The organism is Croceicoccus estronivorus (genome assembly GCF_001625325.1).
In the GTDB taxonomy this organism is placed as follows: Bacteria; Pseudomonadota; Alphaproteobacteria; order Sphingomonadales; family Sphingomonadaceae; genus Caenibius; species Caenibius estronivorus.
In genome coordinates, this window is record NZ_JRQQ01000002.1 from 1 (window position 1) to 114,955 (window position 114,955).

Genomic DNA, 114,955 nt, shown 5'->3' on the forward strand with positions numbered 1-114,955 from the left:
GATTTGGTTTGTAAACACTCCCTCAGAGTGCACCATTTTTCAAAGGGTTAAGAGTTTCCTGCCTGGCTTAAGGTAACTCATAGGTAACGCGGGGCGGCGAGCGGCGGTATTCTCTAACATTCGATCTAACCACATAAGTCGAGGCGCCAAACCCAAAACAAACGGAGGGTATATGCCGCCAATTGACGCGGTAGCGCCGATTCTGCTCAGTGCGGCGAATCAAGGGCCACTCATCCACTATCCGCCAGGCAATGAAGCTTACTGGTGAACCCGCCCCGCGAGCGGCCAAGAGCGCGTCGATGAGTCCCCCTTTTCCGCCCGCTACCGAGACATGGGCGCGGACTGTAGTGCTGTCGATGCTGTAATGGCCGCTGTCGGCCATAATCTCGGCAAGCGTCACTGCTACGGTTTCCCAGACCCCAGCTTCGCTCCACCGTCGGAACCGGCGATAGATCGTGTTCCAACTGCCGTATTTGGGCGGGACGTCGCGCCACGGAGCGCCGCACCAAAGCCGCCAGAGGATGCCGTTGACGATGGCGCGGTTCTGCTCGGGAGGCCTGCCTCCAAAAAACAGCCTTGAATCAATCCCAAGCGATCAGGGCAATCGGATTGCGAATAGAATTTCGCGGGAGTGGATATTTGAGGCCATCGCTGACCGTTTCAGTGAAGTTCTGCTCCACAGGTTTTGTGACGGCACATGTCCCAGGTTACGAGGCCGGTCCTGCAATACTCGATATGTGAACCGCCATCCTTCAATAGCTTTTCACCACAATTCCAGCACCGCAGACGGAAAAGTGGGATCATGAATAAAAGCACAAAAGCCGTCCAACCGATGAATGCCACATCTGGATGGGAGGGCGTCGCGATAAACAGGAAGAACGCTGCGGCCGCCAACGTGAGGCGCAGACGTTTTGAGTGTCGAACGAAGGCGGTTTTCGCAGCCATGCGCCCGAACCTACTACGCCACCTTTCATTCGCAACGGAATTTGTCCACGCCGCCTAAGCAAGCCGCCTTCAATCAATAGGCCAGCCATCATTACCGATGCGCTGCCGCTTCCTTGGCTTGCCGCCTTGTGCCTCAATGCCCTCAAGAGCAGTCTTTTCCATGTGCAGCGCGAGCGGACATCGGCGCTTAAGGTCAGATCGCCTGCCTTACGCTCAAGTTCGGCCCGCTCTTCGTCAGTGAAGCGAACGGAAACCGGTTTGGGGTATTCCTTCTTTGCAGACTCAGTCGGGCGGTCCACCGCATTCGAGAAGGGCGCTTGAGCCGACACCCTCATGGGGTCGGCTCATCGTATCCTTTCAGGTTGGTGTGCTTGAGATGGTCGTTCCACTCGGCCAGAGTGTCGAACAGCGCGTTCGAAGTTTCACCTTCTAGGCGCACCATTTTCTCTCTCTGGCCTCTGGGCAAGGTAGCCGTACGCCCTTTTGTCTCTTCTCACATTGGTTTCGGGCGGCAAGTCGGTCTTTCGAACTCTGACGAGCTGTTGATGTGATCTGTAATGCCCAATCGTGGGCGGCATGTCATAGCCCACAGATAAATTCGAACGGTTCACGCGAAAGCGCTTGAATCCATGCCGCTTATGTGATTCCTTCAACATTGTGACCAATGCTGACGCCTTGCTTCGCTCTCCGCGCGAAAAACTGATCCGGGCTCTCTCTCTTCTGGGGGTTCTGGTGCTTGGTGGATTGGCCTTTGCCGGGCCGAGCGGTTTTTTGGCCTGGAGTGAGAACCTCAAGCTGCTGGAGCAGCGGGAGGCGCGGATTGCCGCGCTTAAGGGGGAGCGGGACGAGTTGAAGAACCGCGTCGCATTGCTCGATCCCAAGCATGCCGATCCGGATCTCGTCGGGGAGCTGCTGCGCAGCAACCTCAATGTCGCTCATCCCGATGAAGTGGTCATTACACTCAATTGATCGCAATTGCGCGGTGTTGTGCGTGATCGGGTGATGTCACGTGAGATAGTGCGCAATCCGCCCATTCTGGCCGTTGCCTAGGCGCGTGGCTTGCGCCTATAGGCTAGGCACCACTGTTCGGTTTCCCGATGGTTAGCCGCATGATGAGAGGACAGGAATCTTGGCAAAGCCTGCCGCCAGTTCTGGCAACAGTTCGCGAAAGACCGCACGCAAAAAGACCACTCCGCCTGAAGATGACAATTTCGCTCTCCGCAGCCTTCAGGAAGAGCATGAGAAGCAGAAGCGCTACGAAGCCAGCGATGAAGAACTGCTGACCTTCTACGAGCAGATGCTGCTGATCCGCCGCTTTGAAGAGCGGGCTGGCCAGCTCTATGGCCTCGGCCTGATAGGTGGTTTCTGCCATCTTTATATCGGTCAGGAAGCTGTGGCCGTGGGCATCCAGTCGGCGCTTGAAGCCGGCAAGGACAGCGTGATCACCGGTTATCGCGACCATGGTCACATGCTGGCCTATGGCATCGATCCCAAGGTCATCATGGCCGAACTGACGGGACGGGAGGCAGGGATCAGCCGCGGCAAGGGCGGCTCGATGCACATGTTCTCGACCGACCACGGTTTTTACGGCGGACACGGCATTGTGGGCGCGCAAGTGCCATTGGGGGCGGGCCTCGCCTTTGCGCACCAATATCGTGAAGACGGTGGCGTTTGCGTGGCCTATTTTGGCGACGGCGCGGCCAATCAGGGCCAGGTCTATGAAACCTTCAACATGGCCAGTCTCTGGAAATTGCCGATCGTTTTCGTGATCGAGAACAATCAGTATGCCATGGGCACTTCCGTAAAGCGGAGTTCGGCAGAAACGCATTTCTATCGCCGGGGCACGGCTTTCCGTATTCCGGGAATGGATGTGAACGGCATGGATGTGCTGGAAGTCAGACAAGCGACGGAAATCGCCTTGCGCCATGTGAGGGATGGCAATGGCCCGGTCCTCTTGGAACTGAACACGTACCGTTATCGCGGCCATTCCATGTCCGATCCGGCCAAGTATCGTACGCGTGAGGAAGTGCAGGACGTGCGCGAACATAACGATTCGATCGAACGGGCAAGGAAGGAACTGCTCGATCGTGGAATGTCAGAGGACAAGTTGAAGGAAATCGACAAGCGCATTCGCGCAACCGTGGCTGACGCGGCCGGTTTCGCGGAGAACTCGCCTGAGCCGGATCCGTCGGAACTTTATACTGATGTCGTGGTGGAGAATTACTGATGGCGATCGAGCTGAAAATGCCAGCCCTGTCGCCAACCATGGAAGAAGGCACCTTGGCCAAATGGCTGGTCAAGGAAGGCGATGAAGTCCACGCGGGCGATATTCTGGCCGAAATAGAGACCGACAAGGCTACGATGGAATTCGAAGCCGTCGATGAAGGTACGGTCGGGAAGATCGTGGTTCCTGAGGGAACCGAGAATGTGAAGGTCGGCACGGTGATTGCGATGCTGGCGGGTGAGGGCGAAGATGCTTCGGCCGTTGAGCAGGAAGAAGCTCCTGCACCGGCCGCCATGGAAAAATCTGCGAGCCCGAAAAGTGCGGATACTGTTGAAGCACCCAAGGCGAAGCCGCGCGTCGATGACCCGGAAATTCCCGCCGGGACCAATATGGTCACCGTTACGGTCCGCGAAGCGTTGCGCGATGCCATGGCTGAAGAGATGCGCCGTGACGAGCGTGTGTTCGTGATGGGTGAGGAAGTCGCTCAGTATCAGGGGGCCTACAAGGTCACGCAGGGACTGTTGGACGAATTCGGACCCAAGCGGGTGATCGATACCCCGATTACCGAATATGGCTTTGCCGGTATCGGTACGGGTGCGGCGATGGGCGGCTTGCGTCCGATCGTGGAATTCATGACATTTAACTTCGCCATGCAGGCGATCGACCACATCATCAATTCGGCCGCCAAGACCAATTACATGTCAGGCGGCCAGATGCGCTGTCCGGTGGTATTTCGCGGGCCTAACGGAGCGGCCAGCCGCGTCGGGGCTCAACACAGCCAGAACTATGCGTCTTGGTATGCGCATGTTCCCGGCCTGGTCGTGATTGCTCCTTATGATGCGTCTGATGCGAAAGGACTGCTGAAGGCGGCGATCCGTAGTGAAGATCCCGTAGTCTTCCTGGAAAATGAACTGGTCTATGGGCGCAGCTTCGAACTGGCTCAACTCGATGACCATGTCTTGCCGATAGGCAAAGCGCGGATTGTCCGTGAAGGAACGGATGTTACCATCGTATCCTATTCTATAGGTGTTGGTCTTGCCCTGGAGGCGGCAGAAACCTTGGCGGAAGAAGGGATCGATGCCGAAGTGGTCGATTTGCGCACATTGCGTCCACTCGACCGCGAAACCATTCTGACCAGCCTGGCGAAGACCAACCGTGTGGTCATCGCGGAAGAGGGCTGGCCGCAATGCTCAATCGCGTCTGAAGTGGCTGCGATTTGCATGGAGGACGGGTTCGACGATCTGGATGCGCCGGTCTTGCGTGTCTGTAATGAGGACGTCCCCTTGCCGTATGCCGCAAATCTCGAAAAACTCGCGCTGATCGATGCTACGCGTATCGTGGAAGCCGCGAAAAAGGTTTGCTACCGCTGAGTTAGGCCCAGTTCTGACTGTGGTTTGATCGACTTGGCGCTTTATAGTTTTGAGAAATTGCATGGCGGCGCGGAGTGAAGGCACTCTGCGCCGCCATGCAATTCATGCGGGAAATCCGCATGAGAAATAGCCATGTGCAAGTCGCACCTGTGGGTGATCGCTCGGTCACTTTGGATGCTTCGCGGCGAGACGCCTAAAGCCAAGGTTAAAATATTCGTATCGACTTATTCGGTACTCGCAGCGCGCCATTTTTCTTCCAACGCAATGGTTACCTCCGCAAAAGTTACATTCCCTTGCCTTCCAGCCGGTGGGCATCGTTAAGAATTCCTTAGATAGAACTGTGCGAACGCCCACCTTGAGTCTCGCTACGCAAGGGTTGATTGAAGGATGGGGCACTCCCGGGGCACAATGCGGTGGACATCCGGACTGCTGACGAAACTTCTTCGCCAGACGTCAGGTAATATCCTGCCCTTGACAGCAGTGGCTATTTTCGTCGTCGCGGCCTTGGTTGGCGGCGGCGTGGATGCCAGCCGTGCATACAAGGTTCACAACCGTTTGCAGAGCGCCTGCGACGCGGCTGTTCTTGCTGGCCGCAGAGCGGTTTCGAGCAACGGTTTCGATACTGCGGCAGAGCGTGAAGCAGACGACTATTTCGATGTGAACTTCGACGATGCGAACCAGGGCGTTTCGGGTACGCTTTTTACGCCATCGAGCAATGATAACGGTAATACCGTCAACGGTGCCGCTTCAACCACGATGCAGACAGCAGTGATGAGCCTGTTCGGGGTCGATTCCGTTGATCTGTCGGTAAATTGCGCCGCATCCATGTCTCTGGGCAACAGCGATGTTGTCATGGTGCTTGATACGACTGGTTCGATGGGAGGCTATATCAGCTATAGTCAGACCAGACTGCAGGCATTGCAGGCTGCGATGAAGAATTTCTACGATACAGTCGCACTTGCCACTCAAGGGTCCAATGCGCGCGTTCGCTATGGCTTTGTGCCTTACAGTTCGTCGGTCAATGTCGGCAGGCTGATCTATGCCAAGAACCCTGACTATCTGGTCGATACATACAAGATCCAATCGCGTGAGCCTGTTTACAAGACCATCACGGTGGAAGAATTCGACCATTGGGATAGTCCGGTATATTCCAGCGGAAGCGGTTCCAGTTCGATCAGCTATTCCTATGACTATCAGTATTCGGGGACGCGATACTCAAAATCGAATAGCTGTGAAGATGACCTTCCCGATGATGAAGGATGGTCGAATTATGGTTCGTCCAGCACGGACACTGAGACGGACATAAACCGGGACGGTCAGCGCGTTACCACCACCACGGTATCCCAGTCGCAAAGGGCGAAGGATTACTTCTGCGTTCGTCAAGGCAGCGGATGGGGCGGAAAATATTATCAGCAGTACTACCGGTATATGTACCGTAACGCATACCAATATCAGTATGCGACTGAAGACCCGGTCTACACCTCGGTCGAAACCCACGAATTCGATCACTTCCTGTACAAGCAGGTCACTTACGACACGAGCAACTACAAGGCCTTCTCGAGTGCCACCACTCAGACAGGCAACAATGGTTCTGATGTAAACTCGACCTGGGGCGGTTGCATTGAGGAGCGCAAGACGGTTGCGGCCAGCAATTTCAGTTACTCGAAGCTGCTCGGTTATTCGCCCAGCGGCGTGTACGATCTGGATATCGATATGGCGCCGGATCCGTCTGACGATGATACGAAATGGGCCCCGATGTGGCCGGAAGTCTCCTATTATCGGACGTCCTGGGTAAGCTCGTATTATGGTGGCAGTTATAACATTTCGGATGTCACGACGAGCCTGACAGGGGGTAAGGCTTCGTCGAATTGTCCTCAGGCAGCCAAACTGCTTGGTTCGATGACGAAATCCGAATTCTACGCCTATGCCAATTCGCTGTATGCGCAGGGCAATACCTATCACGATCTTGGCATGATCTGGGGTGGGCGTCTGAGTTCCCCGGACGGTATCTTCTCGGCCAACGTTACCGAGGAACCAGCCAACGGTGGTAAGGTTGCCCGGCATATCATCTTCATGACCGACGGTCAGATGGAACCGAATTACCAGATCCAGTCGAGTTATGGCATCGAGTTCCATGACCGGCGCGTGACCGATGATGGGCGTTCAAACGACGCTTCGCGGCACACCGCGCGTTTCCGCGCCGTGTGCGATGCAGTCAAAGCCAAAGGGATCCGGATTTGGGTTATCGCCTTTGGGGCCTCGCTTACGACGGATCTTGAGGCATGTGCTTCGAGTGACAGTGCCTTTACTGCAAGCAACGCGGATCAATTGAACGACGCTTTCCAGGAAATCGCGAAGAATGTCGGCGAACTGCGAGTGACGCTGTGATTGGATTGATACGTCCTATGCCAAGTCGGCGTTTGCGCCACGTTACCCGTCTGCGAAAGCTGGTTGCAGATCGTTCAGGGGCCGCAATTCCGGAGTTCGCGCTGGCGGTTCCGATCTGGCTCATGCTCTTGATGGGAGTATTGGACCTTGGGCAGCTGGCCTATGCGAAGTCGGTACTGAATGGTGCGGTACAGGATGCTGCGCGCAGTTCCTCGCTTGAGACAGCGGATACAGCCGTGGCCGATGACAAGGTTGAACGCATGGTCAGCACAATCGCCCCTCACGCCAGCCTGACGGCAAGTCGCCTGAGCTATTACGACTTTGCGGATATCGGACGGCCCGAGGCATGGAATGACGCTGACTCCGACGGCATTTGCAACAATGGCGAAACTTATACCGATGAGAACGGCAATGGTCAGTGGGATGCCGATATTGGCGGAACCGGTAACGGCGGTGCCAACGACGTCGTTTTGTACACTGTGACCATTACTTACGAACGGCTGTTCAAGATGCCGTTTTTGCCTGGTTCAAAAGAGCGCTCGATCACGGCGACGGCTGTGAAGAAGAACCAGCCTTACGCCAATCAGGATGGTTACGGATCGGAGGCAGACTCATGCGATTGAAGTCTGTCACTCCATTGTTCAATGGACGCTTTGCCGGTTTGTGCCGCCGGGCAAAGAATGTGTGTGCCAGGATCGGAAAAGACAGATCCGGTATCAGCATTACCGAGCTTGCCCTTTGTCTGCCGCCATTCCTGTTCCTGGGTATGTACGGCATTGAAGTGATGAATCTGGCATCGGCCAATCTGCAGGTGAGCCAGCTCGCACTTTCGGTTGCCGACAATGCTTCTCGTCTAGGGCAGACTGACAATAGCAGTGTGACGCCTACTGTGACCGAAACCGATGTCGACTCCGTCATGTTCGGAGCAATGAAGCAAGGGGAGGGGATCGATTTCGAGCAGAACGGCCGCATCATTCTCTCGAGTCTGGAATACGACAATTACACGCGCCGCCAGTACATTCATTGGCAACGTTGCCGCGGCGATCTCGATCGTGAATCCGCTTACGGGAATGATACGGACAAAAGCGGCCTGACTGGTGACAGGCTGTACGGGATGGGTGTCGGCACAAACAAGATCACTGCCAATCCCGGTTCCGCAGTGATGTATGCTGAAGTGTTCTATAAATATGAGGGCATTTTCGGAGACATGTTCGTCAAAAACCGTGACATCGTGCAGGAGGCTGCCTTCCTCATACGCGACGACAGAAATCTGTCGCCGGGCGTCAGTGGCACCAATGTGAACAACCTCTGTTCGTAATCCGTGCCGGGGTGGAACTCACTGTCAAATCATGCATAATTGCGGATTGAACCATTTTCGGAAAATTCGCGTTCCCTATGCGGGATTCACTTGTTGAAGAGTTGCCGGTTCCTCAGCGCTTGGCATTGACCTATTCCCCCGCAGAGATGCGGGGAATGACATTGGCGTTGCTTGCGCTCGATACGCGTTGCGGCACGATTATTCGTCAGGCTCGAGAACCCATATTGGCGCAAATGCGTTTGGCTTGGTGGCGTGAATTATTGCAAAAGCCGTGCGATGAATGGCCAACGGGTGATCCGTTGATCGAACTTTTAGGTGCATGGGCCGGGGAAGCGCCGGCGCTCGTGAACCTCGTCGAAAGCTGGGAGACCCTGCTGTCGGATTTCCCGCTCAAGCATGAGCATATGGATTCCTTTGCCAGTGGTCGTGGAACTGCCTTTGCCGCGTTGGCACGACTTGCTGGGGAAGAGGAATATGTCGAAAGCGTGCGCCAAGCTGGCCATTGCTGGGGCTTGGTTGATCTCGCGCAGGGATTGAGCAATCCGGAAGAGCGAGCCATGGCATTCGCGTTGGCCGAAAGGGAAGCGATCAGTCGGTGGAATCTGCCGCGCAAGCTACGTACTCTTGCCGTACTGGGCGGCTTGGCCCGGCGGAGCATGGCCAAGGGGGGAAGACCACTGCTTTCCGGGCCTGGAGACATGGTTGTGGCGCTCCGGCTTGGAATGATCGGGCGCTAGTGATGACGCCGCGTGATGTTGGTTGGTGAAGGTATGAACCGGATCGTGTTGGGGGCGCTGGCTGCGCTTTGTTTTGCCGGGATCGGGATGTTCTGGTGGCAGGGTAGGGCAGAAGTCGAGAAAAGTGCGCCACCCCCGCCAACAGTCGCTGACACCCCCGGAGAGGATGAACTTCCCATTGCCGATGTGTCGGGACTGCAGGGCCCCGAGCCTCCGGAGGCGAGCGAACTGACGCGGGAGCAGCATCGCTTCTTCCGTTATGATCGCAACAGGGATTGGCGGATCACGCGCAATGAAATGCTTTCGACGCGGGCAGATGCCTTCCGGAAGCTCGATGTGGATGGAAACAATCTGCTTACATTCGAGGAATGGGCGGTCACGACATCGAACAGATTCCTGGCGGCCGATGCCAATGGCGATGGCGAATTGACTCCGCAGGAGTTTGCAACGACCGCGCCGAAGCCCAAAAAGAAGCCTGCCTGCCGGTGTTGAGCGCGGAGACGGCTCAGGCCGGAACCAGTTCCATCCCTTTCAGCCAGGCATCGAAATCGGCTTTGCCGCGAGTGGTATAGGCTTCCTTGCGGGCCTTTTTCTTGATTTCATGCAAGGGGGGGAACAGGCCGAAATTGACATTCATCGGCTGATAGCTGTCGGCCTCTGCATCGCCGGTGATGTGAGAGAGCAGCGCGCCCATAGCGGTAGTGCGCGGCGGATCTTGCCAACTGCGGCCTGCCAGTTCCGCAGCGGCCATCATCCCTGCGAGGAGCCCGACGGCAGAGCTTTCGACATAACCTTCGCAACCGGTGATCTGTCCGGCGAACCGCACATGCTCCGCAGCTTTCAGGCGCAACTGCCTGTCCAGCACCGTTGGGGAGTTTATGAAGGTGTTGCGATGCAGTCCGCCAAGCCGGGCAAACTCGGCATTCTCAAGTCCGGGAATGGTGCGAAACAGTCGAACCTGCTCCCCGTGCTTCAACTTGGTCTGAAAACCGACCATGTTCCACAAGGTGCCGAGCTTGTTATCCTGCCGCAACTGCACGACTGCATATGGCCAGCGCCCTGTGCGCGGATCGTCCAGTCCAACCGGCTTCATCGGGCCGAAGCGCAAGGTATCGACGCCGCGTTCAGCCATCACCTCTATCGGCATGCAGCCGTCGAAGTAGGGCGTGTTGGCCTCCCATTCCTTGAAAGCCGTCTTCTCCCCGTCGATCAGCCCTTGATGGAAAGCAAGATATTGCTCTTTGTCCATGGGGCAATTGATGTAATCCTTGCCATCGCTGTCGGGCCCGCTTTTTTTGTCCCAACGTGATTGCTTCCAGCAGATCGACATGTCGATGCTGTCGAAATGGACGATCGGGGCAATCGCATCGAAGAACGCGAGGCTGTCTTCTCCGGTTGCCATGCCGATACTCGTGGCAAGCGCTGGCGCCGTCAGCGGGCCTGTCGCGACAATGACAGCGCCACTGGCGGGCAGGGCATCCACGCGTTCCCGCACTAGGGTAATGTTGGGATGGCCTTCCAATGTTTTCTGGACCTCATCGGAAAATACATCACGATCGACTGCCAGAGCTGACCCAGCCGGCACTCGGGCGACTTCGCCCGCCCGCATTATGAGTGAATCCAGCCGCCGCATTTCGTGGTGCAGCAGGCCCACGGCATTTTTCTGGTCATCATCGGAACGGAACGAATTGGAACAGACCAGTTCGGCCAGACCGGTGGTTTCATGCGCAGGCGTCATGTCGCCTGATCCGCGCATTTCGGAAAGGCGGACCTTGAATCCCCGACGGGCGAGTTGCCAGGCTGCTTCGCTTCCGGCGAGGCCGCCACCGATAATGTGGATGTCATGCGTCATTGCCAGCGCCCTACAGCTTGCATGGCTGTGCATTCAAGGCCAAGCAGGCGCAAGAGGGACGAACAATGCCTAAGCGCGCACTTTACGAGAAACGGCCATATCTTCTGGCCAGCATTGCTGCGGCAGTGGCATATTATCTGCTACGCGATGGTCCAACGCCAGGACTCTACCTTTCATTCGTGAAGGGAACGGCAGTTGCGATGCTGGCCATCTATGCGATGCTTCGCCACCGGAGCCGGGATGCACAATGGCTTGCCGGTGTCATGGCGATTGCCGCGCTGGCCGACGTGATTTTTGAATTCGACGAATTTTCTGGCGGGCTGCTGTACTTTGTCAGCCTTCTCATGGCTCTCGCGCTGTTTTTGCGCAACTTGAGAGAGCAACCTAGCTCCAGTCAGAAAGCGGCTGCAACGGCACTGCTCCTGACAACCCCCTTGATCTCGTGGTTATTGTCACAAGAATTATCTGTCGCGCTGTATGGTCTTGCCCTGGGGGGCATGGCGGGTAGTGCCTGGGTCAGCCGCTTTTCCCGCTATCACGTGGGGCTGGGGGCCGTCCTGTTCGTTGCTTCGGATTTTCTTGTTGTGGCGCAAATGCACGTATTGCCACCCGCTTCCCCTGCGGAATGGTTCAGTTGGCCGTTATACTATTGCGGCCAGTTTCTGATTTGCACCGGGGTGATCCAAACGCTCAGGCGTGACCATCAAGCATAATTGATGGCAACGCCTAAGCGGTTTGACCTATTCGTCTTCTCCGGACGGCTCGTCGCGATCGGGGGTTTCGGGAATTTCAGTGCTGGGCGAATCCCCCCGGACCATTTCTTCGACGATCGCTTCTTCAGCCTCGTTTTCCGGGGCTTCCTGTTCGTCAATGCGCACTGCGCTGACCACATGTTCATTCTCGGACACGTCGAACAGGCGTACGCCCGCACTGGCGCGGCCAATGACACGCAATGAAGCGAGACTGATACGGATCAATTTGGCCTGATCCGTCACCAGCATGAGCTGGTCGGACTTGGTGGCGCTGAAACTGGCGACAACCGGGCCGTTGCGCTTGATATTGTCGATATTCGTGATGCCCTGACCTCCGCGGCCAGTGCGACGATATTCATAAGCCGAACTGAGCTTGCCATAGCCATTGGCGCAAACGGTAAGGATGAATTGCTCCTTCTCGGCCATTTCGGCAAAGCGTTCATCTGCCAGACTGGGCTGGCCATCCTTCTCCGCCTTCCAGGGAGCATAACGGAGATATTCCTCCCGCTCTTCCGGCTCGGTTCCCACGCGATGAAGGATCGAGAGCGAAACGACTTCGTCCCCGTCTTTCAAATTCATGCCACGGACGCCGGTGGATGTGCGGCTCGTAAATTCGCGAACATCGTCGGCTGCAAAGCGGATTGCCTTGCCGTTGCGACTGGCCAGGAGCACGTCATCACCGGAATCCAGCAGGGCGACGCCAATCAGGCGTTCATCGCTGCCGTCCTCGAACCGCATGGCCAGCTTGCCGTTTGAAGGAATGTTGGTGAAGGCATCCATCGAGTTGCGGCGGACACTGCCCTTCGCTGTAGCAAAAACAACGCTGAGGGCGCCCCAGCTTTCCTCGTCTTCGGGCAGAGGCAGGACTGTCGCAATGGTTTCGCCCTGATCAAGTGCTGGCAGCAGGTTGATGATCGGGCGCCCACGCGTTGCGGGGCCTCCTTCCGGCAATTTCCAGACTTTCAGGCGATAGACCTTGCCGGCCGTAGAGAAGAACAGCACCGGATTATGGGTGCTGGTCACAAACATGTCGCTGATGACGTCCTGATCTTTGGTCGCCATGCCTGCGCGGCCCTTGCCGCCACGATTCTGCGCGCGGAATGTCGAGAGCGGGGTACGCTTGATGTAGCCATCCAGCGTCACGGTCACGACCATGTCGTCACGCTCGATCAGGTCCTCGTCTTCCAGACCGTCCCAGGCAGGCGCGATCTCGGATACACGGGGGGTGGCATAAAGATCCCGTATTTCCTCCAGTTCGCTGCGCAATACGGCGTAGAGCTTTACCCGATCAGCGAGGATGGAGAGATATTCCTCGATCGCAATCGACAGTTCTTTCAGCTCATCGCCGATTTCATCGCGCCCCAGTGCGGTGAGGCGATGCAGGCGCAGATCGAGAATTGCCTTCACCTGCACTTCGGAGAGACGATACGTGCTGTCGCCTTCCGCGCTGGCGTTGGGCTCGAAAGCCTCGATCAGCCGGATGTAGGGGGCAATGTCGCCAATTTCCCATTCACGGGTCAGAAGGCGTTCGCGAGCCTGAGCCGGATTGGACGATCCGCGGATAATGGCAACCACTTCGTCGAGGTTGGAAACCGCAACGACAAGGCCAAGCAAGATGTGAGCTCGATCGCGGGCCTTGTTCAGTTCGAATTTGGTCCGGCGAGTAATGACCTCCTCGCGAAACTGGATGAAGGCCTGGATCATGTCGCGCAGCGACAGAACCTCTGGCCTGCCGCCGCGGATTGCCAGCATATTGGCCGGGAAGCTCGATTGTGCCGGCGTGTGGCGCCAAAGCTGGTTGAGCACGACTTCCGGCGTTGCATCACGCTTCAGATCGACGACCACGCGAACGCCTTCGCGATTGGATTCGTCGCGGATGTCGGAAATACCCTCGATCCGCTTTTCCTTGGCGGCTTCCGCGATCTTCTCGACCAGGCCGGATTTGCCGACCTGATAGGGGATCGAAGTCAGGATGATGGATTGCCGGTCGCCGCGTCCTTCTTCGATCGCATGACGGCAACGCATCAGGATTGAACCGCGCCCTGCGGTATAGGCGGCACGCGCACCGGCGGAACCGAGGATCAACGGCGCGGTTGGAAAATCCGGGCCGGGAATGATTTCAAAGAGTTCCTCGGTCGTGATCGCCGGGTTCTCGATAAAAGCAAGGCAACCCTGGATTACTTCGCCAAGGTTGTGAGGTGGGATATTGGTCGCCATGCCGACCGCGATGCCGCCAGCGCCATTGACCAGAAGATTGGGAAAGCGGGCAGGCAGGACCTGAGGTTCGCGGCGGGAACCATCGTAGTTGTCCTGAAAATCGACGGTATCCTTGTCCAGGTCGTCGAGCAGGCTGTTGGCGACCTTCGCCAGTCGCGCCTCGGTGTATCGCATCGAGGCGGGCGGGTCAGGGTCCATCGAACCGAAATTGCCCTGACCATCGATCAGTGGAACGCGCATCGACCAGTTTTGCGTCATACGCGCCAGAGCGTCGTAGATCGCGGAGTCACCGTGGGGGTGATAGTTACCCATCACGTCACCGACGATCTTCGCACTCTTGCGATAAGGACGACCAGCGACGAAGCCGCCCTCCTGGCTGGCGAACAGGATGCGGCGATGAACCGGCTTCAATCCATCGCGGACGTCGGGCAACGCGCGAGCCACGATCACGCTCATCGCGTAATCGAGATAGCTCGTCTTCATCTCATCGACGATGTCGATCCGTTCAATATCCGGACCTGCGGAGGGAACGGGAGGATTCAGGGTATCGGTGTCGTCGCTCACGGAATTAGGCGTCTCTCGTACTTACTTATTACTGTAACTTCCGCCTAGGCCAACGGGCGGTGAAAGGCCAGCCATACGGCCTCGGCAGCGGCCGTTTTCCACATGCGCAGGAACGGTCACAAGGCAGTCCGCCGCAGCACTGGCTCATTCAATCGCGGTTCAGTCCGCAAACCCTATGTCGGCAAGGTTGCAAAACCGCGCTTTTGGCTTCACTAGCGCGATTATTTGCTGGTTTGGGCCGCGCAAAGTGGCCGTAAGAGGAGATAATGGATGCGGGGACTTTTCCCTAAGAAGTCGGTGAGTGCTCTCGCGGTAGCCATGGCGGCGTGCCTGACTGTTACGGGGTACGGACTGACTGCAGCGCCTGCCATGGCCGCCAAGGCCAAGAAGGCCAACTACAGCAAGGAATTTGTGGCTGCGGCGGGCCCCGTTCAGGAAGAGATTGCCAAGCTTGAAAAGCTGAAGGCTGGCGGTGCCAACCAGGCGCAACTCGATTCTGCCGTTGCTGCGGCAGTGCCGATGGCCGATGCGGCCGTTGCTGCCGTTGCAGAAGGCAATGACGACGACAAGATGGCTGCCGGTAACTTCCTTCTGAGCCTCGGCACGATCAACGAAGATAACGAACTGCGTAAGCGCGGCGTCAAGATGATGATCGAAAGCGGTCGTCTTGATGCTGAAAAGCTCCCGGCCTTCCAGTTCTATCTCGGCAATTTCGCGTATGCGACCAAGGATTATGCCACTGCTGCCCCGGCGTTGAAAGCGGCGGCGGAAGCAGGTTTCCAGAATGATGCTCTCGGGCCGTTGCTTGTCGACGCCTATGCTCAGGCTGGGCAGGAGAAGGAAGGTATTGCGGCTTTCAAGCAGGCTGTGGCCGCTCGCAAAGCGACAGGTGCATCGGTTCCCGGCTCTTGGTTCGACCGGGCGACGCTGGTTGCCTACAATGGCAAGCTTGGACCTGAAGCGATTGATGTTGCTGCCATGTCGGTGGCTGAAAATCCGTCGAACACAAGCTGGCTGAATGCCGCGCAGATGGTCCGTACGTTTGCCGGTTTCGATGTCCCGGCCACTCTCGACCTGTTCCGCCTCATGGATCGCTCGGGCGGTCTTAACAACGACCCCAAGTTCGTTCGGCCGGAATACAAGGAGTACATTGAATCCGCCGATCCGCGCCGCTTGCCGGGTGAAGTGGTGCGGGTGATCGACAAGGGGGTCGCATCGGGCGCGCTGAGCCTGTCGGACACGTGGGTTGCGGAAGCTCGTCAGAACGCCGCGCCGCGTATTGCGAGCGACAAGGCTTCGCTGCCCGGTGAAGTCGCCGGAGCAAAAGCTGCCGGTGGATCAAAGGCGCTCAACCTTGCCGATGCGTTCCTGAGCTATGGCGATGCAGCGCAGGCAGAAGATCTGTACAAGGCGGCTCTCGCCAGCGGTGGGGCCGATGCGAATATGGCTCTGACCCGTCTGGGCATTGCCCAATACGATCAGGGCAAATACGCTGAAGCCAAGGCCAATTTCGAGAAGGTTTCAGGCATGCGTCAGCCTCTGGCGCGCCTGTGGGTCATTCGCACGAGTGAAAAAATGGCGGGCGCTACCGCAGGCTAAGCGGAACGTTAGAGTCCGAATGGATGAAAGGGCGGCGGGCTACAACCCGTCGCCCTTATTCGTTTGCGAACATGCGCGTCAGCGCAGTCTCTTGATCCATACTTGCCCGCCTTCCCGACGTTCGGTCGTGAAATTCGGGATGGCTTCGATCATATCGAGAAGCCTGGGATAGCCATAACTACGCGTGTCGAAGCTGGAACGGTTTCCCGCCCTCTGGCCGACCTCCACAAGCTTGGCGAAACCATTTTCGTCGCGTTTGCTTGCATTATACGCATCGACCAGCAGATTTAGCAGATCTTCATCCACTTTCGTGCTTGGCACGTCGCCGCCGTTATTTTCGGTAGCTTGTCTCTCACCCTTTACTAACGCATCCACGTCAATGAAGCGCGTACATGCTTGGCGGAATGCCTCAGGCGTGCGGGAATTGCCGAAACCGTAGACGGGATAGCCATCCTGCCGGATACGCATGGCAAGCGGCATGAAATCGCTATCGGAACTCATGATCCCGAAGCCATGGACTCTCCCGCGGTAAAGGAGGTCCATCGCATCGATAGTCATTTTCATGTCTGTGGCGTTCTTGCCCTTGGTGATATCGAATTGTTGCTGGGGCTCGATACCGTAGTGATGGACGATATCGGCCCAGCCTTTGAGCGCAGGCTTGCGCCAGTTGCCGTAAGCACGCCGGATATTCACCTGACCGAGTTCAGCCAGAATGGTCAGTACCGGGTCGATACCTGCCGGAGAGGCGTTGTCGGCATCAATCAACAGGGCGATGTTATGTAGGTATTCGTCAGCCATGCCGACCTCATGGAGCGGCAGCCCCCATCCTGCAAGTCAGGTGATGGGGGTGAAACTGTCCTGTTCCTCATCAAGCAGGTGCAGCACGCCGTCCGAAATGGCGAAAAAGGCGCCGCGTAGCCGAAGTTCGCCAGCGCTCTCTTTTTCCCGCACGCATGGGAAAGTCCGTAGGTTCGCGATGCTGACTTTGACGCCAGCCTGCTCCATCGCGCGTTCCGCCACACGCCCTTCAGTACCGAATTCGCGGGCGATCGGTTCACGCGCTTCGTCGAGCAGCGCGATCCAGTCCGCGATGAAACCCCCTTCACCCGGCTGCGTTCCGCGCAGTTCCTGAGTGAGGGCCGCCTTGCAGCCGCCACACATTCCGTGGCCAAGCACGACGATTTCCCTAACTTTCAATACCTGAACAGCGAATTCGAGTGCTGCCGATACACCATGATGGCCGGGGGTGGTTTCGAAAGGTGGGACCATGGCTGCGACATTGCGAACAACGAAAATCTCACCCGGATCGACATCGAATATCTGCGCAGGGTCGACCCTGCTGTCGGAACAGGCGATTACCATGACCTGCGGCTGCTGCCCCTCGCGCAGTGCCGCCCAACGTTCGCGACGTGGTGTCCAGCCATTTTCACGGAAGCGACGATAACCTTCGATCAGGCTGGCGAGTTCAAGCGTTGGTACATTTGGCATGCTGTGCCCATGCCCTGCCGAAAGGGGGCTGACAAGATGGCAACGATTGCCGAGTGTTTGTCCCGAGCCATTGCGGTAAACTCACCGTGGCCCTAGATGGAGCGCATGAACGATCTTTCATCCGCACCGCAGGATCCGAGCCGGCCGCAGCGCAATCGCAAACCAGACTGGATTCGCGTGAAGGCACCGGTCAGCAAAGGGTATCAGGCGACGCGTAAATTGATGCGGGACCTTGGCCTCAACACGGTGTGCGAAGAGGCGGCCTGTCCCAATATCGGGGAATGCTGGACCAAGAAGCATGCGACCGTCATGATTCTCGGCGATGTCTGCACCCGGGCTTGTGCGTTCTGCAACGTAAAGACCGGCATGCCTCGCGCGGTGGATCCGCTTGAGCCGGAACATGTGGCCGTGGCGGCAGCCGAAATGGGGCTGGAACATATTGTCATTACGTCAGTCGACCGGGACGATTTGCCCGATGGCGGTGCCGGGCAGTTCGTGAAGGTGATCGAAGCCTTGCGCAGGGCTGCGCCCAACACGACGATTGAGATCCTGACACCTGATTTCCGTGGCAAGATGCGCGCGGCGGTCGAAGCAATCGTGGCTGCTGGGCCTGACGTCTATAATCACAACCTTGAAACGGTGCCCCGGTTGTACCCGACTATCCGGCCAGGCGCGCGGTATTATGCGTCGCTCCGCCTGCTTGAAGAAGTGAAGGCGCACGACCCGATGGTTTTTACCAAGTCCGGCATCATGCTGGGGTTGGGAGAGCAGCGGCTTGAGGTGCATCAGGTGATGGATGACATGCGTAGCGCGGACGTCGATTTCATCACCATGGGGCAGTATCTTCAACCCACGCCGAAACATGCGAAGGTCGAGGAATTCGTCACACCGCAAGGATTCTCGGCCTATGGAGCGATCGCCAGGGCGAAGGGCTTCCTGCAGGTCGCATCCAGCCCTTTGACGCGGTCGAGCTATCACGCGGGTGAAGATTTCGCTCAGATGCGGGCGGCGCGCCAATCTCGGTTGGAACGTTAGCGATGCCGGGAATTCGAGAGGTCCGTAGGCTTCCCTACAGCGCAGAACAGATGTTCGATCTGGTGGCCGATGTCGGGCGCTACGGTGAGTTCCTGCCGTGGGTAATCGCCACTCGGGTGAGGTCTGACAGCGAGACGGAAATGGTTGCGGATATGCTGGTGGGCTTCAAGGCGCTGCGGGAAAAGTTTACCTCACGCGTCATCAAAAGCCGGCCCGAAGCCCTCGAAGTGATTTATCTGGATGGCCCGCTGAAGGATCTTGATAACCGCTGGCTGTTCACGCCGGTCAGCGAAACGGAATGTGATGTCGATTTCAGTGTCGATTTTGCATTCAAGAACAAGATGTTCGAGAAACTGGCGGGGCAATATTTTGAAAGGGCATTCCACAAGATGGTTGCCGCTTTTGAAGAACGGGCCCGCGATCTTTATGGAAGCAACAGTTCGAGCGCTACGAGAGTCGCCTGACGGCGCACTTCCGCGCGCGTCTTGCCTTCGAGTTTGCGCATTTCCGCAACGGGTTCGGCATCTTCTTCACCACGTTTCGCCTGTGCGAAAACGACAGTTCCGACGGGCTTCAGTTCCGTGCCCCCATCCGGACCGGCGACACCGCTGATGGCGACAGCCACATCGGCTTCGCTCTTCTTGAGCGCGCCCTGGGCCATGGCCCAGACGCACGCGACCGAAACCGCACCGAAAGTCTCGATGATGTCCTGAGGGACGCCGAGCAAGTCGATCTTGGCCTCGTTTGAATAGGTGACGAAACCTCGTTCCAGAACCCCGGAACTACCCGGAATTTCAGTAAGAGCCGCGGACACCAGTCCGCCTGTGCAGCTTTCGGCCAGAGCGACCTTCCGGCCGATCTTGGCGTTTTCCTCGATCACGCGTTTTGCCAGTGCGTCGATATCCTTCGGAAGAAGGCTGTGTGCAGTCATGGTGATCGCTATTCCTTCTCAGCTGGCCCGTACGAGAGTGGCCGCTGCCTGTGCGGCAATACCTTCGCCGCGGCCGGTGAAACCCAGTCTCTCCGTTGTGGTCGCCTTGACGCTTATACAACCAATGTCAACGCTCATAAGTTCCGCCAATCGCGCCCGCATCCTATCGCGGTAGGGTCCGATTTTGGGCGCTTCGCAGACGATTGTGACATCTGTGTTGCCAATCCGGTAACCGGCTTGCGTGACCAGCACTACGGCATGTTCAAGGAACCGGGATGAGGAAACCCCACGCCATTCAGGATCGCTGGGCGGGAAATGCTGGCCGATGTCGCCCGCGCCTATCGCACCCAGCAAGGCATCTGTCAGTGCATGCATGGCAACGTCAGCGTCGCTGTGCCCTGCGAGCCCCTGCGGATGCTCGATTTTTACGCCGCAGAGCCACAGTTCCTCATTATCGGCCAGGCGGTGCACATCGTACCCCGTACCCATGCGAATAGGAGGCTCATCTTCCATAAAGTCCTCCGCGAACGTAAGTTTCCGCATGGCTTCATCGCCTTGTACCAACGCGATTTCCAGGTTCAGAGCATGAGCAACCTGTGCATCATCTCCGGCATTTGCTTCGCCTGTCCATGCCCGATGAGCCGCCAGTATCGCCGGGAAACGAAACGCCTGTGGCGTTTGCACACGGCGTAGTTCTTCGCGGTTGGCGCTGCCGGACATCAGGCCATTCCGATCGATGGCCAGGCTGTCGACAACCGGCAGCACAGGTATTGCTGCTGGATGCGATTCCAACGCCGCGAGTAAGTCTGTCACCACGTCCAGCGTGATATGCGGCCTGGCTGCATCGTGGATCAGCACATATTCCGGTGCCTCGTGAGTCAGTGCCTCCAGCGCCGCTTTGACGGACAGCTGACGTGATGCGCCGCCTCTAACAAGACGTACGCCTTGCAACTCTGCCAGTGCATCTCCCGCCAGTTCCTCGGCACCGTCAGGAATGGCGATAACGACTGGGTTCGCGCCAGCCGTCAGCAACGTCTCTACCGAATGGCGAAGAAGCGGTTTCCCCCGCCAGCGCGCAAATTGTTTCGGTATCGGTTGCCCTGCCCGTAAACCCTTGCCGGCAGCGACGATTACGGCTGCGAAAGGCGGCAGCGAACCGGAAGGAAGGGTGGGGGCGACCATATGTCCGCGCGGGTAGCTGCTTGCAGGTCTGATCGCAATCCACTATGCGGCTGCCTGTTTTTTAGGCACAGGCTCCGAAATGACCGTAATTCCAGCTCCTCCGGCGATCAAGCCGATCAGTATCGGACAGGTGACGATCGACTGCCCGGTAATTCTCGCGCCTATGACCGGCGTTACGGATCTGCCGTTCAGGAGACTGGTGCGGCGTTTCGGTTCGGGTCTCAACGTCACGGAAATGATTGCGAGCCCGGCGGCGATCCGTGAAACCCGGCAGTCCATTCAGAAGGCGGCATGGGATGCCATCGAGGAACCCGTGTCGATGCAGCTTGTCGGTTGTACCCCGAAAGAGATGGGTGAGGCAGCGAAGCTGAACGAAGATCGCGGGGCTGCGATCATAGACATCAATATGGGCTGCCCGGTCAGAAAAGTCGTCAATGGCGAAGCTGGCAGTGCATTGATGCGCGACCTAAAGTTGGCGGCCAGCCTGATCGAGGCGACGGTTAAAGCTGTAACCGTGCCGGTGACCGTCAAGATGCGTATGGGTTGGGATCACAACTCTCTGAATGCACCGGAACTGGCCCGCATCGCAGAAGATCTCGGTGCCAAGATGATTACCGTGCATGGCCGTACGCGCAATCAAATGTATAAAGGGAATGCAGACTGGGCCTTTGTCCGCAAGGTCAAGGAAGCAGTTTCCATTCCGGTTATCGTCAACGGCGACATTTGCGGAATTGCAGATGTGGCCACTGCGCTGGAACAGAGCGGCGCTGACGGTGCGATGATTGGGCGCGGGGCATTTGGAAAGCCCTGGTTGCTCGGTCAGGTTATGCATTGGCTCCATCATGGCAGTGATCTGCCGGACCCGGATATGGATGAGCAATACGCCGTGATCGTGGAACATTATCACGGCATGCTCGATCTCTATGGTGCCGATGTCGGCACCAAGATCGCCCGCAAACACCTGGGGTGGTATACAAAGGGGCTGCACGGATCTGCGGAGTTCCGTAATCGGGTGAACTTCATAGACGACCCGCAAGTCGTACTCGACGAGTTGTCGCGCTTTTATGAGCCGCTACTCCATCGGAAGGCCGCGTGAATCAGCCTCCTTCCGCGGCAAGTCAGCTTGCCAGCCTGGGGCTGGCTGTCTTGCTGCTTGATCCGGATTTGCAGATCGCCAGCGCGAACCCCGCCGCAGAACAGTTTCTGGGCCTTGGTATGAGCCGTCTGGCTGGAAAGAGCCTCGATCAATTCGTCCGCTTCGACGAATTGCGTTTGAATGAGTGGCTGGCTCGCGGAGATGCGCAGATTTCCGCTCATGCCGTCAGCATGAGTTTGCGAAATCAACCGGTGAGACGGGTGGATTTGACGTTGTCGCCTGTCGCAGGTGCAGAAGGCTGGCAACTCCTGACAATGCATGAATCTGGCGATTCAGGCGGCTTGAGTGACGATCATGAAAAGGCGGTGCGTACACCGGCCATTCTTGCGCATGAAATCAAGAACCCGCTTGCGGCGATAAGAGGCGCTTCGCAGCTTCTTGCGCGCAAGGTTGGTGAAGCTGAATTGTCGCTAACCGGATTGATCGCCGATGAAGTCGACCGGATTGCCAAGCTGATCGACCGTATGCAGTCGCTCGGGCGAGAGCAGCCCGAACCGGTTGCCGAATGCAACCTGCATGAGGCGATCCATCGCGCCAGGACGGTGGTGGATGCCGCGGCGGATGACAAGGTTCAGTTGGTCGAGGAATTCGATCCTTCACTGCCGCCTGTTCTCGGCAATGCCGATGGGCTGGTGCAAGTGCTGATCAACCTGATTTCCAATGCGCGCGAGGCGTGCAAGGATGCCGAAAATCCCAAGGTGATTATTCGCACCCGGTTTGTCAGTGGCTTCGTCATGAATGCTATCCGGCTTGGCCGCCCGATCCGGTTACCGATACAGGTCCGCGTCAGCGACAACGGGCAAGGCATTGATCCGGCATTGCGCGATCATATTTTCGAACCCTTCGTAACAAGCAAGAAAAACGGACAGGGTTTGGGATTGGCTTTGGTCAAGAAATTGGTCCGCGACATGGATGGCCGGATTACGCATGAACGTGACGAGGCAGAAGGGTGGACGCATTTCAATATCCACTTGCCCGTTGCCAAACCCGCAGGAGGCAAGCGCGCCGCATGATCGAGAGGATCTTATTAGTCGAAGATGACGAATCGATTGCCGTCGTCATCAAGACCGCACTGGAAGCGGAAGGGCTTACGGTAGATCATTGCGAAACCATCGAATGCCGTGATCGCATGCTGGCGGATCATGATTATGGCGCGCTGTTGACGGATGTCATGCTCAAGGACGGCGACGGCATCGAGAGCCTGGGGCAAGTGCGCGCGGACCATCCGGATCTGCCTCTCATCATACTCTCGGCCCAGAATACGTTGGATACGGCTGTCCGCGCGACTGACACCGGGGCCTTCGAATATTTCCCCAAACCCTTCGATCTTGACGAGTTGGTTCGTGCGGTAAGACAGGCGATAGAGGCGCGCACGCCGTCGGAAAAAGAAAAGGAGACCGACGCCGGCGGTCTGCCGTTGGTGGGGCGCAGCCAGGCCATGCAAGGCGTGTATCGGATGATTACCCGCGTCTTGCATAACGATCTGACCGTTCTCGTGCTGGGTGAATCGGGCACTGGCAAGGAACTGGTTGCGGAAGCGATCCATCAGCTTGGTTCACGTAGCAAGGGGCCGTTTATTGCGGTCAACACGGCCGCTATTCCGAGTGAGCTGATCGAAAGCGAGCTGTTCGGGCATGAAAAAGGCGCCTTCACCGGCGCGGTGGCACGGAGCATCGGCAAGTTTGAGCAGGCGAATGGAGGAACCCTGTTTCTCGATGAGATCGGTGACATGCCACTGGAAGCACAGACGCGTTTGTTGCGGGCGTTGCAATCGGGGCGCATCCGTCGGGTCGGTGGACAGGACGAGATTGCAATCGATGTACGGATCATAGCCGCAACGCACCGTGATTTGCGCCCTTTGATCGCCGAGGGGCGATTCAGGGAGGATCTTTACTACCGTCTCAATGTCGTTCCGATCCAGATGCCTGCTCTTCGGGAAAGGAGCGACGATATCGGAGCCCTGGCAAGGCATTTCCTGGCCCTTGCGGCTGATGAAGGACTGCCACGGCATGTTCTTGCAGGTGACGCGGTATCCTTACTTGAACGGCAGCCATGGCGAGGCAATGTCCGGGAATTGCGCAATTTCATCTATCGAATGGCTTTGCTGGCGCGGGAAGATGTCATCGATCGCACAGTGGTAGCCACATTTCTGGATGAACAGCCGGATATGCCACAGGTCGATTGCGATGTGGATTTCAGTGCTGCGCTTGATGCCTGGCTGGCAGAATCAGTGCCGGCGGACGGGACACTTTACCACAGCGCCCTGGCGGCCTTTGAAAAACCCCTGTTTGAACATGCTTTGGCAGAGACGGGAGGAAACCAGCTCAAGGCCGCGCAACTCCTTGGGATCAACCGGAATACTTTGCGTAAGCGCCTTGGGGAACTCGCAATCGATCCGGAGCGTTTCACCCAGCGTGCATGACGATCAGGCTGAAATGAGTGGGCATTTGCCCAAAACCTCTTGCATTTTAGCAACAGTACCGTTGTAAACAGGCCACGATGGCTAATTGGCCGATATCTTTCAAACGACCATGGCCTGCATGGTGGCGCCGTTTAGTGGTCGCTTCGCGGCGCGCGAACGTGTTTCGCATTCTCGAGATCGTCTGCGCGGTTGCGCTAGTCGCGATGGTGTTCACCAGTTGGTATGCGTTCTCGTCCGCTCCAGCCAAGGGCGGTCTTGTCCCTTCCGGGCAAGTGGCGACGTTACTCATCGGGACATTGCTGCCCGGGATGGGACTGCTCGTTCTCATGGGCCGCCGCCGTGCCATCAGGCGTGCGGCGGGCAGTACGGCTCGTCTGCATGTGAGGCTGGTGGCGATTTTCTCTTTGATTGCCGCTATTCCCACGCTTCTCGTCGCAATTTTTGCCGCCATCTTGTTTCAATCAGGCATCGAATTCTGGTTTTCGGACAACTCGCGCGGAATGCTGGAAAATGCGAACCGGCTCGCACGAGGATATTATGAGCAAAACCTTCGTGATGTAGGCAACGAGACTGTAACGATGGCCGGGGACTTGCGCTCTTATCTGGCCCAGACGTCCATTCTCAGTCCAGAATTCGCAGAGGGCTATTCCTACCAGGTGGTTGGAAGAAAACTCAATGAATCCGCGATTCTGCAGAAGGGTAAGGACGGCAAACTCACGATCGCGGCAATCATCGATCCGGATGAGGAAAACCGTTCGGAACTGGTTGGCAAAGAGGCTTTGCGGCGAATTGATGCTGGCGAACCGGTCGTTGTAGAGGCCAATGCAGATCGGGTCACCGCATTCACGGCGATAGATCGTGACGCGGGCATCTATCTCTATGCCGCGCGCAGTTCCGATGCTCTGGCGCTCAGCCAATGGAAACGGGCCCAAAGCGTAAGGCAGTCATACGATGTCCTGACAAGCAAGGCTCGCAGCCTGCAATGGCGGTTCAATCTCGCGCTGTTTTTCGTTTCACTGGCGCTGGTCTGGCTGGCGATATGGTTCGCACTGCGTTTTGCGGATCGCCAGGTACAGCCCCTGACCGAACTGGTGGGTGCCGCGCGCCGGGTAGGGGCGGGTAACTTTTCCGTTCGGGTCGAAGGGCGCACCGGGGCGGACGAGATCGGTCTGCTTAACCGCGCCTTCAACCGTATGACTGCACAGATTGAGCAACAGACCCAGGCTCTGGTCTCTGCCAACAAGCAGTTGGAAGAACGCAGAGCCTTCACTGAAGCGGTTCTGGAATCGATCACCGCAGGCATCATATCAGTCGATCATGATCGCAAAGTGTTGCTGATGAACAGCTCTGCACAGAAGATCCTGCTCGATCAGTCCGGGTCTGCCCCCATTGGATTGAAGCTAACGGAAATAGCGCCGCAACTGGGTGCCATGCTGGAAGCGAACCTTTCGGGTGGGCTGGTCCAGTATGGCAAGGATGGCGAACTGCTGAGCCTGGCTGCCAAGATCGCACCGGCACCGGGCGGGCATGTGATCACCTTCGAGGACATCACACGTCAATTGGTGGATCAGAGGCAAGCGGCCTGGTCCGATGTCGCACGGCGCATCGCACATGAAATCAAGAATCCGCTTACTCCGATCCAGCTTGCGACCGAGCGTTTGAGCCGGCGATATGGGCGTCAGATTGAGACGGATCGGGAACTGTTCGACGAACTGACAAGCACGATCATCCGGCAGGTCGGGGACCTGCGGAAGATGGTCGATGAATTTTCATCATTTGCGCGTTTGCCCAAGCCTGTCTTTCGGCAGGAAGATGGGGTGGATCTGGTCCGTCAGGCCCTGTTCCTTCAGGAAGTGGCACATCCTGAGATCGACTATGCTTTTGAAGCGGATGAAGGCTTGCCCGCAACTATCGCTTGCGACCGTCACCAATTTGGTCAGGCAATGACGAACGTCCTGAAAAACGCGCTGGAAGCAGTCGAAGCGCGCAGGAAAGAAGCCGATGCGGACTATCGCGGCAAAATTGCAGTATCCGTTTCAGCCGATAGCGACAATTTTTCGATCACGATCCGGGACAATGGCATCGGGTTGCCCAACGATCGCGACCGGATAGTCGAACCTTACATGACCACCCGTGAAAAGGGGACTGGTCTGGGGCTGGCGATCGTCAACAAGATTGTCGAGGAACATGGCGGTGAAATGAATTTTTGCGCCAATCCCGGCGGCGGTGCTTGCGTGACGCTCCGTCTTGCGCGCGACTCGTTGGCAGGTCGCGAGGCGGCCGAATGATACCAGGTGAATTACCCGTAGAGGAGATTGCATAATGGCGCTCGACATCCTGATCGTCGACGATGAGCGCGACATCCGCGAACTCGTCGCCGGCGTGTTGAGTGACGAAGGCTATGAATGCCGGACTGCCAGCGACAGCACGTCCGCTCTGGCGGCCATTGATGAACGGCGGCCCAGTCTGGTGCTGCTCGACGTCTGGCTCCACGGCAGTCCGATGGATGGGTTGGAGGTGCTCGATGCCATAAAGGTCCGCGAGCCGGACTTGCCGGTTATCATTTTTTCAGGTCACGGGAACATCGATACCGCGGTTTCAGCGGTAAGTCGGGGGGCCGTCGATTTCATAGAAAAACCGTTCGAGACCGAACGGCTGTTGCTGCTCGTGGCGCGAGCTACAGAGACAGAACGCATGCGCCGAGAGAACGCCCGTTTACGGGAAGGCTTCCTGACGGCCGAGGAGTTCACCGGTAACAGCAGCCTGATCAATCAGGTTCGGGCAACTCTAAAGCGGGTAGCCAATACCGGGAGTCGAGTTCTCATCAGCGGACCTGCCGGATCGGGCAAGGAAGTTGCTGCCCGGCTGCTCCACAGTTGGAGCCCACGCGCTGACCACGCTTTTGTAACGGTCAATTCTGCCCGCATAACTCCGGAACGTTTCGAGAAGGAACTTTTCGGCGAAGAAGCAGATGGCAAACTGGTACGTGCGGGCCTCCTGGAGCTGGCAGATGGGGGGACCCTGTTTCTCGATGAAGTCGCGGATATGCCTCTTTCAACGCAGGCACGCATTTTGCGTGTGTTGACGGATCAAAGCTTTGTGAGGGTAGGGGGCAATCGTGAGATCGGTGTCGATGTACGTGTCGTTTCTTCGTCGTCACGCGATCTGGAGAAGGAAATTGCCGACAAACACTTTCGGGAGGATCTGTTCTACCGGCTGAACGTGGTTCCCGTGGCGATCCCGCCGCTGGTGCAACGGCGAGAAGATATTCCCGTGCTCTCTGACCACTTCTTCGCCCGCTATGCAAGCGAGCAGGGAATCGCCCCGCCAAGTATCAGCGAGGATGCAATGGCAGCCTTGCAGGCATATGATTGGCCCGGAAATGTTCGCCAACTGCGCAACGTGATTGAACGGACAGTGATCCTGGCCCCCAGAGAGCGCCTGGAACAAATCGAAGTCGATATGTTGCCGCCTGAAATCACCGGACGAGGTGGAGAAGGGGAGGCTGGTGTCGGGGCGCTGATGGGGGTCCCTCTGCGTGAGGCGCGCGAGAGTTTCGAGCGGGAATATCTGCGGATACAGATCCGCAGGTTTTCGGGGAATATTTCAAAGACAGCGGTGTTCATCGGAATGGAACGTTCTGCTTTGCATCGCAAACTGAAATTGCTTGGTCTTTCGGATCATCGCGAAGACTGATTTTCGCCTCTTTCCCACCATGTGAAAAGCGCATAAAAAACCTTTGCGCAGCGCAGCAAAGGTTATCATATTGGTGGAGTTAAGCCGGTCGTCATATTCTGCTCATGTTGGGATGGGTATGAGGGCCAGAATGCGGACCGTCATTAGCGGCCGCCAACAATAGGAGATAGAGACATGGCCACTGGCCGCACCCTGTCCGCTCGTCCCCGTTCTCAGGCAGAATCGGTGGAAGAGACTTCGGCCCCCGCACTGACATCCACTGCGATCAAGGGGCAAAATCTTCAGGACGCGTTTCTGAATTTACTGCGCAAGAACAAGACACCTGTCACGATGTTCCTGGTCAAGGGCGTGAAGTTACAGGGAATTGTTACCTGGTTCGACAACTTTTCGATTCTCTTGCGTAGAGACGGTCAGTCCCAGCTTGTTTACAAGCATGCCATTTCCACGATCATGCCTAGCCATCCGCTTGATGCAGGACTGTTCGGCGCGATTGGGGAAGGAAGCCGCAAGCAACGGCTGTTGCAGGATGTATTCCTCAGCAGTGTGCGTGATGCGAATGTTCAAGTGACCATGTTCCTGGTCAATGGCGTCATGCTGCAGGGCAGGATCGCTGCTTTCGATTTGTTCTGCATGTTGCTGGAGCGCGAAGGCTATGTGCAGCTTGCTTACAAACACGCAGTCTCGACTATACAGCCGGCTTCACCTGTTGATTTGACGGGTGATTCGGATGAGGATGCGGACGACTGAGTTTTTCCAGCGAGTTAGCGAGCGAGGTTACGCGCGGCGCGCGTGCTGTCGTTGTATGCCCAGACATCAGGGGTAAACCTTCCAAGGTCGATGCTGAATCTCGACTGGAGGAAGCTTGTAGCCTCGCGCTCGCGATTGGCATTGTCGTTGCGGATGGTTTTGTTATCCCGGTACGGGACGTCCGACCGGGTACGCTTTTTGGTGAAGGGCAGATCCAACGGATCGAAACTGCCTGCATCCAGGAAGAAGCTGAATTGATGATTGTCGATGGTGCTCTTTCAGCCATCCAGCAGCGCAATCTGGAGGAACGTCTCAAGCGGAAAGTGATCGATCGGACTGGGCTTATCCTCGAAATATTCGGGGAACGTGCGGCTACGGCGGAAGGCCGCCTGCAGGTCGAACTGGCCCATCTCGATTACCAGCAAAGCCGTCTTGTTCGGAGCTGGACCCACCTCGAACGGCAGCGCGGTGGTTTCGGCTTCCTGGGTGGCCCCGGCGAAACGCAGATCGAAGCTGATCGCCGGATGATTCGCGCCCGTATGGGACGCCTGCGCAAGGAACTGGAACAAGTCAGGCGGACACGAGCTCTGCACCGCGAAAGACGCGGAAGAGCGCCGTGGCCTGTGATTGCGCTGGTGGGGTACACCAATGCGGGAAAATCCACGCTTTTCAATCGGCTGACTGGCGCAGGCGTAATGGCGGAAGATCTCCTGTTCGCAACGCTGGACCCCACGATGCGCGCGATCCGGCTGCCGGGCGTAGAAAAAGCGATCCTTTCTGACACGGTTGGCTTCATCTCGGATCTCCCCACGCAATTGGTTGCAGCTTTTCGTGCAACCTTGGAGGAGGTGACCGGTGCGGACGTGATTGTTCACGTACGCGATATCGCCAATCCTGACAGCACGGCCCAAAAGACGCAGGTCTTGGAAGTACTAGCCGATCTTGGCGTGATCGATGGAGAAGAGGGGGATTCCACCATCCCCATAGTTGAAGCGTGGAACAAATGGGATTTGCTGGATTCCCCAAGAAAGGCCGAATTGTCGGCATTGGCGGACGAGGATGATGCCATCGTTCCCATTTCTGCCGTCACTGGAGAAGGCGTCGATGCCTTGCTGGTCGAACTGGATGCCTTGTTGACCAGCGGGGCGCAGGTCCACAGTTTTGTGCTTCCAGCCAGTGATGGCCAACGCTTGGCGTGGTTGCATGCTCATGGCGACGTGTTGGTTGAAGAGGACGCCGGAATAGGTCCTGATGGACCGCAAAGGCGACTCGATGTCAGGTTGACGCCTATGGAGCTAGGACGGTTCGCCTCGCTCTGATTGTTTGACTTCCTGCCACAAGGCTTCCTGATCATCGAGTGAAAGCGAGGAGAGTGAGCATCCCGCTATGCTTTCCATTCCACGATAACGTCGCTCGAACTTGGCATTGCCGGCGCGCAAGGCTTCCTCCGGAGAAATGCCGTAAGCGCGGACGAGATTTACGGCGGCGAACAGCAGATCCCCTGCCTCTTCGAAGCGATCGGCTGGCGATGCTTCTTTCAGTTCGCGGGCTTCTTCGGCAAGCTTTTCGGCGGGGCCTTCCGGATCCGGCCAATCGAACCCTTCGCGCGCGGCGCGCTTCTGTAATTTTTCGGCACGGAGCAGGGCGGGAAGCGCGGTTGCCACGCCATCCATTGCGCTGGTGGCTCCTTTAGCGCTGCGTTCCAACGCCTTTAAGGATTCCCAGCGGCTGTCCTGGCCGGTTGCATTTTGATCGTCAGGATTTTGGTACGAGGAAAAGATGTACGGATGACGAGCTTCCATCTTGTCCGAGATCGTACTCGCGACAGCGCTAAAATCGAAATGGCCACCTTCGTCGGCCATCTGAGAATGAAATACCACTTGCAGGAGGAGATCGCCCAATTCCTCCTTTAAATCGCGCATATCGTTGCGCTCGATCGCATCCGCAACTTCGTACGCTTCTTCGATCGTGTATGGAGCGATTGTGCTGAATGTCTGTGCACGGTCCCATTCGCAACCGTCTTGAGGATCGCGAAGTTTGGCCATGATGCGGAGAAGGCGATGGATGGAATCTGGCATGACAGAATGATAATATATATTATGTTAAATTATGTGGTGGGGATGTTATCGGATAAGGAACCCAATCAACAACGTTGCGGCAACGAATATGGCGCCCCATATCAATGCCATCGCCATCACACTTGTCGGCGCGATGCGCCGCTGTAGCAAGGCCGATATGGGTAAAACCAATGCCAGTGCGACGAATATGATCGATAGCCATTGGCCACTTATCATACATCAATCACCAAGCCATCGTGCCCGACCAGGACATTGTCTGGAACTTCATTAGACAATACCCTGTAATCCAAGCTCTTATCCAGGTGCGTCAGTACCACGGTTCGTGCCTTGCAGCGCTGGCCGAGTTCCAACGCCATACTGACATTGGCGTGAGTTGGATGAGGATCGCGTCTGAGGCAATCGACCACGAGCAGATCCAAATCAGCGAAGGTGTCGACTAGATCATCACAAATTTCACTAAAATCAGTCGCATATCCAATGGACTTGCCATCTTGATCGAAGCGAAAGGCCGTGCTTTCGGCAGGCCCATGCGGCATTTGGCAAGTGTCTATCCGGATGCCCGCAAACATTTTCAATCGATCCAGAGTGTCGATCGAAACGATGGTGGGATAACCATACTGTCCAGCAAAGATATATCCGAAGCGCTGCCGCAGACGCCGAACGGTTTCATCGGCTGCAAAGCCTGGCAGCGGACCATTTCTGCCATATCGTAGAGCTCTGAGATCGTCGATTCCATGGCAATGGTCAGCGTGATCATGTGTCCAGAATACAGCATCGATGCGGTCAATTGCATTGTCGAGCAATTGCTGCCGCAGATCGGTAGACGTATCGATCAACAGCCGCGCACCATCCTGGCCTTCGATGATGATGGAGGCACGTGTGCGCCTGTTTCGAGCATCCGTTGGATCGCATGCGCCCCAATCGTTGCCAACCCTTGGGACACCGGATGATGTTCCCGAACCTAGCATGAGCAATTTCATGCGTGAGTCTTCCGGAACAAAGAGTGAAAATTCTGTGTTGTGATATCATGCAGTCTCGCGACTTCGACATCGCGCAACTGTGCAACAAATTTAGCCGTCTCAGCAACAAAGGCTGGTTCGCATGTTTGTCCGCGATGTGGGACCGGGGCCAAAAACGGCGCATCGGTTTCCACCAACAGGCGATCTTCGGGTAATTCCTTTGCAATCTCTTGTAAGTCTTTCGCATTCTTGAATGTTACGATTCCAGAAAGCGAAATCGAAAGACCGAGAGAAAGCATGTCCCGAGCAAAGGCCGCAGAAGCCGTAAAGCAATGAATAAGAGCGGGAAACGCCCCCTTCCCCATCTCATCTCGAATTATGGCAACAGTGTCTTGCTCCGCTTCGCGCGTGTGTATGATCACAGGCAGCCCGGTTTCGCGGGCGACATCGATATGGATGCGGAACAGAGCCTTCTGCGTTTCACGGTCTGACTTGTCATAATAATAGTCGAGACCGGTCTCGCCTATCCCGATCACTTTCGGGTTCGAGGCGGCATCCAGCAACGTAGCGGCGCCTAGATCCGGATGAGTATCCGCTTCATGAGGGTGGATTCCAACGCTGGCCCAAACGTCGCACTCCCGTTCGGCCGTGGCAACGACTTGTTCCCACTCACTCCGGCGGGTCGAAATGTTGAGGAAACCACCCACTCCTGCCCCACGGGCTCGGGACAGTACCTGTTGCTGGTCCTCCACCAGGCCCTTGTATTCGAGGTGACAGTGGGAATCGATCAGCATCAGTCAGCTTCTTCGTCAGCGGGCAATTCAAGTCTGGGAAATGCCGGCTTGGGATTATTGACCTGAATGGGACCAAGCGCGGGATCGTGGGATAGAGCCGCGAGATTTCGCGCATCGTCAGGTATACACAGGGCGTCGAGGATTTTCCCTGAAGCTACTGGAGTTACTGGGGAAACAGCGACACTCAGATCTCGAATGCAGCCGCACAAAGTGGCGAGAACGCGTTTCATGCGCTCGGGATCTGTCTTGCGCAATGACCAAGGGGCTTGCTCGTCGATGTAGGCATTGCACGCGAAGACAGCCTGGATCCATGCTTCCAACCCTGCTGAAAGCGCGAGTCTTTCGAATGCCTGAGGGAGTTCGTCCGCACACGCGCGGCGCACTTTTTCGCGCAATTCAGCGTCGGCGGGTTCTATCGGCGCATCGGCAGTGAACCCGCCATCGCAATTCTTGGCTATGAAGCTCAGGACCCGTTGGACCAAATTGCCGAAGCTGTTGGCCAATTCGGCGTTGCAACGTGTGACAATGGCTGATGCGGAATAGCTTCCGTCCTGACCGAAGCTGACTTCGCGCAGCAGGAAGTAGCGCAACTGATCGACGCCGAAGCGATCAGCCAGTTCAAGCGGGTCGACGACGTTGCCCAAAGACTTGGACATCTTCTCCCCTCGATGGAGGAGGAAGCCGTGCCCGAAGATACTCTTTGGGATGGGAAGGCCGGCGGAACTAAGGAAGGCAGGCCAGTAAACGGCATGAAAGCGAACGATATCCTTGCCGATCAGGTGGAGATTCGCCGGCCAGAACCGAGCAAAATCGCCTGAGGTTTCGGGATAACCGATACCAGTGAGGTACGTGGTCAGCGCATCAACCCAGACATACATCACATGCCCTGGGCTATTGGGCACTGGTACCCCCCAGTCAAAACTGGTGCGCGATACGGACAGGTCCCGTAACTCCTGCCCCTTGAGAAAGCTCAGGACTTCGTTTCGCCGGCTTTCCGGTTCGAGAAATCCTCGCGTTTCGTTCAATTCGATCAGGAAGTCGCGATATTTGGAAAGGCGAAAGAACCAGCTTTCTTCCACTGTCCATTCGACTGGCGTGTTCTGGGGAGAGAGCTTTTGCCCCCCCTCCCCTTCAATCAACTCATCTTCAGCATAAAATGCTTCGTCACGGACGGAATACCAGCCCTCGTAACGGTCGAGATAGAGGTCACCATTGGCTTCCATTGCTTGCCAAAGCGCTGAACTGGCGGCCTTGTGCTGTTCCTCGGTAGTACGCCGAAATGCGTCATAGGAAATATTGAGCTTCTGCCCCATGTCGCGGAAATAGTTGGACATCTCTGTCGCGAATTCGATGGTTTCCCGTCCCGCGGCACGCGCTGTCTGGGCCATTTTGAGACCGTGCTCGTCGGTCCCTGTAACAAAGCGAACGTCACGCCCGCTCAGTCGTTGAAAGCGCGCGATCGCATCGCCGGCAATAGCTTCATAGGCATGCCCGATATGCGGCTTGCCATTGGGATAGGCGATTGCGGTTGTGATATAAAAAGGTTCAGCCATGGCCGGGCTCCCTATCCACCGCAACCGATGCGAGCAAGGTGCCGATTTCCATCACCAACAGGGCAGGGTCAAAATTATAGGTTGGCGCTTGCCCTGCAAGCCGGTTGATCTCGTCATGTGCATCCACGACGCGTAACAATCTGGAGCGATCAGTATTGTGAATTTCACTCGCTAGAACGGCACGGGCCAATTCAAGGCTGGCCAGCAATCGTTCGCGATCGGGGCGTTGGCCAATGGTCTGGGCCAATTCGCCTCGCAGATTGAAGCCGGGATCTCCTGCTTGCGCGATCTTTTGCATCAGGCCGTGCAGCGGAGCGAGGTCATGCGAGACGAAATCCAGCGCGGCGCCGGGAGAACCTGAGGCCGCGGCTATTGCGGCAGCGCGCGTTGGTGCATCTGCCTGCGGCGCCCTGGATCGTAATACTGCATCCACCTCGTCATCCGGTAGCTCCGGAAAACGAAGCATACGGCAGCGTGAACGGATGGTCGCAAGCAACCTTCCCGGGCGATGGGATACAAGCACGAAAAACGAACCCGCAGGGGGCTCTTCCAAGCTTTTCAGAAGAGCATTGGCAGCGGGCTTTTCAAGGTCGTCGGCAGGGTCCACGATGATCGCGCGTCGCTCACCCAGAGTGGGGCGAGTTACCAATCGTTGCTGCATCTCACGAATCTGGGAAATGCCGATGCTGCGCTTCACCTGGTAAGGTTTACCATCCGCCTTCTTTGCCTCGTCGTCGGCAGTGGCAGGCAAGTGCGTAAGAACAATAATATCCGGGTGGTTGTCCGGTGGCTGTTCCACGCCAGGCTCAACTACAAGTTCGCGGGCAGCCGCGTGCGCAAAGGCCGCTTTTCCCAAACCTTTTTTCCCGGCCAGTATCCAGCCATGGTGCATGCGCTGGCTTGCTTGCGCGTTGCGCCATTCGCGCCAGGCATCTTCGTGGCCGGACAGGTTCACCCGCGTTGCTCCACCAGAGGGGCGATTGCCGAAAATATTTCGGCATGGACACTCTCGGGCGCCCCTTGCCCATCAATGCGAACGAAACGTGCGGGAGCAGCGGAAGCCAGCCTCGCAAATGCAGCGGCGACGCGCGCGTGATAGGCGGCATCGCGCCCGCCAATCCGGTCGGTTGTCCCGTTATCGCGGGCGATGAGACGGGATTGCGTGATTTCCGGCGACACTTCGACAAGCACTGTCCGATCAGGCAACAGGCCACCGGTGCCAATTCTGTGCAGTTCAAGCAAGTCGGCGCTGTCGATGCCGTTGCCACCGCCTTGATAAGCTAGACTCGAATCTAGAAAGCGGTCGCAAACAACCCACCGCCCGCTTTCGAGAGCCGGGCGAATAAGACTTTCGACATGATCTGATCGGGCTGCGGCAAATAGCAGGGCTTCGGCACTGCTTCCCCAATCCTGCCCATCGACGCCGAGTAACAGCTTGCGAATTGCTTCCGCTCCCGGTGTTCCCCCAGGTTCGCGGGTCAGGGTTACCTCAAGCCCCAGAGCTTCCAGAGCGGTAGCCAGCATCCGGGCCTGTGTGGACTTGCCGACCCCTTCTCCACCTTCAAATGTGATGAAGCGGCCTCGCATCATGCAAAAATCCCGACAACACCGTTGCGGAGACGCTGCCACCAATTAGCACGGGCAATGGTTTCACCGGCGATCAGAGGGACCTGGATCGGCTTCTGCCCTTTGACCATCACCTCCAATTTGGCGACTTCGGCTCCTTGCAAGATCGGAGCCTTCAAGGGGCCGATATAGCGAATCGCAAGCGAAATAGGTGGCTCAGTTCCCTCGGTATAACTGACAAACACTGGCTGGGCGGCAACTAGTGGGACTGACAGAGTCGAACCACCTTGCACTTCCGCTTCCCCGACTATGGCCTGCGAAGGGAACAGACGGCGATTTTTGAAATGAGTAAAGCCCCATTCCATATATGCTTGCGCTGCGCGCGCGCGAATATTCGGTCTGGGCGTCCCGGCCAGCACCATTATCAGCCTGCGTCCATCGCGTTGGGCCGTGCCAAGATAGTTGTAACCCGCCTGGCGTGTGTATCCGGTTTTGATACCGTCAGCCCCCTTGAAACGCCCAAGCAGAGGATCGTGATTCCGCTGCTCTATACCGCCGTAGGAATATGTCTGGTGGCCTATGTAGCGACGGAACAGTTCCGGATGGCGCGTGATCATCGCTCTGGTCAATTTCATCAGGTCGCGGGCGCTGACGAAAGTATGGCCATCATCCATCCATCCGTTGGGCGTGCCGAAGTGACTGTCGGTCATGCCGAGTTCGCGAGCTTTGGCATTCATCATCGCAACCCACTTTTCCGTGGATCCGGCCGCACCTTTAGCGAGAACCACGCAGGCATCGTTCGCCGATACGGTGGTTATGCCATGCAGCAGGTCATCCACGCTAACCTGTGCGCCATAACCCAGAAACATCGAAGAACCCTTGCGGGCCCAGCCACGAAATGTTTCGGCGTCCATGGAGAATACCTGACGAGGCGATAGTTTCCCTTCGCCGATCAGCTCAAACGCGAGAAAGGCAGTCATCACCTTGGTGACGGAAGCCGGAACGAAGCGCCGGTTCGCCTCCCGGGCATGAAGCACCTGCCCGCTGTTCAGATCTGCAAGTAGTGCGATCGGTACATCGCTCGCAGGGGGAACCGCAGGAACGATCTCTCGGTTACGTGCGACCGCAACCGTGGATGACAACGCCAAAGCGACGGCAACGATGCGGGCGATACTTTTCAAACTAACTCCTGCCGCCCGCAGGAGTAATGCGGGGGGCTAATTCACGCTGTAGATTCGAGCCCCGCTATAGCCCGCGCCCTTGATCTTGGCGAGGGAGGCATCTGCCTCCTTCCGACTTGGGAACGGACCGGTCCGAACGCGATAGAGGTTCCCGGACTTGTCGATTGTTCCGCCAATTTTGGCAGCAACTTTTCGCGCATTTTCCTCGATCGAGAATGCGCCAGCCTGGACAACATAGCCTCTGCCATCCGGCTTGGCTGTATGTGCGGCGCGCGCAGGTGTTTGGGCCGGGGGCGCCACCGCATTTTGCTGCTGTGGAGGTTTGTCGAGGCCCTTGGCTGGGATATGTTTCGTCGACGCCTGGTGTGCAGGATCGACAGGCGCTGCTCCCTCGACAGGCAGTTTACGACGAAGGACCTCGACCAGTGACATGGGCGTATCCATACGTTCCGGAGCCCGTTCGCCTCGCCGTAACATGGCTCGTTCCTGCTCCGGAGGGTTGACCCGCCGCACCCTGACCGGAGTTCCTTCCGTAGCGCCCAGTTGCCCCATTGCGCCCGAAGAAAGGCCGATCAGTGTGCCTCCTGTCATCGGTCCACGCCGTTCGAGCCGCACAAGGATGGTTCGCCCGGTTTGCAAAGAGGTTACTTCGACATAGCTTGGCAATGGCAGCGTGCGGTGCTCACCCGTAATTGCGGCCCCGCCCTCTGCATCGAGGGTAACCTTGCCGACTTCGTCATAATTGAGGGTATCAGCCGGGGTGTAGAGTACGCCATTGACAGTGAAGGGAGCACCGAGAACCATTGGATAATCAGCCGCTGGTCCGTACGGTACGACTGGCGCGGATGTCGCGACATGGCCGCCGCCGCATCCGGTTAACGCCAGGATACATCCCAGCACAAAATACTTCTTAATGGGCAATTTCATCTGCAAGCAATCCCACGGACAGTGCGTAGTAGTTCGAGCAGTTATATTCGGTGATAACCCTATAATTCCCGGTTAAGAGGTATGCAGGTGCGCCGGGACCGTCAGGCTCGAAGAATGATGCCATGACGTCATCTCGGATAGGGGCAAGGGGTTGGAATCCCAAGTTTCGCCATTCGCGCACCGTTTTCCAGACGCTATGGCGTTCATGCACGCGTGGGCAAACCGGAGATTCGAGGCTGCTGGCGACGGCCGATCGATCAAATGCGCCCGGCACCGCCACACGTACGCCCCAAGGCTGGCCAGAGCGCCATCCCGCATCGTGAAAATAGTTGGCGATGGAGGCCAGAGCATCTGCCCGGCTCGACCAGATATTTGCCACACCATCACCGTCACCATCCTTGGCTAGGCGCAGATAAATACTCGGCATGAACTGGGGATAGCCGAAAGCCCCTGCCCAACTGCCTTTGAGTTGGTAACGCTGGACGCCGGTGTCCGCGATCTTGAGCAGATCGACAAATTCCTGAGCGAAGAAATCTCTGCGTCGTCCTTCCCATGCGAGCGTTGCAAGTGACCGAGCCAGGTCGAAATCACCGGTATAGCTGCCGTAATTCGTCTCATGACCAAATATGGCCACCACGACTTCGATCGGCACGCCGTATTCATTTTCGATCCTCGCAGCCATACCGGGAACAGATGCCATGACCCGCCTGCCGCCATTGATTCGTGCCGCATCGACATGCCGCGCTATATAGGGAGCCATTGCCGGATAACCCGATCGCGTAGGCGTACCCGGTTGATCCTGATCGAGAGCGATTACGCGTGAATTGGCAGTGAGGTCTGCCGTCATCCGCGTGATGGTTGCTTCACTCACACCCTCGCCCCTCGCCTTTGCGATGAGCAGTTGCAGATAGGAGTCGAAGCTCATGTTTGGCGCCATATCCACAGGGGCCTGAGCTGAAGCGCTGGCGATAGGGGCGCACAGGGCAAAAGATGCGAGAAGAGTAGCGATACGAACAGTCAATTTCATGCCAGCATAGTGGCATAGCCGCATCCAGCATGGAATCCCCTTGCGGTGAAATGCAGGGGAAGGATACTTGCCTAGGTGACAAACGATGGATGTGCCGCTAGCGGAGCAAACGTCTGCGGACAGGTGGCCGAGTGGTTTAAGGCACCGGTCTTGAAAACCGGCGTGGGTGCAAGCTCACCGTGGGTTCGAATCCCACCCTGTCCGCCACATTCCCCCGACAGCTTGGATCATTTCCCGATTTGCGTGATCGCTTGTGAAAAGAGGTCGGCTTCGGCGCTTACATGAGCTGAGCGGAAGCGCCTGAAAGTGATTGATCCAGCAGAAAAATGTCTGTCTTCCAGCGGGCGTTAAGCATTGCCCGTTTCCGCAGCGAGCAAGGTGGGATCGATGCCTTCAGCTTTCCAGGTGGCGGCCCAGCGATCGCTTGCCGGTATATCGTAAAGGAGTTCGGGGCGCCCTGTCGCCGCGTACCAGCCATGCTTGCGCATTTCAGCGTCCAGTTGGCCAGCCCCCCAACCCGCATAGCCAAGAGCGATTAGCCAGTGTGTGGGGCCTCGCCCCTCGGCAATGGCTCGCAGGATGTCGACAGAAGCGGAGAGCCCGCCGAACGGTGTTACGCCCATGGTCCCTTCGCCGCCCCAATCGTCGGAATGAAGCACGAAGCCGCGCGCAGTTTCCACCGGTCCGCCATAGTGGACAGGACAATCAGGAGCCTCGCCAGGATCTATGTCCAGATCTTGTAGCAAGTCATGAAAGCGCATGTCAGACCGGACATGACCGACACCAATGCCAAGTGCCCCTTCTTCATCATGGACGCATATGGCGATCACTGCGTGGTCGAAATTGGGGTCGAACATGCCTGGCATCGCCAACAACAGGCGGCCAGAGAGGAATTGTGGTTCAATCATTGAACTACAATCCTAGCGCAAGAAACGAGCGGATTGAATGCCGATCAGCCTTATTCCATGAAATGGCGCAGATATTTCTGCCGGCGACCAGTTCCTAACGCCCGACCGCGACGTATTTGAATCCGCGTTTTTCGACGTCTTCACGCTCGTAAATGTTTCGCAGATCGATCAACAAAGGCGTGGTGAGGAGTTCACTCATGCGCGCGAAATCGAGAGCACGGAAAGCGTCCCATTCCGTAACAATTACAGCAGCGTCTGCGCCCTCAAGTGCGTCATAAACGCCTGGGCAGAACGTCACATCGGACATCAACCCCGCCGCTTGTTCCATCCCCTCGGGATCATAGGCCCGAATTTGCGCACCACCATCCTGCAGCGTCTGGATGATGGTCAATGCAGGTGAATCGCGCATGTCGTCGGTGTTTGGCTTGAACGTAAGACCAAGGACGGCAATGGTTTTTCCTTGGACCGCCCCTCCCATGGCCTGAATGACCTTGCGGCCCATGGAACGTTTGCGGTTTTCATTTACCGCGGTGACTGCTTCCACAATCCGCAAGGGTGCTTCATAATCCTGACCGGTCTTGAGCAGTGCGAGCGTATCTTTCGGGAAGCAGGACCCGCCATATCCAGGTCCCGCATGAAGAAACTTGGAGCCGATGCGGTTGTCCAGGCCAATGCCCCGGGCTACATCCTGGACATCAGCACCTACTTTTTCGCACAGGTCGGCAATCTCGTTGATGAAGCTGATCTTGGTGGCGAGGAAAGCATTGGCGGCATATTTCGTTAGTTCTGCACCTCGTCGAGACATGGCGACGATGGGTGACCTGTTGAGAAAGAGTGGGCGATAGATCTCGCGCAAAATACGCTCTGCCCTGTCATCTTCGCAGCCGATAACGATACGGTCGGGATGTTTGAAATCCTCGATCGCCGCACCTTCACGCAGAAATTCGGGATTGGAGGCAACCGAAATATCAAGATCGGGTTTTACCTCGCGGATGATGCGCAGCACCTCATCGCCCGTGCCAACCGGGACAGTCGACTTGGTGACGACAACGGTTCCTGGCGCCAGATGCTCCGCCATCTCCTGCGCAGCGGCGTAGACATAGCTCAGATCCGCGTGGCCATCGCCACGTCGTGAGGGTGTTCCGACTGCAATGAACACGGCATCGGCTTGCGGTACAGCCTCTGCGATATTGGTGGCGAAACGCAGTCGGCCGGCCTTGGCATTACCAGCCACCAGGCTTTCCAGTCCGGGTTCGAAGATCGGAATGCGGCCGGAGCGCAAAGCCTCGACTTTGCTCTCATCCTTATCGACGCAGATTACATCATGCCCGAAATCCGAAAAGCATGTGCCTGAAACAAGGCCCACATAGCCCGTGCCGATCATTGCAATGCGCATACTTGTTCCTTTCCGGCGAGCGACATCGATCGCGCCGCGTAACGCCGGCTTGTGTAAGGTTCGTTACCGATCCGGCAACTGAAAACCGGATTAGAAGTGCACGGCACGCCCATAGGCTGACAGCACGCTTTCATGCATCATTTCGCTGAGTGTTGGATGCGGGAAAATCGCTTGCATCAGTTCGGCTTCGGTTGTTTCAAGCTGTTTGCCGACGACGTATCCCTGGATCAGTTCGGTCACTTCCGCGCCGATCATATGCGCGCCTAGCAATTCTCCGGTTTTGGCGTCGAACACAGTTTTCACGAAGCCTTCCGGTTCGCCAAGTGCGATTGCCTTGCCATTACCGATAAACGGGAAATTCCCGACTTTCACAGTATAGCCAGCCTCCTTCGCCTTGGCTTCGGTGAGGCCGACTGATGCGATCTGCGGGTGGCAATAAGTGCAGCCGGGAATGTTACGCCTGTCGAGTGGATGGGGGTGGACCTCCTTGTTTCCAAGTTCCTTCGCAATCGCCTCTGCTGCCGCTACGCCTTCATGGCTTGCCTTGTGAGCGAGCCATGGACCGGGTACGCAATCGCCGATTGCCCAAAGGCCATTCGCACCTGTGCGGCCATAATCGTCGATCTGGATGAAACCGCGATCCATCTTCACGCCAAGCTCTTCGAGCCCAATACTCTCGGTGTTGGGCTGGATACCGATAGCAACGATAACATGGGAATAGTCGTTTGCTTCAACCTTGCCATTCTTGCCTTTGATCTTCGCGGAAACGCCCTTTGAATCCGTTTTGAGCTCCTCAAGAGCTGCACCGGTCTTGATCTTTATCCCCTGTTTAGTCAGTGCTTTTTCAAGGAAAGTAGATACCTCAGCGTCTTCTACAGGGACGATCCGGTCCATCATTTCGACAACTGTGACTTCGGCCCCCATATCATTGTAGAAGCTGGCGAATTCAATGCCGATTGCGCCTGAGCCGATGACAAGCAGGTTGGTCGGCATCTCCGGTGGCACCATCGCATGGCGATATGTCCATACGCGTTTCCCATCCGCCGGTGCGAAAGGCAGATCCCGCGCTCGGGCACCGGTCGCGACAATGATATGTTTCGCGGCAAGGGATGTCTTGCCCTTTTCCCCCTGAACTTCCAGCTTGCCGGGGCCAGTCAGCCTGCCTTCACCCATATGTACTGTGATCTTGTTCTTTTTCATCAGGTGGGTGACGCCCTGATTAAGCTGCTTTGCCACACCGCGCGAGCGTTTCACAACAGCATCAAGATCGGCACTGATCTTGTCTGCCGCCAGCCCGAAATCCTTCGCATGTTTCATGTGGTGAAACACTTCAGCCGAGCGGAGCAGGGCCTTGGTGGGAATGCAGCCCCAGTTCAGGCAGATGCCTCCAAGATTTTCGCGTTCGACAATCGCGGTTTTCAGTCCGAGTTGTGCTGCTCGGATCGCAGCGACATAGCCGCCAGGACCGGAACCAAGCACGATTACATCATATTGATCGGACACTAGATCAAATCTCCTGCTGAACTGGACGGGGCTTCCCCGCATCGTCGATGGCAACAAAAGTGAATACCGCTTCTGTCACCTTGATTGCGTCGTGTTCATGCCGCGGGCGGCGCCATGCTTCGACAGCAATCGTCATGGAGCTACGCCCCTCTCTCTGGAGAGCGCCGTATACAGACACTTCATCACCCACTTTGACAGGGTGATGAAACTGTAATCCATCCATGGCGACCGTCACGGCCCGGCCTCTTGAGCGCCGAGCCGCAATCAGGCCTGCGCCCATATCCATAAGGCTCATCAACCAACCGCCGAAAATGTCGCCGTAGGCATTAGCATCGGCTGGCATGGCGGTGATACGGATAACCGGTTCGCCATGCGAAACTGTCATCTCAGGCAACCAGCCCAAGGGGCTTTTCGATCAATTCACGAAATACCGCCATCAATTGCGCCCCATCTGCGCCGTCGATGGCGCGGTGATCGAAGCTACCTGTGGCGGACATCACCGTTGCGACCCCGATTTGATCATCTTCCATCACCCAGGGGCGCCTTTCTCCGGCGCCGATGGCCATAATCATGGCTTGCGGAGGATTGATCACTGCCTCGAACTGCTTGATCCCCATCATGCCCATATTGGAAAGGCTGGCCGTCCCACCCTGATATTCGTGAGGTTGCAGCTTACCTTCCTTCGCCCTGCCGGCCAGTTCGCTCATTTCGCTTGAAATCCGGGCCAGCCCCTTCTGGGACGCATCGGTAACGATGGGGGTAATCAGGCCACCCGGAATACTCACGGCGACCGAGACATCGGCACGTTTGTACTGGCGCATGACATCGCCAGCAAAGGAGACATTGCACGCGGGAACCTGCATGAGCGCGACGCCCAGCGCCTTGATCAGCATGTCGTTGACCGACAGCTTGATGTCACGAGCAGCAAGCGCGTCGTTGAGCTCGGCCCGAAGTTTGAGCAGCGCGTCGAGCCGGACATCTACCGTGAGATAGATGTGGGGGATTTGTTGCTTCGATTCTGTGAGCCGACGGGCAATCACCTTGCGGATGCTGGAGAGCTTCACGTCTTCGAATGGCGTGCCGGAATCCGGCAAGGACTCGGAAGTAGCCTGAGGTGGTTTGGCGGTGGACGTCGGAGCATCGGCTTCGAACGCTTCGACATCGGCCTTTACGATTCGCCCGTTAGGGCCGCTCCCCTTGATGGCAGAGAGTTCCAGTCCTCTCTGTTCCGCGATCCGCTTGGCAAGGGGTGAGGCAATGATGCGATCCCCATCCGTTGTCGTGTCCGGGCGAGTGGTTTGTGGTTTCGACACGGGCTTCGCTGCGGGAGGGGGTGATGCAGTTTCAGGCTTTGCAACGGGGGTGGTTTTCGCATCGGGCGCCGAAGCCGGGGTCGATGTGTCTTCATCCTCACCGGCCATTGTGGCGATCACCGCACCGACTTTCACATCCTCACTGCCTTCGGGGACGACAATGGACAGGATAGTGCCTTCGTCGACTGCCTCGAACTCCATGGTTGCCTTGTCGGTTTCTATTTCTGCCAAGATATCCCCAGCGGAGACCTCATCCCCTTCCTTGACCAGCCATCGGGCCAGTGTTCCCTGCTCCATGGTCGGCGAAAGCGCGGGCATCTTGATGTCGATTGGCATTGAAAAGCGTACTCCCGGGGAGGTGTTCGTAGGCTGTGCTGTCATTGGCCAAAATCCCCTCTCGGGGCAAGGTCCTTGCACAGGTCTTCATTGTAACCGATATCTGCGCCTGAATGGGGATTGCTTCAATGCGTGTCTATCTAGTGATTATGGACGAGACGGCAGAGGCGGTGGTGGCTTTGCGCTTCGCCGCGCGTCGTGCCTTGAAAACGGGCGGTGCGGTTCACATCATCGCCCATGTGCCGCAACAGGCTTTCAACGCTTTCGGCGGAATTCAGGCAACGATTGAGGCGGAGGCCCGTGATCGGGCTGAGGTCGTGGCGACTGGCGCTGCCGGTAGCATTCTGAGCGAGAGCGGAAAAATGCCGACCATCTCGGTGCGTGTCGGTGATGGCGTGAAAGTCGTGCTCGAATATCTTGCCGAACATCCCGAGGTAGCTGCATTGGTTCTGGGCGCGGCGATGGAAGGCAATCCCGGCCCGCTCGTCAGCCACTTTACGGCCGCGGCGGGCACACTCCCCTGCCCGGTCTTCGTGATTCCCGGTGGATTGAGCCAGGAAGATCTCGACCGCTTGAGTTGAAATCTTACCGTTTTTTGCGGCCTTGATGCCGGATATTGGCGGGCCTCCCGCGAGGCCCGGTGAGGTGCTTGCCTTTTCGCTTCAGCGGCAGGCGCTTTCCGCGTGGCTCTATGGCCGAGCCAGCGCTGTCTACTGGCTCGAATTTCAAAGCGCCGGTGAGAGGGTTGGCTTCGGCCAGCCGCAACTTCAGCCTATCGCCCACTGAATATACGGTCCTGCTGCTTTCCCCGAGAAGTTGCCGGGCTCCTTCATCATAATGGAAGCGTTCCGTTCCGAGAACAGAGACAGGTACCAAGCCGTCTCCTCCCAGGCCGATGATGGTTGCAAACAGACCAAAGCGCTGCACCCCGGTGACGCGGGTTTCGAAAACCTCGCCCACGCGACCGGAGAGCCAGGCGGCTACATAACGATCAATAGTGTCCCGCTCTGCCTCCATTGCACGCCGTTCGGCCACACTGATGGCTTCACTGATGCGGCTGAGATCGGCACGATCCCGCTCCGACAAACCTGACGTCGCAGGCAGGTCGATTTGTGGCTTTGGCTGTTCCAGGCCGAACGCATCCACCAGTGCCCGATGGACCAGCAAATCGGCGTAACGCCGGATAGGTGACGTAAAATGTGCGTAAGAACCAAGCGCGAGACCGAAATGCCCCGCATTGCTCGGACCATAATAGGCCTGCGTCTGGCTACGCAGGACTGCCTCCATGATAAGCGCCTTCTCGTTCTCGTCGGCTACGTCCTTCAACATGCGGTTGAACAGGCCCGGGGTTATGACCTGGCCCAAGGCGAGCTTGCGATCGAAGGTTTCCAGATATTCCTTGAGCGCGACCAGCTTCTCCCGGCTGGGTGGCTCGTGGATGCGATAGACAACAGGGGACACCTTGCTTTCCAGCGCCTTGGCCGCCGCCACATTGGCTGCAATCATGAAGTCTTCGACGACACGATGGGCATCCAGCCGTTCGCGAACCGCAATAGATGCGATCTTGCCATCGTCATCCAGCACGACGCGGCGTTCGGGAAGATCGAGTTCAAGCGGATCGCGTTTATGACGGGCAGATTCCAGCGCACGCCAGCAGGCCCATAAATTGGTCAGATTGTCAGCCGCCTTGCCGCTGTCGATACGAGCCTGGGCTTCCTCATAGGCGATGTTTTCAGATATGCGCACCAGTGCCCTGCAAAAACGCCATGCCGTAACGGCACCAGTCGACGACACGGTAAGATGGCATACCATTGCCGCCCGATCCTGCCCCTGCTTGAGCGAACAGACGTCAGCGCTGAGTACTTTGGGCAACATGGGGATGACCCGATCGGGGAAATAGGCTGAGTTTCCGCGCTTGCGGGCCTCTCGGTCGAGTTTGCTGCCTGGCCGGACATAGAAACTCACGTCAGCAATGGCGATAACGGCCTGAAAGCCCCCTGCACCATCGGGTTCCGCCCATATGGCATCGTCGTGATCGCGTGCGTCTGCCGGGTCAATCGCGACGATAGGAAGATGTCGCAAGTCCTCCCGCTTATCTTCGCTCAGTGGAATCTGTGAGGAAAGCTTGCCTTCCTCCAGCACATCGCCTGCAAAGACGTGAGGGATCCCATATTTGTGAATTGCAATCAGACTGAAGGCTTTGGGAGCGAGTGGATCACCCAGCACTTGCGTGACCTTTACGCCCGCACGGGGGCTGCGGCTGACAGGTTCTGCCAGAACAAGATTGCCGGGGGCTGCTCCTGCAAGATCAGCTATCGGACTGGAATGTCGTATCCGCCGGTCGATAGGTGTCAACCAACCCTTTCCGGATCCGTCCACTTCAACCACACCCATCAAGGCCTCTGCTTGGCTGGGCAGCTTTTTCATCGGGTGAGCAATCCACCCCGATCCCGTTTCCTCCGTTCGGGCAAGCACGCGGTCACCCGTTCTCAGCGCCGCGTGGCTTGAACCGCGCTTGCGTTCGATCAATCGCAATCTGGGTGGTGGTGTCGCATCGTCGGGCGACCAGCTGTCGGGAATAGCGATTGCTTCGCCGTCTTCGATATCGACGACTCTCAGGACTGTAACTTTGGGTACCCCGCCCATGCGATGGAAAGCGGTTTTCTTACCATCGATCAAGCCTTCATCGGCCATGTCGCGCAGAAGCTTCTTGAGCGCGATTTTCTCCTGCCCTTTCAGGCCAAAGGCTTTTGCGATCTCCCGTTTGCCCGCCGGAACATCCGATGTTTCGATAAAATCGAGGACCTGCTGCCTTGTCGGCAGGCCGGGAACGGGTTTCGGCGGACGAGCCAATTCAATAGGCCCGGGCAACAAAGATCCGCTCAACTGCGGGTTTACCCGTAAAGAGGCATGGTCTGTCGACGGGAGGCGCATCGTTTGGCACGTTGCGAATGGTGAGCTTGAGCGCCTTGAGTTGTTCCACGACCTTGTCGAGATCGCTTCCGGTTGGCTTCGACCATTGCACTTCAACCCAACCCGGGTGGCGTTTGTCTTCAGAAAAGAATGCCGTCAGGGCATCCATGCTCTCGATCCCACGCTCGATGTTGGCATCCCGGCGTTCCAGCGCTTCACGATAAAGTCCGTGCTGCATATCGTCGAGCAGCGCTGCGATGCCAGCAACACATTCCTCTTGGGGTGGACCTGTAAAATCAGGCTTTCCGGCCTGATTCCACAGCCGATCGCGGCGCAACTGACTAACCTTGCCTGCTTCCATGTCCCGGCCCCCTATTTCGAGGATAACCGGTGCACCCTTGCGTACCCAGTCCCAGCGCTTGGCTGCAGCCTTCCCTGGCTTCGTATCGAGCAAGACGCGAACAGGTTCGCCCAAGGCTGTTTGTGCTGCGATCTGTGCGTGCAAGCCACGGCAGTAGGATAACAGTGCCTCATCTCCGTCATCATCCCGCAGCATCGGCAGTATAACGACCTGAAACGGTGCAATCGCGGGTGGAACGCGTAGCCCGTCATCATCACCATGCGTCATGATGACGCCGCCGATGAGGCGTGTCGACACCCCCCAACTGGTTGTGTGTGCGAAGCATTGGCTACCTTCGCGGTCCTGATACTGAATTCCGGCAGCTTCGGCGAAACTGGTGCCCAGATAATGCGAAGTGCCGGCCTGCAATGCTTTGCCGTCCTGCATCATCGCCTCGATCGAGTAGGTCGCCTCGGCGCCTGGGAAACGTTCATTCTCCGGTTTTTCTCCGGCGAAGACCGGCATCGCCAGCACATCTTCTGCAAAGCTGCGATACATCTCCAGCGCGCGCAGCGTTTCCGTCATCGCATCGTCGCGATCTTCGTGCGCGGTATGACCTTCCTGCCAGAGAAATTCACTCGTCCGGAGGAACATGCGGGTCCGCATTTCCCAGCGCACGACATTGGCCCATTGGTTTGTCAGTAGAGGGAGATCGCGCCAGCTTTGAATCCAGCGGGCCATGGCTGCGCCAATTACCGTTTCGGACGTCGGTCGTACTACCAGCGGCTCTTCAAGTCTGGCTTCGGGATCTGGGATCAGCCCGCCCTTCTCACTGGCCACAAGACGATGATGCGTGACGACCGCCATCTCCTTGGCAAAGCCTTCGACGTGCTCAGCCTCCTTGGCGAAATAGGACAGCGGAATGAACAATGGAAAATAACAGTTCTGGACGCCTGCTGCCTTGATTCTGTCATCCATGAGGCGCTGGATGCGTTCCCATATCCCATAGCCCCAGGGTTTGATGACCATGCAGCCACGTACGCCTGACTCTTCGGCCATGTCGGCCTGAGAGACGACTGCCTGGTACCATTGTGCAAAGTCGTCGGTGCGTTTGATCGAAAGAGCGTGGCGAATGGCGGACACGTATATCTCGTTTATCTGATAGGTGGAGCCTGTGGCGGCTCCATTTACGGTAAAACCCGCCCATGTCGAGCGGGTGGGGCTTTGTAATACCGGGCAAGATCGCCCGGTCTGTTGCGTGCAGGTTTATTTACCGAGGGAATCCAGCTTGCGTTTCATTTCCTCCATCTGCTCACGCAGAGAGGCAAGCTCGTCCTTGCTTTCGGAAGATGTTTCGGGTTCCCCGCTTTCTTCCTTGCCATCGCTCTTGACCTCTCCCGGCATGAAGGCAGCCGTCGCGGCTTTCAGCATAGCCATGTTTGTTTCAGCGATGCGGGTAAACGGATTCGTTGATACGCCGTTCTTGAACGTTTCCTGCAACTTCTTCTGGTTTGCGAGAAAGTTCTGCATTGTCGCTTCAAGATAGTGCGGCATGATGGACTGCATGGAGTTGCCATACATGCCAATCAACTGACGCAGGAAGCTGACGGGCAGCATCTGTTCCCCGTTGGCTTCTTCCTCCATGATGATCTGCGTCAGGATGGAATGGGTGATATCCGCGCCGGTCTTCGCGTCCAGAACCTGAAAGTCGACCCCCTCCCGCGTCATCTTGGAGAGGTCATCCAGAGTGATATAGCTGGAAGAACTGGTATTGTAGAGACGCCGGTTGGCGTATTTCTTGATGATGACCGGACCATCTTCGGTCCCGCTCGCCTTCGCCATCGCAGCGTTCCTCCTAGTATCCCCAAATGCTGCACTTAGCATGCGCAGCGTGTGCGGCGCAACATTTTGGCTAGAGACGTTGAAAACGATGCCCCAAAATGGTCAGAAGTTCATATTGCGAGAGACCCGTGGTTTGCGCTGCATCGGGCAAATAATATGGCACTTCCACCCAATCTCCCTCACGCAGATGCGGCACCGCAGCAAGATCGACGACTGCCATATCCATTGATATGCGCCCTAGCAGAGGCAGCAAAGCACCATCCTTGCGCAATATGCCGCCAGTATTCCAGCTTCGCAGAAAGCCGTCTGCGTAGCCAAGTGAAACGACGCCAACGCGCATGGCCTCGGTTGCCGTAAATTTGGCGTTGTATCCCACGCTATCGCCGGGCGAGATGTTCCGGCACTGAATCAGTGCAGCCTCAATCTGCGCAACCTGACGAATTTCACGCTTGAGTTCAGGGCGAGGAATTCCTCCGTAGAGGGAAAGTCCGGGTCTTGTGACGTCGAAGGCATATTCCTTGCCCAATGCGATGCCTGCGCTACTGGCCAGACTTCTGCGACGAGCGGGTATGGAAGAACATGCTTGTGTGAAGCGAGCAAGTTGTTTTCCGTTTAACTGGCTGTCTTCGTCAGCTGAGGCGAGATGCGACATCAAAATGTCGATCTCGAGTCCGGAGACCTCGTGATCGCCAAGTTCGCTCATGCCAATACCGAGCCGATTAATGCCCGTATCGACCATGAGATCGCAAAGCCCCCCACCCGTTTCACGCCAAAGCCGGGCCTGATAAACACTGTTGATGACCGGCCTTACTCCCGTAGCCCGGGCATAGGCGCAATCGTTTCCGGTCAAGGGGCCATGCAGGACGGATATCGTCTCTGGCGGCGTATACCTCAGCACATCTGCAACTTCGCTCCAATGAGCAACGAAGAATGTATGTGCTCCTGTGTCGCGCAACAGGGGAACCACCGCATTGACCCCGAGGCCATATGCGTCTGCCTTCACCGCAGCACCTGCATTCGCGGCACCTGACAGCCGGTCAAGCGCCTGCCAGTTATGGGAAAGGGCCGAGCGATCCAGTCGAAGCCGTAAAGTGCGGCCAGGCGGTTCAGCCTGCATCGTCAGAAAAATCGCGTGGAGGGCCTGAAGGTATGCCCCAAATGCCGACGACAAGAGCAATCAATACGAAGACCCATGTGTACCAAAGACCGGCATAAGCATCGCCTGACTTGGCAACGATATAACTGGCGATAAGCGGCAGGAACCCCCCGAAGTAACCTGCCCCGACATGGTAGGGTATCGACATCGAGCTATAACGAATCTTTGCCGGAAACATCTCGGACAAAAGGGCCGCCGCCGATCCATAGGTCAGAGCCGAAAGCACCCCCAGTATCAGCAGAATAAGAACGATACCGGCGAGATTGATGAGCGGAGGAAACTGCCGTGAGAAATCGAAACCATGCTGAGAAAGTGCCTGCTCAATGCCTGCTTTGCGAGCGGCGCTGTCATGCAGCCATTCAGAATGCAAGGCGATTTCCTCTCCCCCGGCCGTCAGCCGCAATGTATCGCTCTTCACGATTGTGTAAGGCACGCCGCTGGCCACCAGAGTTTCAAGCACACGCCCGCATTCGCTGGCCTGACTATCGCCCAACTCCGCGAACGGGTCGGTGGTGCAGTGGGGCCCCTCAATTCGCACCGGAGCCGCCTTTGCGGCTTCTGCAATACCTGGGTTGGCTAGATTGCCCATCGCCCAGAATAACGGAAAAAGTAAAAGGAGAGTGAGGAGGTTGCCGATTATGATCGGCTTCTTACGGCCCACCCGATCCGACCATTTGCCTACCGGCAAGTAGAATGCCATCGCAATCAAGCCCGCGACGAAAAGAGTGAGCTCGACGGTCAGTCCATCCACTCGCATGGGGCCGCGAAGGAACGATAGACTGGTGAAGAAGGCCGTGTACCAGATTGTCGTCAGGCCGGCAGTCACCCCGAACAGGGCCACAAAAATGCGTTTCTTGTTTCCGGGAAACGTGAAGCTTTCGACGAAGGGATTTCCCGCTGTCTCTCCGGCATCTTTCATTGCCCTGAACACCGGGCTTTCCGACAGCTTGAAGCGCATCCAAAGCGAAATGGCGAGAAGTACCAGTGAAAGAAGAAACGGTATGCGCCAGCCCCAGGCGTTGAAATCGTCTTCAGGAATCGCAAAGCGACAAAGCAATACGACAGCGATGCTCAACACAAAGCCGCCTGCTACGCTTGCCTGGATGAAGCTGGTATAAAATCCCCGCTTCTCTGGAGGAGCGTGTTCCGCAACGTAAATCGCTGCTCCACCATACTCTCCACCCAGTGCGAGGCCTTGCAGGATACGCAGAACGATCACGATCAACGGAGCGGCAATTCCGATGGACTCCGCACTGGGAACGAGCCCCACGCCAGCAGTCGCGATACCCATCAGTGTCACAGTGACAAGGAAAGTATATTTTCTTCCGAGCCGGTCGCCCAGATACCCGAAAAGAATCGCACCGATTGGCCGGAATCCAAAGCCGATAGCGAAAGTGGCCCAGGTCAGGAGGACAGAGAGCGTTTCGTTGCCCGCCGGGAAAAACGCGTGAGAAATAATCGCGTAAAGCGTGCCGTAAATGAAGAAATCGTACCATTCGAAAACCGTGCCAGCCGATGAGGCAGCAATGACCAGGCGGATGTCTGATTCTTCTTCCTGCTTCTTCGGCAGCGTTGCGGTACTTGCCATATCGATCCCTCTAAACCCCCGGAACGATACGCTCTAGCGAGCGCGGCGAATGTTGGAAAGCGCTTGCAGGGCAGCTCTCCACGGCAGCATGATGGCGCCATGTCGTCCTGGAAAAGCTCGAGCCGGTTCAATTATCGAGAGGCCGGACCAATCGGGTAATTTGCCCTCCCCTGCCAACCAGTGAGAGAGAGCATCATGCACGCGTTCAATGTCATCGACGCGTAGCCCGTTTGCCTGAGCTGCAAACACTGCAGCGGCGGCTTGCCCCACGGCACAGGCATGAACTTTCATTCCGATGGATTCAATCCGGCTGGCTCTGTCCAGTACAAATCCCAGATCCATAGTGCTGCCGCAACTTGCCGAGCGAGCCTGCCCCTGCATGGGAAAGCTGGGATCATAAGGATAATCCGCCAAGGTGACAGCAAGCCCGAGAAGTTCGGGAGTATATAACTGCGCCGTGGCGTTCATTTCGACTGGGCTTCGATCTGATCGTCATTCTCTTCAATAGCGAGCCTGCGTTCCTTGATGATTTGCACCAACTCGTCCGACGCAGTGTTTATGAACGGATAGGTGCGAGCGGTCGTAATCCAAACTGGCCGTCCTGTAGGCCCCCAGACTGTGTCGTAGCCGAGCGCAAGGATTGAGAAGGCCAAAACGCAGATGATGACCCCCTTCAATGCGCCAAAACCGAGGCCAAGCACACGATCCAAAGGGCCGAGCAGCGATGCGCGTGACGCTTCGCCAAGCCACTTTGCGATCAGCTTAACTCCGGCATAGGGTACGACGAGCAGGAGAGCGAATGCCACAACTGAAGCTGTGGTCGGGTTTGGAATGTACTGTGTGAACCACGCCGTGACGGGTGTGTGCAAGGTGTGGATCACAAACAATGTCAGCACCCATGCGCAAAGTGCCAGCGTTTCTTCCACGAACCCGCGAAAGAACCCTCCAATCGCCCCGATTCCGATCAGGATGAGCACAATGATATCGAAGCCGGTCATCGCTTCGCTGCATTAGATTTAGCTTGCGATCCGGTCAACGAGCTTCGCCAGCGAGCCGAGCTCGTCATAGCGGATATCCGGAATCTTCTCTCCCGCTCCTGCGGGGCCATGAGCGCGATCGAAACCAAGCTTCAAGGCCTCTCGCAATCGGACGCCAGGATGCGCCACTGGGCGGACTTCACCGGCAAGAGACACTTCGCCGAACCAGATCGAAGCAGAAGGCAAAGGTTTGTCAGCCAATGCCGAAACCAATGCCGCGGCTACGGCCAGATCTGCTGCGGGATCAGTCAGGCGATAGCCTCCCGCGATATTCAGATAGACTTCCGCTGACGAGAAGTTCAGCCCACAGCGCGACTCCAGAACGGCAAGCAGCATAGCCAGCCTGCCGTTATCCCACCCAACAACTGCACGACGCGGTGTGGCGCCGCTCTGCAACCGGACAATCAGAGCCTGGACTTCCACAAGCACTGGTCTTGTGCCTTCCAGCGCAGGAAAAACCGCGCTGCCGGCAAGAGGGGCATCGCGTCCGGACAAAAACAGCATTGACGGATTCGCCACTTCCTCAAGGCCGTCGTCCGCCATGGCAAAGACGCCGATTTCATCGACAGCGCCGAAACGATTCTTGAGGTTGCGCAAGATCCTGTACTGATGGCTCCGCTCCCCCTCGAAACTCATCACCACGTCGACCATGTGTTCGAGAACACGAGGTCCGGCAATCGCGCCGTCCTTGGTCACATGCCCGACCAGAACCAGCGCAGCCCCGGTTTCCTTGGCGTAACGGATTAATTCGAATGCGCAGCCACGCACTTGGCTGACGGTACCAGGTGCGCCCTCGATTGTATCGGAGTGCATCGTCTGGATCGAATCTATTACCAAAAGCGCCGGCGGCTCCATTCCATTGAGGGTGGTCAGTATGTCACGGACAGACGTTGCTGCAGCCAACCGGATTGGCGCGTCGGCAAGTTCAAGCCGGGCTGCGCGTAAGCGGACCTGCCCGGCGGCTTCTTCGCCACTGACATAGACGACATCTCCACCTGCCCGGGCGATGCGGCCGGCAGCCTGTAACAGCAGTGTCGATTTGCCGATCCCAGGATCTCCGCCCATGAGAATGGCTGATCCGGGGACAAGCCCTCCGCCCAGTGCCCGGTCGAACTCATCCAGTCCCGTGGGGCGGCGGCGGAGTTCCTTGCCAGGCGCATCCAGCGGTTCGAATGCAATGGGGCGTCCACCTGACGATAAATCATGTTTCTGGGAGAAGACTGTTGCGGGGGCTTCTTCGGCGAGAGTGTTCCATTCCCCACAGTCAGAACACTGCCCCTGCCAACGGTGCGACACACTGCCACAGGCCTGGCAGACATAACGGCGTTTGGTTTTGGCCATACCCATGCGATAGATGGAACATACAAGGAACGCAATTGCTTTCCATTCATGAAACCATCACTATGGTTCAATGCGGCAAAAGGAACTTCGGATCGCCCTCGTATGTTATGGCGGTGTCAGTCTCGCAGTGTACATGCACGGCGTTACCAAAGAGATATGGAAGCTGGCACGAGCCAGCCGTTCAACCCATTCAGGGAAGAAATATCGGGATGGCAGCGAGGCTGTCTACTGCGATTTGTTGCGGCATATAGACAGCGAACATGGCCTGATGCTCCGCATCCTCCCCGATATTCTGACCGGGGCAAGCGCAGGGGGAATCAATGCCGTATTTCTTGCCGAAGCCATCCATTCGGGGCGTTCCCTTGAACCCCTGACAGAGCTATGGTTGGAAAATGCGGACGTCGACCGGCTGCTCGACCCGGAGGCACGCCCTTGGTCGCGAGTTGCCAAGCAATGGGCGTGGCCGATCGTCCAGTTTCTCTTGACCCGCCCCGGGAATGCCGTTTCGGAGAGTGTCGCACCGGAAACGAGACAGGAGGTGCGGGCAAAACTGTCACGATTCATTCGCAGCAGGTGGTTCGCCCCACCCTTCTCCGGAATCGGATTCTCACGGCTGTTGTGCAAAGCGTTGACGGCTATGCGTGGAGTGCCGGCGGAAGATCCGCTTTTGCCTGCCGGACATCCTATCGACTTGTTCGTAACGGCGACGGACTTTCGTGGTTATCCGGCGCTATTGCGCCTCAACAGTCCCCCAGTGATCGAGGAAAGTGAACACCGGCTGCCTATCGGCTTCCATGGCCGCACGCCCGCAGCAGGCGGCACCGGCCTTGCAGATCCTCTGGAACTGGTCTTTGCTGCTCGTTCCACAGCGAGTTTTCCTGGCGCGTTTCCTCCGCTGCAATTGTCGGAAATCGACGCGCTGGGGCGTGAACATGAACACTCGTGGACAAGCCGCGAACAGTTCCTGACACGTGTGATGCCGGGGCATGTCCGACGCGGCGACACGGAGACCGTATCGCTGATTGATGGCTCTGTGCTGGTCAATGCCCCTTTTGCCGAAGCGGCCGGCAGGCTGACAGTTCGTCCGGCCCAGCGCGAGGTGGATCGCCGGTTTGTCTATATAGATCCACGTCCCGACCGCTCTGGCAATGCAAATGCCATGCGCAACCGTCCTGTCGGATTTTTCGGGGCTATTTTCGGATCTCTATCCACGATTCCACGCGAACAGCCGATCCGCGACAATCTGGAAGAACTGGAGGAGCAATCGCGTGAGGCGGAACGCCTGCAATTGATAGTTGCTGCCCTTCGCCCTGAAGTGGAACACGCGGTTGAACAACTGTTCGGCCATACTCTGTTCCTCGATAAACCCACGCAGCGAAGGCTGCGTAGCTGGCGCAACAGGGCTCAACAGGCTGCGGCCGAAAAATCCGGTTTCGCATTTCACGGCTATGCACAGGCGAAATTCACCGGAATTATCGACCACATTGCGCGGACCATTTTCGAGGCTGCACCGGATCTGGGACTGTCGGGCCCGGATGTGATTGCCGAACGCCTGCGCATGGAGTTGATGGCGCAAAATCTGGAGCGTCTTTCTGATCCTAAAGGAGGTGCGAGCAAGGAGGCGATTGCTTTCCTGCGTGCGCATGACATCGCATTTCGAATTCGGCGTTTGCGTTTTCTGGCCAGACGCCTCTCGCGTGAATGGGAAGAAGATTCGGAAATTTCGGAACAGGATCGCGAAAGAGCAAAAAAGCTCGTCTACGATTCACTCGCGCTTTATTTTGAACGAGAGTCGACTGATTGGCTCGGCGCCCAATTCGCTGCCGATGCCGAGAATGTCATGGCAAACCCGGGTGCCGCACTGGAAGCGTTGGAACGCTTGCGGGATCTGCCTGGAGTGGATGAAAAAGTGGAAGCGATGTTTGCGGCAGAGCTGACGGCAATGCCCAAGGCTTTACGGCGACGGATGCTATTGGCCTACCTCGGCTTCCCATTTTTCGACGTTGCGACCCTACCGCTGCTTCGCAACGAAGGGCTGACTGAATTCGATCCTGTGAAAATCGACCGTATTTCGCCTGAAGATGCCCGATCGATCCGTGATGGCGGCACGCAAGCCACTTTGCGTGGCACCGAATTTTATAATTTCGGCGCCTTTTTTAGCCGGGCTTATCGTGAAAACGATTACCTTTGGGGCCGTTTGCATGGTGCGGAGCGAATGATCGATCTTGTCGTGTCGACATTGGACAACCCCATGCCTTTACCTGAACTCACGCGTTACAAGCGGGCGGCTTTTCTTGCCGTATTGGATGAGGAAGAACCACGCCTTACCGCGGACAAGGGCCTGATCGAAAAAGTTCGACAGGAGGTGATCGACAAGTTCGGCTGAGAGAGGGCGGGCAATTGTCGAGATCACCCGCCGCCCCTTAGTCAGTCAGATCGCTCCAGGCATCCTTTAGCCGGTCGAAAAAGCCACGACTTTCAGGACATTCGTCACCAGTTTCCGTTTCCTGAAACTCCCGCAGTAATTCTTTCTGTCTGGCGGATAATTTCGTGGGCGTTTCAACCATGATCTCGACGATCAAATCGCCCCGCCCACGCCCTTGCAGCACAGGCATGCCCGCCCCGCGTTTGCGCAACTGCTTGCCAGACTGGATACCAGCGGGAATTTCTATGCCGATCGTTTCCCCATCAAGGCCGGGAATTTCGATCGTTCCACCCAATGCCGCAGTGGTGAAGCTGATTGGCACGCGGGAGAACAAGGCAGTGCCTTCGCGCTGGAACACACGATGCGGTCGGATTTGCAGAAAGATATAGAGATCGCCAGGGGGCGATCCCATGGGACCAGCCTCACCCTTTCCGGACAGCCGGATACGAGTACCGTTATCAACCCCGGGCGGAATAGTAACGTCGAGGGTCTGGACTTTGTCGACCCGCCCTTCGCCGCGACATTCGCGACACGGGCTTTCGATGATTTCGCCGCGACCATGACATTGCGGGCAAGTCCGCTCCACCACGAAGAAGCCTTGGCGCGTCGTTACTTTCCCTGCGCCATGGCAGGTGCCACAATCGCGCGCGCCAGTTCCGGGCTCTGCCCCCGAACCATCGCAAGCTTCGCAATGAGTGGAGACCTCGACCTCGATCTGGGTTTCTTTCCCATGGAAAGCCTCGTCGAGCGAGATTTCCAGGTCATAGCGCAGATCGGCCCCTCTCCGAGGACGGGCTCTGCCGCCTCCACCCCCGAAGGCGGAGCCAAAAATCGTTTCAAAAATGTCGCCCAGGTCGCTGAATTCAGCACCGCCAGGACCACGTTGTCCGGCGCCGCCAAATCCGCCCTGCTGAAAGGCGGCATGGCCAAAGCGATCATAGGCGGCCCGTTTCTGAGGATCCTTCAGGCAATCGTAGGCTTCGTTGATCGCCTTGAACCTGGACTCGCTATCGGCATCGCCCGGATTGCGATCCGGATGATAACGCATGGCAAGCTTGCGGTATGCGGATTTCAGCGTCTTGTCGTCCGCCGTCCGCTCCACCTCGAGCAATTCGTAATAGTCTATTTCGGTAGCCATTGCCCCGCCTTAAACGTCACCGCCGTCAGCGCACCCCATTAATTTGAGATGCGCCAACGGCGGCTTCGGTTTCCATCAGGCAATCAGCCCTTGTTCTCTTCATCGACTTCCGAGAACTCGGCATCGACCACGTCTTCGTCCTGCCCGGACGATGCGGAAGCCCCTTCGGCGGCACCAGCACCAGAAGCCTGTTCCTGTTCGTAGATTGCCTGCCCCATCTTCATGGCAAGCTGGGTCAAGTTTTGCGCCTTGGCGTTCATATCATCGATATTCCCGCTTTCGATCGCAGTCTTTGTTTCGGCGATTGCAGCTTCAATTTCAGACTTGAGACCGGCGTCAATCTTGTCACCGTTTTCTTCAAGCTGTTTTTCCGTTGCATGCACAAGACTGTCTGCATTGTTTCTGGCTTCGGCCGCCTCACGCCGCTTCTTGTCTTCCTCGGCAAACTTTTCGGCGTCCTGCACCATCTGATCGATGTCGGTTTCGGAAAGACCACCGGAAGCCTGAATACGGATCTGTTGTTCCTTGCCGGTACCCTTGTCCTTGGCAGACACGTTGACAATGCCGTTTGCGTCAATGTCAAAAGTGACCTCGACTTGCGGTACACCACGCGGAGCCGGTGGGATGCCAACCAGATCGAACTGGCCGAGCATCTTGTTGTCGGCAGCCATTTCACGCTCGCCCTGGAACACGCGAATAGTCACGGCCTGCTGGTTATCCTCGGCGGTCGAGTAAACCTGCGACTTCTTGGTCGGGATCGTCGTGTTGCGGTCGATCATACGGGTAAATACGCCGCCCAGCGTTTCGATACCCAGCGAGAGCGGGGTAACGTCAAGCAACAGGACGTCCTTGACGTCGCCTTGCAGTACGCCGGCCTGGATCGCCGCGCCCATAGCGACGACTTCATCCGGGTTCACGCCGGTGTGAGGCTCCTTGCCGAAGAACTCCTTCACCGCTTCGCGCACCTTGGGCATGCGAGTCATACCGCCGACGAGAACAACCTCATCGATATCGTTAGCCGACACGCCAGCATCGGCGAGAGCCTTCTTCATCGGTTCCTTGGTGCGCTCGATCAGCTTGGCGACCATCTTTTCGAGGTCGGATCGAGTGATCGTCTCGACCAGGTGCAATGGCGTGGTGCTGCCACCTTCCATACGGGCGGTGATGAAAGGAAGATTGACCTCTGTGGTCTGCGCGCTCGAAAGCTCGATCTTCGCCTTTTCTGCCGCTTCCTTCAGACGCTGCAGGGCCAGTTTATCGGTCCGGAGATCCATGTTCTCCTTCTTTTTGAACTGGTCCGCGAGGTATTCCACCACGGCGCTGTCGAAGTCTTCACCGCCGAGGAAGGTGTCGCCATTGGTCGACTTCACTTCAAATACGCCATCGCCGATTTCCAGAATGGAAACGTCGAAAGTACCACCGCCAAGGTCATAGACGGCAATGGTCTTGCCATCGTCCTTGTCGAGACCATAAGCGAGCGCGGCCGCAGTCGGCTCGTTGATGATGCGCAGTACTTCGAGACCAGCGATCTGGCCGGCGTCCTTGGTCGCCTGGCGTTGGGCGTCATTGAAGTAAGCAGGAACGGTGATGACCGCCTGCGTCACGGTTTCGCCAAGATAGCTTTCAGCGGTCTCCTTCATCTTCTGCAGGATGAAAGCGGATATCTGGCTGGGCGAATAATCTTCACCACCGGCCTGAACCCACGCGTCGCCATTCTTGCCCTTGACGATTGTATAAGGAACCAGTTCGGTGTCCTTCTTGGTCACCGGGTCGTCAAAGCGGCGACCGATCAGGCGCTTCACCGCGAAAATGGTGTTGTCGCCATTGGTCACGGCCTGACGCTTGGCTGGCTGGCCAATCAGGCGTTCCCCGTCCTTGGTAAAGGCGACGATCGACGGCGTTGTACGCGCACCTTCAGAATTTTCGACAACCTTGGGTTTGCCCCCATCCATAACTGCAACGCAGCTGTTGGTCGTACCAAGGTCGATACCGATAACTTTGCCCATTATTTCCTCATCCTAATCACAAGAGTGGACACCGCATGGTTGGCCTCCCGAATGTGGCAAGGCAGCTTACGCGGCTCAAAGGACCCGAGATGAACCGAAGCCCTCTTTGACCGGCGATATAGGTGCGGTTTTTACTTGCACAAGGGATGATGGGGGCTAGTTTCCCTAATCGGGAAGCAGGAGGCACAAAAGCATGAAATCAACCATCTTCGCATCCGTTGCGCTGGCTCTGGCCGGTGTTTCGCTAACCGCTTGCGGGCAGGAGCAGGCCCCACCGGCTGCAACAGAGGGAAAGCCAGGCGTTGAAATTACGAATGGGCGGCTTGTCTTGCCCGCAGTAGCCGACAATCCCGGGGTGCTGTACTTCGACATTAGTTACAACGGCGACGATTACGCCGTTTTGCGCAAGGTTGAAGTCGCTTCCGCCAAGGAAGCCACGATGCACGAAACCATCACCACCAATGGGGTGACGCAGATGGGCCCGATACCGCCGCTGAATCTCGTCAAGGGTGAGGAAGTCAAGTTCGAGCCGGGCGGTAAACACGTGATGGTCATGGGGCTGGATCCTGCACTAAAGGCGGGAGACAAGACGGAAGTCACGTTGACATTCACTGGCGGGGACAAGCTCAGCTTCGATGCGACAGTTGAAGCGCCCGGGGGTGGCAACTGAGCAATGCCGCGCTGAAAAACGCACCGTTTGAAACCAAGTCGGCTTTCGCCTGCCGCGCCGGTGGTGAGAGATCACTGACCGCAGGTGAGGTCGATCTGGTTCAAAGCGTTTTTGGATCCGCTCTAGATTGCTCTTCAGTCCGCATAAGGCGGAGGAAATGGTTTCCGTTTCAACCCAGAAACAGGATGATGGCACCGTTAGGGCACATCCATTTCCATCCTGATGATGCGTTTTATTGTGACGATTTCTCGACTGCGTCGCTCCATCGGCAGGGGCACTTTATCCATGAAATGACGCATGTCTGGCAGGCGCAGCGTCATGGCAAGTTGCATCTGCTTATCCGAGGCGTATTGTCGCGCCGCTATTCCTATAGCTTGCGGCCTGGATGGCCCTTGGAACGCTATGGAATTGAACAACAGGCAGAAATTGTTCGTCACGCCTTCCTGTTGCGCAACGGCGCTAAATTGCCGGGTGTGGCGGACGCAACGCCATTCGATCTGTTGGTAAACTTCCCCGGTGGAGCCAAGCCGGGCTGAACCCGGCTTGGTGCCCACCCATGCCTAGCGGCGATAACGGTCACAATCCACGCGGTATTCGTCGCCATAGCGATCGCGGCGATAGCATTTGCCATCCTTCTTGATCAGCGCGCCGCCAACAGCACCGGCTGCTGCACCGATTGCGGCACCTTCGCCGATATCGCCACCGGTCGCAGCACCGACACCAGCGCCCACAGCAGCACCGGCCAAGGCACCTTCACCTGCATAGTTTGTGGAACAGGCCCCGAGTGAAACGAGGCTGACAGCCATGGCGGGGATGATCCACTTGCGCATGATAAAAATCTCCGTTGCGTTGATTACTACAAAGCTAACGGCTCAGGCGGCTGTACGTTCCTGTATTGGCCCACATTTGGTCGTTTCTGCGAGCCATTCCGGCCCGAAGAAACGGGAATTTACTCGGCCTTTTTCGCCACGGCGACCATTGCGGGCCGCAACAGCCGGTCCTTGATCATGTACCCGGCCTGCAATTCCTGCACCACTGTGCCCGGTTCAGCATCTGTCGATGGGACTTCCATCATGGCCTGATGCTGGTTCGGATCAAGTGGCAAGCCCATTGCTGCAATTCGGCTGATCCCATGGGTGCCGAAAACCTTGTCGATTTCGCGCGCTGTGGCTTCAATGCCAGCGACCAGGCTCTTGAGCCGTTCATCTTCCCGTAATTCAAGGGGCACCGCGTCCAGCGCGCGAGCCAGGTTATCTGCCACACTCAGGATATCTCGGGCGAATCCCGTCGCCGCGTAAGCCCGCGCATCGGAGATATCCTTTTCCAGCCTACGCCGGACGTTCTGGGTTTCGGCACGTGCATAAAGCACGTCCTGCTGCGCAACTTCGAGCTGCTCTTGCAGTTTGTTAAGCTCATCAAGAGCGCTTTCCCCGCTCTCGTCATTACTGTCGAGCATGTCTTCGGGCACGCCTTTCAGTTCGGCTGCCACAGCGGGATCGGTCTGCGCCTCATCCTTCGGCGCTTGTGTCTTGTCGTCAGTCATTGTCTCTATCTATCTGTTCTAGCCGATCAATTTGCCCAAACTCTGAGCCGTGAAATCCACCATGGGGACGACCCGTGCATAATTCAACCGCGTTGGGCCGATAACTCCAACCACGCCAACGACCCTGCCCTCGCGATCCCTGTAAGGAGACGCAATCACCGAGGAACCCGAAAGCGCGAACAACCGGTTTTCCGAGCCGATGAATATGCGGGTAGATTCCGCTTCTCGTGCTGTTTCCAGCAATTCCGCGATGGATTGCTTGTTTTCGAGGTCGTCGAGCAACTGGCGGATGCGCTCTATATCAAGCAAAGTATTTTCGTCGAGCAGGTTTGCCTGCCCTCGCACGATCAAAACCGGGCGCCGTGTGGCGTCCTCGCTCCAGACAGCAAGGCCGCGTTCGACGAGATCCCGGCTGGCCGCGTCAAGCGCGGATTGACCAGAGGCAATTTGCTGTCCCATGACACGCGCCGCTTCTGCCAGGGTTCGTCCGCCAAGATGAGCGGTAATATAATTCGTTGCCTGCTCCAACGTCGAAATCGGCAGGCCAGGAGGCAAATCGAGCAAGCGGTTTTCAATATTCCCATCTTCCCCCACCAATACGGCCAGTGCCTTGCCAGGAGCGAGTGGTACAAGGTTCATCTGGGACAACCGAGGTTCCCGGCTTGGAACCATCACGACTCCCGCTGCGGCGGAGAGGTCGGAAAGCAGGGAACTGGTCGCCTCCAGCGCATGCTCGATCGGACCAGGTTGGGATAGCCGCCTTTCAATAGCCGCTCGTTCCTCGGCTGTAGGTTCTGCAACCTGCATCATGCCATCGACAAACAGCCGCAATCCGATCTCGGTCGGCATCCGGCCGGCGCTGGTATGCGGGGCGGCCAGAAGGCCAAGGCTTTCCAGTTCCGCCAACACCGAACGGATCGAGGCCGGCGAGAGGTTTACCTGCCCTGCGCCGGCCAGCGTGCGGGATCCGACCGGCTGACCGCTCGAAAGATATTCTTCGACAACCAGGCGGAAAATGTCGCGTGCACGGTTGGTCAATTCGGTAACGGGTGGTGTCGGCATGCTCCCAATTTAGTCACTGCCCTTGCTCTCACAAGCGGTAAGCGCCTAACGATCCCCACGATTCACATTAATAAGGATTCTCCATGCGACCTTCCGGCCGTGCGCCCGACGAAATGCGCGCTATCGACATCCAGACAGGCTTCACCAAGCACGCGGAGGGATCCTGCCTGATTTCCTTCGGGGATACCCGTGTATTGGTGACTGCCAGCGTGGAAGAACGCGTGCCGCCTTTCCTTCGCGGAAAGGGCGAAGGATGGGTTACGGCTGAGTATTCCATGCTTCCGCGTGCGACCCACACTCGCGGCAGTCGTGAGGCGGCCAGAGGCAAGCAGACCGGACGGACACAGGAAATTCAACGCCTGATCGGCCGATCCCTGCGCGCAGTCACGGACATGAAGAAGTTGGGCGAGCGGCAGATCACACTCGATTGCGATGTTATTCAGGCCGATGGAGGGACCCGTACCGCGGCTATTTCCGGCGCCTGGATTGCCCTGCGCCTTGCGGTCAACAAGCTGATGGCAAATGGTGCGATTTCCGAAGACCCGCTGACGGCCAAAGTGGCAGCGATCAGTTGCGGCATTTATCAAGGCACGCCAGTGCTCGATCTCGACTACGTGGAAGACAGCTCGGCGGACGCCGATGCCAACTTCGTATTGATAGAAGGCGGCAACATTGCCGAAGCGCAAGCGACGGCCGAAGGCGCACCCTATGACGAAGAAGGGTTGCTGCGCCTGCTGCGTCTTGCCCGGATGGGATGCGATCGCATTTTCGCTGCTCAGGACGCTGCAGTGAAATGACGCGCAAGCTCGGTTCCGGCAAGCTGGTCATAGCAACGCATAACGCGGGTAAGCTTAAGGAAATTTCGGCTCTGCTCGCCCCTTATGGGATGGAATGTATTTCCGCAGGCGCGCTGGGGCTGCCGGAACCGGCTGAAACGGGCACGACATTCATTGAAAATGCGCTGATCAAGGCGCATGCGGCGGCAAAAGCGTCGCAATTGCCTGCGCTTGCCGATGACAGCGGGCTCTCGGTTGCAGGGCTCGGCGGCAAACCTGGTGTGTACACGGCAGACTGGGCGGAACGGCAATGGTTCGAAGGCGAACCTGGGCGTGATTGGTATATGGCCATGGGGAAAGTCGAGGGCATGTTGCAGGCCTTTGGCCCGCAAGCCGATCGCAATTGCTGGTTTTCATGTGTCCTTGCGATTGCGTGGCCGGACGGAACAAGCGCCGTTTATGAAGGCCGTGTCGATGGCCACTACATATGGCCTCCCCGGGGCGAAAGGGGCTTCGGCTACGATCCTGTATTCGTCCCGAAAGGTCAGAAGCGATCGTTTGCCGAGATTGACCCCGAGGAAAAGCACCGGATCAGCCATCGCGCAGATGCCTTCGCCAAGCTGGTCGCGGAGCAATTCAGCGGTTAACATAGGCCGTGGCTCGCGCGCTTTACATACATTGGCCTTTCTGCCTGAAAAAATGCCCATACTGCGATTTCAACTCGCATGTTCGGGCTACTGTGGAAGTCGACCGCTGGAAGGCGGCGTTGCTCGCCGATATGCGGCATGAAGCGACCCTGGCGGGCGGAGAAGCACTTGGCAGCATATTTTTCGGCGGTGGCACACCATCGCTTATGCCTCCTGATTTGGTCGATGCCCTGCTGGGCGAGGCGGAGCGGTTGTGGGGCTTCGCACCCGGAGTCGAAATTACACTGGAAGCCAATCCTTCATCCGTGGAGACGGCAAATTTCCGGATTCTGAAGAATGCTGGAATCAACCGTGTTTCGATAGGCATACAATCCCTGGATAACGAGGCATTGGGATTTCTGGGGCGCCTGCACAATGTGAAAGAGGCGCTCACGGCGCTGGAGACGGCGCAGAGCATATTCGAAAGGGTCGGCTTTGACCTCATTTATGCCCGCCCAGGGCAGTCTCTGGACCAATGGCGCGCCGAGTTGCTGCGTGCCCTTTCATTCGGGACCGGTCACCTTTCGCTTTATCAGCTGACCATAGAGGATGGCACTCGCTTTGCGACTGACGTTCGCCAAGGGAAGTTTGTTCCGCTGGATGATGATGAAGCTGCGGATATGTTCGCGCTAACCTCTGAATTGACATCGGCTGTCGGGCTCCTTCCCTACGAGATCAGCAACCATGCATGGAAAGGCGAAGAAAGCCGTCATAATCTGACTTATTGGCGCTATCAGGATTATTGCGGAATAGGCCCCGGAGCCCATGGCCGAAGAGGACAGATCGCAACTGTCCGTCACCGCAAACCGGAAAACTGGCTGGAGGCAATTGCCAGTTATGGGCATGGCATCAGCGAAGAGCGTGCCTTGCCCACGTCAGAGCAGGCAAGTGAAGCTCTGCTGATGGGGCTCAGACTGCGCGAGGGTATCGACCTGGATATGCTTTCGCAGCGTTTTGCTATCTCGGCCGGAAAGTTGGTCGACGCTGCGCGGCTTGATTTCTACACGCAACAGGGCCTCATGTGGCAAAATGGACATCGGATAGGAGTGACCGGCGCGGGCATGCCATTGCTTGACGCTCTTTTGGGAGAGCTGGTTCCCGCCGAGTTGGTTTCGGCATGAACCGCGCGGATATTCTGGCGGCCTGGTATGATCACCTGTCGCAGGGTCGAAGACGTTCGCCGCATACCATTCGAGCTTATACAGCCACAGCGGCACGCCTTCTGGATAGTATGGGAGATACGGACTGGTCTGCCCTCGCCCGACTGGATGCCCGTGCGTTGCGAACGCAACTTGCGTCCCGTCGGGCGGAAGGGCTCGGAAATGTTTCAGCCGCACGGGAGTTGTCAGCTCTGAAAGCCCTTATCTCATTCTCTCGCGGGCAAGCTGGAATGGAAGATGTGGCACCGCCCCGTCTGAGAGGGCCCCGGCTCAAGAAAGGCCTGCCCCGGCCCATTACGCCGGACGATGCGGAAAATCTCGCGGCGACAGTATCGGACAGTGCCCCCGAAGACTGGATTGGCGCGCGTGACCGGGCGGTGCTGTTACTGATGTATGGCGCAGGGTTGCGCATTGCGGAGGCCCTTTCCCTGACAGGTTCAGACATACCTTTGGGCCAAGTTCTGACAGTAACGGGCAAGGGCAACAAACAGCGTGTAGTGCCTGTCCTGCCAATTGTACGGGATGCGGTGGAAGAGTATCTGGACCGCTCCCCATGGCCTCTTCAGCGGGATGCCCCCTTGTTTCGCGGTGCCAAGGGTGGGGCTTTGTCACAAGGGATGGTGCAAAAGGCCGTAGCACGTGCACGGGTTGCGTTAGGTCTTCCAGCTACGGCGACACCTCACGCATTACGGCATAGTTTTGCCACACATTTACTGGGCGCCGGTGCAGATCTGCGATCACTGCAGGAGTTACTCGGGCATGCAAGCCTGGGCTCGACGCAGATTTACACCAAGGTCGATGCGGCAAAGCTGCTGGAAACCTATCGGAACGCTCACCCGAGGGAGCGGGAGACATGAGTGTGATCGTTTACTTGGGCGTCGACAATCAAACAACTTTGAGGCCTAGTTCGCCCAACAGCTCGCTTGCCTGTGAGGGCGAAATCGTCGCTCCCCTGAAAGGCCTGGCATCAATCAGACGCAGGCCTCCCAGATCGGCCCCGCGCAAATCGGCGCCGTCGAACCGCGCACCCTCCAGATTGGCATCGCGCAGACTGCATTCATCGAAAATTGCTTTGCGAAAATCGCATTTCCGCATTTCGGCATGACTGAAATCGATTTTCGTGAGTTGCTGCTTATGGAATGAAAATGCTGGCAATCTGGCACTGATGAGAAGCGTTTCAGCAAAGCGAACATCAATAGCGCGGGCCTCAGACAAATCTGCGCCGGTTAGTTTGCAATTCTCGAACGACGCGGCATGCAAGATGGCCATCCTGAAATCGCTATTGTTGAGATCGGAGGAAAAGAACCTTGCGTCGCTGAGATCCGCACTTGAAAAATTTGCCTGCGATGCTCGACAGGATTGCCAAGCGGTCCCATCCAGCTTGGCTGACGTCAGATCGGCATTGCGCAAATCGCACCGTTCAAACAACCAGCCATCCAAAGTGAGCTCGGAAAGGTCGGCTTCCTCCAGATCGCAGTCGATCAACTGCACGGGCTGCCCCTCTTCGCCCATGCGCTGGATGGCGGCTCGATCCAGCGAACGCTCACGAACCGCGCGGTCGGAAATCGGGCTATTCACGGCTGCTACTCATTGGTTGGGCGTTGATCACTTGCCCAATCGCCTCTCAATCGCATCCCAGATCATACCGCTCGTATCGGTGCCGTTAAACCGGTCGATTGCGACGATTCCGGTAGGGCTGGTGACATTGATCTCGGTCAGCCATTTGCCACCGATCACGTCGATGCCAACGAAGATAAGCCCCAGACGCTTGAGCTCAGGGCCCAGCGCCGCGCATATTTCCCGCTCTTTGTCCGTCAGGCTGGTGGCTTCAGCCGAGCCGCCCACTGCGAGGTTGCTGCGAAATTCACCTTCGCCAGGTATCCTGTTGATCGCACCTGCCACTTCACCATCGACCAGGACGATCCGCTTATCCCCCTCCGACACTTCGGGCAGGAAAGGCTGCAACATGTGCGGTTCAGGCCATGTCTGATTGAACACCTCGAACAAGGCGGACAGATTATCGCCACCTTCGGGCACACGAAAAATGGCCTTGCCGCCATTACCGTGGATCGGCTTCATCACCACAGCCCCGTGGCGTGTCATAAACTGCCGGGCTTCTTCGACACTTCTGGTTACCAAGGTCGGAGGCATGAACCGCCGAAAATCCAGTACGAAGACTTTTTCCGGCGCGTTTCTCACGCTGACCGGATTGTTTACCACCAAGGTTTCACTCTCGATCCGCTCAAGCATATGCGTTGCGGTGATATAGCCCATATCGAAAGGTGGGTCCTGACGCATCAGAACGACATCCACGTCCTTGCCCAGATCAAGCCGACGAGATTCACCCACCTCGAAATGATCGCCCGCGAGAGGACGAACAATTACCGGACGTGCGTGTGTGTGCAGTCGATTATCTTCATCCAGAGTCAGTGCAGTGACGTCATAATGATAAAGCTCATATCCTCGCTTCTGCCCGGCAAGCATCAGGGCGAACGAAGAATCGCCTGCGATATTGATCGATTCTAGCGGGTCCATTTGAACCGCGACACGCAAAGTCATGAAATTCCCCTGAGCCTGTTTTATGGCTGGTATGCGTTGACGATGTGCCGTGGGAAACGTCCGGGCGCAAGCAGCAGCACATCTATCCGCATATCATCGCCTGTCCTGGCGTAACGATGGGCTTCCGCCTCCGCCGCAGCCGCTACGCGTCGAAGGCGGTAGGCATCAATGGCCTGATCGAGGTTTTTCGCGCGATTTCGCCATTTGACCTCGACGAAAGCCACTGTTCTCCGTCGCCGAGCTATGAGGTCGATTTCGCCACGCGAATTTTTCACCCGGCGAGCCAGAATGTGCCATCCTTTCAGCCGGAGAAACCAGGCGGCAAGATTTTCCGCCCTCCTCCCCTGTCTTTCCCGCTTCGCGCGGCTCACCCTGTTTGGTGCTCCTGGGATTTTAGCTCCAGCGCACGAGCATAGAGCATCTTGCGGTCCATTCCTGTCGCGCGGGCCACCTGTGCGGCGGCTTGAGATGGTTTCTCATGCAACATCGCCGCAAATAGCAAGGCGTCCAGATCTGTTTCTGTATTTTCCCTTTCAGCTGGCGGGCCAACCAGCAGAACGATCTCACCTCTGGGGGGATGAGCCGTGTAATGGTCGATCAGCTGCTGTGGAGGCCCTCTCCTGCATTCCTCATGCAATTTCGTAAGTTCGCGGGCAACAGCGACATCGCGTCCCGGCAAACCGAGTTCGATGGCGGCGAGAGTCTTCACGAGCCGAGGCGCGCTCTCATAAAAGATCAAAGTGGCACGTACCTGCGCCAGTTCGGCCAATGCGTCCGCACGCGCCTTTTCCTTGGGCGGGAGGAAGCCCGCGAAGAGGAAGCGGTCGTTTGGAAGCCCGGACAATGTGAGAGCGACGATTGCAGCGCTTGGGCCCGGCAAGCTCGTAATGGCAATTCCCGCTTCTCTCGCTGCCTGGACCAGACGATATCCCGGATCTGAAATAAGCGGTGTTCCAGCATCCGAGACTAGCGCAATCGCCTTTTCTCTCATGGACGCAAGCAAACGCTGTCGGTCTACCTCACTGCTGTAATCGTCATATCGCCAGAGCGGTTTATGTAACGACAGATGCCGGAGAAGCTTCGCGGTCACCCGCGTATCCTCGCAGGCGATTGCATCGCAGCGTGCCAATATGTCGGCTGCCCGCAATGTTATGTCCCCGAGATTGCCAATCGGGGTCGCCACTATATAGAGGCCCGGAGCTAATGGTTCGTCAGTCACGATGAGCCTCTTGGACCAGACTGGCATGGAGCGGCAAGTGATCAAGGGTATAAGGTTCGATCGACGGGGCTTCGCGCTGGCGCTGACGACTGTGCTGCTGGCAGGTTGTGCCATCGTTCCCAAAGGAACCGGTACGGTCGGGCCGGCGCAAGAGCCTGATGCAACCGTACTCCCTGATGATGACGGTCGCCATAGGATTGCCTTGCTGGTTCCCCTGTCCGGTTCAAATGGAGAAGTTGGGCAGTCCATTGCAAATGCCACGACAATGGCTTTGCTGGATACCAATGCCAGCAATCTGCGGATTACAACCTATGACACGGCAACAGGTGCCGAAAGCGCGGCTGCCAAAGCCATGACGGATGGAAACCGCCTTATCCTGGGCCCGCTGTTGGGTGAAAACACGCGTGATGTCGTCAAGGTCGCCCGCCGCAAACGGGTGCCGCTGATCAGCTTTTCCAATGATATCACGACCGCCGCACGCGATGTTTTCCTGATGGGCCATATTCCGTCTCAATCGATCGGGCGTACGGTCGATTATGCCTTTTCCCATGGGTCACGGCGGTTTTCTGCACTCATTCCCAATGGGGAATATGGCCGTCAGGCCGAACTGGCTCTCTCAAGCGCAGTGCTGCGCGAAGGTGCCGCACTGATGGCGGTCGAGAAATATGATCGTGGAAGCACGGCTGTGATCGAAGCGGCGAAGCGCCTTGAAGCAAAGGGGCCGTTCGACTCTGTGCTGATTGCGGATGGCGCGAGACTTTCCGCGCTTGCCGCCAATCAATTCACGAAGAAGCCCCAGATACTCGGCACCGAATTGTGGAGCGGCGAATCCAGTGTCACTGCCAACGCATCCCTGCGGGGGGCATTATTCTCCGCTGTTTCGGACGGACGGTACAAACAGTTTGCGAGCAGCTACAAGGCTCGTTTCGGGAATCAGCCCTATCGTATTTCGACGCTCGGCTACGATGCTGTCCTGTTGACGCTCAAAATCGCTCGTGACTGGAAGCCTGGCACCTCGTTTCCGACAGCCAAGTTGCTTGATAAAGGTGGTTTTCTAGGTGTCGATGGACCGTTCCGTTTTCTTTCAAACGGTGTGGGTGAACGCGCCATGGAAGTCCGGAAGGTCGGTAATGGGGCTGTCAGCGTGGTGTCCCCTGCCCCCGCTCGTTTCGACGACTGACGATAACCTTCAGTTGATGCTTGAACGCCCATGAATCCACGGGTTATGGCGTTGGCATGAGCGACGACCTCTTCGATAAGTTACCCACTGGCGGTGGCGACTATGATGCTTCCGCGATCGAGGTCCTGGAAGGTCTGGAGCCAGTTCGGCGGCGCCCCGGCATGTACATCGGGGGCACGGACGACCGTGCACTTCATCATCTCGCGGCCGAAGTAATCGACAATGCGATGGATGAGGCGGTCGCTGGTCATGCGACACGGATCGAGGTTACTCTTGATGAAGAAAACCGTCTGTCGGTCACCGACAACGGCAGAGGTATCCCGGTTGATGAACATCCAAAGTTTCCGGGTAAATCGACTTTGGAAGTCATCATGGGCACGCTCCATTCGGGCGGCAAGTTTTCAGGCAAGGCCTATGCGACATCCGGCGGCCTGCACGGCGTTGGGGTCAGCGTCGTCAATGCCTTGTCCGAACATACTCGTGTCGAGGTTGCCAGGGATAAACAGCTTTACGCTCAGGAATTTGCGCGCGGGGTAACTCTCGGGCCGTTTCAGAAGCTCGGCACGACGCCCAATCGGCGGGGCACGACCGTAATATTCACGCCGGATCCGGAGATATTCGGTGATCGGCAATTCAAACCGGCCCGCCTGTTCCGCTTGGCGCGTTCAAAGGCATACCTGTTCGCGGGAGTGGAAATTCGCTGGAAATGTGCGGAAAGCCTGACCTCTCCCGAGGTTCCTGCTGAGGCCGTATTTCAGTTTCCGGGTGGTCTGGCCGACCATTTGGCCGAGCAAATCAGCGGCCGGGAATGCGTAACGAGTCAGCCTTTTTCTGGCAGGCAGGATTTTACTGATGAACAGGGACGCGTGGAGTGGGCCATCGCTTGGCCGCTCTGGTCGGATGGCTCCACCAGTTGGTACTGCAACACCGTGCCGACACCGGACGGAGGCACGCACGAACAGGGGCTACGCGCCGCACTGACCAAAGGTCTGCGGGCGTTCGGGGATCTTGTCGGGCAAAAGAAAGCCAAGGACATTTCCGCCGACGATGTCATGGCCGGTGCGGAAGTCATGCTGTCCGTATTCATTCGCGAACCGCAATTCCAGAGCCAGACGAAAGATCGGCTGACGTCACCCGAAGCTGCTCGCTTGGTAGAAAATGCGGTGCGGGACCACTTCGATCATTTCCTTGCCGACAACATGGAACGTGGCAAGGCTCTGCTCGGGCAGGTCATGGAAAGGATGGACGAACGCCTGCGCCGCAAGGCCGAACGGGAGATCAAGCGCAAGACGGCGACCAATGCCAAGAAGCTGCGTTTGCCAGGCAAGCTGACCGACTGTTCCGGCGAAGACGGCGGCGAAACGGAATTGTTCATCGTCGAAGGAGATTCTGCAGGTGGAAGTGCCAAGCAGGCACGAAATCGCAAAACCCAGGCGATCCTTCCCATTCGGGGCAAGATTCTCAACGTGGCAAGCGCAAGTGCGGACAAGATCCGCAACAATCAGGAGATTGCGGATCTCGCGCTCGCCATGGGATGCGGCATGCGCAAGGATTGCGATCCGGAGAGCCTGCGGTACGACCGGATCATCATCATGACGGATGCCGATGTCGATGGCGCTCATATTGCCACCTTGCTGATGACCTTCTTCTTTCAGGAAATGCCTGAAATCGTCAGGCGGGGGCATCTCTTCCTCGCTCAGCCACCGCTATACAGGCTCACAGCGGGGAAAGAGAGTGCTTACGCCCGGGATGACGCTCATCGGGTGGAATTGGAAAAAACCGTCTTCAAGGGCAAGAAAGTCGATGTCGGGCGTTTCAAGGGCCTTGGCGAGATGAATCCGCAGCAACTCCGTGAAACGACAATGAGCCCGGACACCCGGAGCCTGATCCGCATCACATTACCGCCTGAATTCGAACAGCGAGCAGCGATAAAGGAGCTGGTCGATCAGTTGATGGGCCGCAATCCGGAACATCGCTTCAACTTCATCCAGAACCGTGCAGGTGAACTGGATCGCGACCTGATCGACGCCTGAAAACAGGTGGTTCGGTGTGGGGGCGGCAGAGGTGCTATTGCGCCTCTGCCTGTTCATCTTTGCGTGTCTTCCACAGAGACCAGACAACTCCACCAAGTATGAGTGCGAATGTCACACCCAGGCTGAAGGCCGGTGGAACTTTGCCGGTTTCAGTCAGAAAATCGCCGATGAATATCTTGGCTCCAATGAATACCAGGACCAAAGCCAACGCATATTTCAGATAGTGGAAGCGGTGCACCATGGCAGCCAGCGCAAAGTAGAGCGCGCGCAATCCAAGGATTGCCATGATGTTTGACGTATAAACGATGAAGGTGTCCGTGGTGATGGCAAAGATCGCGGGCACTGAATCGACCGCGAACACGATATCCGCGATGTTTATGATGACGAGGGCAAGCAGAAGGGGCGTTGCGGCCCACACGATTTTTCCACTCGCTGCATCACGTTCCCGCACCAGGAAACTCGGGCCATGCAATTTTTGCGTAATTCGCATGTGTCGGGACAGCCAACGCACCAGAACATTGTTTCCTATGTCTGGTTCGTGATCGGCAGCCCATAGCATGCGGATGCCCGTCACGATCAGGAAAGCGGCAAAGATGTATAGCGTCCAGTAGAACTCCTGGACCAGCGCGGCCCCGGCAGCGATCATGCCCCCGCGCAACACGATGACGGCCAGTATCCCCCACAGCAGGGCACGGTACTGATAGCGCCGCGGGATCGCGAAGAAGCCGAATATCAGGGAAATGATAAAGACGTTGTCGATCGAAAGCGCCTTCTCGATGAAATAGCCGGTGAAGTATTTCATCCCCAGATCCGGCCCTCTCTCGATCCAGACCCACAAACCGAAAACCATCGCAACGGCGATATAAAACGCCGACAGGATCAGGGATTCACGTACGCCCATCTCGCGATCTTCCTTATGAAGAACGCCAAGGTCGAAAGCCGTCAGTGCGATGACGATCATCCCAAAGGACAACCAGAACCAGGCCGGTGTCCCCAGCCAGTCGGCAGATAGAAATTCCATTTAACGGATCTCGCAAGAAGGAAAGCTGAGAACTGAGGCTCCCGCAGAAAAGATCGGCCTCGATATGCCTGCAGTTTAGCGGCTTGGGCTATCGCAATGTCTTAATCCGCGATGATCCCGGGTCAGACGCCGCAAGCGATTCTCGACAGTGAGCTTGAGAGCCTTCAATCGCATGATCTTTAATCTGTCCGAAAAACTGCGGGGTCGGATACGACGCAGCATTTCATCCAGCTTCTGGCGCCGCTCCATAAGGCGGAATATGGAATTGGACATCGGCAACACTCCCTATCGAAACGATGTTGACGTTCGATCGGATGTGCCGAGCCTAAGCCTTGAGGGGATGAGGTGGGCAAAACCCGGACCCAGGCATCGGCAACATCCGATGCGGTCCGACATCACGCGACACATTGCCCTAAGGGGCCAAAGTGCCGCGCCAGAGGGGCCCGGTCCGCTGTTGGAATATGACTTGGCCCGAGAGAGGTTTCAAGAGTGCCTGGCGCAATTATTTTGATCTTGGGAGGTAAACATGCGCAACCTTGCCCTTTGCATTGGTCCAACCTAGGCAAGACACACTCTTCCATTCGGACAGGATATCCGCATGACGCAACGCTTTGAAGGCACACAGAACTACATCGCGACCGATGATCTCAAAGTTGCAGTGAATGCCGCAGTAACTCTACGCCGCCCCCTGCTCGTGAAAGGGGAACCTGGTACCGGCAAGACCGTGCTGGCGCAGGAAATCGCGAAAGCGATCAGCGCGCCATTGATCGAGTGGAATGTCAAATCCACGACGAAGGCTCAGCAAGGGTTGTATGAATATGACGCGGTTGCCCGCCTGCGCGACGGTCAGTTGGGTGATGAGCGGGTCCATGACATCCGCAATTACATCAAGAAGGGTAAACTGTGGGAGGCGTTCACTGCCCCTCAGCTTCCAGTTCTGCTGATCGACGAGATCGACAAGGCCGATATCGAATTTCCCAACGACCTTTTGCAGGAACTCGATCGCATGAGTTTCGATGTATATGAAACTCAGGAACGGATCGAAGCAAAAGAACGCCCGATTGTCGTCATCACATCGAACAATGAGAAGGAATTGCCGGATGCGTTCCTTCGTCGTTGTTTCTTCCACTATATCAAGTTTCCCGATCCGGACACTATGCGCGACATTGTGGAGGTCCATTTTCCCGGCATTCAGAAGCAGCTCGTTACCAAGGCAATGGAAATGTTCTACGAACTGCGCGAAGTTCCCGGCCTCAAGAAGAAGCCGAGCACTTCGGAACTGCTGGACTGGCTCAAGCTGCTGATGGTCGAGGACATGCCGCTGGACATTCTTCAGAACCGTGATCCGACCAAGGCCATCCCGCCATTACATGGTGCATTGCTGAAGAACGAACAGGATGTGATGATGTTCGAACGGCTAGCGTTCATGGCCCGTGGGAAACGCTGACCATGACAGCACCCTATTCCGGTCGATGCGCCTGTGGGCAGATCACTCTCACAATAGCAGGCGAAACACTCGGCACTCGCCAATGCTGGTGTCGCCAGTGCCAGAAAATTGCCGCTGGAGGACCGACACACAACGCCGTTTTTCGCAGCGAGGACGTGGAAGTCCAAGGCGTTCTGGCCACGGCGGCATGGACTGCAGCCAGTGGGAATACGCTCACATTTTCGTTTTGCCCATCTTGCGGCACGCAAGTGTATGGGCAAAGCTCGGCGAGAATGCATCTTAAAACCGTCCGGTTCGGGGTGATCGACGAACCACACGGCCTTAAGCCTCAAATGGTAATCTGGACTGCGGATGCGCCTGAGTGGGCTGTGATTGATCCTGCGCTGGAGCGGTTTGAAGGCCAGCCGCCAAACCCGGCTCCAGCACCGAAGGATTGATCGCGTGTTCCTGAATTTTCTGGACGAATTGCGCGCGGCGGGAATCCCGGCCAGCCTCAAAGAACACCTGCTTCTGTTGGAAGCTCTGGATCGCGAAGTCATCGAGCAGACACCAGAGGCGTTCTATTACCTGTCGCGCGCGACCTATGTGAAGGACGAAGGACTGCTGGATCGTTTCGATCAGGTGTTCCAAAAAGTCTTTAAAGGCGTGCTGACGGACTACGGGCAGCAGCCTGTCGATATTCCTGAAGACTGGCTCAAGGCGCTTGCGGAAAAGTTCCTGAGTCCTGAAGAAATGGAAAAGATCGAATCCCTGGGTAGCTGGGATGAGATCATGGAAACGCTCAAGAAGCGGCTTGAGGAGCAACAGGGTCGACACCAGGGCGGCAACAAGTGGATCGGTACCGGGGGCACCTCTCCATTCGGAAACGGGGGATACAACCCTGAAGGTGTGAGGATCGGCGGGGAAAGCAGACACAAACGCGCCATCAAGGTTTGGGAAAAGCGGGAATTTGCCAATCTCGACAACACTCGAGAACTGGGGACGCGCAATATCAAGGTTGCGCTACGCCGGCTGCGGCGGTTCGCTCGGGAAGGTGCGGCAGAAGAACTGGACCTTGACGCCACCATTCGTGGCACAGCACGGCAGGGCTTCCTTGACATTCGCATGCGCCCGGAGCGGCATAACGCGGTCAAGGTCCTGCTGTTTCTTGATGTCGGCGGCTCGATGGATCCGTATATCCGCATGGTCGAAGAGTTGTTCAGTGCAGCAACCACCGAATTCAAAAACCTTGAGTTCTTCTACTTTCACAATTGCCTCTATGAAGGCGTGTGGAAAGACAACCATCGCCGCTGGCAAGACCGAACTCCCACATGGGATGTCCTGCATAAATACGGCCACGATTATAAGGTGCTTTTCGTAGGCGATGCGGCGATGAGCCCATACGAAATCACGCATCCGGGCGGCTCGGTCGAATATATGAACGAGGAACCGGGTGCAGTCTGGCTCGAGCGTGTGCTGCACACCTATCCCGCAACTGTATGGCTCAACCCGGTCAAGCAGGATATCTGGAGCTATAGTCAGTCGACAACGATGATCCGGCAGTTATTCGGGGAAAGGATGTACCCCCTCACTCTCGGCGGTCTTGACGATGCGATGCGCGAACTCACGCGCAAAAAGCACTAATCAATCCTCAAGGATAAAGCAGGAAATGCCGGGATTCGTCTTCCCAGCGTTGTTCATCGGCACCTGCCAGCCTGTCGAGATCTCCGGGTGTGGTCTCGGTATCGTCTACCCATTCGCGCAAGCCTGGGCCGCCATTGATTACATCGATGGCGAGCCTGTCAAACTCATATTCATAAGGGAAATCACGCCAGAGCTTGTAATCGGGATATAGATTGCGAATGCCCTTGAACGCCAAGGCTTGCAGGCGCCATGGCTGAAACGCCTGATGCTCATAAAATCGGCCCTCGGCATGGATCATCAGGGCATTGCAGAGCCGCCCTTGATGTTTATGGAATGTCGGTTCGAACCAGCAAGGCCTGATTGCGCAACCGGTCAGCCAATCTGGTGCCAAACGCTCCATTTCACGCAGCACAGCAGTGGCGTCGATATCCGGAGCTCCAAATAGCACTTCCAGCGGACGGGTTGTCCCTCTCCCCTCGCTTAAAGTCGTGCCTTCCAGCATGACCGTACCGGCGTAGGATCGCGCCATGTTGAGATTGGCGGCGTTGGGACTTGGGTTGATCCAGATGCGGCTGTCCGGCCATCCAAAACCGGGCGCTGTATCAGGATGCCAGCCTTCCATACCAATCACCCGATAATCGACGTCCAGCTTGAAATGCCGAATGAACCAGTGCCCCATTTCGCCCATCGTCAGTCCGTGGCGCATCGTCATCGGCCCTGCCCCAACGAAACTTTCCTGTCCGGCGAGCAACAACGTCCCTTCAACGGGACGTCCTGCCGGATTGGGGCGATCGAGTACCCACACGGCTTTACCCCGATCCGCTGCGGCTTCCAGCAGATAGAGCAGCGTAGTTACGAACGTATATATCCGGCATCCCAGATCCTGCAGATCGAACAGGAACACATCTGCCGTGTCCATCATCGCAGCGGTCGGTCGCCGTACCTGGCCATAAAGGCTGAATACCGGAATCCCATAGGCTGGATCCAGCTCATCTGCCGTTTCGACCATATTATCCTGCTTGTCGCCCTTGAGGCCATGCTGCGGCCCCAACGCCGCTGTCAGCGTCACATCCGGACAGGCTGCGAGAGCGTCGAGAGAATGAACGAGGTCTGCCGTAACCGATGCGGGATGTGCGATCAGTGCGACCCGCTTACCGGCCAGGGGCTTGCGCAGCTCAGGATTGGCGAGAAGACAGTCTATGCCGAATTTCATACGGGTTGCGGTGCCGGAAGCTCGGCAATGAAGCAAGCGGGATCATGAAAGTCTGGCTGGCCCGGTGGATGGGCCAAAGCCCAGAAGCTCTTTATGCCGTCCTGCTCTTCTATCACGGCGCTCAGTCCGGCTTGAGTTCCACCACATTCCATGGGCAGTCTCGGTATTTTTGCGGTCAAGACAAAGATGCGTTCTCCCGTCTGGTGATCGATTTGGGGAGAATCGGATAGGTCGAGATTGCTTGTGCCGGATCGATAACCGTCGAAACGATAGGCAGCCCAACGCTGGGATGGCGAAAAGTTGAATTCACAATAGGCGTCACCCTGGCCGCGCACGAACAGTTCGAAGCAGGTGGTTTTCCAAAGATCATCGGCTCTGCCTGAGCCAGAGTATGGAGGTAGAACGAGACGCATGCATCCTGCGACCCGCCACCTCAGAAGCAATCCTCCCTTTGCATCTGAAGAAATACTGACGTTGACGCTTTCAACCGCGGCCGGTGGCGTGTCCGGATGGCAGATCAGCCTATGCGTTCCCAAGCGCGTTTCTCCGTGCTAGGCGCGCGCCGAAATGACACGCGCCATGACTTATCAATCGACTTTGCTCCGCTTGCTGGACGAGCGCGGCTACATTCATCAGCTTACCGATGCCGAGGGGCTCGATACACTTGCTCAGGAGCAGGTCATCCCCGGCTATATCGGTTTCGATGCGACCGCACCATCTCTGCACATCGGCAGTCTTGTGCAAATCATGATGCTGCGGCGTTTACAGCAAGCCGGGCACAAGCCGATTGTCCTGATGGGCGGTGGGACCACGCGGATCGGAGATCCGACCGGTCGCGATGAAAGTCGCAAAATGTTGAGTGACGAGACGATCGAGGACAACATTGCCTCCATCCGCAAGATCTTCTCGCGCCTGCTGACCTTTGGCGATGGCCCCACGGACGCGGTGATGGTCAACAACCACGACTGGTTGGGGCAGTTGGGCTACATCGAATTGCTGCAGGAAGTGGGGACGCATTTCACCGTAAATCGGATGCTGACATTCGACTCGGTTAAATTGCGGCTCGATCGTGAACAGCCCATGACCTTCCTCGAATTCAACTACATGATCTTGCAAGGCTATGATTTCCGCCATCTAGCCAAGGACATGGGCGTGCGCTTGCAGATGGGCGGATCCGATCAGTGGGGCAATATCATCAACGGGATCGAATTGACCCGGCGGATGGATGGACAAGAAGTGTTTGGTCTGACCACGCCTCTACTGACCACCGCCGATGGCGCGAAGATGGGAAAGACGGCGGCCGGTGCTGTCTGGCTGAATGAGGATGCACTGCCAGCTTATGATTTCTGGCAATACTGGCGCAATTGCGATGATCGCGACGTGGGCCGGTTCCTCCGTCTCTTCACTGACCTGCCGCTCGATGAAATCACCCGGCTCGAACAGTTGGAAGGCAGCGAAATCAACGCCGCCAAGGTAGTGCTCGCAAACGAGGTGACGGCGCTTTGTCGTGGTGAGGACGCCGCGAAAGCTTCCGAAGCTACGGCAGCTGCGACTTTCGCTGGCGGCGGAGTGGGCTCTGCACTCCCGGAACTCTCGCTTCCTAAAGAAGGCATCGGTTTGATTGACGCGCTTGTCGGCATTGGTTTTGCAGCCAGCCGGGGGGAGGCCAAACGCCTGATCGCAGGCGGTGGAGCCAAACTGGATGGCGAATCTGTCAAGGATGAAGGCTACGTTATTGCCGGCGGTGCCGAGGTGCGGATCTCCGCCGGAAAAAAGAAACACGGCGTGTTACGGCCTGCCTGAGTAAATGCCGTAGAGGGCATTTACCAATTCGCAGCCAATTGCCGCCATATGGGCTTCCACACTACAGGAATGGAGGCATTGGCGAACGTGACTGGAGGAGCTCAACTTTCCGTCCCGGAACTGCGCCGCGCGGCGCGCCATCCGGTGGATTTTCCCGTGATTGCGGAACACCGCGACCATGGGGATATACCGATGCACGTCGCCAATATCTCGGCGCAGGGATTCATGATCGATAATGCGGGCGATCTCGCTCGCGGTGATCGCGTCTTGCTTCGGCTGCCCCTGATAGGCCGCATTGAGGCTTACTGCATCTGGATACGCGAAACCCGGGCCGGATTTCAGTTTGAGCGCCTTATCCGCCTCGACGATTTCATGAAGATGATCGACGATATCCAGCCCAACCCCAAGTTGCGCCGCTCCCGCTAAGGCCCGCACTTGCGTGCTCAATAAGTTCATTGGGTGTTGGCCCAACGTAGCTCTTGGCACAAGTTTGATAGTGTAGCGCCGTGGGCGCTTGGCAAGAGCTTCCGCACCTGCCATGGCCATGCTGTGAACGAGCCCAATTCGCCGCTGCAAATCCGCGATTACCGATTTTTCTGGTTTGCGCGTTTCTTCGCGGTTTTTTCAACGCTCTCAATGGTAGTCCTGATAGGTTACCAGACGTATGACGTGGCTCGTAGCGACTATGGGATGGACAGCCCTGAGGCTGCCTTCCAGTTGGGCCTTCTGGGGCTCGCTCAATTCGTTCCCCTATTTCTGCTGACACCCGTTGCAGGTTATGCTGCAGACAGGTTCGAACGGCGGAAAGTCGTAGTATTCGCCAATTTGCTGGACAGTTGCAGTGCAATTGCCCTTGGGGTGCTGACCTGGCTGGATGCGCTCAACCTACCTATCTTGTTCAGTATCGCTGCGGCTCATGGTGCAGCGCGCATTTTTACAGGGCCGGCGATGAGTGCGATCGGCCCCAACATCGTTCCACCGCGCCTCCTGCCTAAAGCCATCGCTCTGAGTTCAATCGCCTGGCAGGCTGCCACGGTCATTGGTCCCGCAATCGGTGGCTTGTTGTTCGCGTTGCATGAGCCCCTGCCCTACTTCGTTTCATTCGTAATGCTGATTGGTTCGGCAACGCTGACTCTTGCAATCAGACCTGTTTATCCGCCCGACGAAGGCCGTGAGGTTCACCCAGTCAGGCGGATGGTCGATGGTTTGCAGTTCACCTGGAAAGAACGCTTTCTGCTGGGTTGCATTACTCTCGATCTCTTCGCGGTCTTGCTGGGTGGAGCAACGGCGATGCTCCCCGTCTTTGCCCGCGACATCTTGCAGGTCGGTTCGGAAGGGCTTGGTATCATGCGGGGGGCACCTGCGCTTGGCGCGGCATTGGTAGCCCTATGGCTCTCTTTCCGGCCAGTTGAGCACAATGTCGGACCAAAGATGTTATGGGCGGTCGTCATCTTCGGAGGCGCAACCGTCGGCTTTGGCTTGTCGACCGATTTGTGGCTTTCACTTTTCATGCTCTTCATCCTCGGAGCAGCCGATATGGTATCGGTGTTCATACGCGGCACACTCATCCAGTTGAACACGCCCGATTCGATGCGTGGACGCGTATCTTCCATCTCCGGCCTAGCTATTTCCGCATCCAACGAACTTGGGGAAATGCAGTCAGGCGTCACGGCGGCGTTCCTCGGGGCCGTCGGCGCGGTTGTTTTTGGCGGGGCAGGTGCGATAATCGTAACGGCAATATGGGCTTGGTTGTTTCCTGAGCTTCTTCGGGCCAAGACATTTGAACCGCAATATCGCGAACCAGAGAGAGGACGTGCGACATGAAAGCCGACAATATTCTCGCCACGATTGGCCGGACACCGCATATCCGTCTGTCCCGTTTGTTCCCCGATCATGAAGTCTGGGTGAAATCCGAACGCTCCAACCCGGGCGGTTCGATCAAGGATCGTATCGGCCTGGCTATGGTTGAAGCGGCCGAAGCCGATGGCAGCCTCAAGCCGGGCGGAACCATTATTGAGCCAACCTCCGGCAACACCGGGATCGGTCTGGCGATGGTGGCAGCGGTGAAAGGCTACAAGCTGGTTCTGGTAATGCCTGAAAGCATGTCAATTGAGCGGCGGCGGCTGATGCTGGCATATGGTGCCACATTCGACCTGACGCCAAAGGAAAAAGGCATGAAGGGAGCGCTGGAACGCGCGCAGGAACTGGTTACGACAACCCCTGGGGCATGGATGCCGCAGCAGTTCGAAAATCCGGCCAATGTTTCAGTTCATGCACGGACCACCGCCCAAGAGATTCTGGCTGATTTCTCGGATAGTCCGATAGACGTCGTGATCAGTGGCGTCGGAACGGGCGGCCACCTTACCGGCTGCGCCGAAGTGCTCAAGAAATCATGGGGTTCGCTGAAAGCTTTCGCCGTCGAACCAGCGCTGTCTCCGGTCATTTCAGGCGGGCAGCCCGGCCCCCATCCGATCCAGGGCATCGGTGCGGGATTCATTCCGGGGAATCTGCATACACAGTCCATTGATGGTGCAATTCAGGTCGATGCAGAGGATGCGAAGGAAATGGCTCGGCGTTCCGCCCGGGAAGAAGGCATTCTGGTCGGAATCAGTTCGGGCGCGACATTGGCTGCAATCGCCAAGAAACTGCCCGACTTGGCATCTGGTTCGCGCGTGCTGGGTTTCAATTACGATACTGGCGAACGGTATCTCTCCGTCCCGGATTTCCTCCCGGAATGAACGGGTTGCAAACGCATACCTATCGTGACGGCACAACAGCGCTGACCGGGTGGGTTGCCAGACCGGACGGCCAGCCCCGTGGCGCGATAGTGGTATATCCGACGATCGCAAACATTGGCGAATGCGTAGCTGGAAGAGCGGCTTTGCTAGCGCAGGCGGGTTTCTTGGTTCTGGTCGCAGACTTCTATGGAGCGGCACCCGAAGATTCTCTCGATATCCATGAGCAAGCTCGCGAATTACGCGCGGATACAGCAATATATCGCCGCCGCCTGGTTGCTGCGATCGAGGCTACGCAGGCGCTCCCGGAGGCAGACGGACTGCCAGTCGGCGCAATTGGCTTCTGTATGGGAGGACAGGCAGTTCTTGAGATCGCGCGTGAGGGTGTGAACCTGGCTGCCGTTATCAGCTTGCACGGCGTGCTCGACAGTACCTCACCTGCCAAACAAGGCGACACCATTCATCCGCGGATACTTATTTGCCACGGTGACAAGGATCCTCTGGTCCCACGGGAACAGGTATTCGGGTTCATGCAGGAAATGGATGCTGTAGATGCGGATTGGCATCTCCACATCTACAGCAAGGCAAAGCATGGCTTTACCGATCCGGCGAGCGATCTGCGTCAACTTGATGCAGTGGCTTATGATGCAAGCGCTGATCGCCAGAGCTGGGCCGCTACGCTCAATTTCCTGGACGAAATCTTTCCGCTCGAAAAAGCGGTCTAGCTCCGTTCGAACTGTTCGGGTTGCAGGGCCATCATGGCTTCGCAACCGGTTTCGATTTCGCGCCGCAGGGCACCTGCCTCTGGGGTCATACGCTCGGCAAAATAGCGAGCCGTGGTCAACTTGGCTTCATAAAAGGCGCTGTCCTCACGGCCTTCTGCGAGCTTGCGGGCAGCTACTCTGGCCATGCGCAGCCACATCAACCCAACCGAAACGATACCCATGATGTGAAGATATGGGTGGGCCCCTGCCCCCATGTTGTCGGGGTTGGTCATGGCATTCTGCAGAAACCACATCGTGGCGGCTTTCTGTTCGCCAGCTGCCTTGGCGAGACGCATCGCGATATCGCCCACTTGCGGATCATCCTTCGCTGCGGCAACCTCATCGTCCACAAGCTTGAAGAATGCTTGCACGGCACGCCCGCCATGCAGGGCCAGTTTCCGCCCGCACAGATCCATGGCCTGTATGCCATTGGTACCCTCGTAAATCATCGGAATACGGGCATCGCGAACGAACTGTTCCATACCCCATTCCTTGATATACCCATGGCCACCGAAGACCTGCTGCATATTGACGGTAATCTCGAAAGCCTTGTCCGTGGTGTACCCCTTCACAACCGGGGTCAGCAAACCCACCAGATCATCAGCGACCTGTCGCTCTTCATCGGTTTTTGCGCTGTGCGCCAGATCAACCAGCAATCCGCTCCACAAAGCCAGAGCGCGCAAGCCTTCCGTCAACGCCTTCGCATCCATCAACATACGGCGCACATCTGGATGGACGATAATCGGGTCGGCGGGCTCGGCAGGTTCCTTGGGACCGGTCAAAGCCCTGCCTTGGCGTCTTTCACGCGCATAAGTAACGGCATTCTGGTAGGCCACTTCGGCCACTCCGAGGCCCTGAATGCCAACACCGAGACGCGCGGCGTTCATCATCACGAACATCGCCGCGAGGCCACGGTTCTCCTCGCCCACGATCCAGCCCTTTGCTTCGTCGTAGTTCATCACACAGGTCGCACTGCCATGCAGACCCATTTTTTCTTCCAGTGCGCCGCAGGACACTCCGTTGGGTTCACCCAGCGACCCATCCGGATTTACCTGGACTTTCGGCACAACAAACAGGGAAATGCCTTTGGTGCCTTCAGGGGCGCCAGGCGTCTTTGCCAACACGAGATGCACGATATTGTCCGTAAGATCGTGTTCGCCGGACGAAATGAATATCTTCGTTCCCGTGATGGCGTAGGAACCATCAGACTGCGGCTCAGCCTTGGTGCGGATCAATCCAAGATCGGTACCGCAATGCGGTTCCGTCAAATTCATTGTCCCGAGCCATTCGCCTGAAACCAGCTTCGGCAAATAGGTCTGCTTTTGCTCTTCGGATCCGGCGGCATACAATGCAGAAACCGCACCGGCGGCGAGCAGCGGGAAAAGACCGAAACCAATATTGGCCGAGTCTATGAACTCTTCCATTACGAAGCCAAAGGTATGGGGCAATCCTTGACCGCCATATTCAGCCGGCATTGAGATCGCTCCCCAACCCGCTTCGCGGAACTGGGAATAAGCTTCCTTGAAGCCTGAGGGGGTAGTAACCGTCCCGTCTGGGTGGCGAGTGCACCCTTCACGGTCGCTGATCTGGTTCAAAGGAGCCAATACCTCGCTGGTGAACTTGCCAGCTTCCTCGACCAACGTGTTCACGAGATCCGGCGTCACCATCTCGAAGCCAGGCAAATCGGCATACGATGACAACTCAAGCAACTCGTTAATAACGAAACGTGTATCCCGCACCGGGGCCTGATAGCTCGGCATGGCTCTCCTTCCTTGCTGGCCTTCTTATAAGGACCTTAATCCGATCCACTTCAATGGTTCCCGAACAAATATAGTTCAGGAACCGTCCTGTCGCACGAGTTGTTCGCCTTCGAGGCGGCGGTAGAAACAGCTTGTGGCGCCGGTATGGCATGCGGGCCCTGCAGGCAGGACTTTCATCACCACCGCGTCCTGATCGCAATCGACAAGTATCTCCTGTACACGCAGGACATGTCCCGAAGTCTCGCCCTTCATCCACAGCTTGCCGCGGGAACGGGAATAGAAATGGGCGAAGCCTGTCTCACGCGTTTTTGCCAGAGCTTCGGCGTCGAGAAAGGCAACCATCAGGACGTCCCCTTTGTCTGCGTGAACGGCAACGCCGGTCAGCAGCCCGTCGCTGTCGAATTTGGGCATGAACACCGAGCCCTGCTCGCGCGCAGTCGAATCATCTGAAACGCCAGAAATGGTGAAATCCTCTCGGCTCTAACTATCGCCCGCCAGGTGCAGGCCACCTTGTTGCACGATAACCACAGATGGCGCGCAAAATCCACGAAACAAGCGGAAGCCACTTCACTTCACCCCCTGTTTAATGGGAAACCACACTTGCGGTCTTGGAGGGCCGCCCGCCGGATCTGGCGCGCTAGAAGAAGCGCCAAGGTACAGGGGGTATGAGGTAGCAGCCCGGTTATACGTGGCGCACCACATGAGGGATCGGACCGGTGGGCCCTGTGGGGGTGGCTCTGAGTGTCCAAACAATTTCGTCACGCGGGCGCCCGTAACTTCGGTTTCGGGCGCCTTCGTTTAAGTTGGTTCCTGGGCAAGCTCCTCCACAACTCTCGCAAAACAGGCGATCCGTACTGTCTTGGCGCCAGCTTGCTTGAGCGCGTTGACGCATGCATTTGTTGTGGCTCCGCTCGTGAGTACGTCATCAACGAGTACGATATCTGCTCCATCGAGGCGCCCTGCCCAGCCACGTCTAACTTCAATGGCCCCTGAAAGCGCGCGAACCCGGGCCTTTTTGCCAAGCCCGCCAAGAGGTGGAGTGGATTTACGCCGCCGCAACGCATCCACAGCGGGTATTGTGCCGGTAATCTTTGCAATTTCCTGCACAAGCAGACCCGCCTGATTATACCCGCGTCGCCACAAGCGCAGGTGATGAAGGGGCACCGGCACCAGAATTGCGTTAGGCGCAATCAAAGACATCTTCGCTGCCATCAGTCGGGCCATCATGGGAGCAAGAGCAATCCTGCCCCCGTGTTTATAAGTCAGGACGAGTTTTCGAGAGGCGGAATTGTAGAGAGTTGCCGCTATGACCCCATCATGGCGAGGAGGATCGGCCAGACATGGCGCACAAATTGCGCCCTCACTGAGCGATTCGGAGGCAAAGGGCCGCTGACATGAAGCGCAACTGGGCTCCCCGGGGATGACGAGTTCATTCCAGCAAGTGCTGCACAATCCGTTCTGTACGGCCAAAGCCTCCCCACAGAGGGGGCACCGTGGCGGATAAACGAAATCTATTAGCGGTGCGAGGGATCGGAAGAGAGTCTGCCGGATACTCATAGCTGTCCCATGCCGTCGAGGAATACGCGCGGCAAGGTGCTTGCGCCGGTGTCTCAGGCGCGGCAGGGAGAGCAAATGGCGAATAATGCCCCACCCCGAATATTCTCTCCTTCGCGGCGAAAGGCGGCACGGTTGCGGATGCGCCAGATGCAGGCTGCAACCGATGCCCCTCGCTACATTCTCGATGACATGGTCGAAGATGTGCAGGAACGCCTTGCCTTCCTTCGGCATGAACCTTCCCGAGCCTTGGTCATTGGTGACTGGAGCGGTGAGCTTACGGCGGCCTTGGTGGCAAAAGGATGTCTGGTGACGAATGCCGATGTTGCGACCGGTCAGGAGGGAACGGAGCTCGATGAAGAACAGCCTTATCCTTTCGGGCCATTCGATCTGGTCGCAAGCCTGGGCACGCTTGATACGGTAAATGACCTTCCGGGGGCGCTTGTCCACATTCGCAACGCCCTCGCCCCTGGTGGCTTGGCCATCGCCAGCTTCATCGGTGCCGGCAGCCTGCTTACCTTGCGCGGGGCCATGCTGGCGGCCGATGAAGAACGTCCAGCGGCACGGATACATCCGATGGTTGATGTCCGTTCAGGGGGGCAGTTGTTGCAGCGCGTTGGTTGGGCACAACCAGTAGTGGATAGCCGCACTCTGACTGCTCGCTTCGGTTCGCTCGATCGTCTCGTCGAGGATCTCAGAGCACAGGGACTGTCCAATGTGCTGGCATCGCCCGGCCCTATCCTGACGAGGGCGATGCGGGACCGGGCTCATGCAGCATTTCTCGAAGCGGCGGACGCAGATGGACGTGTGCCCGAACGCTTCGAGATATTGACCCTAAGTGGCTGGCGAATTTAGCCTAGCGCCGCTTGAGCCGCCGCCAGTTTGGCAATCGGGACGCGGTAAGGTGACGCACTGACGTAATCGAGCCCGACTTTCTCGCAGAACGCGATGCTGGCCGGGTCGCCGCCATGCTCTCCGCAAATGCCCAGCTTGATATCGCTGCGCGTGCTGCGTCCGCGTTCGGCGGCGAGTTCGACCAATTGCCCTACCCCTTCGACGTCGAGGCTGACGAATGGATCGCGCTGATAAATGCCCTTTTCGACATATTGCGCGAGGAAACGCGCGGAATCGTCGCGACTGACGCCCAATGTGGTCTGCGTGAGATCGTTTGTGCCAAACGAAAAGAAATGCGCCGTCTGCGCGATATCGCCTGCCATCAGGGCTGCTCTCGGCAGTTCGATCATCGTCCCGACAATGTAATCGAGCGTTTGCCCTTTTTCTGCAAATACTTCCCCAGCCACTCGATCGATCAGGTCCTTCAGGATATCGAGCTCACGCTTCGTTCCGACCAAGGGAACCATCACTTCCGGGACAATCGCTTCGCCGTGGGCGCTGGCGACATCACAGGCTGCTTCGAAGATCGCACGTGCCTGCATCTCGTAAATTTCGGGATAGGTAATTCCCAGGCGACAGCCCCGGTGGCCGAGCATGGGATTGAATTCATGCAATTCCTCCGCCCGGCGACGGAGATGGTCGACCCCATAGCCGGTTGCCTGCGCCAGATCCTCGAATTCGGCATCGCCGTGCGGAAGAAATTCGTGGAGCGGCGGATCGAGCAGGCGGATAGTGACAGGCAATCCCCTCATGACTTCGAAAATCTGGTGGAAGTCCGCCCGCTGTTCCGGCAGCAACTTCGTCAGGGCTTCCCTGCGGCCGGCCTCGTTATCGGCCATGATCATCTGACGAACCGCAGTGATCCGGGTATCGTCGAAGAACATATGTTCCGTCCGACAGAGCCCGATACCTTCCGCGCCAAACTGCCGTGCCATGCGGCAATCGGCAGGGGTTTCCGCATTGGTCCGCACCTTCATGCGGCGATGCTTGTCCGCCCAGCCCATCAGGATCGCGAAATCACCCACGAGTTCAGGCTCGATAGTCGGCACTTCCCCGGCCATGACATCGCCTGTCGCGCCATCGAGCGTGATCAGGTCGCCTTCCTTCAACTCGCGATTCCCGATCTGCAATGTGCGTTTGCTCATATCGATGTGGATTGCCGACGCACCTGAGACGCATGGGCGCCCCATGCCACGCGCTACCACTGCCGCGTGGCTTGTCATGCCTCCACGCGCGGTCAGGATGCCTTTGGCGGCATGCATACCGTGGATATCTTCCGGGCTGGTTTCCACGCGCACGAGGATCACGGCATCACCACGTTCCGCGCGTTTTTCCGCCGTATCGGCATCAAGCACGATGGCCCCGGCGGCGGCACCCGGTGATGCCGGGAGGCCTTTGGTCAGAATATCACGCGTGGCATCGGGATCGAGCGTCGGGTGCAGCAACTGGTCCAATGCCATCGGATCGACACGCTTGATTGCGGTCGGTTCGTCGATCAACCCTTCTCCGACCATATCGACCGCCATTTTAAGCGCGGCCTTCGCCGTGCGCTTGCCGGTACGGGTCTGGAGCATCCAGAGCTTGCTGCGTTCGACCGTGAATTCAATATCCTGCATGTCCTTGTAATGCTGTTCCAGCAATTCAAAGACATGGGCCAGTTCAGCATAGGCCACGGGCATTGCTTCTTCCATGCTCAATGGCTTGGCATTGGCAGATTCGCGGGCCTTTTTGGTAAGGTACTGCGGCGTGCGGATGCCGGCGACAACATCTTCACCCTGCGCGTTGATCAGCCATTCGCCATAATAGGCCTTTTCACCCGTCGCCGGATCGCGCGTAAAAGCAACGCCGGTGGCGCTGGTATCGCCCATATTGCCGAAGACCATCGCCTGTACGTTGACGGCAGTGCCCCAGTCGCCCGGAATATCGTTCAACCGGCGATAGACCTTCGCGCGATCTGAATCCCAGCTGTCGAACACAGCGGCAATCGCACCCCAGAGCTGTTCGGTCACGTCCTGAGGAAATGGGCGGCCAAGCTCCCGTTGAACGATTGCCTCGTATTCCGAAACGAGCGCCTTCCAGTCGGCGGCTTCCAGTTCCGTGTCGGAGAAGTAGCCCTTGTCTTCCTTGACCACTTCCAGCGCTTCCTCGAAATCATCGTGATCGAGGCCCAGCACCACGTCGGAATACATCTGGATGAAACGGCGGTAGGAATCCCAGGCAAACCGTTCGTCGCCGGACGTTGCGGCAAGCCCCTTCACTGTCTCGTCATTCAGGCCGAGATTGAGCACCGTGTCCATCATGCCAGGCATGGATACCCGTGCGCCGGAACGGACCGACACAAGCAACGGGTCTGCAGGATTGCCGAATGTCTTGCCAACCGACTTTTCGATATGAGTAAGGGCGGCGGCCACTTCGGCCCGCAATTCGGCGGAAAAGTCGGAACCACCGGCGAGATAGTCCACACACTGTTCGGTCGTGATCGTAAAACCCGGAGGGACCGGCAGGCCGATACCCGCCATCTCCGCCAGGTTTGCACCCTTGCCGCCGACAATTGTCTTGTCCTTGGCGCGAGCGTCATCGTGGTGGGCACCACCGCCGAATGTGTAGACCGACTTGTTCATCTATCCCCGCCGTTTCCTGTGCATTCTAGGACAAGTTGACACAAGTGACACTGTCCCGCGAGAAAAGAGGCTTACCCCTCGATACGTGAAAAATCTGCAACTTTGTGCACTGCGGCACGAAAACGTGCAAGCAGGTCGAGCCGGGCCGAGCGTTTGTCAGGGTTGGCGTCATTCACCGTTACCTCTTCAAAAAAGGCATCGATCGGCGCGCGCAGCAATGCGAGGGCAGCCATCGCCCCGGCAAAATCTTCTTCTTCCACGGCATTGGCCGCTTTCGGTTCCGCCGCATCGAGAGCGTCGATCAGCGCCTTTTCAGCAGGCTCGGCGGTGTAGGAAAGCTCTTTTTGATGACGTTGCGCCATCTTGGCGGCAACCACCGGGGCAAGATCGGGATCATCCACCATGGCGAGGGGATCTTCTTCCCCGGTACGGGCGATTTCGCCCTCCATACCCAGCCATTCCTCCTTCTTGAGGATATTGGCAGCACGCTTGTAACCTGCAAGCAGGTTCATCCCGTCTTCGGTGCCCACGAATGCCTGCAGGGCATGGACACGCGCCAGCAGGCGAACGAGATCGTCTTCTCCGCCAAGCGCAAACACCGCGTCAATCAGGTCATGCCGGACGCCAGCCTCTTTCTGCTGAACTTTGAGGCGGTCTGCGAAGAAGTCGAGCAAATCGCCCTCCGCAACGCGCATTCGCAGACCGTTGTCCGTGACAAGCCGAATGATGCCGAGCGCGGCACGGCGGAGCGCGAACGGATCTTTTGAACCCGTGGGCTTTTCATCAATGGAAAAGAAGCTGCGCAAAGTGTCGAGCTTATCCGCCAACGATACGGCCACTGTCACCGGAGCGGAGGGGGCATCATCACCCTGCCCAACCGGTTTGTAATGATCGCGAATAGCATCGGCCACAGCATCCGGCAGGCCCTCAGCACGAGCGTAGTATCCGCCCATAAGCCCTTGAAGTTCAGGAAATTCTCCGACCATTTCCGTGACGAGATCAGCCTTGCAAAGCTCCGCAGCCTGACGGGCCAGAGCCGGGTCGCAGTTCGGCACAACGCCTTCGCTGGCCAGCCATTCGGCCAGTTTCGCGACACGTTCGACCTTTTCGGCGACCGTTCCCAGCTTCTCGTGAAAAACGATATTGCCGAGTTTTACCGCGTGTTCGCGCAGCGTTTTCTTGCGGTCCACGTCCCAGAAAAACCGTGCGTCCGACAGTCGTGCGGCCAGGACTTTGCGGTTGCCGTCGACAATCGCTGCACCACCATCCAGCGCGACGATATTGGCCGTGCAGACGAAAGCATTCGCCAGTGCACCCTGCTTGTCACGGCAGATGAAATATTTCTGGTTTGTACGGGCAGTTAGCTGAATAACTTCAGGTGGAACCTCAAGGAAGTTCTCGTCGAAACGGCCGAGCAAAGGCACAGGCCATTCGGTAAGGCCAGCATTCTCGACCACCAGCCCTTCATCTTCAACCAGCACCAACCCTGCATCATGCGCGGCGGCACTGGCCCTTGAGCGGACAATGCCTTCACGCTCCGCATGATCGACAATCACATGGCAAGCCCGCAGCTTTTCCGCGTAGTCGTGCGCTCCGCCGATCGTGATAGTGCCCGGATGGTGCGGCACGTCGGTTTCCGTGAACCCGGTGCCGGTAACATCGTGTTCCGGTTTCGCGCCATGGAAACGATGTCCTTTGGTGCCGTACCCGCTCTTGATGCCGCCGATCTCGCATTCGACAAGATCTTCGCCAAGGATCGCGACAATACCGGACAGCGGCCGCACCCAGCGCAAGCTTTCGGTTGAGGACGACGCCGCGCCCCAACGCATCGACTTGGGCCAGGAGAATGCACGAATAATTGCAGGGATCGCATCGGCCAGCAGATCTTTCACCGCGCGGCCAGGAATGTTCTTGACCGCGAAGTAGGTTGCCCGCCCCTTCACGTCTCGCAGTTCGAGCTGATCGCGTGTCACACCTGCCTTGCGGCAGAAACCGTCAATCGCCTGATCCGGCGCGCCTTCGGGTGGGCCCTTGGCCTCTTCGCTGACAGCTTCCGTCCGTTCAGGAAGCCCTTTCGCGATCAGCGCGAGCCGACGTGGCGTGGACCAAACAGTCAGATCGCCGAGTTCAACCCCGGCATCGGACATTTCCTTGCGAAACAGCTTTTCCAGTTCGGCGCGTGCACCGGCCTGCATCCGTGCGGGGATTTCCTCGCAACGCAGTTCGAGGAGGAAATCGCTCATGCCGTCCACCCCGGATATTCCCTGGCCCAGCGTTCCGCCTCCTTGGCCATGTAGGCTTCGCACGAACCGCGCGCCAGTTCGCGCACCCGGCCCATATAGCTGGCGCGTTCCTGTACGCTGATGACGCCGCGTGCCTGCAATAGGTTGAACACATGGCTGGCTTCGATTGCCTGCTCGTATGCCGGAATCGGCAGGTTGGCAGCCAGACAATTTTCGCACTCTTCCGCGGCTTTGCGGAACAGGTCGAACAGGGCATCCGTGTTGGCGACTTCGAAATTCCAGGTGCTCATCTGCACTTCGTTCTGGTGGAACACATCGCCGTAAGTCACGCCATGCTTGTTGAAGGCGAGGTCGTATACGTTGTCGACGCCCTGAATGTACATCGCGAGACGTTCCAGCCCGTAAGTCAGTTCGCCGGCCACGGGCTTGCAGTCGAACCCGCCCATTTGCTGGAAATAGGTGAACTGCGTCACTTCCATCCCATCGCACCAGACTTCCCAGCCCAGCCCCCAGGCGCCCAACGTCGGGCTTTCCCAGTCATCCTCGACAAACCGAATGTCATGCTTGAGCGGATCGATTCCGATCACTTCCAGGCTCTTGAGATAGAGTTCCTGAATGTTTTCAGGGCTTGGCTTCAGTATCACCTGATACTGATAGTAATGCTGCAGCCGGTTCGGATTTTCGCCATAGCGACCGTCCGTCGGACGGCGGCATGGCTGCACGAAGGCCGCATTCCATGGCTCCGGCCCAAGGGCGCGCAAGGTCGTCGCAGGATGGAACGTGCCCGCCCCCATCCGCATATCGTAAGGCTGCAGGATAAGGCAGCCCTCCTCACCCCAATAATTGTGGAGCGCGAGGATCATGTCCTGCAGGCACATTGTCCGGCCATCACTCATGGCGCGGCCCAATGGCGGATGGGCCTTTGCGGGTCAATGGCGCATACGCAGCGCGACATGGAAAAACGCCGTTTCATGCCGAATACAAGACGCGTAGGGGCAGGCATTCACCAGGATGCAACCTTTGACAGGGCAATTCGGCACGATGAACTTCCCTCTACAACGGATTATGGGCGCATTTTGCGCAGCGGCCATCGCCTTGTCCGGATCGGCTTGCGGTTCGGAAATGCCCCAGGGGGCGCCTCCGGCCGCACAAGAAACACCAGCAAGTGTGGAAGGCGCGCGCGAGGGGCACCCTGCCCTGTGGAAAGTGGCGGACGACGACACGACGATCTACCTGTTCGGGACGATCCATGCCTTGCCGGGCAAGACCCAATGGTTCAACCCGGCGATAGCATCCGCGCTCGGCAGTGCCGACGAACTGGTAACGGAGATCGACCTGGCCGATGCCGGGGCCCTGCAAACGGGCCTGATGCAGAAATCGCTCTTGCCCAGAGGCCAGAACCTGCGGGACCTCATGAGCGATGACGACAGGCTTGCCTATGAAAAGGCGCTGGCCGCCCTCGGTTTGCCAAGCGAAGCCTTCGATCGTTTCAAGCCGTGGTACGCAGGCTTGATGTTGTCGATGTTACCAGTGTTGAAGAGCGGCTATTCGTCCGACGCGGGTGTCGAGAAAGTGCTCGACGCGCATCGCGCGCCCAAAACCCGGACCGGCGCACTGGAAACGGCTGAATTCCAGTTGAACCTGTTCGATTCCATGCCAATGCAGGAACAGCTTTCCTATCTGCGCAGCAGCGTGGATGCCGCACCGGAGATGGTTGCCATGCTCGATGAAATGGTTGTCGAGTGGCTGGACGGCGACGCGGAAGAACTGGCTGACCTGATGAATGAACAAGCCGACGATCCTGCCCTTATGGAACGGTTGCTCTATTCCCGTAACCGCACCTGGGCCGGTTGGATTGCCAAGCGGCTCGATCGCCCGGGCACGGTATTCCTCGCGGTAGGAGCCGGGCATCTAGCCGGGACGGGCAGCGTTCAGGATGTGCTGGCCCAGCACGGCATCGTCAGCGATCGCATACAGTGAAAGCTCGGATCGCACTGGTTTTTGTCGCCGCGCTATTGGTATGGGCTTGCGGTGAATCGCGCCCGGCAGTCACTGCCACCCCTGCGTTATGGGAAGTGACCGGAACCGAAGGGCAACATGCCTACCTCTTCGGTACAATTCACTCATTGCCCGAGAATGTCGATTGGCAATCCCCGGAAATCAAGCGTGCCCTGCAGGCCTCCGACCGGCTCGTGCTTGAAATAGCCCAACTGGACGATCCGGGAACCATGCAGCAGGTTTTCTCCCGCCTGGCTGCCGCACCCGCACAACCGCCTCTTTCCGCCCGGCTCTCGCCACAATATCGGCCTGCCCTGGCCCGAGTGCTGAAACAATCGGGTCTGGTGGAAGAAAGCTTTGCAAAAATGGACACCTGGGCGGCGGCACTTACTCTGGCCCAAGCGGCTCAAGGCACCGATGACGGCGAAAGCGTGGACAGGGCGCTCATGGAGATGGCCGATGGGAAGCCTGTCATGGAACTGGAGGGCACGTATCGGCAACTCGGCCTGTTCGATGCCTTACCTGAACAGGAGCAGCGCGATCTGCTGGACGCTGTAGTCGCCGAAGCCGACACGGCAGAGCGGGAGGACGATACTCTCGACATCCTCTGGCGTCGCGGCGATATGACTGCACTTGCGCGGGAAACCCGCCGGGGAATGCTGGCAGACCCGGAATTGCGGCAGGCGCTTCTGGTCCAAAGGAATGCCCGCTGGATAACGCAGATCGTTGCCATGCTGGAGCAGCGGCAGCACCCGTTTGTGGCCGTGGGGGCGGCGCATATGGCCGGGCCTGACGGGCTCCCTGCATTGCTCCGGCAGCAAGGCTACAAGGTAACCCGGGTGCAATGAAGCGTGGTCGACCGCTAATGCTTGCAATTCCGCCACTTTGCCATTAGGGGCCCGCGCTTCGCGTTATGGTCATCCCTGGAGGCGTGGCGCGATGCATGTATCAACCAGTTTTGAAAGGTAAGCAGATGAGCGACGCTCTTACGTTGCCGGCCGAAGCACGCGAACGGGCAGGCAAGGGAGCCTCCCGCGCATTGCGTCGTGAAGGCCGTGTCCCCGCCGTGATCTATGGCGGCAAGGAAGAACCCCAAGCCATCCACGTTGAAGAGAAGGAACTGGTTCGCCAGCTTGGCACCGGTCACTTCGCCAACTCGATCGTCATGATCACTCTGGGTGGCAAGAGCGTGCGCACCCTGCCCAAGGATGTTGCCTTCCATCCCGTGACGGATCGCCCGGTCCATGTCGACTTCCTGCGTCTCGCAAAGGACGCCACCGTGGAAGTTCAGGTGCCGGTGATCTTCACGAACGAAGAAGCTTCGCCGGGCCTCAAGCGCGGCGGCGTGCTCAACGTTGTTCGCCACGAACTCGATCTGATTTGCGAAGCGGACAAGATCCCTTCGGAAATCGAAATCGACGTGACGGGCACAGAGGTTGGCGATTCGATCCACATCAGCCAGGTCAAGCTCCCGGCCGGTGCGGAAAGCGCGATTACCGATCGTGACTTCACCATCGCCACTGTCGTTGCCCCGTCGGCTCTCAAGCGCGCCGAAGGCGCTGCTGATGCTGAAGGTAGCGAAACCGAGGAAAGCGAAGAAACCGGCGAGTAAGCTCTTCGGTATTCTTCTGTCGAATGAAAGGCGCCGGTTACGCAGATGCGTGGCCGGCGCTTTGCTTTTGGATGCACATTGGGGTTAGGGAGCCAGCATGCAGCTTTGGGTTGGTCTTGGAAATCCCGGTCCGCAATATGCGATGCACCGGCATAATGTGGGCTTCATGGCCCTTGACGTCATTGGTGATATTCACGGCTTCGGCTCGATCCAGAAGAAGTTTTCCGGATGGGTTCAGGAAGGCAGGATCGGCAGCGACAAGGTCATTCTGCTCAAACCGGCGACGTTCATGAACGAGAGCGGACGTTCGGTTTCGGAAGCGATGCGCTTTTACAAGCTTGAACTGTCAGCGCTGACGGTGTTCCACGACGAACTCGATCTTGCCCCGTTCAAGGTCAAGGTAAAGTCCGGCGGCGGTACGGCCGGGCACAATGGTTTACGCTCCATCGCTCAGCACCTGGGGCCTGATTTCCGCCGCGTCCGGATCGGCATTGGCCATCCCGGTCACAAGGACCGTGTCACGCCATACGTCCTTGGCAATTACGCCAAGGCGGAAATGGATGACCTGGCAACCATGCTGGGTGGCATTGCCGCAGAGGCCGAATGGCTGGCCCGCGGCGATGATGCCCGTTTCATGAGCGAACTGGCCCTTCGGCAGCAGCCCTGATTGAGGGCAGCAATCAGGTTTTTGCCGGTTGCCTTTTCTTCGCTGGAGCCTTCTTCCGCGCAGGCTTCGCCTCCTTCGCAGCAGGCGCTTCCCCGCCGGGAGCGTCGAGCCCCGGAACCTGCCGGTTGGATTCATGTGCGGCGGCGACTTTGGCTTGCTTCATCTTGGCCGGATCGACGCCGATCTTGGCATTGATCGCAATCGTAATCCGATCTTCTTCGGCATCGTTCGGATGTACCCAGTGCTTCAGAGTGCTGGGAAACACCACCAACGTTCCCGGGGTGGGCCTCATGGCGTGAAGCGAGCGCATGTAAGGTGATTTTACCATGCCCTGACCCGGAGGGGCGGAACGGTGATCGATAAATTCGATGGCCCCCGCCATGCCTCCGGAAGCTGGTGGCGGCACCTGAATATAATAGGCGGCCGACCAGAATGCCCCTGGGTGATCGTGCGGGACGTTGTAACCGCCCTTAGGATTCACATTGACCCAACCGTCACATTCCAGACGCAGATTTTCGAGAGCTTCCCTGTTGGCGACACGCTTCGTCGCATCGGCCAGACATTGCATGATCTTCTGGGCAAGTTCGCGGTGCGCCGGTTCCTTTCGAGCGAAGAAATCCAGATCGCTGTGCCATCCGCTCCGGTTGGAACGGACCATCCCCTGTTCCTTTTCCCGGCGAACTTCGATTTCCCTGATGATCTCCGCATTGATGCGCTCATAATCAGCGATTTCGTAAACCGGGATCGGTGTGGCGAAGACGAGATTCAGTTTCTTGAAAGTGTTGGTCATAATCCTGCCCAGGGTTTGTATGCCGCCCTATCCGATGCATGCGGAGGCGAGGCAAGCCTTAACAGGCGATCTTTCACCGATTTGCGTTGATCCAGCGCAATAATGGCCTCCCACTCTGCGTCCGGAAAATTACAGCCCTGCACTTATGACATTGATGACTTTCGCCACCCCTGACCAAAGGCTCCAAAGTGTCGGAATAGCTGACACCTCTACCGAATATCCAGAGGTGTTAACTTTCATATACCGCAGAAATCCGTGCTTGGCACGCCTTTTGCGAACTCCTTTGTAAACCATTCATCATGACGACTTCGAACTTAGGGGGTATTTCGAATATGAAGAAAACACTGTTGGCGCTTGGGGCACTTGGCACAGTCGCCATTGCTTCGCCCGCTATGGCCACTTTTGGTAGCTGGGGTGGTTCTTCGGGTGGCTGGAGTTCGCACAAGCACTATTGCGGCTGTGGTGACCGGATCGGCGATTCCCAGTGTGGTGGTTCGACGACTTCGGGTAGTTCAACTACCACGTCCACCACATCGACTTCTTCCGGCAACGAAGTGCCTGAGCCGGGCATGCTGGGCATGGCCGCTGCGGGGCTTATCGGCCTTGCCGCGCTCCGTCGCCGCAAGGCTCTTGGCAAGGCATGAAGCCGGCCATCTGACAAGTTCATCTGAGGATAGCTCCCGGATGTATTGGCGCCCCTTCCCCTGTGGAAGGGGCGTTTTTTATTGCCATGCCCGTTTTGCCCGCTCCTTGAGCCCGCGATAAGCTGACCCAGGATGACTGTCCGGCCAAAGCCCTGACGCACGGCTATTATCTGTCGAAGCCAAAGTTTCCGTTGGTATGGAGGGAGTGGCCTCAGACTTGCCGTCGGGGCGCGATGGAGGCCATAAACCCTCCAGCGCAAGTCCAGTGGAACAGAGACCTGCCGAACGGGAGAAAGTTCATGCCAGATTTCGATCGCCGTACCATCCTGGCCGGAGGCGCCGCGGCAACCGCGCTTGCAGCGATACCGTCGACTGCAACCGCCCGGACGGGTCAACCGGATCTGTCCGGCAAATCAATATTGGTCACAGGCACCTCTTCCGGCTTCGGGCGCCTCGGCGCAGAACATTATGCTCGCTTGGGTGCCAAAGTGTTTGCAACCATGCGCGACCTGCCACGCCCAGAGGCAGAAGACCTGCGCCTGCTTGCCAGCAAAGAGGGGCTCGACATCACAGTGCTGGAAATCGACGTGCTGGACGACGCGCAGGTTGCAGATGGCGTCGCCGAGGCCGAAAGGCTGACAGGCGGGGCTCTGGATGTACTGGTCAACAATGCCGGCATCATGATTACAGGGCCGGTCGAGATGCAGGACATGGACGCCTTTCACCTTCTGTTCGAGACAAATGTCTTCGGCTATCAGCGCATGGCCCGGGCGGTACTTCCCGCTATGCGCAAGGCGCGTTCAGGCTATATCGTCAATGTCGCCTCGCAGGCAGGGCGTTTGATTTATCCCGGCCTCGGCGCGTACTCGGCCAGCAAGTTCGCAGTGGAATCCTGGGCCGAACAGCTTGCTTACGAATTGGCCCCGCTGGGCGTCGGCATCGGCATTATTCAGCCGGGGGGCTATCCCACAAAGATCATGCCTAACTCCAACGCTGCGTCGGAGGCACTCAAGCAACGAGAACCGGAAGAGCGCAAGGCTGACTACCCGGGCCTTGCCGCACAAATGGGCAGTTCGGCAACAAGCGCGCCGCAAAACGATCCGATGGATATCCCCAATGCCATTGCGGAACTGATTGCGATGGCTCCGGGTGAGCGTCCGCTACGTCGGGCGGTAGCAAATGGGCCTTCGCCACAGGAGCCTATCAATCAGGTCTGTGCAGAGGTCCAGCTATCGATGTTGGGAAGTGGCCCATTCGGTCCTGCCGCACGAAAGGTCCATGGTGCCTGATCGGCTTCCAACCTTGATTCCACGGACAAAGCGTATAAGCGCCCTGCCCTGACCGGAGGCATTGTGCCTGACGATCGCGACCTTATGGCGAAGGAGTAACAATGGGTTTCCGTTGCGGAATCGTAGGCCTGCCCAATGTCGGCAAGTCGACCCTGTTCAATGCGTTGACCGAAACGCAAGCGGCGCAGGCTGCCAACTACCCCTTCTGCACTATCGAACCGAATGTCGGACAGGTTGCCGTGCCGGACGAACGCCTGGACAAGCTGGCCGGGATCGCCGGTTCGGCAAAGATCATCCCCACCCAGCTCGCGTTCGTGGACATCGCCGGCTTGGTGAAAGGCGCAAGCCAGGGCGAAGGACTGGGCAACCAGTTTCTCGGCAATATCCGCGAAGTTGACGCAATCGTACACGTTCTGCGTTGCTTTGAAGATGACGACATCCAGCACGTTGCGAACAAGGTTGACCCGATTGCCGACGCGGAAGTCGTCGAAACGGAATTGATGCTTGCGGATCTGGAAAGTCTGGAAAAGCGCGTTCCCAATGCACAGAAGCGCGCGACCGGCGGTGACAAGGAAGCGAAGATCATTGCCAGCGTCCTTGGTCAGGCACTCGAACTGCTGCGTGCAGGCAAGCCCGCAAGACTGACAGAGCCCAAGGACGACGAAGAAGCGCAGGTATTCCGTCAGGCCCAACTGCTTACCGCCAAGCCCGTGCTTTATGTCTGCAATGTTGCGGAAGAAGATGCGGCAAACGGTAACGCGCTGTCCGCCACCGTATTCGAAAAGGCCGCTGCTGAAGGCGCTCAGGCCGTGGTGGTATCGGCGGCGATCGAATCCGAACTGGTTGGCATGGAACCTGAAGAACGTGGCGAATTCCTCGCCGAACTCGGACTTGAGGAAACGGGCCTGGCCCGCGTGATTCGCGCAGGATATGAGCTGCTTGGCCTCAAGACATTTTTTACCGTGGGACCAAAGGAAGCGAGAGCCTGGACCTTTCCCGCAGGAGCCAAGGCTCCGCAGGCAGCCGGTGAGATCCATACTGACTTCGAAAAAGGCTTTATTCGTGCTGAAACGATTGCCTTCGAAGACTATGTCGCACTTGGTGGGGAATCCGGCGCCCGGGAAGCTGGCAAACTGCGGCAGGAAGGCAAGGAGTACGTCGTCCAGGACGGTGACGTAATGCACTTCAAATTCAATGTCTGAACAGCCAGACATGATATATTTCGAAGACTTCGAAATCGGCGACCGCGAGCGTTTCGGACGCTACGAAGTAACGCGTGATGAAGTCATCGAATTTGCCGGGAAGTACGACCCCCATCCATTTCACCTGTCAGATGAAGAGGCTGCCAAGACGCACTTCGGCCGTATATCGGCCAGCGGGTGGCACACCTGTTCGATGATGATGGCGATGTTCGTGGAACACATCCAGTCGCCCCCACATGCAAGCCATGGCGGTATCGGAACCGACGAACTGCGCTGGCTCAAGCCGGTTTATCCCGGCGATGTGCTGAGCATGGAGACGGAAATCGTCAAGAAGCGCCGCAGCCGGTCCCGCCCGGAAATGGGGAGTCTCTGGACACGAATGACCACGTACAATCAGGACGGAGTGGCAGTGCTCAGCATGATTACGATTGCGTTATATGGCCTGCGCAATCCGGATGCTCCCATCGCGGAAAGCTAAGTCAACTGCCGCATTGGAACATACCGTTCTTGTCGTAGACGATATGTCCCTTCTGATCGCGGACACTCAGTCGGCCATTGTAATCGACCCGTTCGGTTGCCGTCTGGCGCCCTTCATCTGACGCAAGATCCAATTCGAGCGAGTACTTCTTGCCAGCATAGCGGGCATGCGCGCCAAAGGGCAGTTCCCCACTGCCCTTGTCGGCAGCGAAACGGATCAGGTTGTCATCGAGTTTCATGTAACCGTCGCCAATCCTGGCCAGCATTACGGCGCCAAGTCCTCCATCGCTTGCAACAAATGCACAGCCGGTACCGTAGAGGCTATTCGCCTGAATGTCGGGATACAGGATCGGTTGCGGGGCAATCGGTATGGCGGAGCCGGCATTGGCCTCCACCACCATGGCTATATCACGCTCGTCTCTTGCCGCACGTTCCTCTGGCGTCAGGGGATCGTTGCAGGCCGCCAAGAGTGCCAGCACAACGACCGCAAAATACCGCATCAATGCCTCCCGAACAGCTTCTCGACATCCGCCATGGACAATTTGACCCATGTCGGGCGGCCATGATTGCACTGACCTGAACGCGGCGTGCGCTCCATTTCTCGCAGCAACGCATTCATTTCAGAAACGGAAAGCGTTCGTCCTGCCCGCACCGATCCGTGACAAGCCATCGTAGCCAGCACATGATCCAGCTTCTCTCCGAGCAGCAAGGACTCCCCGTGTTGGGCGATATCGTCGGCGAGGTCTTGCAGCAATTTGTGGGGGTCCCCTCCCTTGATTGCCGATGGCATGGCTCGCACCAGCATTGCCCCTGGACCGAACCGTTCAATGGTGAGCCCCAGGCGCCCGAAATGTTCGGCTTGCTCCTCCAGCCTGTCGCAGGCCGGTTCATCGAGTTCCACGACCTCCGGGATCAACAAAGCCTGGCTGCCTGCGACAGCTTCTTCGGCGCCGGCAGCACGCAGCCGTTCCAGCACGAGCCGCTCGTGCGCCGCATGCTGGTCAACTATCACAAGTCCATCAGCTGCTTCTGCGACAATATAGGTATTGGCGACCTGCCCCCGGGCGACGCCGAGTGGATAGTTCGCAGCCTCATCGGGAATATCCTGCGCCTCCTCGGCCCTCCCCGCTGGTGCTGCCAACGGTTCGTCCGTCACGCCGGCATCCTGTGCGCGCCAGGCTTGTCCCGCCTCACGAACGCCAGCAGACGGGTGAGACCAGTCCCGCCCTGCAAAAATGGACCGCATGGCGGGAGATGGTTCTGCCGGGGAGAGCTCCGAAACAATGGGCTCTGTCTGCCAGCGGCTCATCGCCTCTGCCGCCGGTTCCTGAGCACTGCGGCGATCACCTGTGGAAAGAGCCTGCCGCAAACCCGAGACGATAAATCCGCGCACCGCCGCCGCATCGCGGAAGCGCACCTCTGTCTTGGCAGGATGGACGTTTACGTCGACTTCTTCCGGTGGCAGATCTAGGAACAGCGCCAGGACGGCATGCCGGTCGCGGGCCAGCATATCCGCATAGGCCCCGCGAACGGCACCGGTCAGCAAGCGATCCTTTACCGGGCGTCCGTTTACGAAGAGGTATTGGTGGTCTGCCACGCCCCGGTTGTAGGTCGGCAGACCGGCAACACCCGTCAACTGCATGGGCCCGCGCTCCAATTGAATATCCACGCCATTCTCGTCCAGTTCGCGGGCCACGATCTGGGCTGCTCTCGCAGTCGGCCCTTCTCCACCCTGCACGGCCAGAATCCGCCTGCCATCGTGTTCCAGCGAGAATCCGATATCCGGACGAGCCAGCGCAAGTCGCCGCACGACATCGAGACAGGCGGCATATTCGCTGCGAGGTGTACGAAGAAATTTCCGCCGCGCGGGAACCTTGGCGAACAACTGCTCCACTCGAACCCGTGTACCTGGAGGCAAAGCCGCGGGGCCTTCTGCGGACATGACCCCATGATCGATCACGCGTTTCCATCCCTGTTCCGCATCCCGCGTCCGACTTTCGAGGGTCAGCCGGGCAACACTTGCTATGGACGGCAGAGCCTCCCCGCGAAAACCCAGGGTGCTGACCTGTTCGATGGCTTCATCCGGAAGCTTTGAGGTCGCATGACGCTCCAGCGCCAGTGACATCTCGTCGGGTGACATCCCGCAACCGTCATCCGTGACCTCCACTTTCGCAAGACCGCCTTCGCCCAGCGAAATTGCGATACGCATAGCACCGGCATCAATGGCGTTTTCCACCAGTTCCTTGAGCGCGGATGATGGCCGTTCGACAACCTCGCCGGCAGCAATGCGATTGACGAGGGTTTCGGGAAGGCGGCGGATTGCGGGCATCCGACGATCCTAGCTGCGTAACGCACCAAATTCGAGACGAGCGGTGCAAAAGTCACACATCTTTCGACACAATTTTTTGGCCTATTCGGGTGCTTTGGGTTAAGGACCCGGCCATATCTGCCTTTGCCGGGCCGCAATTTGCGATTCCCGCCCGGAAATCATACGGATCCGTCGATGAGTTCTTTTCTTTCCCAATTTTTCAAATTCGGTTCCCAGAACATGGCGATCGACCTGGGTACAGCCAACACTCTGGTGTACGTTCAGGATCGCGGCATCGTGTTGAACGAGCCATCCGTGGTTGCCATCGAAACGATCAACGGCATCAAGAAAGTCAAGGCCGTTGGTGACGACGCGAAGATGATGATGGGCAAGACGCCTGACAATATCGAAGCTATCCGTCCCCTGCGTGACGGTGTTATTGCCGACATCGAAATTGCGGAAGAAATGATCAAGCACTTCATCCGCAAGGTGCATGGCAAGAAGAGCATGTTCCGTTATCCGGAAATCGTCATCTGCGTCCCGTCGGGGTCCACTTCGGTGGAACGCCGCGCTATCCGTGACGCGGCATCCAACGCAGGTGCGAGCCAGGTTTACCTCATCCTCGAACCGATGGCCGCCGCGATCGGTGCCGACATGCCCGTAACCGAGCCTGTCGGTTCGATGGTTGTCGATATTGGCGGCGGCACTACCGAAGTGGCTGTTCTGTCCTTGCGCGGCCTTGCCTATACCACCAGCGTGCGCACTGGCGGCGACAAGATGGACGAGGCGATCGTTTCCTACGTCAGGCGCCACCACAATCTTCTGATCGGGGATGCCACTGCGGAACGGATCAAAAAGGATTATGGTTGCGCCACCGTGCCGGAAGACGGTGTAGGCGAACCGATAACCCTCAAAGGACGCGACCTTGTGAACGGCGTTCCCAAGGAAATCACTATCAATCAGGCAAATATCGCAGAAGCACTGTCGGAACCGATCAGCGCCATTGTCGAAGGCGTACGTATTGCGCTCGAAAACACCGCACCGGAACTGGCCGCTGACATTGTGGATCAGGGTATCGTGCTCACCGGCGGCGGGGCCCTGATTCAGGGCTTGGACCAGCATTTGCGGGAAGAAACCGGTCTGCCCGTCAGTGTCGCGGAAGACCCTCTGTCCTGTGTGGCTCTGGGAACTGGCCGCGCCATGGAAGACCCGATCTTTCGCGGCGTGTTGATGACCGCCTGATGCAGATATTCCGGCGACGCGATATCGGCGCCGGCCAGAAAGGGAGCAGGCGCTGATGGCGCCGCCTACGTCTCGACACTCGAGCTTTTCTCGCAAGGCTCAGTTCAGCTTGTTCACCGGCTACGTTCTGGCCGGTGCGGGCGCGCTGGCGGGTGCCGCTCTTCTGGCCATTTCGTTGTTCAATCCGGGCGCGTTTTCCGGGTTGCGCAGCGTTGCGAGTGATGTCGCCGCACCGGCCGGAGAACTGGGTGCGGAAGCCCGGACAGGATCGCAGGGCCTGTTCGCTTCTCTTGCCGGATATTTCTATTCCGGGAGCAGGAATGCCGCCCTGCGGGAAGAAAATGAAATCGCACGCATCCGCCTGGCTGAAGCAGAGGCCGTGCGGGCCGAAAATGCCCGCCTGAAAGCCTTGCTGGGCTTGCGTGACGATGCAGTGAAGCCGGTGGTGATGGCCAGATTGATCGGCTCCACTTCCTCAAGCACCCGGCGTTTCGCCTATCTTTCGGCAGGAAGGTCGGATGGAGTCGCCCCCGGCATGCCGGTACGCAGCCCCAGAGGGCTTGTCGGCCGGGTGCTCGAAACCGGCGCCTCGAGTTCACGTGTATTGTTGCTGACCGATAGCGAAAGCCTCGTCCCGGTGCGGCGGGTCAAGGGTGACGTGGTAGCTTTTGCCGAAGGCCGTGCCGACGGCACCCTGCGGCTGCGTCTGGTGAATCTCGGGATCAATCCGATCAAGACTGGCGATGTATTCGTGACTTCGGGCGCGGGTGGCCTCTATCGCCCGGGCATTGCGGTTGCGGTTGCGACCAAGATCAACCGGGACGGTGCGATTGCAAGGGTGCTGAGCGACCCCGCAGCGACAGACTTCGTCGCCGTCGATCCGATCTGGCAACCCGAAGCACAAGCCGTTTCTCACGCACAGCAGCGCCGGGTCCAGCCCTGATGCCGGAATATCGCTCCTCCACGCGGCGTGACCGCTATGGTTCGCAGATAAATCGCGCACATTCACCATTGATCGCTTTGATATTGCCGTGGGCTTCGATTGTATTGGGTTCGCTGACTCCCCTTCTCCCGCTGATTTCTTCAATGCCGTTGTTACCGCCCATGGGCTTCATCATGCTTCTGGCGTGGCGGCTCGTTCGTCCCGGTCTGCTGCCCGTCTGGGCCGGATTCCCGCTGGGACTGATCGATGACATGTTCAGCGGACAGCCATTGGGGAACGCTATCCTGTTATGGTCATTGACACTGCTTGCTCTGGATCAGTTCGAAGCACGGATCCCATGGGTCGGCTTCGCACAGGAATGGCTTGTCGCCACGGTCGTGATCGTGATTTACATTGTTGCAAGCGGGTTCATTGCAGGTGCGATGCTGCCTAATCTGATGTCATTGCTGGTACCACAACTCGTGTTGTCTATTTTGCTATTCCCCGTGTTCGGACGCCTGGTCGCCATACTGGACCGCTTCCGTCTCAGGCGTTTCCGGACGATCGGGTAATGCCGCGCAGGTTTACCCAGCATGTCACTCAAGCGACACTGCAAAACAGATTTGACCGCCGCAGCGCCATAGTTGGCGCATTACAAGGCGGCGTCGGTGTCCTGCTGGCTGCGCGAATGGCCTATATTTCCGTGGCCGAAAACGAAAAATACCAGATGGAGGCCGAGAGCAACCGGGTAAACCTGGCGCTTATCCCGCCGCGCAGAGGCTGGATACTCGATCGGAATGGAGCCCCACTGGCATCCAACAAGGCCGACTTTCGCGTCGATATTATTCCTGATCGAATGCAGGATACCTCGCGGGAAATCGACACTCTTGGCAAGTTGCTTCACCTGAATGCCGTCGAAGTTCAGGATCTGAAGGACAAGATCGAGGATTCAAGCGGCTGGCAACCGATCGAAGTCGCCAGCGGGCTTGATTGGGACCGGTTTGCCGCAGTCAGCGTCCGCTTGCCTGATCTACCCGGTGTTGTCCCCCAGCGTGGTTATAGCCGCTATTATCCGACCGGCCCGTCTGTTGGGCATCTTATCGGCTATGTCGGCACTGCATCGGCCAAGGAATACGAAGAGGAGAAGATCCCCCTTCTGGTCACACCGGGCTTCAAGCTGGGCAAGGACGGGATCGAGAAGCAGTTTGAGAAGATCCTGCGCGGGCAACCCGGCGCGCGACGAATGGAAGTAACGGCGAGCGGCCGGATCGTGCGCGATCTGGAAACCCGAGAGGACATTCAGGGAAAACCGGTCCAATTGACAATCGACGGGCCCCTGCAGGACTATGCGGCGCGCCGGATCGGTCTGGAGTCAGGATCGGTGGTAGTCGTCGATTGCCTGACCGGCGACTTGCTTTGCATGGCATCCATGCCAAGTTTCGATCCAAACAGCTTTTCGGACGGTATCGGGCGTATCGAATGGAAAATGTTGTCCGAGGACGACCATGTTCCTTTACGCAACAAGGTGCTTAAGGGGCTTTACCCGCCCGGTTCAACGGTCAAGCCGATGGTCGCCATGTCATTTCTAGAAGCAGGCCTGGATCCCTCCGCATCGACCTTTTGCGGCGGCGGTTTGCGTGTTGGCAATCGCGTATTCCACTGCTGGAACCGACGTGGACATGGTCAGGTCGACATGGCCAAAGGCATCTATCAAAGTTGCGACGTTTATTTTTACCACTTCGCGCAGCAGCTCGGGATGGATGTCATAGCCCCCATGGCCCGCCGCCTTGGCATGGGGCAGGAATTTCCCTTGCCGGTACTCAGCCAGTTCTACGGCACGGTTCCCGACCCCGCATGGAAGCTGAAGAAGTATGGCCGGGAATGGCAGGCATATGACACCGTCAACGCGACAATTGGCCAAGGCTACATGCTCGCCAACCCACTGCAACTGGCCGTTATGGCATCGCGCCTTGCGACCGGCCGCAAGCTCATGCCCAGGTTGATACTCGGCAATGATAAACCGCAAATTGAATCCATGGGCTTTCATGGCGATCATGTGCAGGTCATCCAGAATGCGATGAGCGAAGTCGTCAATGGCCGCGGAACCGCAGGGCGCGCGCGCATTCCGCTGGATGGCATCCAGATGGCTGGTAAGACCGGCACGGCCCAGGTTGTTTCTCTCAATGTGTCCAGCGGCAAGGGTGGCCCCTGGAAATACAGGGATCACGGGCTGTTCATCTTCTTCGCCCCCTTTGACAATCCCCGCTATGCCGGAGCCGTGGTTATCGAACATGGTGGCGGGTCCAGTGCCGCCTATCCCATCGCGCGCGACGTCGTCACCTACCTGTTCGACCGACAAGTCGGCCTCGAAAAGCTCCACGAACTGGAGAAACAATGGGGCGGCACCGCGCAGCAGCGACTGGCCGCCAGATACGCATCCTATGCGGCGACTTACGGCAGCGCGGCCCCCAAGCCCCCTAGCGGGGACGCCGCGATCGCTCGCGAGGTCGAGCAGGAGGATCGGGCCGCCGCACAGCCCAGCCCTATCGCCAGCGAAGTGACATCGCCATCTCCCGAACCGGTTGCCGCTTCACATGGCGAGGGCAATGGCAGGACTACGCCCGACAGTTCGCAGGCGGGCGCCGCGGGAGGTGACGAATGAGACATTCGATTGTCCCAGCACCCATCGCAAGCCTGCCATGGGGGATGATCCTGCCTTTGACGGCACTGGTGATATTCGGCGCCAGTGTGCTCTATTCTGCGGCTGGCGGGCATATGCAGCCTTATGCCCAGTCGCATCTGATCCGTTTCGGCGTTTTTCTGATCATGGCATTCGCCATGACAAGAGTAACCCCCGATCTGGTGAAGTTCATCGCATATCCGGGGTACGTGGCGGTTCTCGTCCTTCTTATATTGGTGGAAGCGCTGGGCGCAATCGGAGGTGGAAGCCAGAGGTGGCTCAATATCGGCCCTCTTGTGCTGCAGCCATCTGAATTCATGAAGCCTGGTATCGTCCTGGTACTCGCGCGCTTCTACAGCAACCTGCCCGCCAATATGGTTGGGGACTGGCGAGCGCTTATCCCGGCGGGCGGCATGGTAGCCATGCCTATGGCACTGGTCCTCATGCAACCGGATCTCGGCACAGCTCTTGCGATAGCGTTCGGAGCAGGTGTGGTCATGTTCCTCGCCGGGTTGCCAATGAGGTGGTTCGCAGGCGGTGGTGTGGCTGCCATGGTGATGATCCCCCTCGCTTATTTCTTTGGCCTCAAGGACTATCAGCGCCGTCGGGTGACAACATTCCTTGATCCGGAAAGCGATCCCTTGGGGGCTGGCTACCATATTACCCAGTCGAAAATCGCGATCGGTTCTGGCGGCCTTACAGGCAAGGGATTTGGCCACGGTTCGCAAAGCCACCTCAATTATCTGCCGGAACCTCACACCGATTTCGTATTCGCGACAATGGCGGAAGAATGGGGCCTGTTGGGGGGGCTATTCGTATTGGCGATTTTCGCAATCGTGCTTCGCTGGGGCATGGGCGTGGCGGAACGCGCACCAGACCGCTTCTCCCGCCTGCTGGCAGCAGGAATGGTCGCAACGATTTTCTTCTACGTTGCAATCAACCTCATGATGGTGATGGGCCTGGCCCCGGTGGTGGGAATTCCTTTGCCATTCATGAGTCATGGCGGTTCATCCATGCTGACGAACATGATCTGTATCGGCACATTGATGATGATTGATCGCTGGAGCAGAACGAGGGGGCGCAGCGGGCTTTCCAGCTAGGTTGGGAATTTATCTCAACTGCCCCCTTTCTTCTCCGGAAACAGCCGCTATAGGGATGCCTCCCACGCGAATCGCGTGGTTCGAAAACGGTGTGGACGCATAGCTCAGTTGGTAGAGCAGCTGACTCTTAATCAGCGGGTCCTAGGTTCGAGCCCTAGTGCGTCCACCAATCTTTTCAGTCACTTACTTGACAACACGCAGGTGCCCATAGGGGCCACTGGGGGTGGTTTTGTGCCGTTCCGTTTCCCGGATTACCGTGCTTTCCAGTTGGGGCACGTTAATCAGCAGGTCGGAATAGGGCTGCAAGTGCTTCACCGACATGTGGGCATAGCGCCGCACCATCGATTCCGACTTCCAACCCCCCAGCTCCTGAAGCACCCAGGTGGGCACGTCATTCTGCCGCAGCCAGCTCGCCCATGTGTGCCGCAGATCGTGCCAGCGGAAATCCTCGATCCCGCAAGCCTTCAACGCCGCACGCCAATTACGCGTGTTCGCCGAACGGAGCGGACTGCCCCGATAGGTGAACACATGGGTCGGATGCTTGCCCCATTGGCGTTGCAGCACGGCCAGCGCGACCTCGTTGAGCGGAACGCCTAGCGCGCTGCCGTTCTTCGTGTCGCCATGCCCGATCGTGGCCATGCGGCGGGCCATATCGACCCTGTCCCATGTCAGACCGAGAATATTGCCCTGCCGCAGCCCCGTCGAAAGGGCGAACAGCACCACTTCACGCTGGTGATCGGGCAAGGCTTCAAGCAGGGCTTCGGCCTGTTCGTGCGTCAGATGCCGCACCCGGATCTTGCTGCCCTCGCCATAGGCCTTGAACGCCGGTATCTGGTCGATCCACTCCCATTCACGCTGGGCCTTGCGGAAGATGGCGCGAATGAGCGCCATATATCGGTTCCGCGTGGCGTCCGTCGCCTTGGGCAAGCGGGTCGTCAGCAACCGGTCGATCATGTCCCGGCTCACCTCGTCGAGCCGCTTGCCGCGAAGATGGGTGGTGAACCAGCGGATGCGTTGCACATCGTCCCTGCGGGACTTCTTGTGCGCCTTCTCCTTCAGCCACCGTAAAGCCGCTTCGTCCCATGTCCGCTTCGGCTTCTTCTTCAGTCGGCTCGCTTCCCACAGCTCGGCTTTCAACCGGTCGTGATATTCCTCGGCCTTCCGCCTGTCGGACGTTCCAGTAGAGCGTCTAACTCTCGTTCCGTCCGGTGCTGTGAACTCGACATAGTATTTCGATGCACGTTTCCAGAGTGCCATATTGCCTCCTTTCGTGAGGCACCCGGCTGCGTCCGTGCGGGATCAGGATAGCCGGAGCGAATCCAGGCGACAAGCTCGGCCTCCACGAAGCGCCATTGGCGCCCGACACGCGCGGCCGGGATGGTGCCCGCCTTGATGAGATTGCGCACCGTGTTGGGATGAACCTTGAGCAGCCGGGCGGCTTCGGCAACGGTCAGGATATGCTCGCTCGCCTGGCTCATCGCTCGCCCCCGTCAGCGGCGCCACATCAGCCGCGCGGTTGCGCCGTCATCGTCGGGAAAGAGCGCAGCGGTCATCGGGCGCGCGAAGCCAGGATCGTCGAGCCGCAGCCGCAGATAGTCGCGCTCCCTCTCGTCCTGCGTGCAGGCTTCCCAGGCATCGCCGATCCGCTGGCGGCCGAGCATTATGCGAAAGGCGGGCGCATCGTCGGAGGACCGGTCGTCATTGGGGACGAGCCGCAGGCGCTCGTTGATGCCGAGCGTGCGAAGATTGCCTTCCCAGCCTCCCTCCTTCGAGGGCTTGAAGATACCAATGACGGACATGGCCTAGCCCTCCCCCGCCTGTTCCTTGCGCGCCTTGGCAAAGGCCCGGTCGCTGGCAAGGAAGCTTTCAAGCATGGCGGGAATGAGATCGGGGACTTCGGCCTTCTCGCCATAGGTCCGGGCATAGATCGCGGCGTAGTCGGCAAGCGTGTGAGCCAGATCGGGCATCACCGTTATGGAAATCTTGACCGGCGTGCGGTCGGGCAGCTTGTCGAGCTTGAGCATGGCACGTTTCCTTTCTCAGCGCCCGCCCCAGGGCCGGAGCGTTAGATCCTTGTGAACGAGAACGCGCAGCGGCCATCCGGGGCTAACGGTGATCGTGGGCTGGATGTTGAGGTTCTTGGACACGATCTGTTGGCCGGCCTGGGCGGCGGATTGCTGGGACGACTGGCGGATCGCGCGAACGACATCGCTTTCATCGTCGCCAATCGACAATTCGGTGCCGACGCCAAGCAGGGTCGAAAGTCCGACGCCCTTGAGCAATTGCCAGCTATGGAAGTCGACCTCGTCCTCAAGCCCGGCATAGCCGGCGGCATCGGTGGCGGGCAGATTGTCGATCCGGATCGATGAACCATCGGGCAGGATGATCCGCTGCCAGACAAGCAGCGCGCGGCGTTGGCCGAAAGCGACGACGCTGTCATAGCTGCCGATCAGGCGCGCGCCCTGCGGGATGAGCAAGGTTCGGCCCGTCACGGTATCGAACACATTCTCGGTCACTTGCGCGATGACCATGCCCGGCAGATCGGAGTTGAGCCCGGTCAGCAGGCTGGCGGCGATGACGCTGCCCGCCATCACCTCATAGGGCGAAGCCGGGGTCTGGAGCGCATGGGTGTTCGTCACGCCGCCTGAAATCTGCTGGCCGAGAAAATCGAGTTTGCGTTGCTGGTTGTTCTGATCGCGGCCCGGATCGAGGGCCACGCGGTCGCCGTCCGATCGACCGGTTTCATCCGCGCCCGGTACTGACGGTGTGGGCGCGTTTCCCAATGCCGATGCAATCGAAGCTGCCGGCGAGCCGCCCGCGGACCGGATCATCACGCCTGCTTCACGCGCCTGCCTCGCCTGCGCCGCGATGCGCTGGCGCTCGGCTTCGGCCGCCTGCTCTGCGGGCGTCATGGCGGCGGTGCTTCCCGGTTCGAGGCCAAGCTCGCGCTGGCGTTCGAGGATCGGTCCGCCCAGATCACCCGGCAAGGGCGCGCCCAGGATGGGCGTATCGGGCGTCACCTTGCTGTAGTCGCCGGGAAGGTTCATTACCTCGTCGGCGGGCGTATGGCGTTCGGTAATCGCCTTGCCGTCATCGCCGCTGACGATCCCGACCGTCTTCGGTCCCAGCGCCATCCAGGCGACGCCGGCAATGGCCAGCGCGCCCGCTGCCGTGCCGCCGATAACAACACCGCGGCGGAAACGCACGACACGGCGCGGTGCGGCCCGAAGCGTCAGCGTATCGGGGGCAGCCTTGCGCGACGTTTCCGGTGTTTGCGGATCGAGAGCGTCGGGTTCGACGGGATCGGCCATTACTGCCTCCCGTCCGTCCGGCTGATCCGCACGACCTGCTGTGGGTCCTCGCCGAGCCGTAATTCGGCCGCCGCAAACAGGCGATCGACGATATAGTGATTGCCGCTCACCCGGTAATTGACGAGCTGGTTGTCGCCGAGCGGTCCGACGACGAAGAGCGGCGGCGCCTCGCCCTGATCGAGCCGCGCGGGAAACTCGATATAGACCTTGCTGCGGTCATCCCATGCGCGGACCGGACGCCAAGGTGGATCGTCGCCACTAATCTCGTAGCGAAAGCGCAGATTGGTCAGCGCAACATTCTCGGCAATGGGGCTCGCCTGTTCGGCGCGCGCGTTCTGACGGCGTAGCGCCACAAGCCGGTCCTGCGGATAGGTCCAGCTGATCGCCGCCATCGACGTGGCATCGGTGCTTTCAAGCGCGAGATGATAGGCGCGGCGGTCGGTGGTGATAACCATATTGGTCGCGAGGCCGGGCGCAAACGGCTTCACCAGCACATGCACGCGCGCATTGTCGCCCGCGCCGCTACTGGTATCGCCGATGATCCAGCGCACCGTATCGCCCGCCGATACCGCCACCAGCTTCTCGCCAGGTTGCAAGGCAATGTCGCTGACGCGCTCGGGTGCGGCAAAAAGGCGGTAGAGCGCGCCTTCGGTCCAGGGATAGACCTGCACCGCATTGATATAGCCCGAACTGCTCGGCTCCTTTGTGGCTGCACGGTTCGCGGCATCGACCCGCGCGGTCGGTGGACCGGCGTCTTTCTTCACCGATGGCGGCGGTTGAAGCTGGCCAGGCAGTGGCAACGGCACGGGCGTCTCGACGATTTCGACGGGCTTTTCCGGTTCCGCCCCTCGCGCCGCTGGGCGAAAATCGGCGGCGTCATAATGAATCGTGGGCGGCGGGGTCTTGCCCGCGCAGGCGGTGAGCACCAGGGCGGAGGCCGATGCGAACAGCAGACGTATCATGGGTTGGTTCCTTTCTGATCGGAAGCCTCGGATTCAGGCGCGGCGGGGGCCACAGGCGCAGGCAGAGCCGGCATTGGTTCGATGCTCTCGGGAGCGGTGGCGGGCTGCGGAAGGCTTGTTGGCGCAGGACGCCGTGTTTCATTTCCGGGATTTACGGGCGGCGCGCCTTCCAGTTCGCGCGCCCAGTCGATCGCGTTGACGAACAGCCCGAGCGGATTTTTGCGCAGCGCATCGGCGGTCTTGGGCGGCTTCATCACCACGGTCAGCATCGCGGTCCAGCGTTCGGTTCGCGCCAGACTGCCGCGCTCGTAAATGCTCTCGGTCCATTTGACCTGAAAGCTGGTGTCGGATGCGCGCACGACGCTTGTCACCTGCACCGAAACGCTGCGTTGGCCGATCCCGGCAAAAGGATCGTTGGAACGCGCATAGTCGTTGAGGAACGTCGCCGCGCGGTCGGTGGCGAAATCATAGGCGGCGAGCCAGTTGGTCTTCACCAGCACCGGATCGGTCGAGACGGAGCGCACGTTCGATATGAACCGGCTAAGGTGCCAGGCGACCTGCCCGTCGGTCGGCTTGTAGTTCTGGATCGCCGGCGCGACGCTGCGCGCTTCGCCCAAGCGATCAACCTCGACTACATAAGGCGCAACGCGCGACTGCATCGACTGCCAGACATTCGATGCGATCAGGACGCCGGTAAGCCCAAGGCAGGAGAACGCGACAAGCCGCCAGTTCCTCGCCTGGACGCGCGCCGAGCCGATACGCTCGTCCCAAAGCTGGCCGGCGCGCTGGTAGGGCGTCTCGGGTTCGGGCGTCTGCCCATATCGCTGGATGGATCGTTTGAAGAACATGGGAATCAGTCCTTTTCGCTGAGGTCGGGATTGGCGCCGCTGCCGGGCCGGTCGCCTTCGCGCACGGTCTGCATCGCCATGTGGCGGCGGTGTCGGGCATTCTGTTCGCTGCGCAGGCGCTGCGCCCAGGCTGGCGCACCTGCGCTTTCGGTAGCAGTGGAGGATGTGGCGCTCGCGCCACCCGATCCCCGCATGGCAAAATCGCGGCCTCTTGCGGCGCCGTCGCGGAACGGTGCCGCGACGCGCGAGGCCATCGCGCGCGCGCCCTGTACAGCCGCACCGCCTGCCGTGCTGGCGATGCCGCCAAGACCTGCCGCGACGGTGGAATTTCCGGAGGTTGCCTGCCCGAGCCGGTAGGAGGTGGATGCAGCCGATCCCATCGCCGTG

109 protein-coding genes, 2 tRNA genes and 2 pseudogenes (1 of these 113 cut by a window edge) are annotated in these 114,955 nt (G+C 57.8%); 52 read left to right on the top strand and 61 right to left on the bottom strand.

Annotation, left to right across the window (positions count from 1 at the left end; genetic code table 11):
• Positions 1-67: 67 nt before the first annotated feature.
• Positions 68-586, bottom strand: coding sequence for a transposase (locus MB02_RS18135; RefSeq protein ID WP_156495432.1), 519 nt, complete (start codon positions 584-586; stop codon positions 68-70).
• Positions 587-1,602: 1,016 nt separating this feature from the next.
• On the opposite strand from MB02_RS18135, the gene MB02_RS03135 reads away from it, so the two are divergent.
• The 8 genes from MB02_RS03135 to MB02_RS03170 all read left to right on the top strand — a co-directional run bounded on the left by MB02_RS03135 (position 1,603) and on the right by MB02_RS03170 (position 9,474).
• Positions 1,603-1,914 carry an FtsB family cell division protein gene (locus tag MB02_RS03135; RefSeq protein WP_067532421.1) on the top strand — a complete coding sequence of 104 codons (312 nt, stop codon included), beginning with the start codon at positions 1,603-1,605 and terminating at the stop codon, positions 1,912-1,914.
• Between the two features lie 160 nt (positions 1,915-2,074).
• A complete protein-coding gene (gene pdhA, locus MB02_RS03140; protein ID WP_067532424.1) occupies positions 2,075-3,172 on the top strand; it encodes a pyruvate dehydrogenase (acetyl-transferring) E1 component subunit alpha in 1,098 nt (365 codons plus the stop codon).
• Positions 3,172-4,539: a pyruvate dehydrogenase complex E1 component subunit beta gene (locus MB02_RS03145; protein WP_067532427.1), complete on the top strand. Its 1,368-nt coding sequence runs from the start codon at positions 3,172-3,174 to the stop codon at positions 4,537-4,539. Before pdhA ends, MB02_RS03145 begins: the two co-directional genes overlap by 1 nt.
• Before the next feature lie 408 nt (positions 4,540-4,947).
• On the top strand, positions 4,948-6,927 hold the full coding sequence (locus tag MB02_RS03150; RefSeq protein WP_067532430.1) for a TadE/TadG family type IV pilus assembly protein: 1,980 nt from the start codon (positions 4,948-4,950) through the stop codon (positions 6,925-6,927).
• Between the two features lie 17 nt (positions 6,928-6,944).
• Positions 6,945-7,550, top strand: a complete 606-nt coding sequence (locus MB02_RS03155; RefSeq protein WP_067532432.1) for a TadE/TadG family type IV pilus assembly protein — start codon at positions 6,945-6,947, stop codon at positions 7,548-7,550.
• Positions 7,541-8,245: a TadE/TadG family type IV pilus assembly protein gene (locus MB02_RS03160; protein WP_235829411.1), complete on the top strand. Its 705-nt coding sequence runs from the start codon at positions 7,541-7,543 to the stop codon at positions 8,243-8,245. Before MB02_RS03155 ends, MB02_RS03160 begins: the two co-directional genes overlap by 10 nt.
• A gap of 77 nt (positions 8,246-8,322) precedes the next feature.
• Positions 8,323-8,982 carry a hypothetical protein gene (locus tag MB02_RS03165; RefSeq protein WP_067532434.1) on the top strand — a complete coding sequence of 220 codons (660 nt, stop codon included), beginning with the start codon at positions 8,323-8,325 and terminating at the stop codon, positions 8,980-8,982.
• 33 nt (positions 8,983-9,015) lie between these two features.
• Positions 9,016-9,474, top strand: coding sequence for an EF-hand domain-containing protein (locus MB02_RS03170; RefSeq protein ID WP_067534048.1), 459 nt, complete (start codon positions 9,016-9,018; stop codon positions 9,472-9,474).
• Between the two features lie 13 nt (positions 9,475-9,487).
• Here the strand turns inward: MB02_RS03170 and trmFO are convergent, their stop codons facing one another.
• On the bottom strand, positions 9,488-10,834 hold the full coding sequence (gene trmFO / locus MB02_RS03175; RefSeq protein ID WP_067532436.1) for a methylenetetrahydrofolate--tRNA-(uracil(54)-C(5))-methyltransferase (FADH(2)-oxidizing) TrmFO: 1,347 nt from the start codon (positions 10,832-10,834) through the stop codon (positions 9,488-9,490).
• Between the two features lie 65 nt (positions 10,835-10,899).
• Here trmFO and MB02_RS03180 point away from each other — a divergent pair, with 65 nt between their 5' ends.
• Positions 10,900-11,547, top strand: coding sequence for a lysoplasmalogenase family protein (locus MB02_RS03180; RefSeq protein WP_067532439.1), 648 nt, complete (start codon positions 10,900-10,902; stop codon positions 11,545-11,547).
• Between the two features lie 27 nt (positions 11,548-11,574).
• Here MB02_RS03180 and gyrA read toward each other — a convergent pair whose 3' ends face one another.
• Entirely contained in the window at positions 11,575-14,367 is a 2,793-nt protein-coding gene (gene gyrA, locus MB02_RS03185) for a DNA gyrase subunit A (RefSeq protein ID WP_067532443.1), read from the bottom strand.
• A gap of 270 nt (positions 14,368-14,637) precedes the next feature.
• On the opposite strand from gyrA, the gene MB02_RS03190 reads away from it, so the two are divergent.
• Positions 14,638-15,966, top strand: a complete 1,329-nt coding sequence (locus MB02_RS03190; protein WP_067532446.1) for a hypothetical protein — start codon at positions 14,638-14,640, stop codon at positions 15,964-15,966.
• Positions 15,967-16,044: 78 nt separating this feature from the next.
• On the opposite strand, the gene MB02_RS03195 is transcribed toward MB02_RS03190, so the two are convergent.
• Both MB02_RS03195 and MB02_RS03200 read right to left on the bottom strand, forming a co-directional pair.
• Entirely contained in the window at positions 16,045-16,764 is a 720-nt protein-coding gene (locus tag MB02_RS03195; protein ID WP_067532449.1) for an NYN domain-containing protein, read from the bottom strand.
• A 36-nt stretch (positions 16,765-16,800) separates the two neighbouring features.
• A complete protein-coding gene (locus MB02_RS03200; RefSeq protein WP_067532452.1) occupies positions 16,801-17,454 on the bottom strand; it encodes a carbonic anhydrase in 654 nt (217 codons plus the stop codon).
• Positions 17,455-17,559: 105 nt separating this feature from the next.
• Here MB02_RS03200 and lipA point away from each other — a divergent pair, with 105 nt between their 5' ends.
• Both lipA and MB02_RS03210 read left to right on the top strand, forming a co-directional pair.
• Entirely contained in the window at positions 17,560-18,489 is a 930-nt protein-coding gene (gene lipA, locus MB02_RS03205; protein ID WP_067532461.1) for a lipoyl synthase, read from the top strand.
• 2 nt (positions 18,490-18,491) lie between these two features.
• The gene (locus tag MB02_RS03210) at positions 18,492-18,953 is read left to right on the top strand and encodes a type II toxin-antitoxin system RatA family toxin (protein WP_067532464.1); all 462 of its coding nucleotides are present in this window, start codon (positions 18,492-18,494) and stop codon (positions 18,951-18,953) included.
• Here the strand turns inward: MB02_RS03210 and MB02_RS03215 are convergent.
• Together MB02_RS03215 and MB02_RS03220 are read right to left on the bottom strand one after the other, a co-directional pair.
• Positions 18,914-19,420, bottom strand: coding sequence for a CinA family protein (locus MB02_RS03215; RefSeq protein ID WP_067532467.1), 507 nt, complete (start codon positions 19,418-19,420; stop codon positions 18,914-18,916). The genes MB02_RS03210 and MB02_RS03215 overlap by 40 nt on opposite strands.
• An 18-nt stretch (positions 19,421-19,438) precedes the next feature.
• Positions 19,439-20,602, bottom strand: coding sequence for a bifunctional 2-C-methyl-D-erythritol 4-phosphate cytidylyltransferase/2-C-methyl-D-erythritol 2,4-cyclodiphosphate synthase (locus MB02_RS03220; protein WP_067532470.1), 1,164 nt, complete (start codon positions 20,600-20,602; stop codon positions 19,439-19,441).
• A gap of 79 nt (positions 20,603-20,681) precedes the next feature.
• On the opposite strand from MB02_RS03220, the gene dusB reads away from it, so the two are divergent.
• The 7 genes from dusB (at position 20,682) to hflX (ending at position 29,942) form a co-directional block, all read left to right on the top strand.
• Positions 20,682-21,698, top strand: coding sequence for a tRNA dihydrouridine synthase DusB (gene dusB, locus MB02_RS03225; protein WP_067532473.1), 1,017 nt, complete (start codon positions 20,682-20,684; stop codon positions 21,696-21,698).
• Positions 21,695-22,771 (top strand): two-component system sensor histidine kinase NtrB, encoded by a 1,077-nt coding sequence (locus MB02_RS03230; protein WP_067532476.1) that lies wholly within the window; start codon positions 21,695-21,697, stop codon positions 22,769-22,771. The genes dusB and MB02_RS03230 overlap by 4 nt, the downstream gene beginning before the upstream one ends.
• Positions 22,768-24,180 carry a sigma-54-dependent transcriptional regulator gene (locus MB02_RS03235; RefSeq protein ID WP_067532479.1) on the top strand — a complete coding sequence of 471 codons (1,413 nt, stop codon included), beginning with the start codon at positions 22,768-22,770 and terminating at the stop codon, positions 24,178-24,180. The genes MB02_RS03230 and MB02_RS03235 overlap by 4 nt, the downstream gene beginning before the upstream one ends.
• A 77-nt stretch (positions 24,181-24,257) precedes the next feature.
• Positions 24,258-26,468: a sensor histidine kinase gene (locus MB02_RS03240; RefSeq protein ID WP_067532482.1), complete on the top strand. Its 2,211-nt coding sequence runs from the start codon at positions 24,258-24,260 to the stop codon at positions 26,466-26,468.
• Positions 26,469-26,502: 34 nt separating this feature from the next.
• Complete coding sequence (ntrX, locus tag MB02_RS03245) at positions 26,503-27,876, top strand: nitrogen assimilation response regulator NtrX (RefSeq protein ID WP_067532485.1); 1,374 nt, start codon at positions 26,503-26,505, stop codon at positions 27,874-27,876.
• Positions 27,877-28,050: 174 nt separating this feature from the next.
• Positions 28,051-28,623, top strand: a complete 573-nt coding sequence (gene hfq, locus MB02_RS03250) for an RNA chaperone Hfq (RefSeq protein ID WP_067532488.1) — start codon at positions 28,051-28,053, stop codon at positions 28,621-28,623.
• Positions 28,620-29,942, top strand: coding sequence for a GTPase HflX (gene hflX / locus MB02_RS03255; protein ID WP_067532491.1), 1,323 nt, complete (start codon positions 28,620-28,622; stop codon positions 29,940-29,942). The genes hfq and hflX overlap by 4 nt, the downstream gene beginning before the upstream one ends.
• Here the strand turns inward: hflX and mazG are convergent.
• From mazG to MB02_RS03300, 10 genes are read right to left on the bottom strand one after another with little or no spacing between them, the layout of a single operon-like run.
• On the bottom strand, positions 29,919-30,701 hold the full coding sequence (gene mazG, locus MB02_RS03260) for a nucleoside triphosphate pyrophosphohydrolase (protein WP_067532494.1): 783 nt from the start codon (positions 30,699-30,701) through the stop codon (positions 29,919-29,921). The two genes, hflX and mazG, sit on opposite strands and share 24 nt — an antisense overlap.
• 19 nt (positions 30,702-30,720) lie before the next feature.
• Positions 30,721-30,903 (bottom strand): hypothetical protein, encoded by a 183-nt coding sequence (locus MB02_RS17595; RefSeq protein WP_156495401.1) that lies wholly within the window; start codon positions 30,901-30,903, stop codon positions 30,721-30,723.
• A gap of 10 nt (positions 30,904-30,913) precedes the next feature.
• Positions 30,914-31,681 carry an MBL fold metallo-hydrolase gene (locus MB02_RS03265; RefSeq protein WP_067532497.1) on the bottom strand — a complete coding sequence of 256 codons (768 nt, stop codon included), beginning with the start codon at positions 31,679-31,681 and terminating at the stop codon, positions 30,914-30,916.
• Positions 31,678-32,454, bottom strand: coding sequence for a TatD family hydrolase (locus MB02_RS03270; protein ID WP_067532500.1), 777 nt, complete (start codon positions 32,452-32,454; stop codon positions 31,678-31,680). Before MB02_RS03270 ends, MB02_RS03265 begins: the two co-directional genes overlap by 4 nt.
• Positions 32,454-34,007, bottom strand: a complete 1,554-nt coding sequence (metG, locus tag MB02_RS03275; RefSeq protein WP_067532503.1) for a methionine--tRNA ligase — start codon at positions 34,005-34,007, stop codon at positions 32,454-32,456. Before metG ends, MB02_RS03270 begins: the two co-directional genes overlap by 1 nt.
• A complete protein-coding gene (locus MB02_RS03280) occupies positions 34,000-34,962 on the bottom strand; it encodes a DNA polymerase III subunit delta' (protein ID WP_067532506.1) in 963 nt (320 codons plus the stop codon). Before MB02_RS03280 ends, metG begins: the two co-directional genes overlap by 8 nt.
• Positions 34,959-35,597, bottom strand: a complete 639-nt coding sequence (tmk, locus tag MB02_RS03285) for a dTMP kinase (protein WP_067532509.1) — start codon at positions 35,595-35,597, stop codon at positions 34,959-34,961. The genes MB02_RS03280 and tmk overlap by 4 nt, the downstream gene beginning before the upstream one ends.
• Complete coding sequence (locus MB02_RS03290; protein WP_067532512.1) at positions 35,594-36,754, bottom strand: D-alanyl-D-alanine carboxypeptidase family protein; 1,161 nt, start codon at positions 36,752-36,754, stop codon at positions 35,594-35,596. Before MB02_RS03290 ends, tmk begins: the two co-directional genes overlap by 4 nt.
• A 36-nt stretch (positions 36,755-36,790) precedes the next feature.
• Complete coding sequence (locus tag MB02_RS03295; RefSeq protein ID WP_067532515.1) at positions 36,791-37,681, bottom strand: SPOR domain-containing protein; 891 nt, start codon at positions 37,679-37,681, stop codon at positions 36,791-36,793.
• On the bottom strand, positions 37,665-38,708 hold the full coding sequence (locus MB02_RS03300; protein ID WP_067532518.1) for a lytic murein transglycosylase: 1,044 nt from the start codon (positions 38,706-38,708) through the stop codon (positions 37,665-37,667). The genes MB02_RS03295 and MB02_RS03300 overlap by 17 nt, the downstream gene beginning before the upstream one ends.
• A 117-nt stretch (positions 38,709-38,825) precedes the next feature.
• Here MB02_RS03300 and MB02_RS03305 point away from each other — a divergent pair.
• Positions 38,826-38,915 (top strand) — tRNA-Ser (locus MB02_RS03305).
• A 140-nt stretch (positions 38,916-39,055) separates the two neighbouring features.
• On the opposite strand, the gene MB02_RS03310 is transcribed toward MB02_RS03305, so the two are convergent.
• The 5 genes from MB02_RS03310 to MB02_RS03330 all read right to left on the bottom strand — a co-directional run bounded on the left by MB02_RS03310 (position 39,056) and on the right by MB02_RS03330 (position 44,164).
• Positions 39,056-39,616 (bottom strand): YqgE/AlgH family protein, encoded by a 561-nt coding sequence (locus tag MB02_RS03310; protein ID WP_067532521.1) that lies wholly within the window; start codon positions 39,614-39,616, stop codon positions 39,056-39,058.
• Positions 39,617-39,710: 94 nt separating this feature from the next.
• A complete protein-coding gene (locus MB02_RS03315) occupies positions 39,711-41,012 on the bottom strand; it encodes a UDP-glucose dehydrogenase family protein (protein WP_067532524.1) in 1,302 nt (433 codons plus the stop codon).
• A gap of 90 nt (positions 41,013-41,102) precedes the next feature.
• Positions 41,103-42,515: a dihydrolipoyl dehydrogenase gene (lpdA, locus tag MB02_RS03320; RefSeq protein ID WP_067532527.1), complete on the bottom strand. Its 1,413-nt coding sequence runs from the start codon at positions 42,513-42,515 to the stop codon at positions 41,103-41,105.
• Between the two features lie 4 nt (positions 42,516-42,519).
• A complete protein-coding gene (locus MB02_RS03325) occupies positions 42,520-42,900 on the bottom strand; it encodes an acyl-CoA thioesterase (RefSeq protein WP_067532530.1) in 381 nt (126 codons plus the stop codon).
• 1 nt (position 42,901) lies between these two features.
• Positions 42,902-44,164, bottom strand: coding sequence for a pyruvate dehydrogenase complex dihydrolipoamide acetyltransferase (locus MB02_RS03330; RefSeq protein ID WP_067532532.1), 1,263 nt, complete (start codon positions 44,162-44,164; stop codon positions 42,902-42,904).
• Between the two features lie 128 nt (positions 44,165-44,292).
• Here MB02_RS03330 and MB02_RS03335 point away from each other — a divergent pair, with 128 nt between their 5' ends.
• Positions 44,293-44,745: a universal stress protein gene (locus MB02_RS03335; protein ID WP_067534049.1), complete on the top strand. Its 453-nt coding sequence runs from the start codon at positions 44,293-44,295 to the stop codon at positions 44,743-44,745.
• A gap of 4 nt (positions 44,746-44,749) precedes the next feature.
• Here MB02_RS03335 and MB02_RS03340 read toward each other — a convergent pair whose 3' ends face one another.
• The 8 genes from MB02_RS03340 to radA all read right to left on the bottom strand — a co-directional run bounded on the left by MB02_RS03340 (position 44,750) and on the right by radA (position 54,381).
• Positions 44,750-47,035 carry a ribonuclease R family protein gene (locus tag MB02_RS03340; protein WP_235829412.1) on the bottom strand — a complete coding sequence of 762 codons (2,286 nt, stop codon included), beginning with the start codon at positions 47,033-47,035 and terminating at the stop codon, positions 44,750-44,752.
• Positions 47,019-48,560 (bottom strand): aminoacyl--tRNA ligase-related protein, encoded by a 1,542-nt coding sequence (locus MB02_RS03345; protein WP_170304617.1) that lies wholly within the window; start codon positions 48,558-48,560, stop codon positions 47,019-47,021. Before MB02_RS03345 ends, MB02_RS03340 begins: the two co-directional genes overlap by 17 nt.
• A gap of 123 nt (positions 48,561-48,683) precedes the next feature.
• On the bottom strand, positions 48,684-49,259 hold the full coding sequence (phaR, locus tag MB02_RS03350) for a polyhydroxyalkanoate synthesis repressor PhaR (RefSeq protein ID WP_067532540.1): 576 nt from the start codon (positions 49,257-49,259) through the stop codon (positions 48,684-48,686).
• Positions 49,260-49,329: 70 nt separating this feature from the next.
• The gene (gene alr, locus MB02_RS03355) at positions 49,330-50,376 is read right to left on the bottom strand and encodes an alanine racemase (RefSeq protein ID WP_067532543.1); all 1,047 of its coding nucleotides are present in this window, start codon (positions 50,374-50,376) and stop codon (positions 49,330-49,332) included.
• Complete coding sequence (locus tag MB02_RS03360) at positions 50,366-52,003, bottom strand: MFS transporter (RefSeq protein ID WP_067532546.1); 1,638 nt, start codon at positions 52,001-52,003, stop codon at positions 50,366-50,368. The genes alr and MB02_RS03360 overlap by 11 nt, the downstream gene beginning before the upstream one ends.
• A 33-nt stretch (positions 52,004-52,036) precedes the next feature.
• Positions 52,037-52,471 (bottom strand): Fe-S cluster protein, encoded by a 435-nt coding sequence (locus MB02_RS03365; RefSeq protein WP_067532549.1) that lies wholly within the window; start codon positions 52,469-52,471, stop codon positions 52,037-52,039.
• Positions 52,468-53,001 (bottom strand): CvpA family protein, encoded by a 534-nt coding sequence (locus tag MB02_RS03370; RefSeq protein WP_067532552.1) that lies wholly within the window; start codon positions 52,999-53,001, stop codon positions 52,468-52,470. The genes MB02_RS03365 and MB02_RS03370 overlap by 4 nt, the downstream gene beginning before the upstream one ends.
• A gap of 18 nt (positions 53,002-53,019) precedes the next feature.
• Positions 53,020-54,381, bottom strand: coding sequence for a DNA repair protein RadA (gene radA / locus MB02_RS03375; protein ID WP_067532555.1), 1,362 nt, complete (start codon positions 54,379-54,381; stop codon positions 53,020-53,022).
• 70 nt (positions 54,382-54,451) lie between these two features.
• Between radA and MB02_RS03380 the strand changes: the two genes are divergently transcribed.
• Positions 54,452-56,767, top strand: coding sequence for a patatin-like protein (locus MB02_RS03380; protein ID WP_067532558.1), 2,316 nt, complete (start codon positions 54,452-54,454; stop codon positions 56,765-56,767).
• Positions 56,768-56,804: 37 nt separating this feature from the next.
• On the opposite strand, the gene dnaJ is transcribed toward MB02_RS03380, so the two are convergent.
• Positions 56,805-57,944: a molecular chaperone DnaJ gene (gene dnaJ / locus MB02_RS03385; protein WP_067532559.1), complete on the bottom strand. Its 1,140-nt coding sequence runs from the start codon at positions 57,942-57,944 to the stop codon at positions 56,805-56,807.
• 83 nt (positions 57,945-58,027) lie between these two features.
• Positions 58,028-59,950 carry a molecular chaperone DnaK gene (gene dnaK, locus MB02_RS03390; RefSeq protein ID WP_067532560.1) on the bottom strand — a complete coding sequence of 641 codons (1,923 nt, stop codon included), beginning with the start codon at positions 59,948-59,950 and terminating at the stop codon, positions 58,028-58,030.
• Between the two features lie 193 nt (positions 59,951-60,143).
• Here dnaK and MB02_RS03395 point away from each other — a divergent pair, with 193 nt between their 5' ends.
• Complete coding sequence (locus MB02_RS03395; RefSeq protein WP_067532564.1) at positions 60,144-60,620, top strand: copper chaperone PCu(A)C; 477 nt, start codon at positions 60,144-60,146, stop codon at positions 60,618-60,620.
• 197 nt (positions 60,621-60,817) lie between these two features.
• Here the strand turns inward: MB02_RS03395 and MB02_RS18100 are convergent, their stop codons facing one another.
• From MB02_RS18100 to hrcA, 4 genes are all read right to left on the bottom strand, one after another.
• The gene (locus tag MB02_RS18100) at positions 60,818-61,174 is read right to left on the bottom strand and encodes a hypothetical protein (protein ID WP_156495402.1); all 357 of its coding nucleotides are present in this window, start codon (positions 61,172-61,174) and stop codon (positions 60,818-60,820) included.
• 6 nt (positions 61,175-61,180) lie between these two features.
• Positions 61,181-61,450, bottom strand: a complete 270-nt coding sequence (locus MB02_RS03405; RefSeq protein ID WP_067532571.1) for a YMGG-like glycine zipper-containing protein — start codon at positions 61,448-61,450, stop codon at positions 61,181-61,183.
• Between the two features lie 119 nt (positions 61,451-61,569).
• Positions 61,570-62,163: a nucleotide exchange factor GrpE gene (grpE, locus tag MB02_RS03410; protein WP_067532574.1), complete on the bottom strand. Its 594-nt coding sequence runs from the start codon at positions 62,161-62,163 to the stop codon at positions 61,570-61,572.
• An 18-nt stretch (positions 62,164-62,181) separates the two neighbouring features.
• A complete protein-coding gene (gene hrcA / locus MB02_RS03415; RefSeq protein WP_067532577.1) occupies positions 62,182-63,225 on the bottom strand; it encodes a heat-inducible transcriptional repressor HrcA in 1,044 nt (347 codons plus the stop codon).
• A gap of 83 nt (positions 63,226-63,308) precedes the next feature.
• On the opposite strand from hrcA, the gene rph reads away from it, so the two are divergent.
• From rph to MB02_RS03435, 4 genes are read left to right on the top strand one after another with little or no spacing between them, the layout of a single operon-like run.
• Positions 63,309-64,022, top strand: coding sequence for a ribonuclease PH (gene rph, locus MB02_RS03420; RefSeq protein ID WP_067532580.1), 714 nt, complete (start codon positions 63,309-63,311; stop codon positions 64,020-64,022).
• Positions 64,019-64,648, top strand: a complete 630-nt coding sequence (gene rdgB, locus MB02_RS03425) for an RdgB/HAM1 family non-canonical purine NTP pyrophosphatase (RefSeq protein WP_067532583.1) — start codon at positions 64,019-64,021, stop codon at positions 64,646-64,648. The genes rph and rdgB overlap by 4 nt, the downstream gene beginning before the upstream one ends.
• Before the next feature lie 8 nt (positions 64,649-64,656).
• Positions 64,657-65,808 (top strand): radical SAM family heme chaperone HemW, encoded by a 1,152-nt coding sequence (hemW, locus tag MB02_RS03430; RefSeq protein ID WP_067532586.1) that lies wholly within the window; start codon positions 64,657-64,659, stop codon positions 65,806-65,808.
• Positions 65,805-66,704: a tyrosine recombinase XerC gene (locus tag MB02_RS03435; protein ID WP_067532589.1), complete on the top strand. Its 900-nt coding sequence runs from the start codon at positions 65,805-65,807 to the stop codon at positions 66,702-66,704. Before hemW ends, MB02_RS03435 begins: the two co-directional genes overlap by 4 nt.
• A 28-nt stretch (positions 66,705-66,732) precedes the next feature.
• Here MB02_RS03435 and MB02_RS03440 read toward each other — a convergent pair whose 3' ends face one another.
• The 4 genes from MB02_RS03440 to rsmI form a co-directional block, all read right to left on the bottom strand.
• The gene (locus tag MB02_RS03440) at positions 66,733-67,359 is read right to left on the bottom strand and encodes a pentapeptide repeat-containing protein (protein ID WP_082825997.1); all 627 of its coding nucleotides are present in this window, start codon (positions 67,357-67,359) and stop codon (positions 66,733-66,735) included.
• Positions 67,360-67,452: 93 nt separating this feature from the next.
• Positions 67,453-68,406 carry a glutathione synthase gene (gene gshB / locus MB02_RS03445; RefSeq protein ID WP_067532595.1) on the bottom strand — a complete coding sequence of 318 codons (954 nt, stop codon included), beginning with the start codon at positions 68,404-68,406 and terminating at the stop codon, positions 67,453-67,455.
• Between the two features lie 20 nt (positions 68,407-68,426).
• Positions 68,427-68,777, bottom strand: a complete 351-nt coding sequence (locus tag MB02_RS03450) for a YraN family protein (protein ID WP_067532598.1) — start codon at positions 68,775-68,777, stop codon at positions 68,427-68,429.
• Positions 68,774-69,625 (bottom strand): 16S rRNA (cytidine(1402)-2'-O)-methyltransferase, encoded by an 852-nt coding sequence (rsmI, locus tag MB02_RS03455; RefSeq protein ID WP_235829413.1) that lies wholly within the window; start codon positions 69,623-69,625, stop codon positions 68,774-68,776. Before rsmI ends, MB02_RS03450 begins: the two co-directional genes overlap by 4 nt.
• Before the next feature lies 1 nt (position 69,626).
• On the opposite strand from rsmI, the gene MB02_RS03460 reads away from it, so the two are divergent.
• Together MB02_RS03460 and parE are read left to right on the top strand one after the other, a co-directional pair.
• A complete protein-coding gene (locus MB02_RS03460) occupies positions 69,627-70,805 on the top strand; it encodes a penicillin-binding protein activator (RefSeq protein ID WP_235829414.1) in 1,179 nt (392 codons plus the stop codon).
• Positions 70,806-70,861: 56 nt separating this feature from the next.
• Entirely contained in the window at positions 70,862-72,838 is a 1,977-nt protein-coding gene (gene parE, locus MB02_RS03465) for a DNA topoisomerase IV subunit B (RefSeq protein WP_067534050.1), read from the top strand.
• A gap of 34 nt (positions 72,839-72,872) precedes the next feature.
• Here the strand turns inward: parE and MB02_RS03470 are convergent, their stop codons facing one another.
• Positions 72,873-73,859, bottom strand: coding sequence for a TerC family protein (locus MB02_RS03470; RefSeq protein WP_067532606.1), 987 nt, complete (start codon positions 73,857-73,859; stop codon positions 72,873-72,875).
• 598 nt (positions 73,860-74,457) lie between these two features.
• On the opposite strand from MB02_RS03470, the gene MB02_RS03480 reads away from it, so the two are divergent.
• From MB02_RS03480 to MB02_RS03490, 3 genes are read left to right on the top strand one after another with little or no spacing between them, the layout of a single operon-like run.
• Entirely contained in the window at positions 74,458-75,306 is an 849-nt protein-coding gene (locus MB02_RS03480; protein WP_067532612.1) for an AAA family ATPase, read from the top strand.
• Positions 75,307-75,308: 2 nt separating this feature from the next.
• Positions 75,309-75,743 (top strand): GFA family protein, encoded by a 435-nt coding sequence (locus MB02_RS03485; RefSeq protein WP_067532615.1) that lies wholly within the window; start codon positions 75,309-75,311, stop codon positions 75,741-75,743.
• Positions 75,744-75,747: 4 nt separating this feature from the next.
• On the top strand, positions 75,748-76,929 hold the full coding sequence (locus MB02_RS03490; protein ID WP_067532618.1) for a vWA domain-containing protein: 1,182 nt from the start codon (positions 75,748-75,750) through the stop codon (positions 76,927-76,929).
• Positions 76,930-76,936: 7 nt separating this feature from the next.
• On the opposite strand, the gene MB02_RS03495 is transcribed toward MB02_RS03490, so the two are convergent.
• Both MB02_RS03495 and MB02_RS03500 read right to left on the bottom strand, forming a co-directional pair.
• Complete coding sequence (locus MB02_RS03495; RefSeq protein ID WP_067532621.1) at positions 76,937-78,142, bottom strand: exo-beta-N-acetylmuramidase NamZ family protein; 1,206 nt, start codon at positions 78,140-78,142, stop codon at positions 76,937-76,939.
• Positions 78,139-78,678 carry a DOMON-like domain-containing protein gene (locus MB02_RS03500; protein ID WP_067532625.1) on the bottom strand — a complete coding sequence of 180 codons (540 nt, stop codon included), beginning with the start codon at positions 78,676-78,678 and terminating at the stop codon, positions 78,139-78,141. Before MB02_RS03500 ends, MB02_RS03495 begins: the two co-directional genes overlap by 4 nt.
• 31 nt (positions 78,679-78,709) lie before the next feature.
• On the opposite strand from MB02_RS03500, the gene tyrS reads away from it, so the two are divergent.
• The 5 genes from tyrS to MB02_RS03525 all read left to right on the top strand — a co-directional run bounded on the left by tyrS (position 78,710) and on the right by MB02_RS03525 (position 83,405).
• Entirely contained in the window at positions 78,710-79,945 is a 1,236-nt protein-coding gene (gene tyrS / locus MB02_RS03505) for a tyrosine--tRNA ligase (protein WP_407919324.1), read from the top strand.
• Positions 79,946-80,032: 87 nt separating this feature from the next.
• Positions 80,033-80,371: a PilZ domain-containing protein gene (locus tag MB02_RS03510; protein WP_170304618.1), complete on the top strand. Its 339-nt coding sequence runs from the start codon at positions 80,033-80,035 to the stop codon at positions 80,369-80,371.
• Between the two features lie 123 nt (positions 80,372-80,494).
• Positions 80,495-81,769, top strand: coding sequence for an MFS transporter (locus MB02_RS03515; RefSeq protein ID WP_067532630.1), 1,275 nt, complete (start codon positions 80,495-80,497; stop codon positions 81,767-81,769).
• On the top strand, positions 81,766-82,683 hold the full coding sequence (gene cysK, locus MB02_RS03520) for a cysteine synthase A (protein WP_067532633.1): 918 nt from the start codon (positions 81,766-81,768) through the stop codon (positions 82,681-82,683). The genes MB02_RS03515 and cysK overlap by 4 nt, the downstream gene beginning before the upstream one ends.
• The gene (locus tag MB02_RS03525) at positions 82,680-83,405 is read left to right on the top strand and encodes a dienelactone hydrolase family protein (RefSeq protein ID WP_067532636.1); all 726 of its coding nucleotides are present in this window, start codon (positions 82,680-82,682) and stop codon (positions 83,403-83,405) included. Before cysK ends, MB02_RS03525 begins: the two co-directional genes overlap by 4 nt.
• On the opposite strand, the gene MB02_RS03530 is transcribed toward MB02_RS03525, so the two are convergent.
• The 4 genes and pseudogenes from MB02_RS03530 to MB02_RS18110 all read right to left on the bottom strand — a co-directional run.
• On the bottom strand, positions 83,402-85,204 hold the full coding sequence (locus MB02_RS03530) for an acyl-CoA dehydrogenase C-terminal domain-containing protein (RefSeq protein WP_067532639.1): 1,803 nt from the start codon (positions 85,202-85,204) through the stop codon (positions 83,402-83,404). The genes MB02_RS03525 and MB02_RS03530 overlap by 4 nt on opposite strands.
• A gap of 75 nt (positions 85,205-85,279) precedes the next feature.
• Positions 85,280-85,615 carry a phosphoribosyl-AMP cyclohydrolase gene (gene hisI / locus MB02_RS03535; protein WP_067532642.1) on the bottom strand — a complete coding sequence of 112 codons (336 nt, stop codon included), beginning with the start codon at positions 85,613-85,615 and terminating at the stop codon, positions 85,280-85,282.
• Between the two features lie 387 nt (positions 85,616-86,002).
• Positions 86,003-86,404: a ComF family protein gene (locus MB02_RS18105; protein ID WP_328585415.1), complete on the bottom strand. Its 402-nt coding sequence runs from the start codon at positions 86,402-86,404 to the stop codon at positions 86,003-86,005.
• A 147-nt stretch (positions 86,405-86,551) separates the two neighbouring features.
• Positions 86,552-86,761, bottom strand: a pseudogene (locus tag MB02_RS18110) (double zinc ribbon domain-containing protein); the annotation flags it as partial.
• Positions 86,762-86,836: 75 nt separating this feature from the next.
• Here MB02_RS18110 and MB02_RS03545 point away from each other — a divergent pair.
• Positions 86,837-87,613 (top strand): methyltransferase domain-containing protein, encoded by a 777-nt coding sequence (locus MB02_RS03545; protein ID WP_067532648.1) that lies wholly within the window; start codon positions 86,837-86,839, stop codon positions 87,611-87,613.
• Here MB02_RS03545 and ppdK read toward each other — a convergent pair.
• The 3 genes from ppdK to MB02_RS03560 form a co-directional block, all read right to left on the bottom strand.
• The gene (gene ppdK, locus MB02_RS03550; RefSeq protein WP_067532651.1) at positions 87,610-90,273 is read right to left on the bottom strand and encodes a pyruvate, phosphate dikinase; all 2,664 of its coding nucleotides are present in this window, start codon (positions 90,271-90,273) and stop codon (positions 87,610-87,612) included. The two genes, MB02_RS03545 and ppdK, sit on opposite strands and share 4 nt — an antisense overlap.
• A 71-nt stretch (positions 90,274-90,344) precedes the next feature.
• Positions 90,345-92,516: a glycine--tRNA ligase subunit beta gene (glyS, locus tag MB02_RS03555; protein ID WP_067532654.1), complete on the bottom strand. Its 2,172-nt coding sequence runs from the start codon at positions 92,514-92,516 to the stop codon at positions 90,345-90,347.
• Positions 92,513-93,412 (bottom strand): glycine--tRNA ligase subunit alpha, encoded by a 900-nt coding sequence (locus MB02_RS03560; protein ID WP_067532657.1) that lies wholly within the window; start codon positions 93,410-93,412, stop codon positions 92,513-92,515. Before MB02_RS03560 ends, glyS begins: the two co-directional genes overlap by 4 nt.
• 115 nt (positions 93,413-93,527) lie before the next feature.
• Between MB02_RS03560 and MB02_RS03565 the strand changes: the two genes are divergently transcribed.
• The 4 genes from MB02_RS03565 to pth all read left to right on the top strand — a co-directional run bounded on the left by MB02_RS03565 (position 93,528) and on the right by pth (position 96,793).
• Complete coding sequence (locus MB02_RS03565; protein ID WP_082825946.1) at positions 93,528-94,496, top strand: TraB/GumN family protein; 969 nt, start codon at positions 93,528-93,530, stop codon at positions 94,494-94,496.
• Positions 94,493-95,362: a TraB/GumN family protein gene (locus MB02_RS03570; protein WP_067532660.1), complete on the top strand. Its 870-nt coding sequence runs from the start codon at positions 94,493-94,495 to the stop codon at positions 95,360-95,362. Before MB02_RS03565 ends, MB02_RS03570 begins: the two co-directional genes overlap by 4 nt.
• A gap of 125 nt (positions 95,363-95,487) precedes the next feature.
• Positions 95,488-96,126 (top strand): 50S ribosomal protein L25/general stress protein Ctc, encoded by a 639-nt coding sequence (locus MB02_RS03575; protein ID WP_067532662.1) that lies wholly within the window; start codon positions 95,488-95,490, stop codon positions 96,124-96,126.
• A gap of 97 nt (positions 96,127-96,223) precedes the next feature.
• Positions 96,224-96,793: an aminoacyl-tRNA hydrolase gene (gene pth / locus MB02_RS03580; RefSeq protein WP_067532665.1), complete on the top strand. Its 570-nt coding sequence runs from the start codon at positions 96,224-96,226 to the stop codon at positions 96,791-96,793.
• Between the two features lie 13 nt (positions 96,794-96,806).
• Here the strand turns inward: pth and MB02_RS03585 are convergent, their stop codons facing one another.
• Entirely contained in the window at positions 96,807-97,583 is a 777-nt protein-coding gene (locus MB02_RS03585; protein WP_067532668.1) for a 2OG-Fe(II) oxygenase family protein, read from the bottom strand.
• A gap of 332 nt (positions 97,584-97,915) precedes the next feature.
• On the opposite strand from MB02_RS03585, the gene MB02_RS03590 reads away from it, so the two are divergent.
• The 4 genes from MB02_RS03590 (at position 97,916) to MB02_RS03605 (ending at position 101,196) form a co-directional block, all read left to right on the top strand.
• Complete coding sequence (locus tag MB02_RS03590; protein ID WP_067532671.1) at positions 97,916-98,227, top strand: PEP-CTERM sorting domain-containing protein; 312 nt, start codon at positions 97,916-97,918, stop codon at positions 98,225-98,227.
• Positions 98,228-98,526: 299 nt separating this feature from the next.
• Positions 98,527-99,516, top strand: coding sequence for an SDR family oxidoreductase (locus MB02_RS03595; RefSeq protein ID WP_067532674.1), 990 nt, complete (start codon positions 98,527-98,529; stop codon positions 99,514-99,516).
• Between the two features lie 101 nt (positions 99,517-99,617).
• Positions 99,618-100,718, top strand: coding sequence for a redox-regulated ATPase YchF (gene ychF / locus MB02_RS03600; RefSeq protein WP_067532677.1), 1,101 nt, complete (start codon positions 99,618-99,620; stop codon positions 100,716-100,718).
• A gap of 10 nt (positions 100,719-100,728) precedes the next feature.
• Positions 100,729-101,196 (top strand): MaoC family dehydratase, encoded by a 468-nt coding sequence (locus tag MB02_RS03605; protein ID WP_067534057.1) that lies wholly within the window; start codon positions 100,729-100,731, stop codon positions 101,194-101,196.
• 1 nt (position 101,197) lies between these two features.
• Here the strand turns inward: MB02_RS03605 and MB02_RS03610 are convergent, their stop codons facing one another.
• Both MB02_RS03610 and mutL read right to left on the bottom strand, forming a co-directional pair.
• Entirely contained in the window at positions 101,198-101,695 is a 498-nt protein-coding gene (locus MB02_RS03610; protein ID WP_067532680.1) for a hypothetical protein, read from the bottom strand.
• Positions 101,695-103,524 carry a DNA mismatch repair endonuclease MutL gene (gene mutL, locus MB02_RS03615; protein WP_067532683.1) on the bottom strand — a complete coding sequence of 610 codons (1,830 nt, stop codon included), beginning with the start codon at positions 103,522-103,524 and terminating at the stop codon, positions 101,695-101,697. Before mutL ends, MB02_RS03610 begins: the two co-directional genes overlap by 1 nt.
• Before the next feature lie 174 nt (positions 103,525-103,698).
• Between mutL and MB02_RS03620 the strand changes: the two genes are divergently transcribed.
• The 6 genes from MB02_RS03620 (at position 103,699) to MB02_RS03645 (ending at position 109,616) form a co-directional block, all read left to right on the top strand.
• Positions 103,699-104,745, top strand: coding sequence for a rod shape-determining protein (locus MB02_RS03620; protein WP_067532686.1), 1,047 nt, complete (start codon positions 103,699-103,701; stop codon positions 104,743-104,745).
• 55 nt (positions 104,746-104,800) lie between these two features.
• A complete protein-coding gene (gene mreC, locus MB02_RS03625; protein ID WP_067532688.1) occupies positions 104,801-105,688 on the top strand; it encodes a rod shape-determining protein MreC in 888 nt (295 codons plus the stop codon).
• A gap of 143 nt (positions 105,689-105,831) precedes the next feature.
• Entirely contained in the window at positions 105,832-106,239 is a 408-nt protein-coding gene (gene mreD / locus MB02_RS03630; RefSeq protein WP_407919325.1) for a rod shape-determining protein MreD, read from the top strand.
• A complete protein-coding gene (mrdA, locus tag MB02_RS03635; RefSeq protein WP_067532694.1) occupies positions 106,239-108,329 on the top strand; it encodes a penicillin-binding protein 2 in 2,091 nt (696 codons plus the stop codon). The genes mreD and mrdA overlap by 1 nt, the downstream gene beginning before the upstream one ends.
• Entirely contained in the window at positions 108,326-109,447 is a 1,122-nt protein-coding gene (gene rodA / locus MB02_RS03640) for a rod shape-determining protein RodA (protein WP_067532697.1), read from the top strand. Before mrdA ends, rodA begins: the two co-directional genes overlap by 4 nt.
• A gap of 93 nt (positions 109,448-109,540) precedes the next feature.
• A tRNA-Lys gene (locus MB02_RS03645) sits at positions 109,541-109,616 on the top strand.
• Positions 109,617-109,630: 14 nt separating this feature from the next.
• Here MB02_RS03645 and MB02_RS03650 read toward each other — a convergent pair.
• The 8 genes and pseudogenes from MB02_RS03650 to trbL form a co-directional block, all read right to left on the bottom strand.
• Positions 109,631-110,704 (bottom strand): tyrosine-type recombinase/integrase, encoded by a 1,074-nt coding sequence (locus MB02_RS03650; protein WP_067532700.1) that lies wholly within the window; start codon positions 110,702-110,704, stop codon positions 109,631-109,633.
• A 65-nt stretch (positions 110,705-110,769) separates the two neighbouring features.
• A pseudogene (locus MB02_RS18140) lies at positions 110,770-110,925 on the bottom strand (helix-turn-helix domain-containing protein); the annotation flags it as partial.
• 12 nt (positions 110,926-110,937) lie between these two features.
• Positions 110,938-111,246 carry a DUF736 domain-containing protein gene (locus tag MB02_RS03655; protein WP_067532703.1) on the bottom strand — a complete coding sequence of 103 codons (309 nt, stop codon included), beginning with the start codon at positions 111,244-111,246 and terminating at the stop codon, positions 110,938-110,940.
• Between the two features lie 3 nt (positions 111,247-111,249).
• Entirely contained in the window at positions 111,250-111,471 is a 222-nt protein-coding gene (locus MB02_RS03660; RefSeq protein WP_067532706.1) for a DUF2274 domain-containing protein, read from the bottom strand.
• A gap of 15 nt (positions 111,472-111,486) precedes the next feature.
• Entirely contained in the window at positions 111,487-112,758 is a 1,272-nt protein-coding gene (locus MB02_RS03665) for a TrbI/VirB10 family protein (RefSeq protein ID WP_067532709.1), read from the bottom strand.
• Positions 112,758-113,720, bottom strand: a complete 963-nt coding sequence (trbG, locus tag MB02_RS03670) for a P-type conjugative transfer protein TrbG (RefSeq protein ID WP_067532712.1) — start codon at positions 113,718-113,720, stop codon at positions 112,758-112,760. Before trbG ends, MB02_RS03665 begins: the two co-directional genes overlap by 1 nt.
• Positions 113,717-114,568, bottom strand: coding sequence for a conjugal transfer protein TrbF (gene trbF, locus MB02_RS03675; protein ID WP_067532715.1), 852 nt, complete (start codon positions 114,566-114,568; stop codon positions 113,717-113,719). Before trbF ends, trbG begins: the two co-directional genes overlap by 4 nt.
• A 5-nt stretch (positions 114,569-114,573) precedes the next feature.
• Positions 114,574-114,955, bottom strand: the end of a protein-coding gene (gene trbL / locus MB02_RS03680; RefSeq protein WP_067532718.1) for a P-type conjugative transfer protein TrbL. It continues 929 nt past the right edge of the window; the window shows 382 of its 1,311 coding nt (coding positions 930-1,311); the start codon falls outside the window, past its right edge; its stop codon occupies positions 114,574-114,576.

Excerpts from the sequence above, each read along its gene's own strand:
- MB02_RS03145 (WP_067532427.1), top strand. The coding sequence starts at position 3,172 with ATGGCGATCGAGCTGAAAATGCCAGCCCTGTCGCCAACCATGGAAGAA.
- MB02_RS03150 (WP_067532430.1), top strand. The coding sequence starts at position 4,948 with ATGCGGTGGACATCCGGACTGCTGACGAAACTTCTTCGCCAGACGTCA.
- MB02_RS03155 (WP_067532432.1), top strand. The coding sequence starts at position 6,945 with ATGCCAAGTCGGCGTTTGCGCCACGTTACCCGTCTGCGAAAGCTGGTT.
- MB02_RS03160 (WP_235829411.1), top strand. The coding sequence starts at position 7,541 with ATGCGATTGAAGTCTGTCACTCCATTGTTCAATGGACGCTTTGCCGGT.
- MB02_RS03165 (WP_067532434.1), top strand. The coding sequence starts at position 8,323 with ATGCGGGATTCACTTGTTGAAGAGTTGCCGGTTCCTCAGCGCTTGGCA.
- MB02_RS03170 (WP_067534048.1), top strand. The coding sequence starts at position 9,016 with ATGAACCGGATCGTGTTGGGGGCGCTGGCTGCGCTTTGTTTTGCCGGG.
- trmFO (WP_067532436.1), bottom strand. The coding sequence starts at position 10,834 with ATGACGCATGACATCCACATTATCGGTGGCGGCCTCGCCGGAAGCGAA.
- MB02_RS03180 (WP_067532439.1), top strand. The coding sequence starts at position 10,900 with ATGCCTAAGCGCGCACTTTACGAGAAACGGCCATATCTTCTGGCCAGC.
- MB02_RS03190 (WP_067532446.1), top strand. The coding sequence starts at position 14,638 with ATGCGGGGACTTTTCCCTAAGAAGTCGGTGAGTGCTCTCGCGGTAGCC.
- MB02_RS03195 (WP_067532449.1), bottom strand. The coding sequence starts at position 16,764 with ATGGCTGACGAATACCTACATAACATCGCCCTGTTGATTGATGCCGAC.
- MB02_RS03200 (WP_067532452.1), bottom strand. The coding sequence starts at position 17,454 with ATGCCAAATGTACCAACGCTTGAACTCGCCAGCCTGATCGAAGGTTAT.
- lipA (WP_067532461.1), top strand. The coding sequence starts at position 17,560 with ATGAACGATCTTTCATCCGCACCGCAGGATCCGAGCCGGCCGCAGCGC.
- MB02_RS03210 (WP_067532464.1), top strand. The coding sequence starts at position 18,492 with ATGCCGGGAATTCGAGAGGTCCGTAGGCTTCCCTACAGCGCAGAACAG.
- MB02_RS03215 (WP_067532467.1), bottom strand. The coding sequence starts at position 19,420 with ATGACTGCACACAGCCTTCTTCCGAAGGATATCGACGCACTGGCAAAA.
- MB02_RS03220 (WP_067532470.1), bottom strand. The coding sequence starts at position 20,602 with ATGGTCGCCCCCACCCTTCCTTCCGGTTCGCTGCCGCCTTTCGCAGCC.
- dusB (WP_067532473.1), top strand. The coding sequence starts at position 20,682 with ATGACCGTAATTCCAGCTCCTCCGGCGATCAAGCCGATCAGTATCGGA.
- MB02_RS03235 (WP_067532479.1), top strand. The coding sequence starts at position 22,768 with ATGATCGAGAGGATCTTATTAGTCGAAGATGACGAATCGATTGCCGTC.
- MB02_RS03240 (WP_067532482.1), top strand. The coding sequence starts at position 24,258 with ATGGCTAATTGGCCGATATCTTTCAAACGACCATGGCCTGCATGGTGG.
- ntrX (WP_067532485.1), top strand. The coding sequence starts at position 26,503 with ATGGCGCTCGACATCCTGATCGTCGACGATGAGCGCGACATCCGCGAA.
- hfq (WP_067532488.1), top strand. The coding sequence starts at position 28,051 with ATGGCCACTGGCCGCACCCTGTCCGCTCGTCCCCGTTCTCAGGCAGAA.
- mazG (WP_067532494.1), bottom strand. The coding sequence starts at position 30,701 with ATGCCAGATTCCATCCATCGCCTTCTCCGCATCATGGCCAAACTTCGC.
- MB02_RS17595 (WP_156495401.1), bottom strand. The coding sequence starts at position 30,903 with ATGGCTATCGATCATATTCGTCGCACTGGCATTGGTTTTACCCATATC.
- MB02_RS03265 (WP_067532497.1), bottom strand. The coding sequence starts at position 31,681 with ATGAAATTGCTCATGCTAGGTTCGGGAACATCATCCGGTGTCCCAAGG.
- MB02_RS03270 (WP_067532500.1), bottom strand. The coding sequence starts at position 32,454 with ATGCTGATCGATTCCCACTGTCACCTCGAATACAAGGGCCTGGTGGAG.
- metG (WP_067532503.1), bottom strand. The coding sequence starts at position 34,007 with ATGGCTGAACCTTTTTATATCACAACCGCAATCGCCTATCCCAATGGC.
- tmk (WP_067532509.1), bottom strand. The coding sequence starts at position 35,597 with ATGATGCGAGGCCGCTTCATCACATTTGAAGGTGGAGAAGGGGTCGGC.
- MB02_RS03295 (WP_067532515.1), bottom strand. The coding sequence starts at position 37,681 with ATGAAATTGCCCATTAAGAAGTATTTTGTGCTGGGATGTATCCTGGCG.
- MB02_RS03300 (WP_067532518.1), bottom strand. The coding sequence starts at position 38,708 with ATGAAATTGACTGTTCGTATCGCTACTCTTCTCGCATCTTTTGCCCTG.
- MB02_RS03310 (WP_067532521.1), bottom strand. The coding sequence starts at position 39,616 with ATGATTGAACCACAATTCCTCTCTGGCCGCCTGTTGTTGGCGATGCCA.
- MB02_RS03315 (WP_067532524.1), bottom strand. The coding sequence starts at position 41,012 with ATGCGCATTGCAATGATCGGCACGGGCTATGTGGGCCTTGTTTCAGGC.
- MB02_RS03325 (WP_067532530.1), bottom strand. The coding sequence starts at position 42,900 with ATGACAGTTTCGCATGGCGAACCGGTTATCCGTATCACCGCCATGCCA.
- MB02_RS03330 (WP_067532532.1), bottom strand. The coding sequence starts at position 44,164 with ATGCCAATCGACATCAAGATGCCCGCGCTTTCGCCGACCATGGAGCAG.
- MB02_RS03335 (WP_067534049.1), top strand. The coding sequence starts at position 44,293 with ATGCGTGTCTATCTAGTGATTATGGACGAGACGGCAGAGGCGGTGGTG.
- phaR (WP_067532540.1), bottom strand. The coding sequence starts at position 49,259 with ATGGCGAAGGCGAGCGGGACCGAAGATGGTCCGGTCATCATCAAGAAA.
- alr (WP_067532543.1), bottom strand. The coding sequence starts at position 50,376 with ATGCAGGCTGAACCGCCTGGCCGCACTTTACGGCTTCGACTGGATCGC.
- MB02_RS03360 (WP_067532546.1), bottom strand. The coding sequence starts at position 52,003 with ATGGCAAGTACCGCAACGCTGCCGAAGAAGCAGGAAGAAGAATCAGAC.
- MB02_RS03365 (WP_067532549.1), bottom strand. The coding sequence starts at position 52,471 with ATGAACGCCACGGCGCAGTTATATACTCCCGAACTTCTCGGGCTTGCT.
- MB02_RS03370 (WP_067532552.1), bottom strand. The coding sequence starts at position 53,001 with ATGACCGGCTTCGATATCATTGTGCTCATCCTGATCGGAATCGGGGCG.
- radA (WP_067532555.1), bottom strand. The coding sequence starts at position 54,381 with ATGGCCAAAACCAAACGCCGTTATGTCTGCCAGGCCTGTGGCAGTGTG.
- MB02_RS03380 (WP_067532558.1), top strand. The coding sequence starts at position 54,452 with ATGCGGCAAAAGGAACTTCGGATCGCCCTCGTATGTTATGGCGGTGTC.
- dnaJ (WP_067532559.1), bottom strand. The coding sequence starts at position 57,944 with ATGGCTACCGAAATAGACTATTACGAATTGCTCGAGGTGGAGCGGACG.
- dnaK (WP_067532560.1), bottom strand. The coding sequence starts at position 59,950 with ATGGGCAAAGTTATCGGTATCGACCTTGGTACGACCAACAGCTGCGTT.
- MB02_RS03395 (WP_067532564.1), top strand. The coding sequence starts at position 60,144 with ATGAAATCAACCATCTTCGCATCCGTTGCGCTGGCTCTGGCCGGTGTT.
- MB02_RS03405 (WP_067532571.1), bottom strand. The coding sequence starts at position 61,450 with ATGCGCAAGTGGATCATCCCCGCCATGGCTGTCAGCCTCGTTTCACTC.
- grpE (WP_067532574.1), bottom strand. The coding sequence starts at position 62,163 with ATGACTGACGACAAGACACAAGCGCCGAAGGATGAGGCGCAGACCGAT.
- hrcA (WP_067532577.1), bottom strand. The coding sequence starts at position 63,225 with ATGCCGACACCACCCGTTACCGAATTGACCAACCGTGCACGCGACATT.
- rph (WP_067532580.1), top strand. The coding sequence starts at position 63,309 with ATGCGACCTTCCGGCCGTGCGCCCGACGAAATGCGCGCTATCGACATC.
- rdgB (WP_067532583.1), top strand. The coding sequence starts at position 64,019 with ATGACGCGCAAGCTCGGTTCCGGCAAGCTGGTCATAGCAACGCATAAC.
- MB02_RS03435 (WP_067532589.1), top strand. The coding sequence starts at position 65,805 with ATGAACCGCGCGGATATTCTGGCGGCCTGGTATGATCACCTGTCGCAG.
- MB02_RS03440 (WP_082825997.1), bottom strand. The coding sequence starts at position 67,359 with ATGGGCGAAGAGGGGCAGCCCGTGCAGTTGATCGACTGCGATCTGGAG.
- gshB (WP_067532595.1), bottom strand. The coding sequence starts at position 68,406 with ATGACTTTGCGTGTCGCGGTTCAAATGGACCCGCTAGAATCGATCAAT.
- MB02_RS03460 (WP_235829414.1), top strand. The coding sequence starts at position 69,627 with ATGAGCCTCTTGGACCAGACTGGCATGGAGCGGCAAGTGATCAAGGGT.
- parE (WP_067534050.1), top strand. The coding sequence starts at position 70,862 with ATGAGCGACGACCTCTTCGATAAGTTACCCACTGGCGGTGGCGACTAT.
- MB02_RS03470 (WP_067532606.1), bottom strand. The coding sequence starts at position 73,859 with ATGGAATTTCTATCTGCCGACTGGCTGGGGACACCGGCCTGGTTCTGG.
- MB02_RS03480 (WP_067532612.1), top strand. The coding sequence starts at position 74,458 with ATGACGCAACGCTTTGAAGGCACACAGAACTACATCGCGACCGATGAT.
- MB02_RS03485 (WP_067532615.1), top strand. The coding sequence starts at position 75,309 with ATGACAGCACCCTATTCCGGTCGATGCGCCTGTGGGCAGATCACTCTC.
- MB02_RS03495 (WP_067532621.1), bottom strand. The coding sequence starts at position 78,142 with ATGAAATTCGGCATAGACTGTCTTCTCGCCAATCCTGAGCTGCGCAAG.
- tyrS (WP_407919324.1), top strand. The coding sequence starts at position 78,710 with ATGACACGCGCCATGACTTATCAATCGACTTTGCTCCGCTTGCTGGAC.
- cysK (WP_067532633.1), top strand. The coding sequence starts at position 81,766 with ATGAAAGCCGACAATATTCTCGCCACGATTGGCCGGACACCGCATATC.
- MB02_RS03525 (WP_067532636.1), top strand. The coding sequence starts at position 82,680 with ATGAACGGGTTGCAAACGCATACCTATCGTGACGGCACAACAGCGCTG.
- MB02_RS03530 (WP_067532639.1), bottom strand. The coding sequence starts at position 85,204 with ATGCCGAGCTATCAGGCCCCGGTGCGGGATACACGTTTCGTTATTAAC.
- hisI (WP_067532642.1), bottom strand. The coding sequence starts at position 85,615 with ATGCCCAAATTCGACAGCGACGGGCTGCTGACCGGCGTTGCCGTTCAC.
- MB02_RS18105 (WP_328585415.1), bottom strand. The coding sequence starts at position 86,404 with ATGTCTTTGATTGCGCCTAACGCAATTCTGGTGCCGGTGCCCCTTCAT.
- MB02_RS03545 (WP_067532648.1), top strand. The coding sequence starts at position 86,837 with ATGGCGAATAATGCCCCACCCCGAATATTCTCTCCTTCGCGGCGAAAG.
- ppdK (WP_067532651.1), bottom strand. The coding sequence starts at position 90,273 with ATGAACAAGTCGGTCTACACATTCGGCGGTGGTGCCCACCACGATGAC.
- glyS (WP_067532654.1), bottom strand. The coding sequence starts at position 92,516 with ATGAGCGATTTCCTCCTCGAACTGCGTTGCGAGGAAATCCCCGCACGG.
- MB02_RS03560 (WP_067532657.1), bottom strand. The coding sequence starts at position 93,412 with ATGAGTGATGGCCGGACAATGTGCCTGCAGGACATGATCCTCGCGCTC.
- MB02_RS03565 (WP_082825946.1), top strand. The coding sequence starts at position 93,528 with ATGCAACCTTTGACAGGGCAATTCGGCACGATGAACTTCCCTCTACAA.
- MB02_RS03575 (WP_067532662.1), top strand. The coding sequence starts at position 95,488 with ATGAGCGACGCTCTTACGTTGCCGGCCGAAGCACGCGAACGGGCAGGC.
- pth (WP_067532665.1), top strand. The coding sequence starts at position 96,224 with ATGCAGCTTTGGGTTGGTCTTGGAAATCCCGGTCCGCAATATGCGATG.
- MB02_RS03585 (WP_067532668.1), bottom strand. The coding sequence starts at position 97,583 with ATGACCAACACTTTCAAGAAACTGAATCTCGTCTTCGCCACACCGATC.
- MB02_RS03590 (WP_067532671.1), top strand. The coding sequence starts at position 97,916 with ATGAAGAAAACACTGTTGGCGCTTGGGGCACTTGGCACAGTCGCCATT.
- MB02_RS03595 (WP_067532674.1), top strand. The coding sequence starts at position 98,527 with ATGCCAGATTTCGATCGCCGTACCATCCTGGCCGGAGGCGCCGCGGCA.
- ychF (WP_067532677.1), top strand. The coding sequence starts at position 99,618 with ATGGGTTTCCGTTGCGGAATCGTAGGCCTGCCCAATGTCGGCAAGTCG.
- MB02_RS03605 (WP_067534057.1), top strand. The coding sequence starts at position 100,729 with ATGATATATTTCGAAGACTTCGAAATCGGCGACCGCGAGCGTTTCGGA.
- MB02_RS03610 (WP_067532680.1), bottom strand. The coding sequence starts at position 101,695 with ATGCGGTATTTTGCGGTCGTTGTGCTGGCACTCTTGGCGGCCTGCAAC.
- mutL (WP_067532683.1), bottom strand. The coding sequence starts at position 103,524 with ATGCCCGCAATCCGCCGCCTTCCCGAAACCCTCGTCAATCGCATTGCT.
- MB02_RS03620 (WP_067532686.1), top strand. The coding sequence starts at position 103,699 with ATGAGTTCTTTTCTTTCCCAATTTTTCAAATTCGGTTCCCAGAACATG.
- mreC (WP_067532688.1), top strand. The coding sequence starts at position 104,801 with ATGGCGCCGCCTACGTCTCGACACTCGAGCTTTTCTCGCAAGGCTCAG.
- mreD (WP_407919325.1), top strand. The coding sequence starts at position 105,832 with ATGCCGTTGTTACCGCCCATGGGCTTCATCATGCTTCTGGCGTGGCGG.
- mrdA (WP_067532694.1), top strand. The coding sequence starts at position 106,239 with ATGCCGCGCAGGTTTACCCAGCATGTCACTCAAGCGACACTGCAAAAC.
- rodA (WP_067532697.1), top strand. The coding sequence starts at position 108,326 with ATGAGACATTCGATTGTCCCAGCACCCATCGCAAGCCTGCCATGGGGG.
- MB02_RS03650 (WP_067532700.1), bottom strand. The coding sequence starts at position 110,704 with ATGGCACTCTGGAAACGTGCATCGAAATACTATGTCGAGTTCACAGCA.
- MB02_RS03655 (WP_067532703.1), bottom strand. The coding sequence starts at position 111,246 with ATGTCCGTCATTGGTATCTTCAAGCCCTCGAAGGAGGGAGGCTGGGAA.
- MB02_RS03660 (WP_067532706.1), bottom strand. The coding sequence starts at position 111,471 with ATGCTCAAGCTCGACAAGCTGCCCGACCGCACGCCGGTCAAGATTTCC.
- MB02_RS03665 (WP_067532709.1), bottom strand. The coding sequence starts at position 112,758 with ATGGCCGATCCCGTCGAACCCGACGCTCTCGATCCGCAAACACCGGAA.
- trbG (WP_067532712.1), bottom strand. The coding sequence starts at position 113,720 with ATGATACGTCTGCTGTTCGCATCGGCCTCCGCCCTGGTGCTCACCGCC.
- trbF (WP_067532715.1), bottom strand. The coding sequence starts at position 114,568 with ATGTTCTTCAAACGATCCATCCAGCGATATGGGCAGACGCCCGAACCC.